General features: G+C 64.5%; 108 protein-coding genes (2 of these 108 running past the window's edge). 62 read left to right on the top strand and 46 right to left on the bottom strand.

Annotated features, from left to right (window positions below; translation table 11 throughout):
- From ACK8CP_RS10210 to ACK8CP_RS10135, 16 genes are all read left to right on the top strand, one after another.
- A protein-coding gene (locus ACK8CP_RS10210; RefSeq protein WP_414831677.1) for an ATP-binding protein crosses the window boundary here: on the top strand, positions 1-997 show its 3' portion. It extends 428 nt beyond the left edge of the window; the window shows 997 of its 1,425 coding nt (coding positions 429-1,425); its start codon lies beyond the left edge, outside the window; its stop codon occupies positions 995-997.
- Positions 998-1,145: 148 nt separating this feature from the next.
- Positions 1,146-1,574 (top strand): hypothetical protein, encoded by a 429-nt coding sequence (locus tag ACK8CP_RS10205; RefSeq protein ID WP_414831676.1) that lies wholly within the window; start codon positions 1,146-1,148, stop codon positions 1,572-1,574.
- Positions 1,575-1,604: 30 nt separating this feature from the next.
- Positions 1,605-2,018, top strand: a complete 414-nt coding sequence (locus tag ACK8CP_RS10200) for a hypothetical protein (protein ID WP_414831675.1) — start codon at positions 1,605-1,607, stop codon at positions 2,016-2,018.
- Positions 2,018-2,566 (top strand): hypothetical protein, encoded by a 549-nt coding sequence (locus tag ACK8CP_RS10195; RefSeq protein WP_414831674.1) that lies wholly within the window; start codon positions 2,018-2,020, stop codon positions 2,564-2,566. Before ACK8CP_RS10200 ends, ACK8CP_RS10195 begins: the two co-directional genes overlap by 1 nt.
- 249 nt (positions 2,567-2,815) lie before the next feature.
- On the top strand, positions 2,816-3,292 hold the full coding sequence (locus tag ACK8CP_RS10190) for a glycine zipper 2TM domain-containing protein (protein WP_234630574.1): 477 nt from the start codon (positions 2,816-2,818) through the stop codon (positions 3,290-3,292).
- A 168-nt stretch (positions 3,293-3,460) separates the two neighbouring features.
- Complete coding sequence (ccmI, locus tag ACK8CP_RS10185; RefSeq protein WP_414831673.1) at positions 3,461-4,714, top strand: c-type cytochrome biogenesis protein CcmI; 1,254 nt, start codon at positions 3,461-3,463, stop codon at positions 4,712-4,714.
- Positions 4,711-5,163 (top strand): cytochrome c maturation protein CcmE, encoded by a 453-nt coding sequence (ccmE, locus tag ACK8CP_RS10180; RefSeq protein WP_234630576.1) that lies wholly within the window; start codon positions 4,711-4,713, stop codon positions 5,161-5,163. Before ccmI ends, ccmE begins: the two co-directional genes overlap by 4 nt.
- Before the next feature lie 8 nt (positions 5,164-5,171).
- Positions 5,172-7,166: a heme lyase CcmF/NrfE family subunit gene (locus tag ACK8CP_RS10175; RefSeq protein WP_414834236.1), complete on the top strand. Its 1,995-nt coding sequence runs from the start codon at positions 5,172-5,174 to the stop codon at positions 7,164-7,166.
- A gap of 56 nt (positions 7,167-7,222) precedes the next feature.
- Positions 7,223-7,663, top strand: a complete 441-nt coding sequence (locus ACK8CP_RS10170; protein ID WP_414834235.1) for a cytochrome c-type biogenesis protein — start codon at positions 7,223-7,225, stop codon at positions 7,661-7,663.
- A gap of 210 nt (positions 7,664-7,873) precedes the next feature.
- Complete coding sequence (locus ACK8CP_RS10165) at positions 7,874-8,863, top strand: glycosyltransferase family 2 protein (protein ID WP_414831672.1); 990 nt, start codon at positions 7,874-7,876, stop codon at positions 8,861-8,863.
- Positions 8,860-10,971, top strand: coding sequence for a hypothetical protein (locus ACK8CP_RS10160; protein WP_414831671.1), 2,112 nt, complete (start codon positions 8,860-8,862; stop codon positions 10,969-10,971). The genes ACK8CP_RS10165 and ACK8CP_RS10160 overlap by 4 nt, the downstream gene beginning before the upstream one ends.
- Before the next feature lie 16 nt (positions 10,972-10,987).
- On the top strand, positions 10,988-11,425 hold the full coding sequence (locus ACK8CP_RS10155) for a GtrA family protein (protein ID WP_414831670.1): 438 nt from the start codon (positions 10,988-10,990) through the stop codon (positions 11,423-11,425).
- A gap of 240 nt (positions 11,426-11,665) precedes the next feature.
- Complete coding sequence (locus ACK8CP_RS10150) at positions 11,666-13,201, top strand: Do family serine endopeptidase (RefSeq protein ID WP_414831669.1); 1,536 nt, start codon at positions 11,666-11,668, stop codon at positions 13,199-13,201.
- A gap of 160 nt (positions 13,202-13,361) precedes the next feature.
- A complete protein-coding gene (locus tag ACK8CP_RS10145) occupies positions 13,362-14,039 on the top strand; it encodes a response regulator transcription factor (RefSeq protein WP_092809500.1) in 678 nt (225 codons plus the stop codon).
- Positions 14,032-15,522: an ATP-binding protein gene (locus tag ACK8CP_RS10140; protein WP_414831668.1), complete on the top strand. Its 1,491-nt coding sequence runs from the start codon at positions 14,032-14,034 to the stop codon at positions 15,520-15,522. Before ACK8CP_RS10145 ends, ACK8CP_RS10140 begins: the two co-directional genes overlap by 8 nt.
- Positions 15,452-18,457 carry a bifunctional [glutamine synthetase] adenylyltransferase/[glutamine synthetase]-adenylyl-L-tyrosine phosphorylase gene (locus ACK8CP_RS10135; protein ID WP_414831667.1) on the top strand — a complete coding sequence of 1,002 codons (3,006 nt, stop codon included), beginning with the start codon at positions 15,452-15,454 and terminating at the stop codon, positions 18,455-18,457. Before ACK8CP_RS10140 ends, ACK8CP_RS10135 begins: the two co-directional genes overlap by 71 nt.
- A gap of 63 nt (positions 18,458-18,520) precedes the next feature.
- Here the strand turns inward: ACK8CP_RS10135 and petA are convergent, their stop codons facing one another.
- The 4 genes from petA to pepN form a co-directional block, all read right to left on the bottom strand.
- Positions 18,521-19,090: a ubiquinol-cytochrome c reductase iron-sulfur subunit gene (petA, locus tag ACK8CP_RS10130; RefSeq protein WP_128292621.1), complete on the bottom strand. Its 570-nt coding sequence runs from the start codon at positions 19,088-19,090 to the stop codon at positions 18,521-18,523.
- Positions 19,091-19,252: 162 nt separating this feature from the next.
- Positions 19,253-20,167 carry a LysR family transcriptional regulator gene (locus ACK8CP_RS10125; protein ID WP_414831666.1) on the bottom strand — a complete coding sequence of 305 codons (915 nt, stop codon included), beginning with the start codon at positions 20,165-20,167 and terminating at the stop codon, positions 19,253-19,255.
- Between the two features lie 124 nt (positions 20,168-20,291).
- A complete protein-coding gene (locus ACK8CP_RS10120) occupies positions 20,292-22,625 on the bottom strand; it encodes an ATP-binding protein (protein ID WP_234630585.1) in 2,334 nt (777 codons plus the stop codon).
- 97 nt (positions 22,626-22,722) lie between these two features.
- A complete protein-coding gene (gene pepN, locus ACK8CP_RS10115) occupies positions 22,723-25,410 on the bottom strand; it encodes an aminopeptidase N (protein WP_414831665.1) in 2,688 nt (895 codons plus the stop codon).
- 188 nt (positions 25,411-25,598) lie between these two features.
- Between pepN and ACK8CP_RS10110 the strand changes: the two genes are divergently transcribed.
- The 4 genes from ACK8CP_RS10110 (at position 25,599) to ACK8CP_RS10095 (ending at position 28,371) form a co-directional block, all read left to right on the top strand.
- Positions 25,599-26,165, top strand: coding sequence for an NUDIX domain-containing protein (locus ACK8CP_RS10110; protein ID WP_414831664.1), 567 nt, complete (start codon positions 25,599-25,601; stop codon positions 26,163-26,165).
- 117 nt (positions 26,166-26,282) lie between these two features.
- Positions 26,283-26,453, top strand: coding sequence for a DUF1328 domain-containing protein (locus ACK8CP_RS10105; RefSeq protein ID WP_092809512.1), 171 nt, complete (start codon positions 26,283-26,285; stop codon positions 26,451-26,453).
- Positions 26,454-26,702: 249 nt separating this feature from the next.
- Entirely contained in the window at positions 26,703-27,638 is a 936-nt protein-coding gene (gene folD / locus ACK8CP_RS10100; protein ID WP_414831663.1) for a bifunctional methylenetetrahydrofolate dehydrogenase/methenyltetrahydrofolate cyclohydrolase FolD, read from the top strand.
- 22 nt (positions 27,639-27,660) lie between these two features.
- Positions 27,661-28,371 (top strand): DUF938 domain-containing protein, encoded by a 711-nt coding sequence (locus tag ACK8CP_RS10095; RefSeq protein WP_414831662.1) that lies wholly within the window; start codon positions 27,661-27,663, stop codon positions 28,369-28,371.
- 15 nt (positions 28,372-28,386) lie between these two features.
- On the opposite strand, the gene ACK8CP_RS10090 is transcribed toward ACK8CP_RS10095, so the two are convergent.
- From ACK8CP_RS10090 to ACK8CP_RS10080, 3 genes are all read right to left on the bottom strand, one after another.
- Positions 28,387-29,325: an alpha/beta hydrolase gene (locus ACK8CP_RS10090; RefSeq protein WP_414831661.1), complete on the bottom strand. Its 939-nt coding sequence runs from the start codon at positions 29,323-29,325 to the stop codon at positions 28,387-28,389.
- Between the two features lie 181 nt (positions 29,326-29,506).
- Positions 29,507-30,988 (bottom strand): alkaline phosphatase D family protein, encoded by a 1,482-nt coding sequence (locus ACK8CP_RS10085; RefSeq protein ID WP_414831660.1) that lies wholly within the window; start codon positions 30,986-30,988, stop codon positions 29,507-29,509.
- A gap of 158 nt (positions 30,989-31,146) precedes the next feature.
- Positions 31,147-32,292 (bottom strand): amidohydrolase, encoded by a 1,146-nt coding sequence (locus ACK8CP_RS10080; protein WP_414831659.1) that lies wholly within the window; start codon positions 32,290-32,292, stop codon positions 31,147-31,149.
- Between the two features lie 151 nt (positions 32,293-32,443).
- On the opposite strand from ACK8CP_RS10080, the gene ACK8CP_RS10075 reads away from it, so the two are divergent.
- From ACK8CP_RS10075 to ACK8CP_RS10045, 7 genes are all read left to right on the top strand, one after another.
- Positions 32,444-32,875: a hypothetical protein gene (locus ACK8CP_RS10075; RefSeq protein WP_234630592.1), complete on the top strand. Its 432-nt coding sequence runs from the start codon at positions 32,444-32,446 to the stop codon at positions 32,873-32,875.
- A 92-nt stretch (positions 32,876-32,967) separates the two neighbouring features.
- Positions 32,968-33,579, top strand: coding sequence for a hypothetical protein (locus ACK8CP_RS10070; RefSeq protein ID WP_234630593.1), 612 nt, complete (start codon positions 32,968-32,970; stop codon positions 33,577-33,579).
- A complete protein-coding gene (locus ACK8CP_RS10065) occupies positions 33,572-33,991 on the top strand; it encodes a transcriptional regulator (protein ID WP_414831658.1) in 420 nt (139 codons plus the stop codon). The genes ACK8CP_RS10070 and ACK8CP_RS10065 overlap by 8 nt, the downstream gene beginning before the upstream one ends.
- A gap of 29 nt (positions 33,992-34,020) precedes the next feature.
- Positions 34,021-34,743, top strand: coding sequence for a di-trans,poly-cis-decaprenylcistransferase (locus ACK8CP_RS10060; protein ID WP_414831657.1), 723 nt, complete (start codon positions 34,021-34,023; stop codon positions 34,741-34,743).
- A 145-nt stretch (positions 34,744-34,888) separates the two neighbouring features.
- Complete coding sequence (locus ACK8CP_RS10055; protein ID WP_414831656.1) at positions 34,889-37,405, top strand: GcvT family protein; 2,517 nt, start codon at positions 34,889-34,891, stop codon at positions 37,403-37,405.
- A 15-nt stretch (positions 37,406-37,420) separates the two neighbouring features.
- Positions 37,421-37,675, top strand: coding sequence for a type II toxin-antitoxin system HicB family antitoxin (locus ACK8CP_RS10050; protein WP_414831655.1), 255 nt, complete (start codon positions 37,421-37,423; stop codon positions 37,673-37,675).
- A 52-nt stretch (positions 37,676-37,727) separates the two neighbouring features.
- Entirely contained in the window at positions 37,728-38,066 is a 339-nt protein-coding gene (locus tag ACK8CP_RS10045; protein WP_414831654.1) for a chorismate mutase, read from the top strand.
- Positions 38,067-38,110: 44 nt separating this feature from the next.
- On the opposite strand, the gene ACK8CP_RS10040 is transcribed toward ACK8CP_RS10045, so the two are convergent.
- Positions 38,111-38,794, bottom strand: a complete 684-nt coding sequence (locus tag ACK8CP_RS10040; RefSeq protein WP_414831653.1) for an HAD family hydrolase — start codon at positions 38,792-38,794, stop codon at positions 38,111-38,113.
- 175 nt (positions 38,795-38,969) lie between these two features.
- On the opposite strand from ACK8CP_RS10040, the gene ACK8CP_RS10035 reads away from it, so the two are divergent.
- A complete protein-coding gene (locus ACK8CP_RS10035) occupies positions 38,970-39,788 on the top strand; it encodes a DUF1194 domain-containing protein (RefSeq protein WP_414831652.1) in 819 nt (272 codons plus the stop codon).
- Positions 39,789-39,803: 15 nt separating this feature from the next.
- Here the strand turns inward: ACK8CP_RS10035 and ACK8CP_RS10030 are convergent, their stop codons facing one another.
- Genes ACK8CP_RS10030 through ACK8CP_RS10020 form a run of 3 tightly spaced genes read right to left on the bottom strand, consistent with a single transcriptional unit; the run spans position 39,804 to position 41,980 of the window.
- The gene (locus ACK8CP_RS10030; RefSeq protein ID WP_414831651.1) at positions 39,804-40,475 is read right to left on the bottom strand and encodes a hypothetical protein; all 672 of its coding nucleotides are present in this window, start codon (positions 40,473-40,475) and stop codon (positions 39,804-39,806) included.
- 6 nt (positions 40,476-40,481) lie between these two features.
- Positions 40,482-40,985 carry a hypothetical protein gene (locus ACK8CP_RS10025; RefSeq protein ID WP_414831650.1) on the bottom strand — a complete coding sequence of 168 codons (504 nt, stop codon included), beginning with the start codon at positions 40,983-40,985 and terminating at the stop codon, positions 40,482-40,484.
- A 59-nt stretch (positions 40,986-41,044) separates the two neighbouring features.
- Positions 41,045-41,980 carry a GlxA family transcriptional regulator gene (locus tag ACK8CP_RS10020; protein ID WP_414834234.1) on the bottom strand — a complete coding sequence of 312 codons (936 nt, stop codon included), beginning with the start codon at positions 41,978-41,980 and terminating at the stop codon, positions 41,045-41,047.
- Between the two features lie 131 nt (positions 41,981-42,111).
- Here ACK8CP_RS10020 and ACK8CP_RS10015 point away from each other — a divergent pair, with 131 nt between their 5' ends.
- Together ACK8CP_RS10015 and ACK8CP_RS10010 are read left to right on the top strand one after the other, a co-directional pair.
- Positions 42,112-43,932 carry a formate--tetrahydrofolate ligase gene (locus tag ACK8CP_RS10015; RefSeq protein ID WP_414831649.1) on the top strand — a complete coding sequence of 607 codons (1,821 nt, stop codon included), beginning with the start codon at positions 42,112-42,114 and terminating at the stop codon, positions 43,930-43,932.
- Between the two features lie 84 nt (positions 43,933-44,016).
- Complete coding sequence (locus tag ACK8CP_RS10010) at positions 44,017-44,775, top strand: SDR family oxidoreductase (RefSeq protein ID WP_234630604.1); 759 nt, start codon at positions 44,017-44,019, stop codon at positions 44,773-44,775.
- Positions 44,776-44,911: 136 nt separating this feature from the next.
- Here the strand turns inward: ACK8CP_RS10010 and ACK8CP_RS10005 are convergent, their stop codons facing one another.
- From ACK8CP_RS10005 to ACK8CP_RS09990, 4 genes are all read right to left on the bottom strand, one after another.
- Positions 44,912-46,561, bottom strand: coding sequence for a tetratricopeptide repeat-containing sulfotransferase family protein (locus ACK8CP_RS10005; protein WP_414831648.1), 1,650 nt, complete (start codon positions 46,559-46,561; stop codon positions 44,912-44,914).
- A gap of 113 nt (positions 46,562-46,674) precedes the next feature.
- The gene (locus ACK8CP_RS10000) at positions 46,675-48,222 is read right to left on the bottom strand and encodes a DHA2 family efflux MFS transporter permease subunit (protein ID WP_234630606.1); all 1,548 of its coding nucleotides are present in this window, start codon (positions 48,220-48,222) and stop codon (positions 46,675-46,677) included.
- 2 nt (positions 48,223-48,224) lie between these two features.
- Positions 48,225-49,532, bottom strand: coding sequence for an HlyD family efflux transporter periplasmic adaptor subunit (locus ACK8CP_RS09995; RefSeq protein ID WP_414831647.1), 1,308 nt, complete (start codon positions 49,530-49,532; stop codon positions 48,225-48,227).
- A gap of 5 nt (positions 49,533-49,537) precedes the next feature.
- Entirely contained in the window at positions 49,538-50,005 is a 468-nt protein-coding gene (locus ACK8CP_RS09990) for a MarR family winged helix-turn-helix transcriptional regulator (RefSeq protein ID WP_414831646.1), read from the bottom strand.
- A gap of 160 nt (positions 50,006-50,165) precedes the next feature.
- On the opposite strand from ACK8CP_RS09990, the gene ACK8CP_RS09985 reads away from it, so the two are divergent.
- Genes ACK8CP_RS09985 through ACK8CP_RS09965 form a run of 5 tightly spaced genes read left to right on the top strand, consistent with a single transcriptional unit; the run spans position 50,166 to position 56,201 of the window.
- The gene (locus ACK8CP_RS09985; RefSeq protein WP_414831645.1) at positions 50,166-51,416 is read left to right on the top strand and encodes a sarcosine oxidase subunit beta family protein; all 1,251 of its coding nucleotides are present in this window, start codon (positions 50,166-50,168) and stop codon (positions 51,414-51,416) included.
- Between the two features lie 10 nt (positions 51,417-51,426).
- Positions 51,427-51,792, top strand: coding sequence for a sarcosine oxidase subunit delta (locus tag ACK8CP_RS09980; protein ID WP_414831644.1), 366 nt, complete (start codon positions 51,427-51,429; stop codon positions 51,790-51,792).
- Complete coding sequence (locus ACK8CP_RS09975; RefSeq protein WP_414831643.1) at positions 51,792-54,854, top strand: sarcosine oxidase subunit alpha family protein; 3,063 nt, start codon at positions 51,792-51,794, stop codon at positions 54,852-54,854. The genes ACK8CP_RS09980 and ACK8CP_RS09975 overlap by 1 nt, the downstream gene beginning before the upstream one ends.
- A complete protein-coding gene (locus ACK8CP_RS09970) occupies positions 54,847-55,542 on the top strand; it encodes a sarcosine oxidase subunit gamma (RefSeq protein ID WP_414831642.1) in 696 nt (231 codons plus the stop codon). Before ACK8CP_RS09975 ends, ACK8CP_RS09970 begins: the two co-directional genes overlap by 8 nt.
- Positions 55,543-55,583: 41 nt before the next feature.
- Complete coding sequence (locus ACK8CP_RS09965; RefSeq protein ID WP_414831641.1) at positions 55,584-56,201, top strand: class I SAM-dependent methyltransferase; 618 nt, start codon at positions 55,584-55,586, stop codon at positions 56,199-56,201.
- A gap of 60 nt (positions 56,202-56,261) precedes the next feature.
- Here the strand turns inward: ACK8CP_RS09965 and ACK8CP_RS09960 are convergent, their stop codons facing one another.
- Entirely contained in the window at positions 56,262-57,101 is an 840-nt protein-coding gene (locus ACK8CP_RS09960; RefSeq protein ID WP_414831640.1) for a hypothetical protein, read from the bottom strand.
- A gap of 505 nt (positions 57,102-57,606) precedes the next feature.
- Here ACK8CP_RS09960 and ACK8CP_RS09955 point away from each other — a divergent pair.
- Positions 57,607-57,795 (top strand): type II toxin-antitoxin system ParD family antitoxin, encoded by a 189-nt coding sequence (locus ACK8CP_RS09955; RefSeq protein WP_092809560.1) that lies wholly within the window; start codon positions 57,607-57,609, stop codon positions 57,793-57,795.
- A gap of 166 nt (positions 57,796-57,961) precedes the next feature.
- On the opposite strand, the gene ACK8CP_RS09950 is transcribed toward ACK8CP_RS09955, so the two are convergent.
- The 4 genes from ACK8CP_RS09950 to ACK8CP_RS09935 form a co-directional block, all read right to left on the bottom strand.
- Positions 57,962-59,980, bottom strand: coding sequence for an ASKHA domain-containing protein (locus ACK8CP_RS09950; RefSeq protein WP_414834233.1), 2,019 nt, complete (start codon positions 59,978-59,980; stop codon positions 57,962-57,964).
- A gap of 159 nt (positions 59,981-60,139) precedes the next feature.
- Entirely contained in the window at positions 60,140-61,102 is a 963-nt protein-coding gene (locus ACK8CP_RS09945) for a methyltetrahydrofolate cobalamin methyltransferase (RefSeq protein WP_414831639.1), read from the bottom strand.
- 126 nt (positions 61,103-61,228) lie between these two features.
- Positions 61,229-61,528, bottom strand: coding sequence for a virulence factor (locus tag ACK8CP_RS09940; protein WP_414831638.1), 300 nt, complete (start codon positions 61,526-61,528; stop codon positions 61,229-61,231).
- A gap of 125 nt (positions 61,529-61,653) precedes the next feature.
- Complete coding sequence (locus ACK8CP_RS09935) at positions 61,654-62,295, bottom strand: DUF1638 domain-containing protein (RefSeq protein WP_414831637.1); 642 nt, start codon at positions 62,293-62,295, stop codon at positions 61,654-61,656.
- Positions 62,296-62,376: 81 nt separating this feature from the next.
- On the opposite strand from ACK8CP_RS09935, the gene ACK8CP_RS09930 reads away from it, so the two are divergent.
- From ACK8CP_RS09930 to ACK8CP_RS09920, 3 genes are all read left to right on the top strand, one after another.
- Positions 62,377-62,664 carry a BrnT family toxin gene (locus ACK8CP_RS09930; RefSeq protein WP_414831636.1) on the top strand — a complete coding sequence of 96 codons (288 nt, stop codon included), beginning with the start codon at positions 62,377-62,379 and terminating at the stop codon, positions 62,662-62,664.
- Positions 62,621-62,938, top strand: a complete 318-nt coding sequence (locus tag ACK8CP_RS09925) for a BrnA antitoxin family protein (RefSeq protein ID WP_414831635.1) — start codon at positions 62,621-62,623, stop codon at positions 62,936-62,938. Before ACK8CP_RS09930 ends, ACK8CP_RS09925 begins: the two co-directional genes overlap by 44 nt.
- A 96-nt stretch (positions 62,939-63,034) precedes the next feature.
- On the top strand, positions 63,035-63,184 hold the full coding sequence (locus tag ACK8CP_RS09920; RefSeq protein WP_128292653.1) for an entericidin A/B family lipoprotein: 150 nt from the start codon (positions 63,035-63,037) through the stop codon (positions 63,182-63,184).
- A 163-nt stretch (positions 63,185-63,347) separates the two neighbouring features.
- Here ACK8CP_RS09920 and ACK8CP_RS09915 read toward each other — a convergent pair whose 3' ends face one another.
- Complete coding sequence (locus tag ACK8CP_RS09915; protein WP_234630617.1) at positions 63,348-64,052, bottom strand: corrinoid protein; 705 nt, start codon at positions 64,050-64,052, stop codon at positions 63,348-63,350.
- A gap of 223 nt (positions 64,053-64,275) precedes the next feature.
- On the opposite strand from ACK8CP_RS09915, the gene ACK8CP_RS09910 reads away from it, so the two are divergent.
- Both ACK8CP_RS09910 and ACK8CP_RS09905 read left to right on the top strand, forming a co-directional pair.
- The gene (locus ACK8CP_RS09910) at positions 64,276-65,847 is read left to right on the top strand and encodes a trimethylamine methyltransferase family protein (RefSeq protein ID WP_414831634.1); all 1,572 of its coding nucleotides are present in this window, start codon (positions 64,276-64,278) and stop codon (positions 65,845-65,847) included.
- Positions 65,848-65,899: 52 nt separating this feature from the next.
- Entirely contained in the window at positions 65,900-66,814 is a 915-nt protein-coding gene (locus ACK8CP_RS09905; RefSeq protein WP_414831633.1) for a helix-turn-helix transcriptional regulator, read from the top strand.
- Here ACK8CP_RS09905 and ACK8CP_RS09900 read toward each other — a convergent pair.
- A complete protein-coding gene (locus ACK8CP_RS09900) occupies positions 66,790-67,416 on the bottom strand; it encodes a glutathione S-transferase family protein (protein ID WP_128292657.1) in 627 nt (208 codons plus the stop codon). The two genes, ACK8CP_RS09905 and ACK8CP_RS09900, sit on opposite strands and share 25 nt — an antisense overlap.
- Before the next feature lie 58 nt (positions 67,417-67,474).
- On the opposite strand from ACK8CP_RS09900, the gene ACK8CP_RS09895 reads away from it, so the two are divergent.
- Complete coding sequence (locus ACK8CP_RS09895; protein WP_414831632.1) at positions 67,475-68,137, top strand: hypothetical protein; 663 nt, start codon at positions 67,475-67,477, stop codon at positions 68,135-68,137.
- 179 nt (positions 68,138-68,316) lie between these two features.
- Positions 68,317-68,748 carry a DUF4345 domain-containing protein gene (locus tag ACK8CP_RS09890; protein ID WP_414831631.1) on the top strand — a complete coding sequence of 144 codons (432 nt, stop codon included), beginning with the start codon at positions 68,317-68,319 and terminating at the stop codon, positions 68,746-68,748.
- Here ACK8CP_RS09890 and ACK8CP_RS09885 read toward each other — a convergent pair.
- From ACK8CP_RS09885 to coxB, 14 genes are all read right to left on the bottom strand, one after another.
- Positions 68,705-69,127 carry an MAPEG family protein gene (locus tag ACK8CP_RS09885; RefSeq protein WP_414831630.1) on the bottom strand — a complete coding sequence of 141 codons (423 nt, stop codon included), beginning with the start codon at positions 69,125-69,127 and terminating at the stop codon, positions 68,705-68,707. The two genes, ACK8CP_RS09890 and ACK8CP_RS09885, sit on opposite strands and share 44 nt — an antisense overlap.
- Before the next feature lie 102 nt (positions 69,128-69,229).
- A complete protein-coding gene (locus ACK8CP_RS09880) occupies positions 69,230-70,711 on the bottom strand; it encodes an MFS transporter (RefSeq protein WP_414831629.1) in 1,482 nt (493 codons plus the stop codon).
- Between the two features lie 200 nt (positions 70,712-70,911).
- Positions 70,912-71,928 (bottom strand): magnesium transporter CorA family protein, encoded by a 1,017-nt coding sequence (locus ACK8CP_RS09875; protein WP_414831628.1) that lies wholly within the window; start codon positions 71,926-71,928, stop codon positions 70,912-70,914.
- 55 nt (positions 71,929-71,983) lie between these two features.
- Entirely contained in the window at positions 71,984-72,472 is a 489-nt protein-coding gene (rnhA, locus tag ACK8CP_RS09870) for a ribonuclease HI (protein ID WP_205649910.1), read from the bottom strand.
- Positions 72,469-73,434, bottom strand: coding sequence for a homoserine kinase (thrB, locus tag ACK8CP_RS09865; RefSeq protein WP_414831627.1), 966 nt, complete (start codon positions 73,432-73,434; stop codon positions 72,469-72,471). Before thrB ends, rnhA begins: the two co-directional genes overlap by 4 nt.
- A 9-nt stretch (positions 73,435-73,443) precedes the next feature.
- Positions 73,444-74,403, bottom strand: a complete 960-nt coding sequence (gene ispH, locus ACK8CP_RS09860) for a 4-hydroxy-3-methylbut-2-enyl diphosphate reductase (RefSeq protein WP_092809594.1) — start codon at positions 74,401-74,403, stop codon at positions 73,444-73,446.
- Positions 74,404-74,461: 58 nt separating this feature from the next.
- On the bottom strand, positions 74,462-75,214 hold the full coding sequence (locus ACK8CP_RS09855) for an SURF1 family protein (protein ID WP_414831626.1): 753 nt from the start codon (positions 75,212-75,214) through the stop codon (positions 74,462-74,464).
- Positions 75,211-75,597, bottom strand: coding sequence for a DUF983 domain-containing protein (locus ACK8CP_RS09850; protein WP_414834232.1), 387 nt, complete (start codon positions 75,595-75,597; stop codon positions 75,211-75,213). The genes ACK8CP_RS09855 and ACK8CP_RS09850 overlap by 4 nt, the downstream gene beginning before the upstream one ends.
- 49 nt (positions 75,598-75,646) lie before the next feature.
- On the bottom strand, positions 75,647-76,480 hold the full coding sequence (locus ACK8CP_RS09845; protein WP_234630629.1) for a cytochrome c oxidase subunit 3: 834 nt from the start codon (positions 76,478-76,480) through the stop codon (positions 75,647-75,649).
- 43 nt (positions 76,481-76,523) lie between these two features.
- Entirely contained in the window at positions 76,524-77,108 is a 585-nt protein-coding gene (locus tag ACK8CP_RS09840; protein WP_414831625.1) for a cytochrome c oxidase assembly protein, read from the bottom strand.
- A complete protein-coding gene (locus tag ACK8CP_RS09835) occupies positions 77,108-77,260 on the bottom strand; it encodes a hypothetical protein (RefSeq protein WP_164879595.1) in 153 nt (50 codons plus the stop codon). The genes ACK8CP_RS09840 and ACK8CP_RS09835 overlap by 1 nt, the downstream gene beginning before the upstream one ends.
- A gap of 11 nt (positions 77,261-77,271) precedes the next feature.
- Positions 77,272-78,195 (bottom strand): heme o synthase, encoded by a 924-nt coding sequence (locus ACK8CP_RS09830; RefSeq protein ID WP_414834231.1) that lies wholly within the window; start codon positions 78,193-78,195, stop codon positions 77,272-77,274.
- A gap of 158 nt (positions 78,196-78,353) precedes the next feature.
- Positions 78,354-80,003, bottom strand: a complete 1,650-nt coding sequence (ctaD, locus tag ACK8CP_RS09825) for a cytochrome c oxidase subunit I (protein WP_092809604.1) — start codon at positions 80,001-80,003, stop codon at positions 78,354-78,356.
- Between the two features lie 36 nt (positions 80,004-80,039).
- Positions 80,040-80,963 carry a cytochrome c oxidase subunit II gene (gene coxB / locus ACK8CP_RS09820; protein WP_234630632.1) on the bottom strand — a complete coding sequence of 308 codons (924 nt, stop codon included), beginning with the start codon at positions 80,961-80,963 and terminating at the stop codon, positions 80,040-80,042.
- Between the two features lie 306 nt (positions 80,964-81,269).
- On the opposite strand from coxB, the gene ACK8CP_RS09815 reads away from it, so the two are divergent.
- Positions 81,270-81,773: an invasion associated locus B family protein gene (locus ACK8CP_RS09815; protein WP_370642451.1), complete on the top strand. Its 504-nt coding sequence runs from the start codon at positions 81,270-81,272 to the stop codon at positions 81,771-81,773.
- A 108-nt stretch (positions 81,774-81,881) separates the two neighbouring features.
- Here the strand turns inward: ACK8CP_RS09815 and bmt are convergent, their stop codons facing one another.
- A complete protein-coding gene (gene bmt / locus ACK8CP_RS09810; RefSeq protein ID WP_414831624.1) occupies positions 81,882-82,886 on the bottom strand; it encodes a betaine--homocysteine S-methyltransferase in 1,005 nt (334 codons plus the stop codon).
- A 183-nt stretch (positions 82,887-83,069) separates the two neighbouring features.
- On the opposite strand from bmt, the gene ACK8CP_RS09805 reads away from it, so the two are divergent.
- A complete protein-coding gene (locus ACK8CP_RS09805) occupies positions 83,070-83,549 on the top strand; it encodes a DUF992 domain-containing protein (protein ID WP_234630634.1) in 480 nt (159 codons plus the stop codon).
- 153 nt (positions 83,550-83,702) lie between these two features.
- The gene (locus tag ACK8CP_RS09800; protein ID WP_414831623.1) at positions 83,703-84,797 is read left to right on the top strand and encodes a ribonuclease T2 family protein; all 1,095 of its coding nucleotides are present in this window, start codon (positions 83,703-83,705) and stop codon (positions 84,795-84,797) included.
- On the opposite strand, the gene ACK8CP_RS09795 is transcribed toward ACK8CP_RS09800, so the two are convergent.
- Complete coding sequence (locus tag ACK8CP_RS09795) at positions 84,798-85,412, bottom strand: YitT family protein (protein ID WP_234630636.1); 615 nt, start codon at positions 85,410-85,412, stop codon at positions 84,798-84,800.
- A gap of 382 nt (positions 85,413-85,794) precedes the next feature.
- On the opposite strand from ACK8CP_RS09795, the gene ACK8CP_RS09790 reads away from it, so the two are divergent.
- On the top strand, positions 85,795-87,522 hold the full coding sequence (locus tag ACK8CP_RS09790; RefSeq protein WP_414831622.1) for an ABC transporter substrate-binding protein: 1,728 nt from the start codon (positions 85,795-85,797) through the stop codon (positions 87,520-87,522).
- Positions 87,523-87,817: 295 nt separating this feature from the next.
- Entirely contained in the window at positions 87,818-88,996 is a 1,179-nt protein-coding gene (locus ACK8CP_RS09785; RefSeq protein WP_414831621.1) for an iron-containing alcohol dehydrogenase, read from the top strand.
- Positions 88,997-89,026: 30 nt separating this feature from the next.
- Here ACK8CP_RS09785 and ACK8CP_RS09780 read toward each other — a convergent pair whose 3' ends face one another.
- The 5 genes from ACK8CP_RS09780 to ACK8CP_RS09760 all read right to left on the bottom strand — a co-directional run bounded on the left by ACK8CP_RS09780 (position 89,027) and on the right by ACK8CP_RS09760 (position 95,028).
- Positions 89,027-89,632, bottom strand: coding sequence for a hypothetical protein (locus tag ACK8CP_RS09780; RefSeq protein WP_414831620.1), 606 nt, complete (start codon positions 89,630-89,632; stop codon positions 89,027-89,029).
- The gene (locus tag ACK8CP_RS09775) at positions 89,625-92,624 is read right to left on the bottom strand and encodes a sarcosine oxidase subunit alpha family protein (RefSeq protein WP_414831619.1); all 3,000 of its coding nucleotides are present in this window, start codon (positions 92,622-92,624) and stop codon (positions 89,625-89,627) included. The genes ACK8CP_RS09780 and ACK8CP_RS09775 overlap by 8 nt, the downstream gene beginning before the upstream one ends.
- The gene (locus tag ACK8CP_RS09770) at positions 92,624-92,893 is read right to left on the bottom strand and encodes a sarcosine oxidase subunit delta (RefSeq protein WP_307152717.1); all 270 of its coding nucleotides are present in this window, start codon (positions 92,891-92,893) and stop codon (positions 92,624-92,626) included. The genes ACK8CP_RS09775 and ACK8CP_RS09770 overlap by 1 nt, the downstream gene beginning before the upstream one ends.
- A gap of 37 nt (positions 92,894-92,930) precedes the next feature.
- The gene (locus ACK8CP_RS09765; RefSeq protein ID WP_414831618.1) at positions 92,931-94,190 is read right to left on the bottom strand and encodes a sarcosine oxidase subunit beta family protein; all 1,260 of its coding nucleotides are present in this window, start codon (positions 94,188-94,190) and stop codon (positions 92,931-92,933) included.
- Positions 94,191-94,389: 199 nt separating this feature from the next.
- Positions 94,390-95,028: a tetratricopeptide repeat protein gene (locus ACK8CP_RS09760; protein WP_414831617.1), complete on the bottom strand. Its 639-nt coding sequence runs from the start codon at positions 95,026-95,028 to the stop codon at positions 94,390-94,392.
- 294 nt (positions 95,029-95,322) lie between these two features.
- Here ACK8CP_RS09760 and ACK8CP_RS09755 point away from each other — a divergent pair, with 294 nt between their 5' ends.
- From ACK8CP_RS09755 to ACK8CP_RS09730, 6 genes are all read left to right on the top strand, one after another.
- Positions 95,323-95,892 carry a TRAP transporter small permease gene (locus ACK8CP_RS09755; RefSeq protein WP_414831616.1) on the top strand — a complete coding sequence of 190 codons (570 nt, stop codon included), beginning with the start codon at positions 95,323-95,325 and terminating at the stop codon, positions 95,890-95,892.
- Entirely contained in the window at positions 95,889-97,211 is a 1,323-nt protein-coding gene (locus ACK8CP_RS09750) for a TRAP transporter large permease (protein WP_414831615.1), read from the top strand. Before ACK8CP_RS09755 ends, ACK8CP_RS09750 begins: the two co-directional genes overlap by 4 nt.
- Positions 97,212-97,328: 117 nt before the next feature.
- Entirely contained in the window at positions 97,329-99,617 is a 2,289-nt protein-coding gene (locus ACK8CP_RS09745) for an acyl-CoA dehydrogenase (RefSeq protein WP_414831614.1), read from the top strand.
- Positions 99,617-100,903 (top strand): acetyl-CoA C-acetyltransferase, encoded by a 1,287-nt coding sequence (locus ACK8CP_RS09740; protein ID WP_234630647.1) that lies wholly within the window; start codon positions 99,617-99,619, stop codon positions 100,901-100,903. Before ACK8CP_RS09745 ends, ACK8CP_RS09740 begins: the two co-directional genes overlap by 1 nt.
- Before the next feature lie 11 nt (positions 100,904-100,914).
- Positions 100,915-103,032: a 3-hydroxyacyl-CoA dehydrogenase NAD-binding domain-containing protein gene (locus ACK8CP_RS09735; RefSeq protein ID WP_414834164.1), complete on the top strand. Its 2,118-nt coding sequence runs from the start codon at positions 100,915-100,917 to the stop codon at positions 103,030-103,032.
- Positions 103,019-104,878: an acetyl-CoA hydrolase/transferase C-terminal domain-containing protein gene (locus ACK8CP_RS09730; RefSeq protein WP_414834163.1), complete on the top strand. Its 1,860-nt coding sequence runs from the start codon at positions 103,019-103,021 to the stop codon at positions 104,876-104,878. The genes ACK8CP_RS09735 and ACK8CP_RS09730 overlap by 14 nt, the downstream gene beginning before the upstream one ends.
- Before the next feature lies 1 nt (position 104,879).
- Here ACK8CP_RS09730 and ACK8CP_RS09725 read toward each other — a convergent pair whose 3' ends face one another.
- Both ACK8CP_RS09725 and ACK8CP_RS09720 read right to left on the bottom strand, forming a co-directional pair.
- Entirely contained in the window at positions 104,880-105,158 is a 279-nt protein-coding gene (locus ACK8CP_RS09725) for a helix-turn-helix domain-containing protein (RefSeq protein WP_128292706.1), read from the bottom strand.
- Complete coding sequence (locus ACK8CP_RS09720) at positions 105,127-105,399, bottom strand: BrnT family toxin (protein ID WP_414834162.1); 273 nt, start codon at positions 105,397-105,399, stop codon at positions 105,127-105,129. The genes ACK8CP_RS09725 and ACK8CP_RS09720 overlap by 32 nt, the downstream gene beginning before the upstream one ends.
- Before the next feature lie 107 nt (positions 105,400-105,506).
- Between ACK8CP_RS09720 and ACK8CP_RS09715 the strand changes: the two genes are divergently transcribed.
- Genes ACK8CP_RS09715 through ACK8CP_RS09705 form a run of 3 tightly spaced genes read left to right on the top strand, consistent with a single transcriptional unit; the run spans position 105,507 to position 107,017 of the window.
- The gene (locus tag ACK8CP_RS09715; protein WP_414834161.1) at positions 105,507-106,352 is read left to right on the top strand and encodes an urease accessory protein UreD; all 846 of its coding nucleotides are present in this window, start codon (positions 105,507-105,509) and stop codon (positions 106,350-106,352) included.
- A gap of 9 nt (positions 106,353-106,361) precedes the next feature.
- On the top strand, positions 106,362-106,664 hold the full coding sequence (locus ACK8CP_RS09710; RefSeq protein ID WP_128292714.1) for an urease subunit gamma: 303 nt from the start codon (positions 106,362-106,364) through the stop codon (positions 106,662-106,664).
- Positions 106,665-106,711: 47 nt separating this feature from the next.
- Entirely contained in the window at positions 106,712-107,017 is a 306-nt protein-coding gene (locus ACK8CP_RS09705; protein ID WP_234630652.1) for an urease subunit beta, read from the top strand.
- A gap of 111 nt (positions 107,018-107,128) precedes the next feature.
- Here the strand turns inward: ACK8CP_RS09705 and ACK8CP_RS09700 are convergent, their stop codons facing one another.
- Complete coding sequence (locus ACK8CP_RS09700; RefSeq protein ID WP_414834160.1) at positions 107,129-107,587, bottom strand: hypothetical protein; 459 nt, start codon at positions 107,585-107,587, stop codon at positions 107,129-107,131.
- Positions 107,588-107,780: 193 nt separating this feature from the next.
- On the opposite strand from ACK8CP_RS09700, the gene ACK8CP_RS09695 reads away from it, so the two are divergent.
- The 5 genes from ACK8CP_RS09695 to ACK8CP_RS09675 all read left to right on the top strand — a co-directional run.
- Positions 107,781-108,188 carry a lysozyme inhibitor LprI family protein gene (locus ACK8CP_RS09695; protein WP_414834159.1) on the top strand — a complete coding sequence of 136 codons (408 nt, stop codon included), beginning with the start codon at positions 107,781-107,783 and terminating at the stop codon, positions 108,186-108,188.
- Positions 108,189-108,282: 94 nt separating this feature from the next.
- Entirely contained in the window at positions 108,283-108,558 is a 276-nt protein-coding gene (locus tag ACK8CP_RS09690) for an AbrB/MazE/SpoVT family DNA-binding domain-containing protein (RefSeq protein ID WP_414834158.1), read from the top strand.
- Entirely contained in the window at positions 108,555-108,716 is a 162-nt protein-coding gene (locus tag ACK8CP_RS09685; protein WP_414834157.1) for a hypothetical protein, read from the top strand. The genes ACK8CP_RS09690 and ACK8CP_RS09685 overlap by 4 nt, the downstream gene beginning before the upstream one ends.
- 2 nt (positions 108,717-108,718) lie before the next feature.
- Positions 108,719-110,431, top strand: a complete 1,713-nt coding sequence (gene ureC, locus ACK8CP_RS09680) for an urease subunit alpha (RefSeq protein ID WP_414834156.1) — start codon at positions 108,719-108,721, stop codon at positions 110,429-110,431.
- Between the two features lie 33 nt (positions 110,432-110,464).
- Positions 110,465-110,555: the 5' end (the start) of a BrnT family toxin gene (locus tag ACK8CP_RS09675; RefSeq protein WP_261213027.1), read on the top strand. It continues 203 nt past the right edge of the window; 91 of the gene's 294 nt are visible here — the first part of the coding sequence; the start codon lies at positions 110,465-110,467; the stop codon falls past the right edge of the window.

Below are 110,555 nucleotides of genomic sequence, written 5' to 3'. Positions count from 1 at the left end.
TTTCGACGGGCCCGGGGGACGCGGCCTCAGAGCCGTGGAACGCCAGATCACCAAGCCGGACGGCAAGCGCCTTGCGGTGCTGGTGGCCGGCGATGCCCGCGGCGTGGCGCGCGATATTTCCAGATTCACCACCATCGTGGCGATCACGCTCGGCATCTTCGGGTTGCTTCTCGCGATCGGCGCGGCCGTCCTGATTCGCTTCGGGCTTCGACCCTTGCGCGATGTGCGCGCCGCCTTGCAGGAGGTGCGACGCGGCGAACGCGTCAGCCTCGGCGGCCAGTGGCCGGACGAAATCGCCCCGCTTGCCGAAGATCTCGATGCGCTCATCCTCTCCAATCGCGAGATCGTGGAACGGGCCCGCCGCCATGTCGGCAATCTTGCGCATGCTCTGAAGACCCCGCTCGCCATTCTGCAGAACGAGGCGGAGGCGGGCGAAGGCGAGCTTGCCGAGCGCGTCGGCCGTCAGGTGGAGGTGATGCGCGGCCAGATCGGCCATCATCTCGACCGGGCCCGCATCGCCGCGCAGACGAACGTCATCGGCGCGATGACGCCGGTGGCGCCCGTGGTGGAGGCCCTGGCGCGCGTCATGCAGAAGGTGCATGGCCGCGACCGTCCGCTCGAGATCAGCGTGCATTGTCCGGCAACCCTCGTCTTCCGGGGCGAGAAGCAGGATCTCGAAGAGATGGTCGGAAACCTCCTCGACAATGCCTGCAAATGGGCGGGCTCCGAGATGACGCTCTCGTGCCTGCCCGCCGGCGACGGCAATGCGCGGCGCGCGCGGCTCATCATCACCGATGACGGGCCGGGGCTCGCGCCGGACGAGCGCAAGAAGGTTCTGGCCCGCGGCATGCGGCTCGACGAGACGAAGCCGGGCTCCGGTCTCGGCCTGTCGATCGTGGACGAACTCGCCCGCATCTATGGCGGCGCTTTGACCTTGGAGGCGGCGCCCGAAGGGGGCCTGAAGGCCGTGCTCGACCTGCCGGTGGCGGAAAAGTAGTAGCCTACGACTGACGCAATGACGCGTTCCGATGCCAGAAGTTGCAGCTGCTGCGGGAGCTGGTTAGCTTGCAAATTGCCAAGCTTCGAGTCGCACCTTTCTGTTAGGGGCTTGTCAACGGTTTAGTCCTAGCTTAACTGGGGAGCTAATGGATAAGCGCAGCGAGCCCTCCGCGGACAAGTTGTGCACTCACGTAGTTAAACGAGGGGCGTACGGCGATGTCTGGCTATCCGAGGACGCCAAGCGAGACTACGATATCCTCATCCGCCGCAGGGACGAGCAAGGTGCTCGACAAGCTGCAACGATCAAGCGGTACTTTGAGCGCTTCGCGGATGGCGGTCCCGACTATCTAGATAACTCTCAGATGCTTAAGCGCCAAGGGAGAGTGAAAGATGGAGCGGGAAAACAAGTCACGGTATTTGCCTTTAAAGCGTACCAGTGGCGCCTCTATGGGGTGCTCCAGCACTATCGCGGCCGTCCCTCTTTCGTGGGCTTATGTGTCGACTCCCAGAAGAAGCAGAATAAAGCGGATGCAAAAATCCTGTCCAAATGCGGGATTCTCGCCGGAAAGCTTTAGGTAAAAAAATCAGTGATGTAGGGCACTACAATGAGTGAATGGGTTAAATCCGATTATAGGCGTGCCACTGCCGAGCAGGACGCTCTGCTGGATGTGCAGTTCGCTATCATGGATATTCTTCGGGACTCTGGGGTTTCGAAGGAGGAGCTGGCCCGTCGTCTTGCGGTCTCTAAGTCGCGGGTGAGTCAGCTTTTTTCGCCGGATGCCAACTTGACGATCCGCCAGATCGCGCGCGTGTACGATGCTTTGGACCGTGTTTTTGTTCCGACGTCGCGGAGCGTTGGAGCCGGCGAGAAGGATGCTGGATGTTGGATGCTTGGTGTTGATCGCTTGCGTGAGAGTTTGCAGAACGTCAAGCCGTTTACTGTTGTAGATCATCCGGCTAACGAAAATTATACCGAATTTGGAGGTCCTTGGGATCACGTGGCTATGGAAGCTGCGTGATGGCGAAGCGTGCGGCAGTAAAACGGCGTGCCGAGAAGCAAGGTGAAGATGTTTCTCGCCAAGATGAGCTTTCCCATGAAGAGAGGATGGCAAACTATAGCGAGGTGGTTGGCAAGGCGGAGTTGTCTGCTGTTCGGCTTATTGGGTCGACGTTCGAAGTCCGCCCAAGTTTCTTCGAGACTGAAGAGGAGAGGCTTGAGTTTCACTATGAAGTAAACCCCACAGACATCCAATTCGATTCGGAAGAGGGGTGGGGGGCTATATTTATGCAGTGTGTCGCAGGGGCAAGGCTAGAAAATATGGACCTTGTTCTGTGTTCTGCGAATTATCTGGTCGCCTATGGAGGGATGGTTGATTGCGAACGCGAGGCCACAGAGGCATTCCTCCGCAAAGTAGGGCGGTTTACTTGCTACCCTTACTTCCGATCGCTGTTTGCGATGCTGGACGCGAATGCTGGTACATCCTTGCCTACATTGCCGGTGCTGAAGGAACCCGTCGCAGGAAAGAAAAGGGCGGCCAAAGTGCCAAAGGGCGAGCCCAGCTCCTGAGGCGTGCCTTGAGACCCGACATGAGTTCGATGATATGCCCGTGGGATGCGTTGCGATTACACTTGGGTGCAAATGTGTCCTGCGCTGGCTGACGAATAACCCGCCCGCCCAACGAACAGCCCGCTTAGGACGTACGGCTTTTTGCTATCTCCTTGGAGCCTCCGACCGCAATTTTGCCATCCTGCTCTGGAACCGGTTCGCTCGATCTGCCATGGATTGGCCGAGGGGTTTTTTCGAGAGGATTGTTCAATGAGACTTGCAGTGACGAGTGCCGCGATCGGTGCTCTGTTTCTCACCGCTTGCCAGACCGAGCCCGGGGGGATGGGGCAGCGCGAAGGCATCGGAACCCTCGGCGGTGCCGTGGTCGGTGGCGTTCTCGGCAACCAGATCGGCCATGGTTCGGGCCGTGTCGCGGCAACCGCGATCGGCGCGCTCGCCGGCGGCCTGATCGGCAACCGCGTCGGCGCGAATATGGACCAGCAGGCCCGTCAGCAGGCGCTTGCCGCCGAATACCAGGCGCTCGAATACGGCGCGCCGGGCCGTCCGGTCCAGTGGCAGGCGAGCACGGGCAATTATCGCGGCGAGATCGTTCCGGGACAGACCTACCAGATCAATTCCGTCGATTGCCGCGACTATGCGCACACGATCTATATCGAAGGCTCGCCGCAGGTGGCCCGCGGCACGGCCTGCCGTCAGCCGGACGGCACCTGGCGCCCGGTGAGCTGAGCTCGGCAGATCTCAGTGTGATCACAGGCCGCGGTGTTGTGCCGCGGCCTGAAAAAGTGACCTGCCGCGAGGTTCTTGGGCATCCTATCTAGACGAAAGCGTGTTCGTCGCATTGTGACCCGGACTTTGGACGGGTACATCTAGCCCAAGTTAAGAGCTTGAGATCTCATGCTTCTCTGGTTGGCGATTGCAATCTTCACGGTCATCGCAGTTCTGGCCGTCGTTCTTCCTCTCCTGCGGGAGGGAAAACCCGTCGATTCGCGTGAAAACTATGATGCGGCAGTTTATCGCCGACAGCTCGACGAGCTCGAGCGCGATCGCGAGGCCGGACGGATCGGGCCGGAAGAGGCCGAAGCGGCGAGGGCCGAGATCGGCCGCCGGCTGATCGCTGCCGACCGCCGCGAGGCGGCGCGCACGGCCGCCGCGGGTGGCGGCTTCCGGCGTGCGGCGACGGCTGCCATCGCACTCGTCGGCATCCCGCTCATCGGCCTCGGGCTTTATCTCGCGCAGGGCTCTCCGGGCCTTCCCGACGAGCCCTTGCAGGCGCGTCTCGGCGATGCGCCGGACAGCAAGAATATTTCGCTTCTCGTCGGACGCGTGGAAGACCATTTGGCGCGCAATCCCGACGATACACGTGGCTGGGAGGTGCTGGCGCCCGTCTATTCGCGTCTCGGCCGCCCGGTCGACGCCGCCCGCGCCTATCGCAACGTGATCCGTCTCGGCGGCTCCACGCCAGCGCGGCAGACGGCGCTCGGCGAAGCGCTCGTCATGGCCTCCGGCGGCATCGTCACCGACGAAGCGCGCAAAGCTTTTGAAGCCTCTGCCGAATCGGGTGCCGAGCTCGACAGCGATACGGCCAAGGCGCGTTTTTATCTCGCTCTCGCCATGGAGCAGGAAGGCAACAACGAGGGCGCGACGACCGCCTTGCACGCGCTTCTCGACGACGCGCCCGCCGATGCCGCCTGGCGGCCGGCGATCGAAGAGACGGTGGCCCGCATCGAGCGGGCGGAGAAGGACACGGCGGCAGCGCTCTTTGCCAAGCCGAACAAGCCGGCGCTCGGACCTTTGCGCGAGAACGCGCCGAGCGCGCGGGCGGACGCGGGTGCGCCGCCTGCTGCGACGCCCACGCGTGGGCCGAGCCAGGAGGAAATGGATGCCGCCGGCGCCATGGCTCCTGAAGATCGCATGGCAATGATCGAGGGGATGGTCGACAATCTGGCCGATCGTCTCGAGAAGAAGCCCGACGATGCGGATGGCTGGATGCAGCTCGTCCGCTCCTACGCCGTGCTCGGACGGCGCGAAGATGCCGCCGAGGCCGCACGCACGGCCCTTGCGTCGGTCTCCGACACGGAGAAGCGGCGTGAAATCGCTCAGCTCGCCCAGGACCTGCGTCTCCCGGGCATGGAGGAGATGACGCAATGACCCGCAAGCAACGCCGTTTGTCGCTCATTGCCGGAGCCGGATTGGTGCTTGCGAGCGCCCTCGGCCTGGTGGCCTACGCGCTCAACGACCAGATCGTCTTCTTCTATGCGCCGAGCGAACTCGCCGAAAAGAACATCGCCCCGGGCTCGCGCATCCGGCTCGGCGGCCTTGTCGCCGAAGGGTCGGTGAAGCGTGAGAAGGACGGCGAAGTCTTCTTCTCCATCACCGATACGGCGCAGGTCGTGCCGGTCATGTATCGCGGCATCCTGCCGGATCTGTTCCGCGAAGGGCAGGGCGTCGTGGCCGAAGGCCGGATGGAGCCCGACGGCAGCTTCCATGCCGACAGCGTGCTGGCCAAGCACGATGAGAATTACATGCCGCGCGAGGTCGCCGATTCCCTGAAATCGCAGGGCCTGTGGCAGCACAACCAAGAGACAGCGACGCAGTGATGTCCTGGATGTCTGGCTTTTCGATCGCTGAACTCGGCCATTACGCGCTCGTCCTGGCGCTGGCGCTGTCGCTCATTCAGTCGACGGTGCCGCTGTGGGGAGCTGCGGCGCGCGACAACCGGCTGATGCGGGTGGGCACCGTCTCGACCCTCATCGGCTTTCTGTATGTGGCCTTTGCCTTCGGCGCGCTCACCGTCGCCTATATCAATTCCGATTTCTCCGTGGCGAATGTCTGGGAGAACTCGCATTCGGCGAAGCCGCTTCTGTTCAAGATTTCCGGCGTGTGGGGCAATCACGAAGGCTCCATGATGCTGTGGGTCCTGATCCTGTCGCTCTTCGGGGCGCTGGTGGCGGCCTTCGGCGGCAATCTGCCGGTGACCTTGAAGGCGCGCGTGCTCGCCGTGCAGGGTTGGGTCGCGACGGCGTTTCTGCTCTTCATCCTGACCACCTCGAACCCGTTCCTGCGTATGATGCCGGCGCCGGGCGAGGGCCGCGATCTCAACCCGATCCTGCAGGATGTCGGCCTCGCCATTCATCCGCCGCTTCTCTATCTCGGCTATGTCGGCTTCTCGATCGTCTTTTCGTTCGCCGCCGCTGCGCTCATCGAAGGCCGCGTCGACGCGGCCTGGGCGCGCTGGGTCAGGCCCTGGACGCTGATGGCCTGGATCTTCCTGACGCTCGGCATCGCCATGGGCTCTTACTGGGCCTATTACGAGCTCGGCTGGGGCGGCTGGTGGTTCTGGGATCCCGTCGAGAACGCCTCCTTCATGCCGTGGCTGGCGGGAACCGCTCTTCTGCACTCGGCGATCGTCATGGAGAAGCGGGGCGCCCTCAAGATCTGGACGATCCTGCTGGCGATCCTCACCTTCTCGCTGTCGCTGCTCGGCACGTTCCTGGTGCGCTCGGGCGTGCTGACCTCCGTGCACGCCTTCGCGACGGACCCGACGCGCGGCGTCTTCATCCTGGCGATCCTGGTGCTCTTCATCGGCGGGTCGCTGGCGCTTTTCGCCTGGCGGGCGCCAGAGCTGAAACAGGGCGGCCTGTTCGCACCGATCAGCCGTGAGGGCGCGCTTCTCTACAACAATCTCTTCCTGGTGGCGGCAACGGCGACGGTCTTCGCCGGCACGCTCTATCCGCTCGTGCTGGAAGCGCTCACCAAGGACAAGATTTCCGTCGGCGCGCCGTTCTACAACATCACCTTCGCGCCGCTGATGGTGCCGCTGCTTCTGGCCGTTCCCTTCGGGCCGATGCTCGCCTGGAAGCGCGGCGATCTATTCGCCGCAGCACAGCGCCTGCTTTTCGCCATGGTGCTGGCCGTCGTGGCACTGGTGGCGACCTTGATCATCGAGGGCGTGCAGCATCCGCTCGCTCCGATCGGTGTCGGTCTCGGCATCTGGCTGATCGCCGGCGCCGCCAACGAGATCATCGACCGCTCCGGCATCGGACGCATGCCGCTGAAGACCTCCTGGGCGCGCTTTACGGGCATGCCGCGGACGGCCTTCGCGACGGCGCTCGCCCATGCCGGCCTCGGCGTGACCGTGATCGGCATCGTCGCCACGACGACCTATCAGACCGAGACGATCGTCTCCGTGAAGCCCGGAGAATCTCTGGAAACCGGCGGCTACACGCTGACCTATCAGGATTACGTGCCGCATACGGAGAACAATTACCGCGAGGAGCTCTACCGCTTCGTCGTGTCCCGCGACGGCGACGTTCTCCTCGCCATGGCGCCGGCGAAACGCTTCTATTCCACGCGTCAGATGTCGACCACGGAAGCGGCGATCAAGACCTTCTGGTTCTCGCAGCTTTACGTGTCGATCGGCGATCAGCACGATGACGGCTCGCTCACCGTGCGCGCCTATTACAAGCCCCTCGTCACCTTCATCTGGCTGGGTGCGGTTTTGATGGCGATCGGCGGGACGGTGTCCCTTTCTGACCGACGCTTCCGCATCGGTGTCGCCAAACCCGCACGCGCCAAGCGTCTGCAGGAGGCAAAGGCGTGAAACGCTTCTTGATTGCGCTTGCTCTTACGGCGCTGCTTCTTCCCGCAGGAGGGGCGCTGCAAAGTGGCGGCAGCTTCGACCTCGTCTCGCAGGCCTGGGCGGTCGAGCCGGACGAGATGCTGAAGGATCCGAAGCTGGAGGCGCGCGCGCGCGACCTTTCCGAACATCTTCGTTGCCTCGTCTGCCAGAACGAATCGATCGACGATTCCAACGCCGACCTCGCCAAGGATCTGCGCCTTCTCGTGCGCGAGCGCATCAAGGCCGGCGACACGGACGAAGAGGTGAAGAAGTTTCTGGTCGATCGCTACGGCGAGTTCGTCCTGTTGCGACCCGTGCTCGACTGGAAGAACCTGATCCTGTGGGCGGCGCCGGTGATCGTGCTTCTGATCGGCGGCATCGCGCTCTTCATCCGCTTCCGCGGCACGCGCGTCCTGTCGGAATCGAAGCTCTCCTCCTCCGAGGAGCGAGCGCTCGCCGATATTTTGAAGAAGTACTAGCGCCGCACCTCCATCGTCTGGAAAGCGCCTGAGGCTCTTGTGGGCGGACTTTGCTCCGCGGCAAGTGTGGCCCGCGGGTCGCAGGGCGCCGTGAAAGCTTCCGGCCAGCCGCAGCAGCTGCAACAAGGACGTCCGCCGCCTTGCCGGAAGATCGCGGATCGATCAGAACTGCGATCGATTCCCGTATTTCGCCAGCCGCAATGGGCCTCCATGACCAAGCCCTGCCTCAGTCTCGTCATTCCGATGCACAACGAGGAAGAGTGCCTGGACGGCCTCTTTCGACGGCTCGAAACCGTGTTGGGCGAGCTTGGCATTTCCTACGAAATCGTCTGCGTCGACGACGGCAGCCGCGACCGGACGCTGGCGGCCCTGATCGAGCGCCAGAAACACGCGCCCTATCTGCGGGTGATCGACCTCTCGCGCAATTTCGGCAAGGAGGCGGCGCTGACCGCCGGCCTCGACGCCTCGCGGGGCGATTGCGTGGTTCCGATCGATGCCGATCTGCAGGACCCGCCGGAGCTCATCGGCCGCATGCTGGAGAAGTGGCGCGAGGGCTACGAGGTCGTCAACGCCGTGCGCTCCGAGCGCCAGACCGATACGCCGATGAAGAGGTGGACGGCGGGCCTGTTCTACTGGTCGGCGAACAAGCTCTCGGAAATCGAGATCCCGCCGAATGTCGGCGATTTCCGGCTCATGGACCGCAAAGTGGTCGATGCCATCTGCGCGCTGCCGGAACGCAGCCGCTTCAACAAGGGGCTGTTCGCCTGGGTCGGTTTCCGCCAGACCAGCATCGAATATTCCCGCGAGGCGCGCTTTGCCGGCGAGACCAAGTGGAAGTACTGGCGGCTGTGGAATTTTGCCCTCGACGGCATCACCTCCTTCAGCTCCGTGCCATTGCGCATCTGGAGCTATCTCGGCGGAGCGATCGCGGGACTGGCGATCGTCTATGCCATCATCGTCATCGTGCGCACGATGCTCTTCGGCCGTGACGTGCCGGGCTATCCGTCCCTGATCGTCGCCATCATGTTCTTCAACGGCCTCACCATGCTGAGCCTCGGCGCGATCGGCGAATATCTCTCCCGCATCTTCATCGAGGCGAAGCAGCGCCCGCTCTACATCGTCCGCAAGATCTACGAGCCGGATGCTGAGCCCGACGAGGCGCTCGACGAGGCGATGCGGCAGGGCGAGGCCGAAGCGTGACGGCCCGAATTCGCGTCCCGGCGGCGCTTTTCCTTCTGCTCTGCATCCTGTCGGTCGGCGTCGCCTTTGCCTGGGCCAAGTCGCTCTACTCGTTTCAGTTTGGCGACCAGGCGCTGTTTCACGATTTCGCACGCTGGATCAACCACGGCGAAATCTACATTCGCGACTTCATCCATTTTCGCACGCCGGGCACTTACTATTATCTGGCGCTGGGGCAGCGGCTTTTCGGCGAGACGTTTCGTGCGACCTCGTTTGCGATCCTGGTGGGACCCTATCTGTTTCAGATCGCGGCGAGTTTCGCTCTGGCGCTGGCCGCGACGCGCGCCCTTCTCGGGCGTGCTTCCTTCGCGATCGCGGTTTTCGTTGCTGCAACCTTCCTTTTCCTGACGCCGATCTTCCAGCTGCGTACGGCCATTCCGGCTCTGGCGCTTACCGCCTATCTCATGACGATGGGGGGAACGACGCCGCGCGCGGATCGGGCCTGGAGCCTCGCCGCCGGCGTATTCCTCGGCCTCAGCTATTGGGTCGGCCAGGAAGTCTTCCTTCTTCTCGCCTGGGTGATCTTCTGGGTCGAGCTCGCCGCGCGCAAGGAGCCGTTTGGAGAACGGGTACGGCGCCTTGTGTGGATCGCCGGCAGCAGTTTTTTCGTTGTGGCGGGAGGCATTGGAGCGCTGGCGCTGCAGGGCATGCCGGTCGGTGAATATCTCTATTACACGTCGATCTACGCGCTCTTCATCCAGCCCGCCGGGATGGACCTGCCGTTCCCGCCCTTCGCGATCGAGAATTTCGTCTATTACGTCTTCTTCCTCGAGATCGCGCTGATCGGAGCTCTGTTCGTTTTAAGCGGCGTCTTCGCCGAGCCCGCCGCGATCGCGTTCTTGAGCTACGCGATCCTGCGGTTGGTCTCCGCGCTTGGGCGTTCCGATTATCTCCATCTCGTCTTTTCGATCTCCGAACTCGTCGTTCTGACGCCGATCGCCATCGCCATGATCTGGGCGAGGCGGCGGGAGGTGGCTCGCGCGATCGATCGGCGCGCGCCGCGGCACCTGATCGAGGCTCTCCTCGTCGCGCTTGCGATCCTCATTCTCTTCGCGGCCGCGATCTCGACCTCCTCCCTGGTGCTGCTTCTGGCGCCGCCGCTTTTGTGTCTCGGCGCGTGGATGCAAGGCTCGCCCGCGAATGAACCGGGAGGCGCATCCTCGGGCCTGACGAACCTCGTCGCCGGGGTGCTCGGATTGGGCGCGATGGTTGCGGTCTTCTATCCGAATTCGACGGCGGCGTTTCGCTTCGGTACCGACGCGCTCTTTCACTCCGTGCCGTCGCGCCCCCTCATCGGCGGCGTTCAATTTGCTCCGGACCAGGACCAGGAGCTGAAGGGGGTCGAGGCCTTCTTCGAGGAGCATCGCCCGAAGCGCATTTTCAGCTACCCGATCCGGCCGATCTATTATGCCTTCGCGCCCGAGCACGCGACGCGGCTCACCTATCTCGAGCCGCAGACGACGGAAGCGGAAGTCGCCGGCCTGATCAGCGATCTCGAGATCGCGCCCGCCGATGTGATCGTGCAGGATGTCGGCCAGATGCTGCGGGCGAGGCCCGTGCTTTATCCGCTCGCCGACTATATCGCCTCCAATTACCGCACCGCGCATGTCAACCGAGAGGGCAGGCTTCTGGAGCTTCGGCTGCCGCGCGACGAGATGCGCCCCACGATGCGTCTGATGGACCGCTATCGTCAGCTCGCCGGAGAGAATCGCGGCCGGGTCGGCTTTCGGGCGATCGATGGCGCCGGGAACCGTGCCGGGGTCGGCGGTGGTGACAATGAAGCGAGATTGGTCCTGGAGGCCAAAGGCCGGATTTCTCATCGCCTCGCGGTCGCCGACGACTGGGTCTTCACGACTGCGCTTCTGGAATGTGCAGACTGCGCCCGCGAGGCGGACGTGGAACTCATGCGCGGCGAGAAGGTGACGCGGATGCGCCTGAGCGCGGGCGCGGCGGCCGACACGATCCCCATGCCCGCGGGAACGGGGCCGGTGACGGTGATCTTTCAGCCGAACGCCGACGGCAAAAGAGCCGCCTGGATCGATCCTCGCTTCGAAGGGCCGGTGAAGTGACGGCGGGGAGGGGCGCGTGAAGCGGCTGCAACCGCGCCTCGATGCGCTCGTCGCGCGTCTGCCGCTGACGGCCGTGCAGTATCTGAAGTTCGGCATCGTTGGCGGCCTGGCGACCGCCTTTCACAGCGTCCTCTTCGTCCTCTTCATCGAGGTGTTCGGTGCCGAGCCGATGCTCGCCAATACGCTCGCCTTCGCCTGTGCCGTAATCGTCTCATACCTCGGCAATTACCGCTGGACCTTCGGCGCGACCCGCCGGAGCTGGGCGAGTTTTGTCAAATTCGCCGTCGTCAGCCTGATCGGCTTTGCGCTCAACAGTCTGGCGATCTTCATCATCGTCGAGGCGATGGCGCTGTCCTATCTCTGGGTGCTGCCGTTCATGGTCGGCGTCGTGCCGATCGTGGTCTTTGCGCTCAACCGCGGCTGGACTTTTGGCGCGGCGCGGCGCGTCGGCTGAGGCGCACGGCCGCCCGGGGATGCGGGCGGTCGCAGGCTGCGACGGCAGACGCGATCCCGGGAGATCTTCTCCGGATTACGAAGTTTTAATTCCAAGGTCACTGCGCGGTAAGCCGGGCTCACCTATCTGTGAGCGTGCAGCAGGACCTCATTGCCCCTGTCCCCTGCTGCGGCCTCCAGTCCGCTCCGCGCGCCCCCCCGCGGAGCGGACATCGAGTTAACGCCCTGGAGAACGAGCAATATGACGAACAACAAGAACCGCGTTTCGACACTTGGAAAGTTCCGGAATGCGCTTCTCGCCAGCGCTGTGACGCTTGGCGTAGCGGGTGTGGCTGCCTCCGGCGCCATCCTGTCCGACACGCAGCCGGTCCGCGCCGAGCAGGTGCAGGTTCAAAACCAAGGTCCGGCCGATTTCACCGGTCTCGTGGAGAAGGTGAAGCCCGCCGTCGTGAGCGTGCGTGTGAAATCCGAAGTCAATCCCGTGACCTTCCAAGGTGATGGTCGCCGCTTTTCCATGCCGGATCTGCCCGACGACAATCCCTTGAACGAATTCTTCAAGCGCTTCGGCCCGCGCGGCTTCGACTTTGACGACAACGACCGCGGACGCAGCCCCCACCATCGCAATCATCCGCGCTTTGGCATGAGCCAGGGTTCCGGCTTCTTCATTTCGCAGGACGGCTACATCGTCACCAACGACCATGTCGTCGAGGACGGCTCCGAAGTGACCGTCGTCATGGAAGACGGCAAGGAGCTGCCGGCCAAGGTCGTCGGCGTCGATGAGCGCACCGACCTTGCGCTCCTCAAGGTCGACGGCAACGATTACACCTATGTGAACCTCTCCCAGGACGCGCCGAAGATCGGCCAGTGGGTCGTGGCGGTCGGCAACCCGTTCGGGCTTGGCGGCACCGTGACGGCGGGCATCGTGTCCGCCGACGGACGTGACATCGGCGCAGGCCCCTATGACGATTTCATCCAGATCGACGCGCCGGTGAACCGCGGCAATTCCGGTGGCCCGACCTTCAACATGAAGGGTGAGGTCGTCGGCGTGAACACGGCCATCTTCTCGCCCTCCGGCGGCAATGTCGGCATCGCTTTCGCCATTCCGGCGAATGTCGTGAGCGACGTCGTCTCCGAGCTGCGCAAGGACGGCGCGGTGACCCGCGGCTGGCTCGGCGTGCAGATTCAGCCGGTGACGGAAGACATCGCCGAAGGCCTCGGGATCTCCTCCACCGAGGGCGCGCTCGTCGCGGACCCGCAGGATGGCGGCCCGGCCAAGCAGGCGGGTATCCAGGCCGGCGACATCATCACGCAAGTCGACGGCAACAAGGTCGACGGCCCGCGTGAACTCGCCCGCATGATCGCCGCCTACGATCCGGACACCAAGGTCGAGCTGACGGTTCTGCGCGATGGTCGCGAACGCACGATCGACGTGGAACTCGGCAAGCTCGGCAAGCAGACGGCGTCTGCCGACAGCCAGGACAGCGGCGATCAGGCCGCGCCGACGAGCCTTGAAGGCCTCGGTCTTGCGGTCGAGCCCAACCAGGATGGCGACGGCGTCGTCGTCATCGGCGTCGACAGCGGTTCGGCGGCCGATCAGAAGGGCTTCGAGGAAGGCGACGTGATCGTGCGCGCCGGCGGCAAGTCCGTGCGCAGCGGCTCCGATCTCGAAGACCAGATCGCTGCCGTGAAAGAGCAGGGCCGCAAGGCGGTGCTCATGCAGGTCGAGCGCAACGGCAATTCGCGCTTCGTGGCTCTGCCGACCGACGACCAGGGCTGACGACAAGAAGCGGGGCCTCCTCTCCGGCCCCGACTTCAGAAACGGCCTTTCGGCGGTTAAAGTCGCCCCCACCGCCGGCCGTCCGGAGCGGCGGATCGCAGCGCGATCCGCCGTTTCGCGTCTCAGCCCCACCAAGGAGACGGAAAGGAAGCTCCCTCTCATGCGTATTCTCGTCATCGAAGACGATCAGGAAACGGCCGCCTATCTCGTCAAGGCGCTGAGCGAGGCCGGCCATGTCGCCGACCACGCAAGCGACGGCGACGAAGGCTATGCCATGGCCTCGCACGAGAATTACGACGTGCTCGTGGTCGACCGGATGCTGCCGAAACGCGACGGGCTCTCCGTGATTTCGGAACTGCGCGAGGAGGAAAACCGCACGCCCGTGCTGATCCTCTCGGCGCTCGGCCAGGTCGACGATCGGGTGAAGGGGCTGCGTTCCGGCGGCGACGATTATCTGGCCAAGCCCTACGCCTTTTCAGAGCTTCTGGCGCGCATCGAGGTGCTGGCGCGGCGCAACACGCCAAACGAGGCGGAAACCCGCTACCGGGTCGCCGATCTCGAGCTCGACCGTCTGGCGCGCACGGTAACACGCGGCGGCGAGACGATCCTGCTGCAGCCGCGCGAATTCCGGCTTCTGGAATATCTGATGAAGAACGCCGGCACGGTCGTCACCCGCACCATGCTCTTGGAGAATGTCTGGGATTATCACTTCGATCCTCAGACCAACGTGATCGACGTGCACATGTCGCGCCTGCGCGGCAAGATCGACAAGAACTTCGAAAAGCAGCTCCTGCACACGGTGCGTGGCGCCGGCTACGTCATCCGCGACGATGGCTAAACGGTCTCCCGCGGGCAAGGCCGGCGGCCGGCTGCGCCTCTTGCGAACGACGGCCTTCAAGCTCGCCGCCGTCTATCTCGCCGTCTTCACGATCTTCGCCGCCTTCCTCATCTTCTACATCGCCAAGAACACGACGCAGCTGTTGACGACGCAGCTCGCCGAGGCGGTGGATCAGGAAACGCGCGAACTCGCCCGCCAGTACGAGGTGGGGGGCTTGAGCCGCGTCGCCCGCATCATCGACCGGCACAGCCGCCAGCCGGGCGCGAGCCTCTATCTCGTCACCGATCCGGACGGAGACATCATCGTCGGCAACGTGGCCGCGGTACCCGCGGAAGTGCTGACGCGCCCGGATTCCGATCTTCATCCGATCCCCTATCGCCGGCTGGAAGAGGATACGAGCGCCGACCATGTGGCGCTGGTGCGCGTCTTTGCGCTGCCCGGCGGTTTCCGGCTTCTCGTCGGCCGCGACATCGGTGAACGGCAGCGCTTCGTGGCGATCATCCGCCAGGCGCTGATCCTGACCGTCGGGCTGATGGTGGTGCTCGGGCTGGCGAGCTGGCTGTTCGTGTCGCGACGGGTTCTGAAACGCATCGATTCCATCTCCGCGACGAGCCGGCAGATCATGACCGGCGATCTGTCGGGGCGTCTGGAAGTGACGGGGACGGGCGATGAGTTCGACCGCCTGGCGCTCAGCCTCAACACCATGCTGGCGCGCATCGAAGCCTTGATGATCGGGCTGAAACAGGTCTCCGACAACATCGCTCACGATCTCAAGACGCCGCTGACGCGCATGCGCAACCGGGTCGAGGCGGCGCTGGCGCATCCCGATGACGGCGGCCGCGAGGCGCTGGTGACGACGCTCGAAGACGCCGACCAGCTGATCAGAACCTTCGATGCTCTGCTGATGATCGCGCGCACCGAGGCGGGCTCGTCGGGGCTCGCCTTCGGCGAGATCGACGGCAGCGCCGTCGTCGCCGATGTGGTGGAGCTTTATGAGCCTCTCGCCGAAGATGCGGGCGTTTCGCTGAGTGCCGATCTGCCGGAGGAGCCGATGATGCTCTACGGCAACCGCGAGCTTCTGAGCCAGGCGCTCGCGAACCTCGTCGATAACGCCATCAAGCATGCCGGCGAGGTGGTCGAGGATGCGCATGTGAGGATCGGCCTGAAGCGCGGCAAGGCGGGCGTGGAGCTTTCCGTCGCCGACAACGGGCCGGGCATTCCCGAAGCCGACCGCCCGCGCGTCATCGAGCGCTTCGTGCGTCTCGACGAAAGCCGCACGCGCCCGGGCTTCGGCCTCGGTCTCGCCCTCGTTGCGGCCGTGACGAAACTGCATCATGGCGAGCTGAGGTTGGAAGATGCCGCGCCAGGCCTTAGAGCTGTCCTGGCCCTGCCCAACGAAAGAGCGCTCACCGATGACGCAAAAAGCTCTGAGGCAAAGGATCAAGCCGCTGCCGCCGTCTCCGGAGGCGGAAAAGGCGCTTGAGCGCCTTGCCCATGCCGCCGGACGCCAGGAGAAGGAGGCAGCACTTCAGGCGCTCCTCGCCGATGACGCGCTGAAAGCCTTCCTGGGGACGAGCCTCGGCGATTGTCCCTATCTCCTCGATCTGGCGGCAAAGGATATCGACCGGCTCGCCGAGATCATCGACGCGGCGCCCGAGGTTTTGCTTCAGGAGACGACGGCCGCTCTCGCGGATCTGGAGCCTGCGGATGAGAAGGCGCTCATGGCGGCGCTGCGGCAGGCGAAGCAGAAGGTCGCGCTGACGCTGGGCCTTGCCGATCTCGGCGGTGCGCTGGAGCTTGAAGGCGTCGTCGGCGCTTTGTCCGATTTTGCCGATCAGGCGATCGACACCGCGCTCGCCTTTCTCCTGCGCGAGGCGGAGAGGCAGGGCAAATGGCAGGGGGGCGGGCCGCGCGAATGTGGCCTCGTCGTGCTCGCCATGGGCAAGCAGGGCGCGCACGAGCTCAATTATTCCTCCGACATCGATCTGATCGTGCTCTTCGATCCGCAGACGCCGGGGCCGGCTGAGGGTGTCGAACGCTCCGTCTTCTGGGTCAGGATCGTGCGCCGGCTCGTCTCGCTCCTGCAGGAGCGGACCGCCGACGGCTATGTCTTCCGCGTCGATTTGAGACTTCGTCCCGATCCGGGGGCGACGCCCGTCGCGCTGTCGATCCCGGGGGCGCTCTCCTATTACGAAAGCATGGGCCAGAACTGGGAGCGCGCCGCGCTCATCAAGGCGCGGCCGGCCGCCGGTGACAGGAAGGTGGGCGAGGACTTTCTGCGCGAGCTCGGCCCCTATATCTGGCGCAAGCATCTCGACTTCGCCGCGATCGCCGACATCCATTCGATCAAGCGGCAGGTGCATATCCATCGCGGCCACGCCAAGGTGCGCGTCGCCGGCCACGATCTGAAGCGCGGGCGGGGCGGCATTCGCGATATCGAGCTTTTCGCCCAGACGCAGCAATTGATCGCCGGCGGCCGCGACGCCGATCTGCGCGGCCTGCGCACCCGCGACGTGCTCGCAAAGCTTGCCGAAAAGGGCTGGATCACCGGCGCGGAAGCCGCCGAGCTCGACCGCGCCTATGTGTTTTTGCGCGGCGTCGAGCATCGGCTGCAGATGGTGCGCGACGAGCAGACGCAGACCCTGCCGCAAGACGGGGAAGGGCTTCAGCGCATCGCCAGGCTCTGCGGCTTTGCCGAGCTTGAGGATTTCGAGACGGAGCTTCTGAAACATCTCAACGCCGTCGCCGCGCGCTATCAGGAGCTGTTCGAGGAGGCGGCGCCGCTGTCGACAGAACTCGGCAATCTCGTCTTCACGGGCGGCGACGACGATCCAGGCACGCTTGAAACCTTGTCTCACCTCGGCTTCCGGCAGCCGGCGAACGTGACGGAGACCGTGCGCGCCTGGCATTTCGGCCGCTATCAGGCGACGCGGTCGACAACCGCACGCGAGAGGCTGACGGAGTTCACGCCGGCCCTTCTCGCCGCCCTTGCCGAGACGCCGGATCCGGATGCGGCCTTCCGCGCCTTCGATGCCGTGGTGCGCAAATTGCCGGCGGGCGTGCCGCTGTTTTCGCTGCTGGCCGCCAATCCGGGCCTGCTCGAGCTTCTGGCGCTGGTGCTCGGCGCCTCGCCGATGCTGGCGGAAACGCTCGCCAAGCGGCCGCATGTCATCGACATCCTGACCGACCCGGAATTGCTGGCCGAGCCGATCGGACGCAAGGCGCTCGACGCGCAGCTTCGCACGAGCCTTGCCGATGCGCGCAGCTACGAGGATCGGCTCGACCGGGCGCGGATCTTTGCGCGCGAGATGCGCTTTCTGATCGGCGTGAAAGTGCTCGCGGGCGCGATGGATGCGCCGGAAGCCGGCAGCGCCTTTGCCGATCTCGCCGAGACGGTGATCAAGGCGCTGTTCGTGGCGACGCGGCGGGAATTCGCCCGCCGTCATGGCGAGGTGCCGGGGGGCGATGTGGCGCTTCTCGCCATGGGCCGGCTCGGCAGCCGCGAGATGACGGCGACCTCAGATCTCGACCTCATCGTCGTCTACGATTTCGCCGCCGACGCGAAGGAATCCGACGGCGAGAAGCCGCTTGCGCCGAGCCAATATTATACGCGGCTGACGCAGCGCTTCGTGACGGCGCTCTCCGCGCAGACGGCGGAAGGCGCCGCATACGAAGTGGATCTGCGGCTGCGCCCGTCGGGACGCGCCGGCCCGCTGGCGACGCCGTTTTCGGGCTTTGAACGCTATCAGAGGGAAGAGGCCTGGACCTGGGAGCATATGGCGCTGTGCCGGGCGCGCTGCATTTTTGCCGAAGGCGACCTCGGAACGCGTGTCGAGACGGTGATTTCCGAGGTGCTCGCGACGAGGCGTGAGGATGCAAAGCTCAAGGACGACATCGCCTCCATGTATGACCGCGTGCAGGCGGCCAAAGGCGGCACGTCGCGCTGGCAGCTGAAGACGGTGCCCGGCGGGCTGACGGCGCTCGAATTCCTGGCGCAATATTTGATTCTGGCCGGGCGCGCGGCCCCGCAGCCGGCGCCGCCTCACCGTATCTTCGAAAGCCTGCACGATGCAGGGGACGAAGAGCGGGGCAATGCGGGGGAAGACGGGACGTGGAAGGTGCTGGCCAAAGCCTCGCGCCTGCAGGCGGCTTTGCTGCAGGGGCTCCGGCTCATCGGCGAAGATGCGGCACGCGATCCGGATGCGACGGCGGAGGGCACGAAGCGTCTGCTCTTGCGGCTCGCCACGCAGGCGGAGATCGTCGCCGAAGCTGGCGACCTGCCGCCGAGCCAGGTGATGAGCGATTTCGACGGGCTGATTGCGCGCCTCGATCAGGCGCAGGCAGAGGTGCACAAGATCTTCGACGCGATTTTGCGCCGGGAGGGCTCTCAGGCGGCCGACGAGGGCGACGGCGCCTGAAAGCGAGGCCTGACCTGAAAAAGAAGGCGGCGCCGGGGGTGAGCGCCGCCCAAGCCGAAGCCGTCAGCCGATCTTGATCGTCGTGTCGTCGACGAAATTGTTGATCGGAATATCCATGTTGCGCGGCGCCGGCCCATGGCGGATGCGCCCGGCCGTGTCGTAGACGGAGCCGTGGCAGGCGCAGAACCAGCCGCCGAACTCACCCGCTTCACCGGTCGGCACGCAGCCGAGATGGGTGCAGATGCCGATCATGACGAGGAATTCTTCGCGGCCCGCCGGGCTGCGGTTTTCCATCGTCGCCGGGGCGCCGGCTTCGAGATTTTCGTTGCGCGCCACCGGATCTTTGAGGTCCGAAAGCGGCGTGTCGCGCGCTGCCGCCACCTCTTCCGGGGTGCGGTAGCGGATGAAGACCGGCTTGCCGCGCCACATCACGGTGATCGACTGCCCGGCTTCCATGCCGGACACGTCGACCTGGATGGAGCCCAGCGCCAACGCCGAACTGTCGGGGTTCATTTGGTCGATGAACGGCCAGGCGAGGCCGCCGACAGCCGCGACCGTCATGGCGCCGGTCGCGACGACGATGAAGTCGCGTCGCGTAGGCTCGCCGCCTCCGCTCGTTACAGCTGCGGTCATGGAAATTGCTCCCTTGCCGATAAAAAGGACGCCGGCCCTTCGGAGAGCATGTCAACGACGGTGTGGGGACGAGGTCGTGTCGGTACAGCCGCCGCCGCAGGCCACCCGATGGTCCGGCAAACTCAATGTAGGGGAGCGCTTACGACCGCAGAAATAGTAATATCAGAGGGGCATACTCAGCTTTTGCGAGGGTCTCGCCGAAGGCTGAGGCAAGGCGCTGCGCGCGACGTCCAGAAGGCCGGTGAGAAGCGCGTTCTGCGGTTTACGGTCCGCGTAGACGAGACGCTGCGCCGCCCGGCCTTCCATGTCGGAGAGCCAGGAGATGCCGGGCGTTTCGGCCGAGCAGGCGGAGATGTGCAGGAAGCCGCCGGCCATGCCGCCGGCGATGAGCTCGCGCGCCGTCTTTTCGGGAACCGTGCCGGCGATCGCCTGCGGGTGGATGCCGCGCCGCTCAAGGATCGCCTCGGCGAGCCTGCGGCATTGGGTGCCGGGCGGCGGCAGGAGCCAGGGCGTTTCGGAGAGTGTGTCGCTGTCGGCGCTGGCGAGACGTTCCTGCCAGGCGCTCGGGATCGCGGCGCGCACCACGATCGTGTCGATCTCCACCGCGGCAAGCCCGGCTTCGAGATCGGGCTCGGTGGAGACGCAACCGGCGAGAAGCTCGCCGGAGCGGATGCGCTCCAGGATCTCCGCCGAAGAGGCCTCGCAGATGTCGAGCCGGGTGAGGGGATGCGCCAGCGCCATGCCGGCGATGAGGCCTGCCAGACGATGCTCGCAGGCGCAGGGCGAGATGCCGAGGCTGATGACGCCCTTGAGAGTGCCGCCGAGCGAGCGGCCGTGATCGAGGAACTCGGCGCGGGCTTTGAGGACAGCACGCGCCCGAACCAGCATTTCGGCGCCTGCCGCCGTGAGCCGCATGCCCTGCGAGGAACGCTCGAAGAGGGCAAAGCCGAGCTCCTCCTCAAGCTGCTTGATATGCGCGCTGACGGCGGGCTGGCTGGTGGCGAGGTGCTCGGCCGCGCGCGAGATCGAACCGGTCTCGGCAACGCCGACGAGGCTGCGCAAATGGTGAAATTCCAACGGCCTGCCTTGCTGCTGCGGGGATCACATGATGCAACCTGCATATAAGGATCGCGGCCGCAGGATTAAGCCGTGATCGGCGGGCGGAACGTCGCGGGCTGAGGGGCACCGTCGTGCCGGATGCTCAGGCGGCGTTCGCCGCCTGCTGGTGCAAGGGCAGGGACAGCGTGACGCGTGTGCCGACGCCTTCGGAGGAATCGATGCGCATATCGCCGCCGTGCAGCTGCACGATCGACTGGGTGATGGCGAGGCCGAGGCCGGAGCCCTTGTGGTCGCGGGTCATCTGGCGGGCCACCTGCTCGAAGGGCCGGCCGAGCCGCTCGAGAGCCTTTTTCGGAATGCCGATGCCCGTGTCTTCTACCGCGATCAGCGCTTCGCCGCCGCGCCTGCGGGCGCTGATCTTCACCTTGCCGTCGGCGGGCGTGAATTTGACGCCGTTGGACACGACGGCGAGGAGCGCCTGACGCAGAGCCTTGCGGTCGGCATCGAGCCGGAAGTCCTTCTCCACCTCCAGACGGATGTCGATGTTGTTTTCGGCGGCTTCCTTGCCGAGGCTCGCGACCACCTCTTCGGCGAGTTCGGCAAGATCGACCTCGCTCGGATCGAGCGAGATGTGGCCCGATTCCAGCCGCGTCATGTCGAGGATGTCGGAGATGACGCTGAGGAGATAGCCGCCGGAATCGCGGATATCGGCGCAGTATTCCTCGTACTTTTCGTTGCCGAGCGGGCCGAAGGCGCCCGATTGCATCATCTCCGAAAAGCCGATGATGGCATTGAGCGGCGTTCTGAGCTCGTGGCTGACATTGGCCATGAATTCCGATTTGACGCGGGAGAGCTCCTCGGCGTGCTCCTTCTCGAGCGCGTATTTCTCCGCGAGTTCGACGAGCTGCTGCGCCTGCTTTTCGAGCTGCTGGCGCGAGCCGCGGAGGTCGGCGACGGTGGCCGTCAGCTTGCGCTCGTTCTCCAGAAGCTGGGCTTCATGCTGCTTCAAGGCGGTGATGTCGGTGCCGACGGAGACGAAGCCGCCATCCTTGGTGCGCCGTTCGTTGATCTGCAGCCAGCGCCCGTCCTCGATGCGCGCTTCGACGGAGCGGCCGCCGAGCTGCGGGCTTTCGGCGGCGGGCAGGAGGCTTGCGAATTGTGGCCGCCGTCCGCTCGCCACGACGTCGGCATAGGCGGTGCCCGGCCGCACCAGATTGTCCGGGAGCTGATAGAGCTCCTGATATTTTGAATTGCACAGGACGAGGCGGTTGGACGCGTCCCACAAGACGAAAGCTTCCGAAATCGCCTCCACCGCATCGTGCAGCCGAAGATCGGCGGTGCGGGAGGCTTCCGCGGCAAGCTTCGATTCCGTCACGTCGACGGCGATGCCGATCCAATGCGGCCCGTCGGCATCGCGCACGACCTCGCCGCGCACCCGAACCCAGATCCAGCGGCCGGATTCGTGGCGCATGCGGAATTCGCGGTCGATCTGCGCCCCCTCGGCCTGGATGAGGGCGTTCGCCATTTCGATGAGATCGCCGTCTTCCGGATGGATGCGCGACGACACATCCCCGGCGGAGAGGAGGTTGTTGATCGCGGGCAGGCCGACGATGTCGTACATCGAGGGCGACCAGAAGATCGCCCCGCGCGACAGATCCCAGTCCCACAGCCCCGAACGACCGCGCATCAGCGCCATATGCACGCGGTTCTGCGTTTCGCTGTAGATGTAATCGGCCTCTTCCGCGCGCGTCGTCTGCGCCTGATAGGCGAAGCCCAGGATCGACAGGATGATCGAGGTGCCGACGAAGACGGTGGCCTCACGTGACACGTTGCTGCGCCAGTTGGCGAAGACGGCGGACAGCGGCTGGTAGATGGCGACGGAGCCGGTCGCCTCGCCGATATGATGGACGGTGGCGAGCACGTCGTTGCCGTCCGGCAGGCGGATGGACAAAACGCCGGCGCGCTCGCCGAGCGTGGTGAGCGGCTGGCCGGGACCGAGAAGATCGTCGAGCGAGCGGCCGACGAGTTCGACCGCATAAGGATCGACCGCGACGATCTTGCCGAGCGGATCGGCGAGCACGGTGACGCGGCCGGAATCCTCCGCGCCGGGCGGCAGCGCGTTGGCGAGGATGCCGTGATAGGTCTCCGACATCGCGGTTGCCGGCATCTGCCCGCGCATCTCTTCGAGATTGGTGGCAATCGAGCTCGCGAGAAGGCCGAGCGTCAGCTTGGCCTTGTTCTCGATATCGCCGCGCGCATCGCTCAAGACGACGATCCGCATCATGCCGAGCGTGATGATGAAGAGGACGATGAGGAACGGGATGAGGCGGCGGATCAGCGGCTCCGCTCGCACCAGCCGCGCATAGGCAGGGTGGATGAAGAGGCGCGCATGGCCCGCCAGCGCTTGCCGGTCGAGGCGTCTTACGTTGGGTAGACGCCTGAACGCGGACGCGATGGCTTGATGAGCCCGCGCCATGCAGAACCTCCAGTGATTTGGGGGCAGCCGCACCCCCGAATCACCTCATTTGAATCTGACCGAATCAGATTGTCCAGACCCGCAGGAAGATCGGCTTCTAGCCCAGCGTACGAATGACGATATCGGCCACATCCGTGGAGAGGTCCGGACGGTCGGCGAGCGCCCGCAAGGCGGCCTCCGCATGCGTGCGGCGCCCTGGTTCGAGCAGCCGGTAGCTGCGGAAGCAGGTGGCGAGCCGCGAGGCGACGGACGGATTGCTCTTGTCGAGATCGGCGATCGCATTGGCGAGGAAATGATAGCCGGCGCCGTCGGGACGGTTGAAGGCCGTCGGATTGCCGGCCCCGAAGGTGCGCACCAGCGAATAGACCCGGTTCGGCGTCTTCCAGGAGAACGCCGGATTCTGGGTGAGGGCCTCGACCTTCTTCAGCGTCTCGTGGCCGGGCTGCATCGCCTGCACGGCAAACCATTTGTCGAGGACGAGCGGATTGTCGCGGTAGCGCTCGAAGAAGGCGTCGAGCGCGGCCGAGGCGCCGGTGAGGTTCTCGTGCACGAGAAGCCTGAGCGCCGCGAGACGCTCGGTGAGGTTGGTCGCCGTCTCGAAGGATTTGCGCACCTGCGTGCCTTCGTCCCGACCGCGCGCCTTGCCGGCGGCGATCTGATAGCGCCAGGCGGCGAAGGTGAGGGCGCGGCGTCCGGCATTGTCGGCATCGGGCGAATAGGCCGGCATCGCAGGCTCGCGCTTGGCCGCCTCGACGATGCGCTCGGCTGACTTCTCGCCGATGAAGCCGGCAAGCGCCTGCCGTGTCTCGTAGACGATGTCGGGATCGACATCCTTGGCGATCAGCTGAGCGATCTCGTTTTCCGACGGCAAGGCGAGGGCGAGCGCCCGGAAAGCCGGGTCGAAATCGGTGTTCTCGGCAAGTTCCGCGAAGGCCGCCGCAAGCCTTGGATCGAAGGAGGCGGCACCGCCGCTCGACAGCGCCTGATAGCCTGAGAGGATCGCCCGGCGGGCGAGGCTCTGCAGCGCCTCCCAGCGGTTGAAGGCGTCCGTGTCCTGGCGCGCCAGGAAGAAGAGGTCGTCGTCGGTGAGATCCGCCTCGAGATTCACGGGCGCCGAAAATCCGCGCAGCACCGACGGGACGGCTTCGGCACGCACGCCGCGGAAGGTGAGGTTCAATTCCTTCTCGGTGAGAAGAATGAGACCGCGCCCGAGCGCCTCCTTGCCGCCTTCGCCGAGGCCGGCCGGCGCATCGACGTCCTCCCAGGAGAGATCCTGACCGTCGGGGCCGACGAGGCCGAAGGACAGCGGGATGAGCTGCGGCTCTTTCGGCTTGTTGTCCGGCGTCTGCGGCAGCTCCTGGGCGAGGCTGAGAGAGAGCGTTTCGCTCTGCGCATCATAAGCGTGGCGGAGCGTCACTTTCGGCGTGCCGGCCTGGTGGTACCAGAGCGAGAACTGGGTGAGATCCCTGCCGGTCGCATCGGCAAAGCACGCGATGAAATCCTCGATGGTGACGGCGCCGCCATCATGGCGCTCGAAATAGAGGTCCATGCCGGCGCGGAAGCCTTCATCGCCGAGGACGAGCTTCAGCATGCGGCAGATTTCGGCGCCCTTTTCATAGACGGTCGCCGTGTAGAAGTTGTTGATCTCGCGGTAGGCGGTCGGGCGCACCGGATGGGCGAGCGGGCCGGCATCTTCCGGGAATTGCGCCTGGCGCAGGCCGATCACATCGGAGATCCGCTTGACCGGGCGCGAACGCATGTCGGAGGAGAATTCCTGATCGCGGAAGACGGTCAGGCCTTCCTTGAGGCAGAGCTGGAACCAGTCGCGGCAGGTGATGCGGTCGCCGGTCCAGTTGTGGAAATATTCGTGCGCGATCACGCCTTCGACATGGGCGTAATCCATGTCCGTTCCGGTCTCCGCATCGACGAGCACGTATTTGTCGTTGAAGACGTTGAGACCCTTGTTCTCCATCGCGCCCATGTTGAAATCGGACACGGCGACGATGTTGAAGACGTCGAGATCGTATTCGCGCCCGAAAACTTCCTCGTCCCAGCGCATGGAGCGCTTCAGCGCATCCATGGCATAGCGGCAGCGCTCTTCCTTGCCGTGCTCGCAAAAGATGCCGAGGCGCACGCGCCGGCCGGATGCGGTGACGAATTCGTCGTGGATGGAGCCGAGATCGCCGGCGACGAGGGCGAAGAGATAGGAGGGCTTCGGAAACGGGTCGTGCCAGACGGCATAATGGCGGTCGGTGCCTTCCACCGGGCCGCTTTGGATGAGATTGCCGTTGGAGAGCATGATGGGCGTCGCCGCCCGCGGCGCTTCCATGCGCACGGTGTAGACGGCGAGCACGTCGGGCCGGTCGTAGAAATAGGTGATGCGACGGAAGCCTTCCGCCTCGCATTGCGTCGTGTAGACGCCGCTCGAGCGGTAAAGCCCCATCAGGGCCGTGTTGTTCTCCGGATCGATCTCGGTGACGATCTTGAGCGTGAAGGGCTCGTGCGGCGGTGTGGAGAGCGTGAAGCGGTCGGGCGTCGCTTCGTATTCGTCGGCGCTGAGCGTGCGGCCATCGACGAAGACCTGCTTCAGTTTCAGCCCGTCGCCGTTGAGAACGAGGGGCGGGTTTTCAGCCGGGGAGGGCTCGCGGCGACGAAGTGCCAGAGACGCGGTGACCTGGGTCGCCGTCGGATCGAGGCGGAAATCGAGATCGACGGTGTCGATGGCGTAATCGGTCGGTCGGTAATCTTCGAGCCGCACCACTGCGGCGCCCTCACGTTGCATCATAGACTCCTTGCATCTCGTTGCCGCATGTAGAGACGAAATGAGCCGACGGAAAGGCAGGAACCCGCGGTTTGCCTGCGATTTCGCGGAATTTGCTGCGCCTTTTCCGGCTTTCGCCCTTGCCGGCCTCTCTGCAATCGTCCATGCCGCCGCAAAAATCTCCTTCCGTGATAGCCGAGCTTCCGACCGCCATGAAGAAAACGCTGCCAGAAATCGTCGAACGTCGCCGCGTCTATGCCGGCTGGAACCGGATGGACGAACTGACGGTGACGGGGCTCTCGTCAGAGGCGCACAAGCGCGAAGTCATCGACCATGGCGATGCGGCGAGCCTGCTTCCCTACGATGCCGAACGCCGCACGGTCCTCCTCGTCCGGCAATGGCGCGCGCCGCTTGCCGAGCGCCCCGAAGGCGGCTTCATCATGGAGGCCTGCGCCGGGATCATCGATCCGGGCGAGACGCCCGAGGAAGCGGCCCTGCGCGAGGCGGAAGAAGAACTCGGCGTGACGCTCGGCAAGGCCGAACATGTCGCAAGCGTCTACCCGGCTCCCGGCTGCCTCACGGAACTCGCGCATCTTTTTCTGTCGCCCTATCGCCCGGAGGACCGCAAGGGCGCGGGTGGCGGCAAGGACGAGGAAGGCGAGGCGATCGAGGTCGTGGAGATCTCGTTCGATCGGCTTTTCGCCCTCGTGCGGGAAGCGGGGATCAACGACGCCAAAACGCTGGTTCTGGCTCAGGCCCTGCTTTTACGCGGTCTGTGACACCTCGTCCTCTTGCGAGGCAGCAAACTTTTTCAAGCGTGCAATTGAACCGAACACGTTCCTGCGCGTTATCTGTCCCGAAAGCGCCAATTGGCGCAGTAGACAGGAGAGTTTGTCATGCTCGGTTGGGCATTAACCTTTCTCGTGATCGCGCTGATTGCTGCGGTTCTTGGATTTGGTGGTATTGCCGGCACGGCTGTGGGCATTGCCAAGATTATCTTCTTCGTCGCCGTGGTCCTCTTCCTTATCTCGGCCATCTTCGGCGGCATCCGCGGGCGTCGCATCTGACGCTCGCCTGAGCCAAATCTCCCGCTCGGGATCTTCGCCAAGATCCTCAGATCGGGGCGGAAAACCAGACAGGCCGCTGCCGGCAAAACGGCGGCGGCCTTTTTCTTTGTCGCTCACTTTTGTCCGTCGGCCTTGGTTCGAGGTTCGGCAAAGCTCTGCAGACATCGCCGAAAGGCCCCTTTGCGCTTGCGATCCGTGCACGCTATCAGGCCCGCACGCGCCTTGAGCGCGATCCTGACGGAGAAGCATATGTCCGAGCCCCAAGCGCGCCCCAAAGCTCACATCATCGACGGCAAGGTGATCGCACCGCAGACCATCGACAAGGTGAAGGCGGCGCGCGAGACGCTCGAAGCGGAAACCGGCGTGAAGCCGGGACTTGCGGTCGTCATCGTCGGCGAGGACCCGGCAAGCCAGGTCTATGTCCGCAACAAGGGCCTGAAGGCGGAGGAATGCGGCTTTCATTCCGAGACGCATCGCCTGCCGGAGGCAACGAGCGAGGCCGAGCTTCTCGCCTTGATCACGCGGCTCAATGCCGATCCGAAGATCCACGGCATCCTGGCGCAGCTTCCCCTGCCGAAGCATATTTCAGAGAAGGCGGTGATCGCGGCCATCGATCCGGACAAGGATGTCGACGGGCTTTCGCCGATCAATGTCGGCCGTCTCGTGTCGGGCTCGGCCGATGAAGCGCTCGTGTCCTGCACGCCGGCCGGCTGTCTCGTCATGGCGAAATCGGTGACGCCCGATCTGAGCGGGCTCAACGCCGTCGTCGTCGGCCGTTCCAACATCGTCGGCAAGCCGGTGGCGCACCTGCTTCTGGCGGAGAACTGCACGGTGACGATCGCCCATTCGCGGACGCGCGATCTGCCCTCCGTCTGCCGCTCCGCCGATATTCTGGTCGCGGCCGTCGGGCGGCCGAAGATGATCAAGGGCGATTGGGTGAAGCCGGGCGCGACCGTCATCGATGTCGGCATCAACCGGATTCCCGCACCCGAGAAGGGCGAGGGCAAGACGCGGCTCGTCGGCGATGTCGATTTCGACGAGGCCGCGGACGTCGCCGGGGCCATAACGCCGGTGCCGGGCGGCGTCGGGCTGATGACGATCGCCATGCTGATGGCGAACACGGTGATCGCGGCCTCGAGGAAGGCGGGACGCCCGGAGATCGGGGCGGGAATCTTTCAGGGCTGAGCCTGCCGCGACGGCGGGCCGTATGGCCGTGGCCGCCGGCCTTCTCTATTTTCCGGAGATGACCGATTTCATCCCTGGCCGTCAAAGCACGAGCCCCGTGGCCGCGGGCGACAAACGCCTCGACACGCGCTCGTTCCACAAGAACCATGTGCCGATCCGCACGGCGCTGACGCCGTTTCTGGAGGGGCGCTCAGGCGATGTTCTGGAAGTGGGCTCCGGCTCCGGCCAGCATGTCGTGGGCTTCGCCAAAGCCTTTCCGCATCTCACCTTCTGGCCGTCCGACAAAGAGCCCATGCACCGGGCGAGCATCGCCGCCTGGGCGGCGCTCGACCCGCAGCCCAATCTGCGCGACGTCGTCGATCTCAATCTCTGCGAGACCTGGCGGCTCGGCGAAGAGGGCGGCGCGACGGGGCGGCCGCCGGCGAAGCTTGCCGCCATCCTCGCCATCAACATCCTGCATGTGACACCTTTTGCCGTGTCGGGACATCTGATGGCGGGGGCCGGCCGTTATCTCGCCGATGACGGCCTGCTCTTCATCTACGGCCCGTTCGCCCATGACGGCGCCATGAGCGAGAGCAATGCCGAGTTCGACGCGCAATTGCGGGCGGCGAACCCGGAATGGGGCCTGCGCGACGTGCAGGCGCTCTGCGTCCTTGCCGGCGAGAACGGGTTGAAGCCGCTCGACAAGATCGAGATGCCGGCGAACAACCACATTCTGGTCTACGGGCGCTGAGCCAGGCGAGCTCTCCTAGAAGCGCTGCCTGGCGAGAAGCGCGATCGTCTCCATGACCTCGCCGACGGCATCGACGACGCCGCCGAGTTCCATGAATCCATGGACCTGCCCGGGGAAATGCCGGTGCAGGACTTCGACGCCGGCATCGCGGAGCTTTTGCGCATAGGCCGCGCCGTCATCGAGCAGGGGATCGTGACCGCCGGTGACGATGAGGGCTGGCGGCAGGCCGTGATGGTCTTCGGCAAGAAGCGGCGAGGCGCGCCAATCGAGGCCTGCCTCGGCATCGGGCAGGTAGTTGCGGACGAGCGCGATCATGTCTTCAAGCGTGATCGGCGGCGCCTTGGCATTGGTGATGCGCGAGGGGCGCGCATTGGAGGCTTCGCTGTTGTCGGTCGCGGGATAGAGAAGCACCTGGAAGGCGAGCTTCGGCGTGTCTTCGCGAAGCGCGAGCGCGGTGACAGCGGCAAGGCTGCCGCCGGCGCTGTCGCCTGCGATGGCAATCCGGTTCGCATCGATGCCGAGCTCGCCGGCATGGGCGCCGATCCAGCGCGTGGCGGCGATCGCATCCTCAGGGCCGGCCGGAAACGGGTTTTCCGGGGCGAGGCGGTAATCGACGGAAACGATCCGGCAGCGGGCGGTATCGGCGATGCGCCGACAGAGCGTGTCCGCCGTGTCGAGCGTGCCGAGCACCCAGCCGCCGCCATGCAGATAGATGATCGCGGGTCCGGTGTCGTCGACGCCGTGCGGCGTGTAGAGCCTGAGCCTGATCGGCCCGGCCGGCCCGTCGGCCGCCACGTCTTTCACCTCCGCCATATCGATGATCGGGCCGCCGAATGTGTGCTGCAGCACGCCCTGGGTGGCGCGCATCTCCGCGACACTCATTGTGTGCAGAGGCGGCCCGCCGGCCTTCGCCATGCGTTGGAGCACTTTCTCGACTTGCGGATCGATGTGCATGTTCGTCCTTTCCTGTCTGCCGACGCGACTGGCGCAGAGGCGCTGCCTCTGGCTGCCGAGCGTCGGCTGTCAGGTCGGATTTAGGTGGGTTCCGGAGCGCCGCGAGGAAAAACCCGGCCCGGCATAGGAGATGACCGGCGAGCGCATGGGCCGTGGCGGCGGATCGATCTGTCCGCCCGCCTCAGATGACGAGCTTTTCCGTCGGCCCGGATTCAAGCTCCCACCAGGCTTCCCAGGCGCCGTGTCGACGGGCGAGCCTCAGATAGTTGCGCTCCGCCGTGTAGATCGTGCTCTTGCCGGGGAGCGGCAAAAGTTTGATCGGATGCTGCTTCAAGGGGGCGGAGCCGAAGCTCGCAAGCGCGCCGAGGGTGGCCGCATAGGCTTTCGGCGGCGGCGGATGGGTGATGCCGGAGGCGACGAGTTGATGGAGGTCGCCGGTATCGGAGGCGAGCGTGCTGCGGGTGGCGAGATGGATCTCGCCGGAAAGAACCGTGAGGCGCGTATCGTCCCGCTCATGCGCGGCAAGAAGCGTGCGCAGGAACTTGCACCATTCCTCGCGATGCGTGCGGCTTTGCCACTGATCGCGCAGATCGTCCTCGTATTTCTCCGCGATCGGCGTGATCCGCATCACCGCCTCGATCAGCGACAGACGGGGGCCGAGAGCCGGCACGCTCGACAACAGAAGGATGCGGCCATCTTCGGCGTCGGCGAGCGCCGTTGCGAGCGTGCGCCAGCCCGCCGGTCCCATGACCCGGTCGCGCCGCCGCTCCGAGCGCAGATCGGGCGCGACCAGTGTCAGCCCCGGCATGTCGACGCGCCAGGTGAGCGAGGTGCCGGAGGGGTCGAGACAGGTTTCGGGCAAGGCCCCTTCGACGGCGCCCATCTGGAAGAGCAGAAATTGCTCGCGCGCGACGGCAAAGACGGCGTTGCCGACGGGTGAATCGAGTTTCTTGTCCGGAAGCGAGCCCCAGCCGTCGCAGATGTCGTGGTCGTCCCACATGGCGAGCGAGGGGACGCGGCAGAGAATGTCGGCAATGGCCGGCTGGCCGTAGAGTTCGAGATAACGCTGCAACAAAACCCGGCGCAGCGCGGCGACGACCTCCGGCACTTCCGCGCCGGAATTGGAGCCCGGATCGCCGCGATCGCGGCCCCATTCGCGCGTCAGCGGATGCGCTTCGAGGATCTCGTCGGCATAGATCTGGTCGCCGCCATGCAGAAGAAGATGCAGCGGCTCTCGCGCATGCGCCGCACCAAGCCGCGCCCAAAGCGTGTTGCGGCTTTCTTCCGGCCGTTCCCGGTCGCCTTCTTCCTGGCCGTTGCAGGAGACGAAGGCGAGCGCGAGATCGCCGTCATAGGCCGTGTTGACGACGTAGCGGGTGCCTTCGAGCTCGTACCAGGCGGCTTTCTGGACCTCGGCGCCGGTCGGCAAGGCGAAGGTGTAGCGCAGCGCGAGGAGGCCATAGCGCGACAGGAGGAGCTCCGGCTCGACCGCACCGTTGCGCGTGACGAGGTTCGGAAGCTCCGGCGTGAACGGGCGGATGAGGAGCACGGCGAGGCGCACGCGGTCCCCCTCCATGCCGCGCAGGAAGAGAAGCGGCTTCAGCCGTCCGGCGAGGCGCTGCAATTCGGCATTGTCGGCCATGTCTGTGACGCGGCCGGTCATGGGGTGTCGTCTTTCGGCGCGCCTGTTTTCGGCGTGCCCGTCGCGCGGGCAGATGTCACGGACGAATCGAGCATGGAACCTCGGCGGCTACGCGGTGACCGTGGTAAAACGCTGCGTGCGCCTGTCAACGGCTCCATCGTCGCGTGGAAGCCCGATCCTCAGCCCAGAATGTCATAGGCCGTGCGCAGAAAGATGCGCGCGCCGATGGCGATGAGATCGTCCGGGAAATCGTATTCGGGATCGTGCAGGGGCGGATGGGTCTCGCCGGCGCCGAGGAAGAGGAGGGCGGATTTCGCGCTCGTGCCGAAACGCCCGAAATCTTCCGAGGCGCGCATCGGCTCGCCGGGAGCATGGAAGATCCGCTCATGGTCGAGCGCCCGGCGGAGATGCGCAACCGCGTCGGGATCGTTGTCTGAGGCCAAGAAGACATCCTCATAGGTGATGTCGAAGGAGAGGCCGAAAGCGCCTGCCGTCTCCGCTACCAGCGCCTCGGCGCGGGCGACGAGCGCCTCCATGCGCGCGTCCTGAAGCGTGCGCAGGGTCGCAAAAATCTCCGCCTCGCCGGGGGCGATGCCGAAAGCCGGCTCGCCCATCGTTGCATGGGTGATGGTGACGAGCGAGAAATCCTCCACGAGCGCGCCACCCGCCGCGAGCGCCGTCAGCTCCGGCATCAGCCGTGCGACGGCCGGCATCGGCGAGAGGCCGGTCTCGGGCTGCGAGGCATGTGCGGTGCGGCCGGTGAGGGTGATCTTCATGCCTCGCGAGGCGCAGGCGGCGGCGCCGTCCTTCAGGGCGACATGGCCGAGGCGGAGACCCGGAAAATTATGAAGCGCGAAGGCGAAGTCGGGCGCGATCTCGGCAAAGCGCGGATCGGCGAGAACGGACGCCGCGCCCGCGCCGGTCTCTTCCGCCGGCTGGAAGAGGAGAATGACGCGGCCGCTTTCGGGCCGGCGGCACGCAAGGCTGCGCGCGACGCCGGCGAGGATCGCCATATGCCCGTCATGGCCGCAAAGATGGCCCTTTCCGGAAATCTCCGAGCGGTGCGGCGCTTCCGTCCCTTCGGTGATCGGCAGCGCGTCGAGCTCGCAGCGGAACATGAGCGTGGGACCGGGCCGGCCGGATTCGTAAAGGGCAGCAAGCCCATGCCCGCCGAGCCCGGTGAGGAGCCGGTCGGGTGTCGTCGGTGCGAGGAAGGCGGCGACTTCCGCGGCGGTCTCCTCCTCCTCGCCGGAGATTTCGGGGCGCTTATGGAGCTTTCGCCGCCATTCCGTCAGTTCCACGATGTCGCGATTTGAAAGGAGCATGGACGTGTCCGGGGGCTGAAAAAGACGAGGCGAGAGCGCGGAGCGAGGGAACGTTGGAGACCCTCGCCCGTTCGGCGTGCCAGGGCGCAAGGTGGCACGACCCTTTGAGGCGTGCCACCTTGCGCGCATGAGAACAAGTTCGGAGATCAGAATGAAGCCTGCCGCAGCCGCGACCTTTTTGAGCCTTTCCATGGCGATGTTTCCGGCATGGGCGGCGGCCCAGTCGACGCTCAGCGGGGCGCATGAAGTCGGCGAACTGACGAGCGTTCAGGCGACGCTGGAGGACACGCCCGATTCGTCCCCGGCGACGCTTCGCGTGCGCGGCCTGATCACGGCGCCCGAGCCCTGCCAGGTCGCGACGGCGGAAGCGGTCGGCGAGGGGGAGAGCGAGACGGCGGGGATCGCCCGCGTCCTGAAGATTCGCGTGACGACGGCGCGTGCCTCCGAGGACCAGGCGTGCACGCAAAAACTCACCGATCTGCAGTTCCAGTTCACGCAGGAGGTGGGCCTGCGCGAATTCGAGGAGGTCGAGGTCATCTCCGACAGCGACATCGAGCGCGCCTTGGTCGAGCTCGCCGAATAAGTCCGGCGCGCCGAATGGCCGGTGGACGGGTCGAACTTGCGCCACTTTGCAAATCCGTATACTTTGCATTGCAGAGTTGATTGGAGCCGCTGGTGCGCGACCTTCAGAAGGCCCTCGCCGATATCGATGAGATCCGCAACCAGATGGCGGCGGCGACGGCGTTTCGTGGTTTTGGGCCGGGCGCGCTCGCGACGACCGGGGTGCTCGCCTTTTTTATGGCGGCGGCGCAGCAGGCTCTGATCGGCGCACCGCTTGCGAATCCCATCGCCTTTTTCGGCGGCTGGATCGCCACAGCCGTGATTTCGGCAATCATCATCGGCGTGGAGATGGCGGTGCGAACCCGGCGCCATCATGCCGGGCTCGCCGACGCGATGCTCTACAATGCCGTGCAGCAATTTCTGCCGGCGGGCGCGGCGGGAGCGCTTCTGACGCTCGCCATCGCGCGCGTCGCGCCGCAGGCCCTGTGGATGCTGCCGGGCCTGTGGCTCGTCTTCGTCAGTCTCGGGGTCTTCGCCTCGGCGCGGTCGCTGCCGCGCGGCATCCACCTCGCCGGTGTCTGGTATTTCGTTTCGGGCTTCGTCGTCTTCGCGCTTGCGAGCGAAGGCCCGCATTTGTCGCCCTGGATGATGGGCATTCCCTTTTCGGTCGGACAGGTGGCGATCGCCGCGATCCTCTATTTCGCGCCGGGAGAGGCCGATGGTTGAGACAAAAGACGCGTCGGCCCCGGCTGCTGCGCCCTATTCCTATGAAGGGCTCGACCGGGTGATCCACGAAAAGGCGCGGCTCGGCGTCCTGACCTCGCTCGCCACGCATCCGAAGGGCCTTGCCTTTGCCGATCTCCGAAAACTCTGCGGGCTGACGGACGGCAATCTGAGCCGGCATCTGCAGGTGCTCGAAGAGGCGGGGCTCGTGCGTCTCGACAAGGGCTTCGAGGGCAAGCGCCCGCTCACCACCTGCCGCATGACGGGAGAGGGACGCCGCCGTTTCGTGGAGTATCTCGCGGTTCTGGAGCGGGTCGTGCGCGATGCCGCGGGTGCGACGGGCGCGGCGGATGAGGAGAGAGAGCCCGCCGATGCCGAGGACGCGAAGGGACGGCTTCGGCCGAAGCTCGCCTGATTTCTCTTTTTTTGCCAGGAGGCTTTGTAATGCAAAGTGGTCGCGACGACAGACTTCATGTCGCCATCATCATGGACGGCAACGGGCGATGGGCGACGGCACGCGGCCTTCCCCGGAAAGCCGGCCACGAGGCGGGCGTCGAGACGGTGCGCCGCGTGGTGCGCGCCGCCCCTTCGGAAGGCATCGGCACGCTGACGCTCTACGCATTTTCGAGCGACAATTGGCGCCGGCCGAAGGCGGAAGTGGCGGCGCTGATGCAGCTTCTGCGGCACTATCTCGCCGGCGAGGTGGACGAACTCGTCGACAACGGTGTCCGGCTCTCCGTGATCGGGCGGCGCGACCGACTTCCCTTCGGGCTTGGCGCCGCGATCTCGAGGGCGGAGCGGGCGACGGCGGCGGGCCGCAAACTCCATCTGCGCATCGCCTTCGACTATTCCGCCCGCTGGGCGATCGCTGAGGCCGCAAGAAACTGCGCCGCAGCGGGCGACATCTCCGAGGAGGCGATCGCGCGCCGGATTTCGGGAGCCGCGGCATCGCCCGACGTCGATCTCCTCCTGCGCACCGGCGGCGAAAAACGCTTAAGCGATTTCCTCCTCTGGGAATGCGCCTATGCCGAACTCGCCTTCACCGGGGTGATGTGGCCCGATTTTGCGGCCGGCGATCTCGCTGAGACCGTCGCCGCCTTCCATCGCCGCGAGCGCCGCTTCGGCGGCCTGCCGGGCGAGGCCGTCGAAGACCGCTCCGCCGCCTGATATCCGTACATTTCGGGAGCCGACATTCTCGCCGCGCGTGCCCGCGTGCCTCACAGAGATTACGGCGTGTCGCGGAAGAGCCATGATCGCGCGATGACGCGCCCTAAGCTCATCTTTGAGGATCGGGACTTCAAGGGAGCGGGGAATGCGGGACAAAGCGCGCGTGGTGGTGATCGGGGGCGGCGTCGTGGGCGTTGCGACCCTCTATCATCTGGCGAAAAAGGGCTGGTCGGATGTCGTTCTGGTGGAGCGGCGCGAGCTCACCTCCGGCTCCACCTGGCACGCCGCCGGCCTCCTGCCGCTCTTCAACATGAGCTACTCGGTCGGCCAGATCCACAAATACTCCGTGCGCTTCTACCAGGAGCTGGCGGAAGAGACCGGCATGGATACCGGCTTCCGCAAAGTCTCCAATGTGCGTCTTGCCCGCACCAGGGACCGCTGGGACGAGTATCAATATTATGCGGGCGTGGCGCGCACGATCGGCGTCAATGTCGTCGAGATGACGCCCGAGGAGATCAAGGAGCGCTGGCCCTACGTCGACACCGACGGGATCCTGGGCGCCATCGCCCATCCCGACGACGGCTATATCCAGCCGGCCGATCTCACCCAGGCGCTCGCCCGCGGGGCCCGCAATCTGGGTGCCGAGATCAACCGCTACACGACCGTTCTGGGGCTCGAGCAGCAGCCCGACCATTCCTGGATCGTGAAGACCGACAAGGGCGACATCCACGCCGAGCACGTCGTCTCCGCCACCGGCAATTTCGTGCGCAAGACCGGCGAGATGGTGGGTCTCGAAATCCCCGTCATCCCGGTGGAGCACCAGTATATCGTGACGGAGCCCATCCCCGCGATCCAGGAATTCCGCAAGAGCGGCGGCGCCGAACTCTGCGTTTTGAGAGAATCCGATTCCTCCTGGTATATGCGCGAGGAGGCGGGCGGCCTTCTGCTTGGACCTTACGAAAAGGGCGCGCCGGTCTGCTATGTCGAAGGGCCCGATCCCGATTCCGAATACGAGCTCTTCCAGGAAGATCTCGACCGGCTGATGCCGCATGTGGAAACGGCGATCACGCGCGTGCCCTATTTCGGCGAGGTCGGCGTGAAGAAGGTCTATAACGGCGCCATCGCCTATACGCCGGACGGTTCGCCGATGGTGGGCCCGGCCTGGGATCTGAAGAATTTCTGGCTGAACGAGGGGCATTCCTTTGGCGTGACGGCGGCGGGCGGCGCCGGCTGGCAGCTCGCCGAATGGATCGTCGAAGGCGAGCCCTCGCTCGATCTGACAGGTGTCGATCCGCGCCGCTTCGGCCCCTATGCCTCGCGCGGCTATCTCAAGGCGAAGAACGAAGAGGCTTACGCCAACGTCTTCACCATGCACTATCCCGACGAGGAGCGGGCGGCGGGCCGGCCCCTGAAGACCGCGCCGTGCTATTCGCGCATGGCCGATCTCGGGGCGGTCTTCGGCTCCGTCTATGGCTGGGAGCGGCCGAACTGGTTCGCGCCTGCGGGCTACGAGGTGCCGGCCGAAGAGCTCGACGTCGACGACACGCTGACGAACGACAACCATCCGCCCGCCGACCATACGGGAAAGATCCGCGAGCGCTGGTCCTTCCGCCGCTCCAATTATTTCCCCTTCGTCGGCGAAGAGGTGAAGAATGTGACGAACGGCGTCGGCGTGCTCGACATGTCGGCCTTCGCCAAGATCGAGGTGTGGGGACCGGGCGCGCGTGCCTGGCTCGAAGCGATCTTCGCCAACCGCATCCCGAAGAAACGTGGGCGCATCGCGCTCTGCCATCTGTTGACGCCGTCTGGTGGCGTGCGCTCCGAATTCACCGTCTACGAATGGGCGAAGGACCGCTTCTATCTCGTCTCCGCGGGCGCCTATGAGCGCCACGACCACGACGTGCTGATGAAGCTCGCGCCGATGGACGGGACGGTCCGTCTGCGTCCCATCACGACGCAGATGGGCGTTCTGGTCGTCGCCGGCCCGCGCTCGCGCGAGCTTTTGCAGAAACTCACCGATGCGGATCTCTCCAACGCCGCCTTCCCGTGGCTGTCGGGTCGCTTCGTCAATATCGGCATTGCCCAGGCGCATGCGCTGCGCGTCAATTTCGTCGGCGAGCTCGGCTGGGAGCTGCATCATCCGATCGAGATGCAGAACACGATCTTCGACCTTCTTATGCAGGCGGGCGAAGAATTCGGCATCAAGCCCTTCGGCATCCGCGCGATGGACACGATGCGGCTCGAAAAGAGCTACCGGCTCATTCCGCGCGAGCTGTCGATCGAATACACCGCCTATGAGAGCGGCCTCGACCGCTTCGTGCATCCCAACAAGGGCCAGTTCATCGGCCGCGACCAGCTCGTGGAAGCGCGCGAGAAGGGCGACCGCTGGACCTTCGTGACGATGGAGGTCGCAGGCGTCACCGATGCCGATGCGCGGGGTTCTGAACCGATCTTCAAGCCGGGAACCGACGAACTCGTCGGCCGGGCCACCTCCGGCGGCTATGGCTGGCGGCTCGGCGCCTCGCTGGCGCTTGCGATGGTGCGGCCCGAAGAGGCCGATCTCGGCGGCGAACTGGAGATCCAGATTCTCGGCGAGCGCAAACGCGTGATGATCATTGAGGAGAGCCCGTTCGACCCGAACAATGAGAGATTGCGGGGGTAAACAAAGGAGGAGCAAATGACTGACTACGCGATCGTGATTGCTCCCTTGTCGAACGAGGATGGAGGCGGCTTTGTCGGGCGTGTCCCTGATCTTCCAGGCTGCATGTCGGATGGCGCGAGCGCCGAAGAGGCGCTGAGGAACACCCAGCAGGCGATCGCGGAATGGATCGAAGAATGCCGACGCCTCGGTCGCAGCTTGCCCGAGCCCGGGGCTGGTCGAAGCAATCTCGCCGTGTCGTTCGATCCGAACAATGAGAGGCTCAGGGGATAGGGCGGCGAAAGCGTCTTGCCGGGCTTTCTCGGGTAGCTGTAGAGAGGGCACCATGACCTTCCCGACCGCTCAGAAGCCCCCCGAAGACTGCACCACGATGGACGAGGTGCGCGCCGAAATCGACCGGCTGGACCGGATCCTCGTGACGCTCCTGGCCGAGCGCCAGCGCTACATCGAAGCCGCCGGGCGGATCAAACCGCGCGCCGATGAGGTTCGGCTGCCCTGGCGGATCGAGGATGTCGTCGCCAAGGTGCTTGCGGAAGCCCGCACGCAAGGGCTCTCGGAGAAGATCGCCGAGCCGGTCTGGCGCGAACTGATCGATCGCTCGATCGACCATGAGCACGAGGTCTGGGACCGGCACCGATCAGCGGCCGCGGAAAAGAGCTCCTAGAGCGCTGCTGTCGGCCGCCGCATGCCGGCGAAGCCGAGACATCCTCAAGTCGAGCGCGAGGCGACCTCGTCGAGGTGATGGAGGAGGTCGGCCGGGTCTTCATAGACGCGGAGCGCGCCGGCGCGTTCGAGTTCGTTCTGCCCGTAGCCGCCGGAAAGAAGCCCGACGCCGAGCGCCCGGCAGCGCGCCGCCGCCAGCATGTCCCAGATGGAATCGCCGACGACGATCGAGCGTTCGATCGGGACGTCGAGACGGCGGGCGGCTTCCACGAAGAGATCGGGATCCGGCTTGGCGTGGCGCACCTGGTCGCGCGTGACGACGGTCGCTTTGTCGGGATCGACGCCGAGCGCCTTCAAATTCGCACCGGCCGTCTCCATCCGCCCGCTGGTGGCGATCGCCCAGGGGATGTTCTGCTCGCTCAAGGTCTTGAGAAGCTCCGAGGCGCCGGGCAGAGGCACGACCGAATGCACGAGGCGCTGATAGGCCTCCGCATGCAGGACGCGCAGCCGCTCCGCCATATCCGGGCCGACATCCTTGTCGATCTCGCGCAGGAGCTGGTGGGTGAAGAGCCCGCCGCTCATGCCGATCTTGCGGTGAATGCGCCAGACGGAAAGCGCAATGCCTTCATGGTCGAGCGCTTCGCGCCAGGCGAGAACGTGCTGATAGACGCTGTCGACGAGCGTGCCGTCGAGATCGAAGAGGAAGGCGTTGGACAAGGAAATCTCCATGCTGCGCTCGCTTGGGGGGAGGGGCGCTGCAGGGGAAAGAGGGCGGCCTGCCCCATCTGTCAATCCGAGCGGCCGGGCCGGCATGTCTTCCCTGCGTTCGGTGGGCAGCTTCCGTCGGGCCCCAATCCGGCAAATGTGATTTGGACGGACGCGACCGATGCCGGATGCTTCTTGCATGCGGCCTCGTCCGATCCTGTCTCTGTGCCTGACACTCGCGCTGGCCGGCGCGGGCATGCGGGCCTCTGCGGCCGAGGACACGCCCGTCGATCTCGAACTCGTGCTCGCCGTCGATGTCTCCTGGTCGATGGATTACGACGAGCAGGTGTTTCAGCGCGCGGGCTATGTCGCCGCCTTCCGCGATCCGGAGGTGATCAAAGCCATCCGTTCCGGCGGCTGGGGGCGCATCTCCGTCACCTATGTCGAATGGGCGGGCTCGAGCCTGCAAGAAATCATCGTGCCCTGGACCTTGATCGAAGATGCGGCGAGCGCCCATGCCTTTGCCGGGGCTCTCGATACCACGACGAGCGGCCGCCTGCGCCGCACCTCCATTTCCGGTGCGCTCGGCTTTTCCTTCTCCGCCTTCGACGACAACGGCTATGCGGGGCTGCGCCGGGTGATCGACGTGTCCGGCGACGGACCCAACAATCAGGGCCTGCCGGTGACGGTGGAGCGCGACCGTCTCGTCGCCGCAGGGGTGATCATCAACGGCCTGCCGATCCTCCTGAAAGGGTCGAGCGGCCGCGGCTTCATGTCGATTCCGAACCTCGACGCCTATTACGAGGATTGCGTCATCGGCGGCACCGGCGCCTTCGCTCTGCCGATCCGCGACGTCAGCGAGTTTTCGACGGCCATCCGCCAGAAACTCCTTCTGGAGATCGCCGATTACCGGCCGGCAAAGCCCTCCGTGCAGACGGTCGAGGACGCCCCGCGCGTCGATTGCATGATCGGCGAAAAGATGTGGATGCGCTGGCGGCGCATGAACGACGATTACTGAGGCGAGCCATTGGCCTCATGGCATCACGATGTCGTCCGCAGCCTGCGGTGTGCTGGTGCCGCGTTCGATTTCGTCCTCAAGGCGTCGTGCCCGTTCCCAGCGCGCCTTGAGCCCCCATCCTTCGATGCCGGAATAGGCATTGGAATAAACCAGGTTTTCGGCCCGTGAGCTGGCGATGAAATGCATGCGTCCGTCTTGCGGCGGAGGCCAGCTCTCCGCCCGGCCATATTTTCCGTAGAAGATCCTCTGGATGCGCGCCGCCATTCGGCTGGTTCCGCTGTCGCCGGCAAAACTGATGAATCCCGTTGTGAGGAAGGCTGTGAGGGCACTCGCGACGGTCCCCATCGCTTCCTTCTCGAAAGGCGCCGTGCCTTCCGGGACGGCAAGCGCCAAAGCCACGAGGATAACGAGGCCGGAGGCGAGCGCTGCGAGGCTCGCTGGAGCGACGATCCAGAGCTCCAGGAAAGCGAGACCGGCGCGCGGATACCACGGCAGGAGAAAGCGTCCGCAGGCATCCATGATCGTCGCGATGAGAATTGCGCTGACGACGAGGAGAACGACGCCGGTCCAGTGCCCGTGCACCAGAAGATCGGCGACGGCGACGCCGAAAAGGGCGAGGGAGAGCCCTTTCGCCGGTTGCCAGAGATCACCGAAGAGATCGCCGAGAAAGGCCGAGAGCCGCTCCATCCGGCTTCAGCTTTCGTGGGGCGGGTCGTGCAGGCAGCGCCAGACCATCGTCCCGTCTGCCTTTCGCACTCTCGCCATGGGCTGATAAGGCACGGCCTTCTGGCATTCGTCGATGAGGGCGAGCGCTGCCACCGCCCGGGTGAGCGCGGAAATGGCAGCCACGGCGTCCCTGGCCACGAGGGCGCCCTCGGATCCCACAAGATGCTGCAACTGATCGATGCTCGTGCGGGCTTCCAGGAGCCTTTCCGCGTTGGAGCGGAAAGCCAGCACCTCTCCGGCGCTCTCCTCGTGCGCGCCCACGGCCGAGGTTTGCTCTGCGCGCAGATCCACGAGCAACCGGATCGCGACCGTCAGCGTCTGCAAGATCAGCGGAAGAGAAGAGGAGGTTTCTTTCCGATAATCTTCTCGTACGATTTCATGAGCTTGCAGACGAGAAAGCTCTTCCAGTGCACCGCGAAGGATGTTTCCCAGAGATGCCTGCGAATCCTTATCCTGAAAGATTTCCGCCATCGCATTCCCCCGTGACGACAGAAGAAATATAGACGGATCTCAGTCGTCGACAAAGAGGATTACGAGAGCGGCTTCTCGCGCCCCTGGCGTTCCTGTTGCGGCGAGCGGCCGTAGAGCTCGCGGTAGCATTTGGAAAAATGCGAGGCGGAGACGAAGCCGCAGGCGACGGCCACTTCTACGATCGGCACGTCCGACTGGATGAGGAGATGGCGCGCGCGGTCGAGCCGGATTTCCAGATAATAGCGCGCCGGAGAGCGCCCGAGATTGCGCCGGAAGAGCCGCTCGATCTGGCGGCGCGACAGCCCGGCGTAACGGGCGATGTCGAGCAGAGACAGGGGCTCGGCGACGTTCGCCTCCATCAATTCGATGATGAAGAGAAGTTTCGAGTTCTGCAGGCCGAGGCGGGCGCGCAAAGGCAGGCGCTGGCGGTCCTGCGAGCCGCGCATGCGGTCCGTCAGAGCCTGTTCACAGACCTTGGTAACGGTCGTGTCGCCGAGATCGATGCCGATACGATGCAGCATCATGTCGAGCGCAGCCGTGCCGCCGGCGCAGGTGGAGATGTTGTCGTCGACTTCGAAGAGATCGGCGTAGGCTTCGGCTTCCGGAAACCGCTCCTGGAAGGCCGGCAGCGATTCCCAGTGGATGGCGCAGCGCTTGCCGTCGAGGAGGCCGGCATCGGCGAGCACCCAGGCGCCGGTGTCGAGGGCACCGATGCCGATTTTCTGGCGGTGGAGCGTGCCGAGCCAGCTGTTGAGCTCGCGGTTGTGGAAACGCTCCACGCCGAGCGAGCCGCAGACGAAGACGAAGTCCGGACGGTCGTCGGTGCGGGCCCGCTCCTTCGCTTCCTTGAGCGACATGTCGGCGTTCACCGCAATGCCGTTGGAGGCCGCAACGGGGGTGCCGTCGAGCGTGATGACGCTCCATCGGTAAGGGGCGTGGCCGCTCATCCGGTTGGCGATGCGCAGGGGCTCGACCGCCATCGCGAAGGCGAGCATCGTGAAGTTCGGCAACAGGAAAAAGGCGTAGTGATGCGTCCGGGGCGCCGGTGAGACAGGCTTGTGCGGCTTTTCTTTCACCGACGGACCGTGCAATGGCACCTCCCACCGACCGACAAGGTCGGGCGCCTATGTCGCAAACGGGCCATTGGCCCAGATTGGAAACGCTAGTAGGTCTTTGCTCGCGTGACAATGGCATGACGCGCCCGCCGGCGGCTTTCCTTCCTTTTGAGGCAAAGCCGTTTCGATCGAACGAGGCAGACAGGCAAAGGGGAAGACTTTTGAAGAGCGACATCGAGATTGCGCGGGCGGCTGCGCGCCGGCCAATCTGGGAAATCGGCGAAGGGCTCGGTATTCCGGCAGAATTTCTGGAGCCCTACGGCAACGACAAGGCCAAGGTCGCCACCCCTTTCATCGAATCTTTGCACGAGCGGCCAGACGGCAAGCTCATTCTCGTGACCGCCATCAGCCCGACGCCGGCCGGCGAAGGCAAGACGACGACAACCGTCGGCCTCGGCGACGGCATCAATCGCATCGGCAAGAAGGCCGTGATCTGCCTGCGCGAGCCCTCGCTCGGACCCTGCTTCGGCGTGAAGGGCGGCGCGGCCGGCGGCGGCCATGCGCAGATCGTGCCGATGGAAGACATCAACCTGCATTTTACAGGTGATTTCCACGCGATCTCGACCGCTCACAATCTCCTGGCGGCGATGATCGACAACCACATCCATTGGGGCAACGAGCAGGGCCTCGATCCGCGCCGCGTCACCTGGCGGCGCGTCATGGACATGAACGACCGGGCGCTGCGCGACATCGTCTGCTCGCTCGGCGGTGTGGCGAACGGCTATCCGCGCGAGACGGGCTTCGACATCACCGTCGCCTCGGAAGTCATGGCCATTCTCTGCCTGGCGGAGGACCTGGAAGATCTGGAGCGCCGGCTCGGCAACATCATCGTCGGCTATCGCCGCGACAAGAGCGCAGTGACGGCGCGCGACCTCAAAGCCGATGGCGCCATGGCGACGCTCCTGAAGCAGGCGGTGAAGCCCAATCTGGTGCAGACGCTGGAGAACAACCCGGCCTTCGTGCATGGCGGGCCGTTCGCCAACATCGCCCATGGCTGCAATTCCGTCATCGCCACCAAGACGGCTTTGAAGCTCGCCGATTACGTGGTGACGGAAGCGGGCTTCGGGGCCGATCTCGGCGCCGAAAAATTCTTCGACATCAAGTGCCGCATGGCGGGATTGAAGCCCGATGCGGTGGTGCTGGTGGCGACGATCAAGGCCTTGAAGATGAACGGCGGCGTGGCGAAGGAAGATCTGGGCCGCGAAGATGTGGCGGCGGTGGAACGCGGCTGCGCCAATCTCGGCCGGCATCTTGAGAATATCGGCCAGTTCGGCGTGCCGGCGGTCGTTGCGATCAATCATTTCACCAGCGACACGGAGGCCGAGATCGATTTCGTCAAAGCCTATGTCGCCGAACTCGGCGCCGAGGCGATCGTCGCCCGGCACTGGGAAGAAGGATCGGCCGGCATCGAGGATCTCGCCCGCGAGGCGGTGATGCTCGCCGACAGCGGCACGGCGAGTTTTTCGCCGCTCTATCAGGACGACCTCTCGCTCTTCAAGAAGATGGAGGCGGTGGTGCGGCGCATCTATCGCGGCGCGAATGTCGCCGCGAGCGAGACGGTTCTGGCGCAGCTGGCCGAGTGGGAAGAGAAGGGTTTCGGCCATCTTCCCGTCTGCATGGCGAAGACGCAGTATTCCTTCTCCACCGATCCGCATCGGCGCGGCGCGCCGGCGGGCCATACCGTCCCCGTGCGCGAGGTGCGGCTGTCGGCCGGCGCAGGCTTCGTCGTCGCCATCTGCGGGGAGATCATGACCATGCCCGGGCTGCCGAAGGAGCCGGCGGCAGAAAAGATCCGCCTGAATGCAGAAGGGTTGATCGAAGGTCTGTTTTGAAGCTTTTAAAGCGGCTGGTGCGGACGCCGCACCAGCCAAAAGCAAGAACGACAAGAAACGATCATCTCAGGGAAAGGAAACAGCATGGCGGAAGCCGCAAAGATCGCACTCGTCACCGGCGCCGGGTCCGGCATCGGCAGGGAAACCGCTTCGGCCTTTTTGATGGCGGGCTGGAAGGTCGTGCTGACCGGCCGGCGCGAGGCGCCCTTGAAGGAAACGGTTGCGCTTGCGGAAGCCGACGAGGGGGATGCGCTGGTCGTGCCGGCCGATGTCGCGGATCCGGAATCCGTCGATGCCTTGTTCGGGAAGATCGAGGAAGCTTACGGCCGGCTCGACCTACTCTTCAACAATGCCGGTGCGAATACGCCAGGGGCACCGATCGACGAAATCCCGGTGGCGGAATGGAAGAAGGTCGTCGACATCAATCTGACCGGCTCTTTCCTGTGCGCACGTGGTGCCTTCGCCCTGATGCGGCGGCAGAAGCCGCAGGGCGGCCGCATCATCAACAACGGCTCGATCTCGGCCTATGCGCCGCGGCCGGGCAGTGTGCCCTATACCGCGTCGAAGCACGCGATCACGGGTCTGACCAAAACGCTCGCTCTCGACGGCCGGCCCTTCGACATCGCCTGCGGCCAGATCGATATCGGCAATGCGGGAACCGATATGGCGGCAGCCCAGGCAAAGGGGGTGCCCCAGGCGAACGGCAGTGTCGCCGTCGAGCCGCTCATGGATGCGCGCGAGGTGGCGGATGCCGTCCTGCACATGGCCTCGCTGCCTCTGTCCAGCAACATCCTCTTCATGACGGTGATGGCGACCAAGATGCCGTTCGTCGGCCGCGGCTGACGGCGGCCATCGGGCGTCTTCGGAGCGAACGCGCTCTGTTCGGCAGTCCTCACTGAACTTTCCCTGGTCCCGGCTCTGTCGGGGCCAGAGAGGACGCGCGTGGCCCCTCCCGGATGACGGCGTCAGGCGCTGAGGCTCAGGCCGCGCGCGAACCGGCCTTCGTGTCGGAAAGCGCGGCTTTCAGCGGCTCGAGATAGGCTTCGTAGGCGCGCCAGGCTTCGACGCGCCTGGTATGCACGGGCTCTCGCACCTGCGCATGCGAGGCGGTCTGCGTGAGGCGCTTGCTTGCGTGGAAGTCGAGGCAGCGCGGATCCCAGGAGAGACCGGCCGCATCGACGAGCTTCGGCGCGGCGTTTTCCGGATCTCCGACGAGCTCTTCATAGCGGCATTCGAACACCGTCTGCGGCAGCACCGCCGTGACGTGCGCGGTGAGCTCTTCATAGAGCCCATAATAGCGCCCGAGGGTGGTGAGATCGCGCCGATAGGCGTGCCAGTCCCCAAGATCGGTGGTGAAGCAGGAAAAGCACGTCGCCATCGGATCGCGCCGGGCGTGAATGAAGCGCGCCTTGGGGAAGAGAAGGGCGATCAGCCAGAGATGCAGGAAATTGTGCGGCGTCTTGTCGGTGATGCGCGCCGCAGGTCCCGCGATCTGTTTGAGCCGCTCCAGGTAGAGGGGCGCGATGCGCGACAGCTGTGCCCCATCGAGGCTTTGCAGATGTGCGGCGAGCTTTTCTGGCGGCACGGCGTTGCGCTCTCGCGTGAAGCGGATGCCGAGCTCGGAGACGGCGCGCTGAAAGAAGGGGAGCTCGCCTGCAGCCGCCGCCTGCGGATGCGCGGTGACGATCTGCTCCATGAGGCTGGTGCCCGAGCGCGGCATGCCGAAAATGAGAACCGGCACCTCGCTGTCGTGGCCGATGCTGCGGCGCTCTGAGAAGAAGTCGGGCGTCACCGCCTCTTTGAAGGCCGCCACCATCTCGGCGAAATAGCCGAGATCGAATTCCGGCAGCAGGGCGTTGCCGGCAGTCGCATGGGCGAAGGATTTCTCTTCCCGCTTCAGCCGTCGGTCGAGGCCGGAGAGGCCGAAATGCAGCATGCGCCGCTCGACCTTTGGGTGCTTCGCGTCCTCGGCCATCGCTTCGATGTCGGCATATTCCGGCGGTTCGTCCTCGAAGCGGCCGGCTTCCAGCAGGCCGGCATAGACGACGGGGCGTCTGTCGCCAGAGGCGAGCATGTCCCGGTAGAGTTTTTCGGCGTCGGCATTGCGTCCGCGATAGAGCACAAGACCCGCGAGCCTGAGCTTCGCCGTCGGGTCGCGCGGATTGAGCTCGGCCGCCCGACGCAGCATCTCTTCCGCCTTGTCGGCGTCGCCGGCGCGCAGATAGGCGCTGCCGAGGGTGGAGAGAAGCGCCGGCGCCTTGGGCGCGAGCGACACCGCCTCCTTGAGCTGGCGGAGGGCGGAGCTGATATCGCCGCTTTCCAGATAGGCGAGGCCGAGAAGATGGCGCGGTTCCGGCTCCTTGCGTTTGGCGGCGACGGCCGCCTTCAGCGGTTCGATCGCATCGGCCGGGCGGCCGACACCGACGAAGATGCGTCCGATCGCAAAATTGATCTGTGCGTCGCGGGGCAGAAGCGTCTGGGCCTGACGATAATGCGCAAGCGCCGCATCGAGCCGTCCGGCGCGCTCAAAGCCCGCCCCTTTGGCGACGATGGAGGCGGCCATGGCACGTTTTTCATCCGGCGAGCGCCGCCGCTTGCCGTCGGCCGAATGCGAATTGTCGTGGGTCATGGATGTATGAAGATGAATCCCGGCATGCTTGTCAATCGACGGGCGGGAGGCCGCACGGGCTTTTTGGAAACCGTGCGTTTCCGCTCAGAAATAGTGATGGCGTCGGGGCCGGCTCAGTCCGCGGCGACCATCCCACCGCCGCCCATATGCTGCGGCCTGCGCATGAAGAGGATGAGCGGCAGCACGGCGAGCGTGATCAACATCATCAGTTTGAAGTCGTCGATATAGGCGATCATCATGGCCTGCTGGTTGATGCTCTGGCTGAGGACGGCGATCGCCGTCTCCTGGCTCGCCCCGAGTGAACTCGCCGCCTGATCGAGGATCGGGTTGAAAGGCGTGATATGCGCACCGAGTTCGGCGTGATTGATCTGGATGTTGTGCGCGAGGACCGTCGTGACGACGGAAATGCCGACGCTCGAGCCGATATTGCGCAACAGGCTGAAGAGGCTGGCGCCGTCCGTGCGGAAGCGCGGCTCCAGGGTCGCGAAGGCGACCGTGGAGAGAGGCACCATGACGAGCCCGAGCCCCAATCCCTGGATGATGCCGCTCGAGATGAGCAGATGGTTGTCCATGAGCGGCGTGAAGCTGCTCATCTGGTACAAGGAATAGGCGGTGAGACACAGGCCGCAGAAGATCAGGATGCGCGGATCGACCCGCTGCACGAGCCGTCCGACGACGATCATGGAGATCATCGTGCCGACACCGCGGGGGGCGAGGACGAGACCTGTCGTCACCACCGGATAACCCATGATGTTCTGCAGCATCGGCGGCAGAAGGGCGAGGGCGGCGAGCAGGATCATGCCGACCATGAAGATCAGCACGAGGCCGGTGACGAGATTGCGGTCCTTGAAGATCTTGAGATCGAGGAACGGGTGCTCCGTGCTCAGCGCGTGGATGACGAAGATCCACAGGCCGGAGATGGTGAGGCCGAGCTCGATCCAGATTTCGGGCGAGGAGAACCACTCCACCTGCTCGCCGCGGTCGAGCAGCATCTGAAGAGCGCCGATGGCGATGGCGAGCATCGCAAAGCCGAAGAAATCGAAGCCGCGATGTCGGCGCTCCGTCTCCGGCAGGAAGACGAGCATGCCGATGAAGGCGACGATGCCGACGGGCAGGTTGACGAAAAACACCCAGCGCCAGTCGAAAGTGTCCGTGAGCCAGCCGCCGAGTGTCGGGCCGACGATCGGGCCGATCATGATGCCGGCGCCCCAGATCGCCATCGCCTGGCCGTGCTTCTCCTTCGGATTGATGTCGAGAAGCACCGCCTGCGAGAGCGGCACGAGGGCGGCGCCGCACAATCCCTGCAGAATGCGGAAGACGACCATCATTTCGAGGCTGGTCGAGAGACCGCACAGCATGGAGGTGGCGGTGAAGCCGACGACGCTGCCGAGAAAGAGCTCGCGCGTGCCGTAGCGATCCGACAGCCAGCCCGTGACCGGCGTCATGATCGCGGCGGCGACGATGTAGGAGGTCAGGACCCAGGTGACCTGATCCTGCGTCGCCCCGAGGCTGCCGCGCATGGACGGCAGCGCCACGTTGGCGATGGTCGTGTCGAGGATCTGCATGATCGTCGCCAGCATGATGAACACCGTCACCATGGGGCGATTGATCTCGCGCGGCGCCGCAGGGGCCGCCGCGTCCTGGGTCGTGGAAGTGGCCATGGTCAGTGCTGCGTCATACCCTGCGCGGCAACGGTCTCATGCGCCTGTGCCGTGGCAGTGGGAAAATTGAAGCCGAGAAAGGCGAGACCTTTTTCGACGAACTCCGGCATCTCCGGCGAGCGGCCGGTATCGACGGTCGCGCTGACGCTCATGCCGGTGCGCAGGGGAACGTCTTTCGGCAGATCGGCGATGGCGATGCGCACCGGGATGCGCTGCACGACCTTCACCCAATTGCCGGTGGCGTTCTGCGCCGGCAGCAGCGAAAACTCCGAACCGGTGCCTGCGCCGACGCTCGCCACCCGGCCTTTCAGCGGATGATCGGGATAGGTGTCGACGTCGATTTCGACGGGCTGGCCCTCACGCATATAGGTGAGCTCGGTTTCCTTGTAATTCGCTTCGACCCAGACTTCGTCGGTCTCCACGAGGCTCAGGACCGAGGTGCCGGAGGTGACGTACTGGCCGACGCGCAGCCGGTCCGTCTGGCTGACGATGCCGTTTGCCGGCGCCGTCACCACGGTGTGATCGAGGTCGAGCTCGGCCGCTTCAAGCTTCGCGAGCGCCTGCATGACTTCCGGATGCTCGTCGGTCGCGATGTCGGGATTGCCGGCAAGCGCCGCCTTGGCGCTCATCACGCTCTGCTCGGCTGACCGGGCCTTCGCCTGTGCCTGCTGCAGATCGAGGCGCGCCTTGTCGAGGGCCGATTGCGAGACGAACCCGCGATCGTGCAGGCGGTCCTGGCGGTTGAACGTGTCCTCGGCGAAGGTGAGGGACTGATCCGCCGATTCCTTGTCCGCGACCGCCGAGGCGTAGGCGGCTTTCATGCGCTCCACCTCGAGGCGGGCAGAGGCGACCGCCGCTTTGGCCTGATCGACGGCGACGCGATACTGCGCATCGTCGATGGCAAAGAGGAGATCGCCGGTCGTCACGGGTTGGTTCTCGCCGGCCCCGACCTTGACGATGCGCCCGGCGACTTCCGGCACGACATTGACCTTGTCCTGCTGGACATAGGCGTCTTCGGTCGAGATGTAGCGGCCGGAGGTCAGCCAGAAATAGCCGCCGCCGATGGCAAGAACGAGCGGCAGCGCAATCATCAGCGCCACACGCTTCTTGCGCGGCCGCTTCTTTTCGGGCTCGGGCGGGGCAGGGTTCTGCTCGCGACTGTCCAAGGCTTCCAGAACTTCGCTGGAGCCTTCGTCCTCGTCGCTGGTCTCGTCCACCCGGTTCTGTGCCGGAGCTTTGGATGGGCGCGCATCCGCGACGTCGTCGTCGGGGAAGAGCGGCTCCTCACGTGGCTTTAAATCTTCACTCATAGGCTTCAGGCTTCCACATGCTGACGCTGCGGCTCGACCTCTTCCCCGGGCCGTTCCGACAGGTTACTGACAATTCGTTCAAGCGCGGTAAGCAGGGTCGCGCGTGTCCCCTCCGAGAGTCCGCTTTGCGCTTCCTCGAAAATCTCGTTTGCGAGATTGCGCATGTCCGGCAAAAGCTCACGTCCCTTGTCGGTGATGTGCAGCGTGCGGACGCGCCGATCGTTCGGATCCTGCCGGCGTTCGATGAGGCCAGCGGTCTCCATGCGATCGACATGACGGCAGACGGTGATCGGCTCCATGTCGAGAAGCGCCGCAAGACCGGCCTGGTTGATGCCTTCGATCTTGGAAAGGCGCCCCATGATGTGGAGTTGCGCCGCGGTCATGCCGAACTGCCGTGAATTCTGCTCGAAGCGCCGCCTGAGCAGGCGTGCCGCATCCGTAATCAGAAATCCGAGAGATGTTTTGTGCTCCATAGGCGGGCATATAATAAGCATGCTTATAATGTGCAAATGAAATGTCCGTAAGGGACCTCATCCAAATGGCTTAGTCGGAAGAAGTGAAAAGGGCGTAGAGCGACAATCGGACGTCGCTCGTGCATTTGCTCTTAAGGCCTGCGGCGGCTAAACGGCTCTCATGCAGCGCTACAACGTCGTCCGCCTCATTCGAGAAGGCCTGAGCGGCCACAAGGGCTGGCAGCCCGCGTGGCGCAAAGCGGAGCCTAAACCCTCCTACGATGCGGTGATCATCGGCGGCGGCGGCCATGGGCTGGCGACCGCCTATTATCTCGCCAAGCTCCACGGCATGACCAACATCGCCGTCGTGGAAAAGGGCTGGATCGGCGGCGGCAATTCCGGCCGCAACACCACCATCATCCGCTCCAACTATCTCTACGATGCTTCGGCCGCGCTTTATAACCACGCGCTGACCTTGTGGAAGGATTTGTCGCGCGAGCTCAACTACAACATCATGATGAGTCACCGCGGCGTGCTCAATCTCGCCCATGACGAGGGCGAGGCGCGCCAGCTGAAGCGCCGCGTGGAAGCGAACCGTCTGAACGGTGTCGAGGCCGAGTGGCTGGAAGCCAAGGAAGTGAAGGCCTTTTGCCCGCCGATTTCGGTGGCGGCCGATGCCCGTTATCCGGTGATCGGCGCGACGCTGCAGCGCGACGGCGGGGTCAATCGGCATGACGCCGTCGTCTGGGGTTTTGCGCGCGCCGCCTCCGACATGGGTGTCGACATCATCGAGCAATGCGAGGTGACGGGCATCGACACGGATAAGGACGCGATCACGGGTGTCCGCACGACGCGCGGCACGATCGCGACCGGAAAGGTCGCCTGCGTCACCGCCGGCCACACCTCGGTGATCGCCGGCATGCTCGGCCTGCGCCTGCCGATCGAAAGTCATCCGCTGCAGGCACTCGTCTCAGAACCTTTGAAGCCGGTTCTGCCATGTGTGGTCATGTCGAATGCCGTCCACGTCTATATGAGCCAGTCCTCGAAAGGCGAGCTCGTCATCGGCGCCGGCATCGATCCTTATCTGTCCTATACGCAGCGCGGCTCCTTCGACATCATCGAGCATCAGATGGCGGCGCTGATCGAGCTCTTCCCGTTCGTTTCGCGGGTCAGGATGATGCGCCAGTGGGGCGGCATCGTCGATGTCTGCCCGGATGCCTCGCCGATCATTTCCAAGACGCCGGTGAAGGGCTTCTATATCGACGGCGGCTGGGGCACCGGTGGCTGGAAGGCGACGCCGGGGTCCGGTCACGCCATGGCCGATCTCGTCGCCAATGACGAGCCGAATGCGATCGCCGCACCGTTCACGCTGGAGCGCTTCGTCACCGGCAACCTCGTGGCCGAGCACGGCGCGGCAGCCGTCGCGCATTAGGAGAAACCCCATGTTTGTGATCTCCTGCCCCTATTGCGGCGCGCGCGACCAGTCGGAATTCTCCTATGGCGGCGAGGCCCATATCGCCCGGCCGGAATGGCGCGAGGATATGAGCGATGCCGAATGGGCCGACTTCGTCTTCATGCGGTCAAACCCGAAAGGCGTCCTCGCCGAGCGCTGGGTGCATTCCGCCGGCTGCCGCCGCTTCTTCAACATGCTGAGGAACACCGCGACCGACGAAATTCTCGCCGTCTACAAGATCGGCGAGAGGGCTCCGGAGGTGCAGGCGATGCTGCCCGCGACGCCGTGCGGCGAAGCGCCGATCGGCTCGGGCAATGATGCCGTCAAGGTGATGCAGCCGGGCGAGGCCGAGTGATGTCGAAACAGCCGTTCCGCACGCCGCAGGGTGGTCTCGTCCAGCGTTCGCGCACCATCCGTTTCACCTATGACGGCATTTCCTATCACGGCCATCCGGGCGACACGCTCGCCTCGGCCTTGATCGCCAATGGCCGCCACATGGTGGCGCGGTCTTTCAAATATCACCGTCCGCGCGGCATCTACGCGGCAGGCTCCGCCGATCCGGCAGGCCTTGTCGCGATCGGCGTCGATTCCAAGCGCTTCGATCCCAACACACGCGCCGCCGAGCAGGAAATCTACGACGGGCTGGTGGCGAGTTCGCAGAATTGCTGGCCGTCTCTCGGCACGGATATCGGCGGCATCCTCGATCCGTTCTGGCGCTTCATGCCGGCGGGCTTCTACTACAAGACATTCAAGGGCCCTCCGGGCACCTGGACGGCGCTGTTCGAGCCATTGATCCGCGCGTTTGCCGGCCTCGGGCGTGCGCCGGAGGCGGGCGATCCCGACCGCTACGAGACCGTGAACCGTCACTGCGACGTCGTCGTCGTGGGCGCCGGCCCTGCCGGCCTGATGGCGGCGCTCGCCGCCGGACGCTCCGGTGCGCGCGTCATCCTGGTCGAAGAGACGGACCGCCTCGGCGGTTCTATTCTGTCGCGCGATCCCGAGATGTTGTCTCTGGGCGGTGTGCAGCCGGCGCAATGGGTGGCCGACATCCAGAACGAGCTCGCCGCGCTGCCCGAGGTGACGATCCTCACCCGCACCAACGCCTTCGGCTATTACGGCAACAATTTCTTGGGTCTTTGGGAGAAGGTCTCCGACCATCTGCCGAAGGAGAAGCGCCTCGGCCATCTGCCGCGCCAGCGCCTGTGGCGGGTGCGTGCGAAGGAGGTGGTGCTGGCGACCGGCGCGCTGGAGCGCCCGCTCGTCTTCCACGAAAACGACCGTCCGGGCATCATGCTCGCAAGTGCGGCGCGCACCTTCCTGCACCGCTACGGCGTGCTTGCCGGCAAAAGGCCCGCGATCTTCACCAACAACGATACCGGCTGGGTGACGGCCTTCGATCTGGCCCGCAACGGTGCGGAGATCGCCGGCATCATCGATGTGCGCTCCGATCTCTCCGGCGAGCATATGGCGGAGGCGGCACGGCTCGGCATTCCGATCCATGCAAGCTCGACGGTGGTCGCCACCTCCGGCCGCCACCGCGTCAATCAGGTCGAGGTGCGCCCGCTGCATCGCGACGGCAGCGTCGGCACGAGTTTTTCGCACATCGGGTGCGATCTTCTGGCGGTTGCCGGCAGCTATGCGCCGAACGCCGCGCTGTTTTCGCAATCGCGCGGCAAGCTGCGCTACGACCCCGAACTCGCTGCCTTCCGCCCCGGCCGCTCCTGGCAGAAAGAGCGCTCGGCCGGCGCCTGCAACGGCACCTATGCGCTCACCGACGTGTTGGCCGAAGGTGCCCGCGCCGGTGTGGAAGCGGCGGCGCAGGCAGGCTTTGATTCCGGCGATGTGACGGTTCCCGACGTCGATGGCGTGGAGCTCGGCCAGGGCCATTTGAAGGTGATGCCGGAGATGCCCTCGCATCTGCCGCCGCACCGCCGCCGCGCCTGGATCGATCTCCAGGACGACGTGACCACGAAAGACCTGCGGCTTGCTCTGCAAGAGGGCTATCAGGCGGTGGAGCATGCCAAGCGCTACACCACCACCGGCATGGGCAACGACCAGGGCAAGATCGCCAATCTCAACGCCTTCGCCTTCATCGCCAACGAGCGCGGCGAGGAACTGCCGGCCGTCGGCACGACGACGTTCCGCCAGCCCTATAAGCCGGTGACGTTTGCGGCGATCGCCGGTCAGCATGTCGGGCCGCATTTCGCCCCTCGGCGGACGACGCCGATGCATGGCTGGCATCGCCGTCGCGACGCCGTCTTCGAGCCCGTCGGCGACTGGCTGCGCCCGCGGGCCTATCCGCGCGAGGGCGAGGATTTCTTCCAGGCGGTGCAGCGCGAGGCCCACGCGGCACGCACCGATTGCGGTGTTCTCGACGCCTCGACGCTCGGCAAGATCGACGTGAAGGGGCCGGATGCACGCGAATTTTTGAACCGCGTCTACACCAATTCCTGGTCGAAGCTCGCGCCCGGCCGCTGTCGCTACGGGCTGATGCTCGGCGAAGATGGCATGGTCGCCGACGATGGCGTGACCGCCTGCATCGCCGACGATCATTTCCACATGACGACGACGACGGGCGGCGCGGCTTCGGTTCTCGCCAAGCTCGAGGATTATCTGCAGACGGAATGGCCGGATCTGAAGGTCTTCCTCACCTCCGTCACCGAACAATGGGCCGTCGCCTCGATCTGCGGACCGAAATCCCCGGCGCTGATCGCCGAGCTTCTCGACGATTTCGATGCCGATCCCGAGCGCTTCAAGTTCATGGACTGGCGCGACGCGACCATGGGCGGCATCCCGGTGCGCGTCTTCCGCATCTCGTTCACCGGCGAGACCTCTTACGAGATTAACATTCCGGCGACTTATGGGCGCTGGATGTGGCGCCAGATCATCGAGAAGGGCGCCAGACACGGCATCACGCCCTATGGCACGGAGGCGATGCATCTCCTGCGCGCCGAAAAGGGTTTTGTCATCGTCGGCCAGGACACCGACGGCACGGTCACGCCCGGCGATCTCAGAATGGACTGGATCGTCAAGAAGAGCGGCGATTTCATCGGCCGCCGCTCGCTGTTCCGCACCGATACGGTGCGGACGGATCGCCGCCAGCTCGTCGGCATTTTGACGGAAAACCCCGATCTCGTTCTGGAAGAAGGCGCCCATCTGATCGAGCGTCGCAACGAGCCCGAACCGCCCGTGCCGGTTCTGGGGCATGTCACGTCGAGCTATTACAGCCCCAATATCGGCCGTTCGATCGCGCTTGCGCTCGTCTCCGGGGGCGGCGGGCGGATCGGTGACCGGATTTTTGCCACGCGCGGCGGCGAGCCGACCGTGCCAGTGCGCGTGACGGAGATCGACTTCCTGGATCTGAAGGAAAAGGGCGCGCTGCCGCAGGCCGTGCGCCGGGAGGGCGGCCATGGCTGAGAATGCGACGAAGTCGTCTGAAGCTGTGGCGCCGCCTGAAGGCCTGACGCCGCCGGAGCGACGCACGCCGCTGGCGCTGCGCCAGCCCGTGGAAGGGGCACCCGGAACGCTGCGCCTGGCCGAAATGCCGTTTGCCGGGAAGTTCATTCTGCGGCTCGATCCGGTGCGCGGGGGAGAGGCGTTTCGCGAGGCGGCGGGTCTCGATCTGCCGGCGGCACCGCTCATGTCCGTCGTCAACGGCGAGCGGGTCGTCTTCTGGCTCGGACCCGACGAATTCCTGCTGCTGGTGCCGGAGACGGAGGCTGCGGCCTTTGCCGAGGCGGTGGAGAAAGGCCTCGCGGGTCAGCACCACCAGCTCGTTGATGTGAGCGATTATTACACCGCGATCGAGATCTCCGGCCGCAAGGCGCGCGAAGCCTTGATGAAGCTGACGACGCTCGATCTGCATCCGCGCGGCTTTCCGGTCGGACATGTCGCGGGCTCCAATTTCGCGCGCGCCCAGGGCTGGCTGTGGCTCGAGCACGGGGAGGAGGAGACCGCACGCTTCCGCCTTTATGTGCGCTGGTCGATGGCGGATTATCTGTGGTGCGTGCTCGCCGATGCCGGACGCGAATGGGGCGTGCCGGAACAAATCCCGGCAGCCGACGAAACCTTCCTCACCGAGAGCGTGCATTCAAAGAAAGCGTGAGCGCCTCGGCGCCATATCGTGATCGCGGCGGGGGGCAGGCGATGACACAGACGGCACATGCGAGCTTCTGGGACAAGATCGCCGAGCGCTACGCGGCGCGACCGATCAAGGATCCGGAAGCTTATGAAGCGATGCTGGCCGACGCATCCGGCCGCTTTGCGCCGACGGACCGCGTCCTGGAGATCGGCTGCGGCACGGGCGGAACGGCGATCCGCCTTGCGCCCTTCGTGGCGGAATGGATCGCGACCGATTTCTCGCCCGAGATGCTGCGCATCGCCAAGGCGAAGCCGGCGCCGGGCAATCTGCGCTTCGTCCTCGCCGATGCGCAAAGCGCGTTCGACGGTGGACCGTTCGATGCGATCTGCGCCTTCCAGGTGCTGCATCTGGTCGATGACCTCGAAGGCACGCTGGCCGCAATCCACGCGCATCTGAAACCCGGCGGGATGATGATCGCCAAGACCTGGTGTTTTGCCGATATGAGCCTGAAGCTGCGCGCCCTGTTCCTCGGGCTGCGAACCTTCGGGCTTTTCCCAAAGGCGAATGCGCTGACCAAAACGGCTCTGCGCGAGGCGATCCGCCAGGCGGGTTTCGAGATCGTCGACGAACGTGTCTTCGGCACGAACCCGCATGGTCCCTATATCGTCGCACGGAAAGGCTGAGACGACCTCGCCAAAGTCGTCGATGCGCAGGCAGGGCGGCTGGCGCGGCCAGCCGCCTCCTCAACAATCCTCGTTCGAGATCGACATTTCGGCGACGAGATTCTCGTCTGCATCCAGATACCGGAAGCGCGTCACCCAGCCGAATTCGGCCACGACCGGATCCTGACACGTTGATGGCGTGACGCGCGGTTTCATCGTATTCGCGAGCCAGGCTTGGATGGACGCGGCATCGATGTCGGACGATGCGAACGAATATCGGTAGACGATCTCCTTTTCGCTGGCATCGAAATTCACCTCTTCCAGCGTCGTCATCTCATTCAATTGCTTGGGCAGGCGCTCGTTCTGGATGGCGACTCGCTCTTCGACGCGATCGGCGACCTGTGCCTGGAAAAGCATGCGCGAGGCCTCGTCCTGCAACGTGCGCAATCCGACGCTGATGACGACCGCGGCGAGAGCGATGGCGATGCGCACGATGCGCCATGCCGGGACATAGGCCGGCCGCTCGGGAGCTTTCTTCGGGGAGGCAAAGATGAGCCAGAGATTGGCGACCGGCACGATCCCGAGAAGCGCGAAGCCGCGTGTTCGCCCCGCATCTTTTGCACGAAGCAGCGCGGCGTAGGCATAGGCGACGCCTGCCAGCGCAAACATGGCCGGCACGCTCCAGAAGGCGGTTTCCGGCGGATTGCCATCGAATATCCCGTAGATTTCGATCGTCAGAAGCGTCGCGCCGAACGTCAGCACGAGAGAAATCCCGGCCTGCCAGATCATGTAGATCATGATCGAGCCCTTATTCGACGTGATCGGCTCCTCATCGAGAGGGCCCGTCTTCTTGAAGGTGTCGTAGGCGATAAAAACAAGAAAGCCGAGGACCAGCGACGTGAGCAGCGTACCCACGCTCATAGCTTGCTCAGAACTCAAGATTGTCTCCAGATCGTGTCGGGATGTGTCGGCAGCCAGGTGCACCAGGCGAGCGAAGCGATCGAGCGCTGCCAGAGCGACAGCAGCGCGCGAAATAAGTTGATTCTAAAGTGCGGGAAAGAGCAGCCGTTCATGCCGCATGTCCGGACAGGCAAGACGGCTAAGAACGGTCCTGACGCAATCCTCCGAGATGCACCGAGCGACCGCGCAACGGGGCGATGCTGCTCGCTACTCTGCTGGTTGTTCTCACACAGAAATTCTTAAGTGCCGCAGGGCGGCTTCCGACTTGCAGGCGGCACTGTGAATGAACTCGTGAATACTTGAGGAATCTTGTCGCAGGGGCAAATAGCTGATGGCGGAAATGGACGTCGATCCGCCCTAATACGACCATGATCGCCCGTAAATCTCCGCTCGTCGCTTAAGCGGTAGGTCGGACCCCCCTCAACAGGGGCTAGTCGGGGTGGTCCTGGAGGAAGGCCAGTCAGCCATGAGTGCCATCGAGAAGATAAGTATCGCTCTTCCGCCGCAGCTCGCTGTGATCTTGCAGCAAGCCGTTCGGGACGGTCTCTATGAATCGATGAACGACGTGGTACGCGAGGCTCTTCTGGAATGGCGTGAGCGCCGTGAAACGGCCGGCCCGACGCGACATGCGATCCCGCGCCGCGCAGAGGGTTGACGCGGGGGCTGACGCGGACGAGCGCTGACGCGCTCCAACGCTTCCAAGACAGTCGATTTCGTCGCTGGCGATGCGGCTCTGCCGCATCGTCACGAGACGCGTATGTCTGGCTTTCGCGGCATGCGGGCTCTGCCGGCACGCGCGGGACAGACGCAGGGGCGGCGGCTCAGCGCCGGCGCCCGCCGCGTCGGCGCGGACGTCCGTCTTCGCCTCCGCCGAGCACCTTGCGCGGCGGCAGCGTGACGGCTCCGGCAAGGTGGGGGAACGCCTCGACCTTGTTCGGGAACGCCATGGCCGCCACGAAATGCTCCTGGAAGCGCGCCTCCATCGCCGTCTCGATCTTTTCGATCTGTCTGACGACCTCCTCGATCTCGCGCCGGTAGGAGCGGTTGAGGAGGGCCATGCGCGCGCCCGTGCCGGCGGCATTGCCGACGCCCTTCACCTTGTCGATCGGGCAATCCGGGATGAGGCCGATCACCATCGCGTAGGTCGGGTCGATATAGGAGCCGAAGGCGCCGGCGAGCTTGATCGCCTCCACTTGTTCAAGCCCGAGCCTGTCCATCAACAGGCGCACGCCCGCATAGAGCGCCGCCTTGGCGAGCTGGATGGCGCGGATGTCGGTCTGCAGGATCTTGATCTCCTGGCTTTTGGCCGCCTCGTCGCCCGGCCAGAGGAGATAGGAGAAGGTGCGGCCCGTCGGCTGAATTCGCTCCGACTTCGCCGCAAGACTGCCGTCGATGACGCCGTCTTCGTCGATGATGCCGGCGAGATACATCTCGCCCACGACCTCGATGATGCCGGAGCCGCAGATGCCGGTCACGCCGACATCGCGCGCGACCTTCTCAAAACCTTCCTCGTTCGACCATTCGTCGCCGCCGATCACCTTGATCTTCGGTTCCAGCGTCTCGCGGTCGATCCTGACACGCTCGATCGCGCCGGGGGCGGCGCGCTGACCGCCCGAGATCTCCGCGCCTTCGAAGGCCGGCCCCGTCGGCGAGGAGGCGGCGACGAGTTTTTCCTTGTTGCCGAGAACGATCTCCGCATTGGTGCCGACATCGACGACGAGCGTCATCTCGTCGGCGCGGTGCGGGCCTTCCGCGAGCGTCACCGCGGCGGCATCGGCACCGACATGGCCGGCGATGCAGGGCAGCACATAGACATGCGCGCCGTCGTTGATCGGCAGGCCGATCTCGCGTGCCTCCAAGGTGACCGCGTCGGAGACGGCAAGCGCGAAGGGCGCGCCGCCGAGCTCGGTCGGATCGATGCCGAGGAAGAGGTGGTGCATGATCGGATTGCCGACGAAGACCGCTTCGAGAACGTCGTCGGCGGTAATGCCGGCGCCCTGGACGAGCTCGGCGATGAGAACGCCGATCGCGTCGCGCACCGCCTTGGTCATCTGCGCCCGGCCTTCCGGGTTCATCATCACATAGGAGACGCGGCTCATCAGATCCTCGCCGAAGCGGATCTGCGGGTTGGGCGCGCCGGCGGACGCCATCGTGCGGCCGGAGAGAAGAGAGGTGAGGTGGGCCGCGATCGTGGTCGAGCCGATGTCGACGGCAAGCCCGCAGCCGACATTGTGAAAGCCCGGGAAGATCGCCGTCACGATCGGTCCGCCGCCCTCGGCCCGCCCGTCGGTATAGACCGCGCAGGTGACCTTCCACTCGCCCGCGCGCAAGAGCTTCTGTATCTGCGGCAACAGACGCGAGGCGATGCGTGGCTTCTGAAAGCCCCATTCCTTCTCAAGCGCATGGAGGAGCCGGTCGGCATCGCCGAGCGGCTTTTCCATGTCGGGCTCCTCGACCTCGACATAGCAAAGCTGGGTCGCCGGATCGCGCTCGATCACCCGCGTTTCGGCACGCTTTCGCACGATCTGGCGGTTGATCTGCACGTCCTGCGGCACGTCGACGACGAGGTCGCCTTCGACGAGCGCCTGACAGGAGAGGCGGCGGCCTTCGGTGAGCACGCGCTTTTCGGCGTAGCGGTTTTCCGCCTCAGTGACGCCGGAGAGATGGTCGGCGGCGGAGGAGATGCCGTGCTTGGCGAAATGCCCTTCCTGCGCCTCGATCTGGCAGCGGCCGCAGATGCCGCGCCCACCGCAGACGCTCTCGATATAGACGCCGAGCTGGCGCGCCGCATCGAGGACGGGCGTGCCTTTCGGAAAACGTCCGCGTTTTCCTGACGGCATGAACAGGACGAGGGGGTCTTTTTGAGGTTCGGTCACGTTTCAGGATCGATTGGGCTGGATTGAGAATACACGGTCGTGCGGCTTGCGCTGTGCTGCCCGCGGTTGGCAGGGCGGGATTCCCCTCCCCGCAAGGGGGAGGGGAGTTGCGCCGTGCCATCTTCAGCTCCCCGACCTGGCCCTTCTCGCTTCACGGCCGCCACGGCGGCGGCCGCCGCCGCCATCCGCCGGGGCGGGCGATGCGGCTGGCGTGCCGCCCGCGGCCGGCTGGTAGTCCTTGTAGGAGCGGATCCAGGTCATGCAGTCCTTGTCGGTGCCCATGAGGACGTTCGCCGCGCGCACCGCCTCCATCTCCTGCGGCCGGACCGGGTTCATGATCGCCGACGTCATGCCGGAAGCGATGGCCATCGGCAGGAAGGCGGCGTTGATGCCGTGGCGGTGCGGCAGGCCGAAGGAGACATTGGAGGCGCCGCAGGTCGTGTTGACCTTGAGTTCCTCACGCAGCCGCCTGACGAGCGCGAAGACCTGCAGCCCGGCCGTCCCCATGGCGCCGATCGGCATGACCAGGGGATCGACGACGATGTCTTCGGGCTTGATGCCGTAATCGGCAGCACGTTCCACGATCTTCTTGGCGACGGCGAAACGCACGTCCGGGTCTTCTGAAATGCCGGTCTCGTCGTTGGAGATCGCCACCACCGGCACGTTGTATTTCTTGATGAGCGGCAGGATTGCTTCGAGCCGATCCTCTTCGCCCGTCACCGAATTGACGAGGGGGCGGCCTTCGGCCACCTCGAGTCCCGCCTTCAGCGCAGCCGGCACAGAGCTGTCGATCGAAATCGGCACGGAGACGAGCGACTGCACGATCTTCAGCGTTTCGACGAGAAGCGGCGGCTCGGTCTCGTTCGGGTCGACGGCGGTGACGCCGGCATTGACGTCGAGCATCGTGGCGCCGGCGGCGACCTGGGCGAGCGCGTCGGCCTTCACCGTCTCGAAATTGCCTTCCACCATCTCGGCCGCGAGCTTCTTGCGGCCCGTCGGGTTGATGCGCTCGCCGATGACGCAGAAGGGCTGGTCGAAGCCGATCGCGATCTCCTTTTTGGCCGAAGCGACGATGGTGCGTGTCATGCCTGCTCTTCCTTCACTGGTCCCGTTGCGGGGCCCGTTTTCGGGCGGTGTCGCCCCTCGTTCCGGGCTGGTCTGTAGCGGCAGGCGCCCGGCGCGTCAAAAGCGCGCCGCCTGCGCCGTGCGATCTCAGCGCTCGAAGCCTTCCTGATCGACGAGCGCTTTGAGGCGCTCGGGCGGATAATCGGCCTCGATCGTCGCTGCTGCGGCATCCGCCTCCGCCTCGAGGTCGTCGCCGCAGGGGGTCGGCTCGCCGCGGCGCCATTCGGCGAGATAGGCGTCGGAATCACGCGCGCTCACCTTCATGGCGCAGCGGTCGATCGCTTCCGTGAAGCGGATCGGCAATTCGCGCTTGGCGCTTTTCCGCCCCGCCTTGATGATCACCTGAGCCGGAATATCGCGCCATGACAGGATGATGCGTTGCGCCATTCGTTGTTCTCCTGGGTGATTGTTGCAGCGCCCCGGCCGCAAGCGAGCTTGGCCGCGACAGGTCGGCTCCGAATTGCGACTTTCTGCCGGCTTCCGCAACCTGGAAGGGGAAGAGAGGCGATCTCTCAGCTCGGCGCCGCGCCGAGGAAGCCCGCAAGATCGCCATAGCCGGTCACGCGCATCTCGAAGGCGAGATCGAGGCGCTCTGCCGCCTGGCGCGCTTTCGCTTCGAGGGCGGGGTCCGGCCGCTGCGCCAGATAGACGAGGCGGCGGTAATGCCCGAAATAGGCATCCCTGAGCTCCGGATGCCGGTCGAGGCCGAGCGGTTCGATGACGAAAGCCTCGAACTGACGGGCGAGGAAGTCGGTCAGGAAGAAGGCGTCCATATCGGCGTCGCCCTGGGCGGCGAAGCGGGCGTTGCCGGAATAGAACGCATAGCAATGCGGTCCGTCGATGCGTGAGACGCCTTCGGCCGCGCAGACCTCGTCTAGGCGCCCGCCCGTCCCGCAATCGCCATAGCCCACGAGAATGCGATCAAAGCCTTGTGCGCGGGCCTTGCGGATCGCCTCTCGGACGGCCTCCGGGATTTTTTCCGGCCGGTTGTGCAGGATGGCGGGCAGGCAGGTGAGGCGGACATGGGCGAGGCCGTTCGCTTCGACGACATCGCCGATCTCGCGCGCCAGCGCACCGCAGGCGATGACGAGGAGATCGTCGGCTTTCGCCGCGCCCGGCTGCGGCGCTCGGCCATCTGCGCGAATGTCGCTCATCGGGCTTTTTATAGAGCTCCGGAGCTCTCTCGGCAAAGTCTGCTGCTCTGTAGGCCTTGTTGTGCTACAAAGTGTATATACATGAAGCGTGGCGATATCGTCTTTGAGTGGGATGAGGCGAAGCGAGAGAGAACGCGGCTCGACAGAGGCTTCGATTTTACCGATGCGCCCCTCTTCTTCGATGGCCGGAAAATCGTCGTCATTCCGTCTCCGCGAGATGGAGAAGAGCGCTGGCGGACGATCGCGAAGATCGAAGGAGCCTATTACGCGTTGATTTGGATGTGGCGCGGCGACGTGCTCCGCGTGATTTCGATGAGGAGAGCCCATGGCGGAGAAGAAAGAGCGCATCGTACGATTCACGGCGAATGACCTGGAGGAGATGCGCAGCCGAGGCGAGGTCGGTTCGGATTGGAAACGGGCCGCCCGGCAGGGTGTGCCGGATGGAAGCGATCCGGACGACGCGCTTAATGCGGTGTCGCCGGACTGGGTTATGACAGAGATGCCGTTGCCGCGTCCAAAAACCCACGCCTCGATCCGGATCGATGCGGATGTTCTCGAATGGTTCAAGTCGCAAGGGCGTGGCTACCAGACGCGCATCAATGCGGTTCTGCGGCAATACTACGAGCACCATCGCGAGCCTTGAGGGCATGTGCGAGCCCGCATCGGAGCCGGAACCAATCCCGCTCAGGCGCCGTTGCACAGGAAAGCCGCCGGGGTGGCGGCCTCAGGGAGTTCTGTGATGAATCTTGTGCGTCGTGGTGTGTTCTTTGTGGTCCTCGCTTCGTTCGGCCTGAGCCTGGCCGCCTGCGAGCATACGGTGCGCGGTGTCGGGCGCGATGTTCAGGAAACCGGCAACGCCGTCGAAGACACGGTCCAGGGCAACCCGTAAGAAGTTTTCCGGCTGGTGCGACCGCCCACGGAATGGGGCGGCCGTGCGGGCCGAGCAACCCCTTGAACACAATGAGCGGCGCCCGGGCGCCGCTCTTTTTATCTAAGGATCGTCCCGCAGCTCAGGCTTTTGAACTGGAGCTCTCCGCCAGCACCTGCGAGGCTCAGCCGGCCGCGCTGGCCCGCTGATTGTGCCGGCGTTTGATGAGATCTGTGGCGGTCTCCACCGTCACGGCGGCATCGCGGCAATAGGCATCGGCGCCGATCGCGCGCCCGAATTCCTCGTTCAAAGGCGCACCGCCCACGAGAACGATGTAATCGTCGCGGATGCCTTTCTCCTTCAGCGTATCGATGACGACCTTCATATACGGCATGGTGGTCGTCAGAAGCGCGGACATGCCGATGATGTCCGGCTGATGTTCCTCGATCGCGGCGAGATAGTTCTCGACGGGATTGTTGATGCCGATGTTGATCACCTCGAAGCCGGCGCCCTCCATCATCATCGCGACGAGGTTTTTGCCGATGTCGTGGATGTCGCCCTTGACGGTGCCGATCACCATCTTGCCGATCTTGGGCGCGCCGGTTTCGGCGAGCAGCGGGCGCAGGATCCCCATGCCGGCCTTCATGGCATTGGCGGAGAGAAGCACCTCCGGGACGAACAGGATCCCATCCCGGAAATCCTCGCCGACGATGCGCATGCCTTCCACGAGCGACTTGGTGAGGACGTCATAAGGTGCCCATCCCCGCTCCAGGAGAATGTTCACACCCTCTTCGATCTCTTCCTTCAGCCCGTCGTAAAGATCGTCGTGCATCTGCGCGACGAGATCCTCATCGCTGAGTTCGGACAGGACAATTTCCTCTTCGGCCACAGACAGGCTCCTTGCCAAGCGTTTGCACGTGGAAGCGTCTTCGCATCATGCGGACATTTAGAGCAAGCCAATGCTTTGATCACGACCTGAGATGATTTTGTCTGCGACCTGGAATTTTTCGAGTTTTCCCGCCGCGTCACACTCTGCCGCAGGCGGAAGACCATGCGGGCAAGCGGCGCTCTAGCCTTCTCTGACGATTTCCGCTGAGGCAGGAGCGCTGAGGATGGGCACGACCGACGAAACGGCCAGTGTGGACGAGCGTGGCGGACGGCGCCGCCGGGCAAGCGGCGGAGCGGAGGCGAGGCGGGCGAAACGTTCCGGCTCGCGCTCTCTCCAGATGCCCTTCATTCGCCGCATCCTCCCCGAGCAGACGGTTCTCGACGAAGAGGGCCTGGCGCTCATCGAGCAGAACGCCGACACGGTGCTTGAAGAAATCGGCATCGAGTTTCGCGAAGATCCCGAAGCGCTCGAGATGTGGCGCGAGGCGGGGGCAGACGTCTCCGGCGAGCGAGTACGCTTTCCCAAGGGTCTGTGCCGCGAGCTTCTGAAGACGGCGCCCCAGACGTTTACGCAGCATGCTCGAAATCCCGAGCGTTCGGTCGAAATCGGTGGCAAGGCGACGGTGTTTGCGCCGGTCTATGGCCCGCCTTTCGTCCGCGATCTCGACAATGGCCGCCGCTACGGCACGATCGAGGATTTCCAGAACCTCGTGAAGCTCGCCTACCAGGCGCCGGCGCTGCACCATTCCGGCGGCACGGTGTGCGAGCCGGTCGATATCCCGGTCAACAAGCGCCATCTCGATATGGTCTATGCCCATATCCGCTATTCCGACAAACCCTTCATGGGCTCTGTCACGGCGCCGGAACGGGCCGCTGATTCGGTTGCCATGGCGCGCATGGTCTTCGGCGAGGAGTTCGTCGACCAGAACTGCGTTTTGATCAACCTGATCAACGTCAACTCGCCGATGGTCTTCGATGCGACGATGCTGGGCGCGCTCAAGACCTATGCGCGGGCGAACCAGGGCACGATCGTGACGCCCTTCATCCTGGCGGGCGCGATGTCGCCGGTGACGGTCGCGGGAACGCTCACCCAGATCCTGGCGGAAGTTCTCGCCGGCACCGCCTTCACACAGCTTTGCCGGCCCGGTGCGCCGGTGATCATGGGCACCTTCGCCTCGTCGATCTCGATGCAGTCGGGCGCGCCGACCTTCGGCACGCCGGAGCCGACTTTGGTGCTTTACGGCGCGGCGCAGCTCGCCCGCCGCCTCAATCTGCCGTTCCGCTCCGGCGGCTCGCTCTGCGCCTCCAAGGTCTGCGACGCGCAGGCGGCCTATGAAAGCGCGCAGACCCTCACGCCGACGGTGATGGCCGGCACGAACTTCGTGCTGCATGCGGCGGGCTGGCTCGAAGGCGGGCTCGTCTCGTCCTATGAGAAATTCGTCATGGATTGCGACCAGCTCGCCATGATGCAGCAGCTCTCGCGCGGCGTGGACCTTTCAGAAAACGGCCAGGCGATGGACGCGATCCGCGAGGTGGGACCGGGCAGCCATTATCTCGGCTGTGCCCACACCCAGGCAAATTTCGAGACCGCGTTCTACCGCTCGCCTGTCGCCGACAACAATTCCTTCGAGCAATGGCTGGCGGAAGGCTCAAAGACGGCCGAGGAACGCGCCAATGGGCTGTGGAAGAAATGGCTCGCCGAGTATGAGGCGCCACCGCTCGACGAGGGCATCGACGCAGCGTTGAAGGAGTTCATCGAGACGACCAAGGCCTCGATGCCGGACGCCTTTAGCTGATAACACACAATATGTGTTGACACGCGTATGATGTGTTATTTAGGTTTGTCGCATGACAGACCTCGATCCCACACGCCTCAAAAACCTCCGCAAGGAGCTGGGGCTGACACAGGCGCAACTCGCGGAGCGCCTTTCCACCACCCAGCAGACGATCGCCCGCTGGGAAGGCGGGCGCGCGCATCCGAGTATCGCCGCATTGCGCGATCTCGCCGTGATTTTCGGCGTCTCCGTCGATGATATTCTGGGCACCAATCCGCTCGGCACGAAGCCCGCCTCAAGCCATTATCATCTCCTTCAAAACGACAGCGACGGCTATTGGGGCAATCTCGGCATTCGGCTCTCGGGATCAGACAAGAGCCGCTGGTACCCGCTGAGCGCTGCGAACACGGAGCGCGTGTATGAGGGCATCGGGGTGAAAGAGTGGCTGAGCCTAGCTACGCTCAACAACCGCGTGCTTCTCATCAATCAGCCGAACATCAAGGCGTTGAGCCTTTTGCCGGAAGAGGCAGATGCCCCGGAAGGTGACTGGGACGTCGCCTATCCCGAGGTCGAAGGCGTGCCGCTGGAGATTTACCGGGCGCTCGCCGATGTCGCCGGATCTTCGGACGATGACCTGGGAGAGAGTTATTCGCCGGCGCTCATCGCGACCTGCCGCGACTTCATGAAGGAGATGAACATCGACGAAGAGAACGCCTACGGCTTCGTCTTCTTCACGCACGTCCATTTCACCGACGGCACGAGCCAGTCCGGCTATATCGAGGCGAACGAGGCCGCGCAGCTCTTCTTCGAAGCAGAAGAGGACATGCCCGCGACCCCGATCCTTTTACGCTTTGCCGAAAAAGGGCTCGATATGCTGCTGCCGGAAGAAGCCGTCGCCTTCATCGACATGCCGCTCATCGACGTCATCGACGCCATGAAGAAGATCAATGCCGCGAAGGCTGCTCAGACCGGCGCGTCGAAGGGCTGATAGATCGTCTTGAAGGCGGGCAGTGCCTCGAGCCGTTCCGCATGTGCTTTGAGCGCCGGATAGGTGGCCATGTCGACGAGACCCGGATGCGCCTCGCTCAAAAAGCGCAGGGCCGTCGCGACGAAAATGTCGGCATGGCCGATCGAAGAGCCGAGCCAGTAGGGCGCGTCGAGCCGCTTGCGGTCGGTCTCGAGCGCCGCGAGAACGCCCGAGATCTGGTTGCGACAGCGCTCCATCCAGATGTCGGATTTTTCCCCGTGCAGGCGCAATTCGTAGATGAGGCTGACGGCCTTGTCGGCGAGCCCTGAGGCGAGCGAGGCGATCTTGATCGCGCGGTGGCGTGCCGGCTCTTCGATCGGAAACATCGCCCGCTCCGCCCCGACGAGATTGTCGAGATAATCGAGGATGGCGTGGCTTTCGATGAGGACGTCGCCATTGTCGAGGACGAGGGTCGGCACCCGCATCAAGGGGTTGTAGGCGCGGATCTTGTCGCCATCGCCGAAAACCGACCAGGGCCGGTGCTCGAACGGCATGTCGTAGAGCGTGAGCGCCACGCCGACGCGCCGCACGAAAGGGGAATCGTATTGGCCGATGAGGATCATGCTTGCCCCCTGAAAAGGTCAGGAATACGTACCTGCGCAGCGAGAGGGAGACAAGCTGGTGCTGAGCGAGATCGCAGCGAGGCTGGGACGCCACGGCCTCATCCTGCGCGGCGGATTTCACCCTGACAAGGACGAGGCGGAGCTCGATGGCTGCGGTACGCTCCTCCTCGTCGGCAATGCCGGGCCGGCGATGTGGCGGGCCTTCGCGCCACATGCGGGGGAGGGCCCTGACCCGCTCGACCGCTGGACTGAGCACGTGGTGGAGCCCGTTGCGGAAGCTTTCGGCGGCAAGGCGGTCTATCCGTTCGATCGGCCGCATCGCCCGTTCCAGCGCTGGGCGGGGAGAGCGGAAGGGCTCGGGCCGTCGCCGCTCGGCATTCTGATCCATCCCGAGTACGGGCTCTGGCACGCCTACCGCGCCGCTTTGCTCTTCGCCGAACGTTTCGATCTGCCGCCGCGTCCAGCTCCAGACATGCCGTGCGAGAGCTGCACCGAAAAGCCCTGTCTCAAAACCTGCCCCGCTGGCGCCGTCAGCGAAGCGGCCTATGACGTGGCGGCCTGCGCCGCCCATATCACGAGGCGCGAGGCCGATTGTCTCGCCGTCGGCTGCCACGCCCGCAACGCCTGTCCGGTCGGCGCCGCTTACCGCTATCAGCCGGCGGAGACGGCGTTTCACATGCGGGCTTTTGCACGCTTCCTGCCCCGCGCCGCAACGGCCTGAGGAGAGACGAGCACGCGACTCCGGTTTGTCGGCGCTCCGAAGGCTGGTCGCGGACCGATGTGCGCGGTTGCGCGGGTGCGGTTTTGGCTCGCCGAGGGAACACCAGGAGAGGGGAGCGGTTTTTGTCCGGTCAGGCCGCGGCGCATGACGAAGCCCGCGCGCGAAAGATCGGATCCCCCTTGCCTGCTTCCCGAGAACGCCTTCTTCTCCAGATTGTCGTTGCGATCCTGTCGCTGATTCCGCTTTCCGCCGGCGCAGCGGGCGTCGTCCTCGGACCCGGCTTCCTGCAGGCGTCCGCCCCATGGCCGGTCGACCTCGACAGCCATCTGCGCTTTCTCTCCGGCGTCTTCTTCGGCGTCGGCCTCGCTTTTCTCTCCTGCGCCCCGGCGATCGAGAGGAAGGGAGAGCGCTTCCGACTTCTTTCCATGCTGATCGTTCTCGGCGGCCTCGCCCGGCTTCTCTCGCTGGTGCTTGCGGGCTCGCCTTCGCCCGGTCATGTCGGCGGGCTGGTCATGGAGCTTGCCGTGGTGCCGTGTCTCGTCGTCTGGCAGAGGCGGGTGGCCCGCCTCAGATCCCGAACAGGATCTGCAGTGCAAACATCACCCACATGAGGAGAAGGACGAAGAGGCCGAAGGCGAAGATGCGGAAGCGGGACCGCAGTTTGTTGGAGCCGGTGTGGATATAGGCGTGCAGGATGCGGCTCGCGACGAAGACGAAGCTCAGGATGACGAAGACGAAGCCCGCCTTGTTGGTCAGGACCGCCAGCGCCGTGAGGGCATAAAAGAGGACCGGCAGCTCGAACTGGTTGCGATAGCAATTCGCCGCCTGCAGGGCTTTCGTCGGCCAGTTCGGCTCGTTGAGGGCGATCTCGTCGGGATTGACCTCGCCGCGGCGGATCGCGGCAAACCGCACCCGGCCCATATGGAAGGCGAGAAAGAAGGTGAGGCCGACCTGGATGAAGGTGGGCAAAAGAACGAGGAAGAGCGGCATTGAGGCTCCGGTTCAAAGGATGAGACAGCGTAAGGCGGGTGACGCGCAAGACCAAGGGGCGGGACCGCCCCTTGGCTTTTGAGATCGCGCACGAAGGGCGCGTCAGGCCTGCGCCGACAACGGCTCCGCCACGTCTTCGAGACCACGCTGCTCGGCCTTGACGCCGAAGACGATGGCGATTCCGGCCGCCACGAAGAGGAGGGCGGCGGCGAAGCAATAGCCGTAGAAGACGTCCATCGGGTTGCCGGTCCCGATCAAGGAGCCGAAAATCCAAGGCGCCAACACGCCGCCTGTGGCCGTTCCGATGGCGTAAAAGAGCGAAATCGCCATGGCGCGCATCTCCAGCGGAAAAACCTCGCTGACGGTGAGATAGGCCGAGCTTGCTGCCGGTGAGGCGAAGAAGAAGATCACCGTCCACATCGCTGTCTGGGTCGCTGCCGTCAGCGCGTCCTGGACGAAGAGGATGCCGGTGACGACGAGAAGCGTCGCGGCGATACCGTATGTGGCGGAGATCATCTGCCGCCGTCCGATCGTGTCGAAGAACGAGCCGAGCACGAGAACGCCGAGGAAATTGCCGATGGCGAAGGGCAGAAGGTACATGCCGGTATCGCTCGACGGGACCTCGTAGAAGCGCGTCAGGACCATCGCATAGGTGAAGAAGATGGCGTTGTAGAGAAACGCCTGCGACACCATCAGCGACAGGCCGAGGACGGAGCGTTTCGGGTAGGTCTTGAACATCGTCTTGAAGATGATGGCAAAGCCGAAGACCCGGCGCGGATGGATGGTGATCGCCTGATCCTTCGACGGCCGCTCCAGCTTTTTGCCGGTCTCTTTCTCGATTTCGTCCTCGATGCCTTTGACGACCTTTTCCGCCTGCTCTTCGTAGCCATGGGTGGCGAGCCAGCGGGGGCTTTCCGGCACATAGCGGCGCACCAGGAGAATGCAGAGGCCGAGAATTGCGCCGATGCCGAAGCCGACGCGCCAGCCGATATCGGTCGGCAGAATGTCCGGATCGAGAAGCACGAGGGTGGACAGCGAGCCGACGGCGGCGCCGAGCCAGTAGGAGCCGTTGATGAAAAGGTCGATCCGCCCGCGCACCCGCGCAGGAATGAGCTCGTCGATGGCGGAGTTGATCGCCGCATATTCCCCGCCGATGCCCGCGCCCGTCAGGAAGCGGAAGAGCGCGAAACTCCACCAGTTCCAGGAAAAGGCGGTAAGGAGCACGCCGACGAGATAGAGCGTCAGCGTGACGAAGAAGAGAACTTTTCGGCCGAAACGGTCGGTGAGATACCCGAAGACGATGGCCCCGACGACGCAGCCTGCCAGATAGAACGACGCGATTGCGCCGATCTGCGCACTGGTGAAGTTGAGAGTTTCAGGTTCTTGCAGGACGCCGCTGATGGCGCCTTTGAGGGTGACTTCCAGGCCGTCGAGGATCCAGGTGATGCCGAGCGCGAAGACGATCAGCCAATGGAAGCGGCTCCATGGCAGGCGGTCGAGCCGCGCCGGGATCAAGGTTTCGATGGGGTCCGGTTTTTGGGTTTCCGCGTCGTCTCTCTGGGTACCCGCGTATCTGTCCGTCACGGCCTGTCACCTCCGTTCGATCGGAGATGCAAACCCCTGGTAGAGACCGGGGTTCCTCGTTTTGCGGCGCAAAAATGACAAAAGACCGGAAAAAACGCGGTGCAGGGGGCTTTCAGATGGGGGCGAAGAGGCGCCTTGCGCGACCGAGGTGCGGAAAAATACCCGTCAGAGGGGAGTGAGGCGCGCGTGGCGGAAGGACATCAAAGCCATCCACGGCGCTTGAAGTAGAGAAGCGGCAGACCGGCGGAGACGAGCATCAAAATGAGCGCGAACGGATAACCGAAGCTCCAGCCGAGCTCCGGCATGCCTTCGAAATTCATCCCGTAGATAGAGGCGACCAGCGTCGGCGGCACGAAGATGACGGCGACGACGGAAAAAATCTTGATGATCTGGTTCTGCTCCAGATTGATGAGGCCGAGCGTCGCGTCGAGCATGAAGCTGAGTTTGGTGGAGAGGAAACTCGCATGCTCGCTCAGGGATTGGGCGTCGCGCACCAGGATGCGGGTGCGGTTCCTGGCTTCCTTGTCGGCCTTTTCCGCCTTGTCGCCCTTGGCACGCGGCGACAGCGTGTGGTGGTAGGTCAGAAGGCGCGACAGCGAGACGAGGCTTTCGCGCACCAGCGACAGGAGATCGCCCTGCCGGCCGATCTCGCCCATGGTCGAGCGCAGGTCGGCGGTCTTGCGGCTGACCTTCTTCACCTTGCTCTGAAAGACCCCGTGCGACATGGAATCGATGTCGTGGCCGATCAGCTCCAGAAGGTCGGCGAGCCAGTTCACCTGCGCTTCGAGGAGGCCGAGCATGATGGCCTCGGCCGTATCATAACGTTCGCCCGTGCCCTTCTGAGCCTGCGCGAGGAAGGTGCGGAACTGACGCGGTTCGGCATAGCGCACGGTGACCAGATGGCCGTTGCGCAAAATGAAGGCGACAGGCGTCTTGGCGGGCTCGCCGCTCTGCACGCCGACGACCGTCGTGACGGTCATGAAGACGGCGCCTTCCTCCGCATAGAGGCGAGAGGACGGTTCGATCTCTTCGAGGTCGGCGACAGCCGGGATGTCGATGCCGATATAGTTTTCGACCGTTGCGGCCTCGGCCGCGGTCGGTTCCAGAAGATCGATCCAGAGAGGCGCGCGGGCGGTGTCTGCGAAATGCGGAGAGGTGAGGTCTGCGCCATCCACGGGCACGAGCCGGTCACCCTGGGTCTTGTAGATCTGCAGCATCCTGGCTCCTTCTGCGGACGGGGAAGGGAACGCCTAGCGCCCCGTTTCGATCCGCTCAAGAGCGTGGTGTGCCGGCCTTCCTTCCGCCGTTCTTGAACGGCGCCATGCCTTTTCTGGCGAGCGCGTCGGCGCGCTCGTTCATCTCGTCGCCGGCATGGCCGCGCACCCAATGCCATTCGACATCGTGCTGCTTGATCGCAGCCGTCAGCGCCTGCCACAGATCGACGTTCTTGACCGGCTTCTTGGCGGCTGTCTTCCAGCCGTTCTTCTGCCAGTTTTTCACCCAGCTGGTGATGCCCTGGCGCAGATATTCGCTGTCGGTGTGAAGCGCGATGCGCGACGGCCGCTTGAGAGCGCCGAGCGCCTCCACCGCGGCGGTCAGCTCCATGCGATTGTTGGTGGTTTCGCCTTCGCCGCCGCAGAGCTCCTTTTCCACCCCGCGATATTGCAGAATGGCACCCCAGCCGCCCGGTCCCGGATTGCCGGAACAGGCGCCGTCGGTGTGGATGACGATGGCGTCTTTATCGGTGTCTTTATCGCTCAAAGGTCGTAGCCGTATTCGCTGCTCGAGCGGACGCTGCGGTGGAAGCGCAGCTTGCGCACGAATTCTCCCGGGTCCTTGCGCGTAACAAAGGCGCCGGGCGGTGTGGTGTTCCAGTCGTAGAGACGGGTGAGGAGAAAGCGCAACGCCCCGCCGCGCGCCAGAATGGGCAGCGCCTCGCGCTCCTCCTGGGTCAGTGGCCGGCTCTTTTCGTAAGCCGACAAGAGCGCATGCGCCTTGGTGACGTTGAAGGTCGTCTCCGGCTCAAAGCACCAGGCATTGAGGCAGATGGCGAGGTCGTAGGCGAAGAAGTCGTTGCAGGCGAAATAGAAGTCGATGAGGCCGGACAGCGCGTCGCCGAGGAAGAAGACGTTGTCTGGGAAAAGATCGGCATGGATGACGCCGGACGGGAGATCTTTCGGCCAGTTGTTTTCCAGAAAATCGAGCTCGTCGGAGAGGAAGGCGTGCAGGCTCTCGTCGGGTTCGCTTGCCGCCTCGTAAGCGCGTTCATGCAGCGGCCGCCAGTCGGCGACGGTCAGCGCATTGGCGCGATGCATCGGAAAATCGCGGCCCGCCTCGTGCATCTGGGCGAGCGCCCGCCCGAGCTCGGCGCAATGAACGGTCTGCGGCCGGCGGACCCACATCCCGTCGAGGAATGAAAAGATCGCCGCGGGCCGTCCGCCGAGTTCGCGCAGCGCCACCCCGTCGCGGCCCTTGAGCGGCGTCGGACAGACGATGCCGCGGTCCGCCAGATGTTCGAGGAGCGACAAGAAAAAGGGCAGATCCTCGGCTTTCACCCGCCGCTCATAGAGCGTCAGGATGTAGAAGCCGGCATCGGTGTGCAGAAGGTAATTCGAGTTCTCGACGCCCTCGGCGATGCCCTTGAAGGCGAGCAGCGTGCCGAGCTCGTAGTCTTTGAGGAACGCCTGAAGCTCGCCGTCCCCAATCTCCGTATAGACTGCCATCCGTGGCGTTTACGCTGCAGCCTGGTCGCGCAGGGCCCGCGGCAGCAGGAAGGTGATGTCTTCCTCCGCCGTCGTCACGAGCTCGATCTTGAGATCGAAGCGCTCGCGGAAGGCGGCGACGACTTCCTCCACCAGAACTTCCGGAGCCGAGGCGCCGGCCGTCAGTCCGACGCGGCTGATGCCGTCGAAATCGGCCCAGTCGATCTCCGCGGCGCGGTTGATCAGCATGGCCTTGGGGCAGCCCGAACGTTCGGCGACTTCGCGAAGGCGCCGGGAATTGGAGGAATTCGGTGCGCCCACGACGAGCATGCGTTCCACCGTCGGGGCGACGGCCTTCACCGCCTCCTGCCGGTTGGTGGTGGCGTAGCAGATGTCGCCCTTCTGCGGGCCGGCGATCGAGGGGAAGCGCTCCTTCAGGATCTCCACCATCTCGGCCGTATCGTCGATCGAGAGCGTCGTCTGGCTGATCCAGGAGAGGTTCTCTGGATCCTTCGGCGTGAAGGCGCGCGCGTCCTCCGGCGTCTCGATCAGGGTGACCGTGCCAGGTTCGAGCTGGCCCATCGTGCCCTCCACCTCCGGGTGGCCGGCATGACCGATGAGCACGATCTCGCGGCCGCGGCGCTCATGCAGGATCGCTTCCTTGTGCACCTTGGAAACGAGCGGGCAGGTGGCGTCGAGATAGAAGAGGTTTCGGGCGGTCGCCGCTTCCGGCACGCGTTTGGCGACGCCATGCGCGGAAAAAATCACCGGCTGCTCGGTCTCCGGAATCTCGTCGAGCTCTTCGACGAAGACGGCGCCCTTTTCCTTGAGCGTCTCCACGACGAAGCGGTTGTGCACGATCTCGTGGCGGACATAGACCGGAGCGCCGTAGCGCCTCAGCGCTTCTTCCACCACCTGGATGGCACGATCGACGCCGGCGCAGAAACCGCGCGGGGCGCAAAGATGAAGTGTGATCTGAGGTTTGGTCATGGGTCGTCCCGTTCAGGGCGAGGTAGGTCCGAGGGTGGGGTGAAGTCAAGCGTCGCCATCACCGCAGGCCCGATTGCATATCGTTTTCAGCCCTTTCGCCGCGCAGACGCGGGGCGGCAAACATGAGGAAAACCGCAACGAGCGCGATCGCGAGCCCATACCAGGTGAGCGCATATTGCAAATGGTCGTTGGGGAAAGACATGCGCGTTTCGCCTGCCTGAGGCAGGGCCGGCCCGTCGGGCGAGGCGAGAAGGTCGAGCGTCATCGGCGCGACCGGCCCGGCGAGGTCTTTGGCCGCCGAGATCGCGGCGATGGAGCGGGAGAAGAAGAGATCCTCGCCAGGCTTGTTGTCGGGAGTGAGCCAGGTCGGCGGATCGTCGGGGCGGATGAGGCCGGAAATCTCGACGGTGCCCTCCGGCGGTGGCGCCCATTCCGCCCGATCCGGCACGAAGCCGCGATTGACGAGAACCGTGCCCCCGGCATCGCGGGCAAACGGTGTCATGATCCAGGCGCCGGGGCCGGAGGCGGGGCCGCGCGCATCGCCGAGCGGCAGGCTCGTGAAGACGCGCACTTCCTTTTCCGGCAGGTAATGGCCCGAAAGCGCGATGCGGCGGTAATGCAGATCGGCGATGTCGCCGGTGAAGATCGCCTCCTCCGGCACGGGCGGCAGCGAGGGCCGCTCCGCCACCTGCGCGATCAGGTCTTCTTTCCAGGCGAGACGCCGGAGCTGCCAGTTGCCGAGCGAGACGAGGATGGCGACGGCGACGATCACGAGAACGCCGGGGACGAGGAGGCGGCGGAGGCTCCTCATTGGCCGCTGCGGTCGATTTCGCCTTCTTTCGCTTTGTTGGCGTATTGCAGCGCCACGGCCAGACCTTTGAGCGGCCTCAGCAGGACGAGGCAGAGAACGAGAACGATCGGCAGCCACAAAACGATGTGCACCCAGAAGGGCGGGGTATAGGCGAGCTCCACGATGACGGCGGCGCCCGACACCAGAAAGCCGACGAACGTCATGGCGAAAAAGGCTGGCCCGTCGGCGGAATCGGCAAAGCCATAGCCGAGCCCGCAAGCGGGACAGGCCTCTTTGAGCTTCAAGAAGCCGTCGAAGATGCTCGCCTGACCGCAGCGCGGGCAGCGCCCCCGAAGTCCGGCCGAAACCGGATCGGGAGATTTGGTCGGGATCGCCTCGGGCATCATGACATCAAAGGATGGTCCGGCGGACCATCCCTCCTTGTGTGTGAATTCAGTGCGTGACCGCGCCGGCCGTTCCCCACACATAAATGCAGGCGAAGAGGAAGAGCCAGACGACGTCGACGAAATGCCAGTACCACGCGGCCGCCTCGAAACCGAAATGCTTCTCCGGCGTGAAGTCGCCGCGCATCGCCCGCCACAGGCAGACGGCGAGGAAGATGGTGCCGACGATGACATGGAAGCCGTGGAAGCCGGTCGCCATGAAGAAGGTCGCGCCGTAGATGTTGCCGCCGAAGGAGAAGGCGGCCTCGGAATATTCGTAGGCCTGCACGCAGGTGAAGAGGACGCCGAGGACGAGGGTGGCCGCGAGGCCCCATTTGAGCCCGCGCCGATCGTTCACAAGCAGCGAGTGATGCGCCCAGGTGACGGTCGTGCCCGAGGTCAAAAGGATCAGCGTATTGAGAAGCGGCAGATGCCAAGGATCGAAGACTTCGATGCCCTCAGGCGGCCAGGTGCCGCCGGTCAGTTCCGCGCGCATCGGCTGAACGGCTTCTCCGGCATAAAGGCTCGCATCGAAGAAGGCCCAGAACCAGGCGACGAAGAACATCACCTCCGAGGCGATGAACAGGATCATGCCGTAGCGCAGATGCAGGGAGACGACGCCGGTGTGATGGCCCTGATGGCTTTCCTTGATGACGTCGCCCCACCAGCCGATCATCGTGATCAGGACGCCGAGCAGCCCTGGAGCGATCCAGTAGACGCCCGCTCCTTTCATCGCGGCGATGGCGCCGAGTGCGAGTGCGAAAGCCGACACGGAGCCGACGAACGGCCACGGGCTGGGGTCCACCAGATGGTAGTCGTGGTTCTTGGCGTGGGCCTCTGCCATCGTTTCCTCTCTTGCAGGATCGCCGCTTCGGGCGCCCGATTGGTTACAGCTGTGCCGACGGGTTGTCGGCAGGCGCCTGCGCCACCGGCTCCGTCGGATTTTTCTCAGGGTAGAAGGTGTAGGACAGCGTGACGGTCGTGATCGGATCCATGTCCGTGTCTTTCACGAGCGCCGGGTCCAGGAAGAACTGCACCGGCATTTCCGCTTCTTCGCCGGGCTCCAGCCGCTGCTCGGTGAAGCAGAAGCAGGCGATCTTGTTGAAATAGGCGCCGGTCTGATCGGGGGCGACGTTGAACGCCGCCGTGCCGACCGTGGTGCTGTCTGAGAGATTCTTGGCGCGGTATTTGATGAAATAGGTCTCGCCGACCTTGGCGCGGATGGAAGCCTGCTCCGGCTTGAAGCTCCACGGCAGCCCGACGACATTGGAATCGAAGCGCACGGTGATGACGCGGTCGACGATCTCTTGTGATCCGGCGCTGGCGCGCTGCGTGGTGCCGCCATAGCCGGTGACGGAGCAGAAGATGTAATAGAGCGGCACGGCCGCATAGGCGGCGCCGACCATCCCCACCGCGACGCCGGCGAGAATGACGCCGACGAAGAGGTTGCCGCGTTTCTTCTTGTCAGCCATCAGCCGCCTCCTGCGAGGTTGGGTCCGATCCGAATGATGGTGATGGCGTAGAAGACGACCACGAGAGCCGCCAGAATGAGGCCGATGGCGACCGAACGGCGGCGCCGGCTGCGCTTCTGTTCTTCGGTGAGCTGGATGCGGTCTTCAGACATGGACATGTTGCTCATGCGCTTACGAGCCTCTCGAGTGCCGGGGCGAGCGCCGCGTCGAGCATCAACATGGCGAAGAGAACGAAGAGATAGACGATCGAATAGCCGAAGGCCTTCTTCGCCGCTCCATGCTCGGCTTCCTTTTCGCGCAGCACCTTGAAGGCGTGGAAGATGAAGAGGGTGCCGAGCACGATCGCCGCCCCGCCGTAGAAGGGGCTCGCAAAGCCGAGCGCGAAGGGGGCGACGCCGAGCGGCGCGAGAATGAGGGTATAGGCGAAAATCTGCCGCCGCGTGGCGCGCTCGCCATGCGTGTTGGGCAGCATCGGGACGCCGGCCCGTCCGTAATCCTCCTGCACGAAGAGGGCGAGCGCCCAGAAATGCGGCGGCGTCCACAGCAGGATGATGAGGAAGAGAAGGACGGGGTAAAGCGTGACGTCGCCCGTCACGGCCGCCCAACCGATCATCGGGGGGAGAGCGCCCGCCGCCCCGCCGATGACGATGTTCTGTGCGGTAAACCGCTTCAGGAACATCGTGTAGATGACGCCATAGAAGAAGATGGTGAAGGCGAGGAGCGCCGCCGCGAGCCAGTTGACGGCGAGCCCCAGCGTCATCACGGAGAAGATCGAGAGCGTGAGGCCGAACGTATAGGCTTCCGCCGTGCTGACGCGGCCCATCGGGATCGGCCGTGAGCGCGTGCGCTTCATCAGCCCGTCGATATCGACCTCATAGGCCATGTTGAGGACACCGGAGGCGCCGGCGCCGACCGCGATGGCGACGACACCGATCGCGGCGAGGACCGGATGCAGATGCCCCGGCGCGACCACCATGCCGGTGAGCGCGGTGAAGATCACGAGCGACATCACCCGAGGCTTCATCAGGGCGAAGTAATCGCCGGGCTTTGCCGTCATCACAAGGGCGGGATCGACCGCCGGGCTCATCTCGTTCGCTGCTCTGGCCACGCATTCCTCGTCGTTTCTTGCTGGTGCCGGCCCCGCGGTGTTGCCGGGCCGGTCCATTCGCAAGGCAGAGGCGGTTCGCCCGCTTGCCGGAGGTCTAGCCCTCAGCCCCGCGAGGGGCGGGCCGGACGCTCATGCCGTCATTTGATCCGCGGCAGCTCTTCCCACTGGTGGAAGGGCGGCGGGGACGGCAGCTGCCATTCCAGGGTCGTCGCGCCCGGTCCCCACGGATTGGGTCCCGCGACCCGCTTCTTGGAGAAGGCTTCGAAGATCCCATAGAGGAAGATTAGGACGGCGATGCCGGAAAGGTAGGAACCGATCGACGACACGTAGTTCCAGCCGGCGAATGCGTCCGGGTAATCGATGTAGCGGCGCGGCATGCCGGCGAGGCCAAGGAAATGGTGCGGCATGAACACCATGTTGACGCCGATGAACGTCACCCAGAAATGGGTTTTCGCGATCACCGAATTGTACATGTAGCCGAACATTTTCGGGAACCAGTAATACCAGCCCCCGAAGATGGCGAAGACCGCGCCGAGCGACAGCACGTAGTGGAAGTGCGCGACGACGAAATAGGTGTCGTGCAGCGAGCGGTCGAGACCGGCATTGGCGAGCTGCACGCCCGTCACGCCGCCGATGGTGAAGAGGAAGATGAATCCGACCGCCCACAGCATCGGCGTGCGGAACGAAATCGAGCCGCCCCACATCGTCGCGATCCAGGAGAAGATCTTCACGCCCGTCGGCACCGCGATCACCATCGTGGCGAAGGTGAAATAGGCCTGCGTGTCGACGTCGAGACCGACCGTGTACATGTGGTGCGCCCACACGATGAAGCCGACCGCGCCGATCGCCACCATGGCATAGGCCATGCCGAGATAGCCGAAGATCGGCTTGCGCGAGAAGGTGGAGACGATGTGCGAGACGATGCCGAAGCCCGGCAGGATGAGGATGTAGACCTCCGGGTGACCGAAGAACCAGAAGAGATGCTGGTAGAGGATCGGATCACCGCCGCCCGACGGGTCGAAGAAGGTGGTACCGAAGTTGCGGTCCGTCAAAAGCATGGTGATGGCGCCTGCGAGCACCGGCAGTGACAGAAGCAGAAGGAAGGCGGTCACCAGCACCGACCAGGCAAACAGCGGCATCTTGTGCAGCGTCATGCCCGGGGCGCGCATGTTGAAGATGGTGGTGATGAAGTTGATGGCGCCGAGGATCGACGAAATGCCGGCGATGTGCAGCGCCAGAATGGCGAAGTCCATGGCCGGTCCCGGCGAGCCGTAGGTGGAGAAGGGCGGGTAGATGGTCCAGCCCTGACCGGCGCCGTAGCCGCCCGGATTTCCCGGCACGAACATGGAGATGAGCAAGAGGATGAAGGCCGGCGGCAGGAGCCAGAAGGAGATGTTGTTCATCCGCGGGAAGGCCATGTCCGGCGCGCCGATCATGATCGGTACGAACCAGTTGCCGTAGCCGCCGATCATCGCCGGCATGACCATGAAGAAGATCATGATCAGGCCGTGCGCGGTGGTGAAGACGTTGTACATCTGCTTGCCGCCGTCGAGGGCGGCACCCGCATCGTAGCCGTAGACCATCTGGGCGAGCCCGTGGAAGATCTGGATGCCCGGCTCCTGCAGCTCCATGCGCATGACGACGGAAAGGCCGCCGCCGATGATCCCCGCCATGATGGCGAAGATCAGATACATCGTGCCGATGTCTTTGTGATTGGTGGAATAGACGTAGCGTTTCCATCCGGTTGGATGGTCGTGCGCCTCATGTACCGCAGCAGCGTTCGCCATAGGGGTCGTATCCTCTGATAGGTTCGCGGGCGCGCCTCAGCGCAGCGCCACCTTGTCGTCGTTGTCTTGGTTTTCCTGTTCGATCGCCTGGGCGAGAGACTGGTTGGCCCCCTCGATGTCATCCACAGCTTGGCTCGCCCATTGCTGGAATTGATCCTTCGAGACGACGCGCATGGCGATCGGCATGAAGGCGTGATCCTTGCCGCAGAGTTCCGAGCACTGGCCGTAGAAGAGGCCTTCGCGGTTGGCCTTGAAGTAGGTCTCGTTGAGGCGCCCCGGCACCGCATCGATCTTGATGCCGAAGGGCGGCATGGCGAAGGAGTGAATGACGTCGGCCGAGGTCACCTGCACGCGCACGAAGGTGTCGACAGGCACCACCACGGGATTGTCGACGGAGAGGTTGCGCACACCGTTCTCCGGCAGATCCTCGTCGGGGATCATGAAGGCCTGAAAGCTGATCTCGTCGGTGATGCCGTTCGACTTGCTGTCGTCGTCGATGCCGTATTCGTAGCCCCAATACCATTGGTGGCCGGTGACTTTGACGGTGAGGAACTTGTCCGTCTCGGGGTTGTATTCCGAGTAGATTTTGGAGGGATCGAACTGGCCGTAGAGCAGCCGGAAAGACGGAACGGCGATCAGAACGAGGATCAGAACCGGCAGCACCGTCCACAGAACTTCGATCGTGGTGTTGTGGGCGAAGCGGGCGGGTTCGGGATTGCGCTTGGCGTTGAAGCGGACGGCGCACCAGGCCATCAGCCCGAAGACGAAAACGCAGACCGCCAGCATAATGGCGAGCGTGTACCAGGCAAACCAGTCGACATATTGTGCGACTTCACTCGCGGCTTCCTGCAGATTGACCTGCCAATTGAATGGTCCGCTGTCGACCGGCTGCGCCAGCGCTTGGGAACCGAGGGCGAAAAGCCCCGACAACGCGCCGAAAGTTCGAGCCAGAGCTCTCATGAACACCTCTTCATCTTTCTCCGCCACAGAAAGACCATCTAGGCGGGGTCCGTTCACCAGCCAGTGCAAGAAACGGCCTCGGCTGCAAGGTTTGTTTGGAACAGACCTAAACTCCGTCAATGCCAGGGAGGCCAACTTCCGCACATCTGCGGCATTTTCGCCATCATGTGCGGCATTTTGGCCTGCGGCTCAAGAGGCGATGCTGCGTGCAGCCATTTCTTGAATGGCCATCGGCGGTCTGGTACCGCTCAATCCCGATTCGGAACCGGCGGTCGGGGCCCGCCACCTTGAGAAGGTTGATCTCAGTTGCGCTTTCCCGCTTTCCTGCTGTCCGCCCTTATTCTTGGGGCCGCCGTCTTGCTTCCGGCCGCGGCCGAAGCCCAGGGCACCGTCAAATCCAAGCATGGCGACTGGGAGGTGCGTTGTGACACCCCTCCCGGCGCGCAGAACGAGCAATGCGTCGTGATGCAGTTCGTCACCGCCGAAGACCGGCCGAATGTCGGCCTCACGGTGATCGTGCTGAAGACCGCCGACAAGCAGGCGCGCATCCTGCGCGTTCTGGCGCCGCTCGGCGTTCTCCTGCCGCGAGGTCTCGGCCTCAGGATCGATGACGATGATCTGGGCTCTGCCGGTTTCGTGCGCTGCCTGCCCAATGGCTGCGTGGCCGAGGTCATCATGGACGATGATCTGTTGAAAAAGATGCAGAGCGGCACGAACGCGACGTTCATCATCTTTCAGACGCCGGAGGAGGGGATCGGCATTCCGATCGCGCTGGCCGGCTTCAAGGACGGCTACGCCGAGCTTCCCTGAAGATCTTGGGATTTCCGGAGGCCGCCGACAGGTGCGGGGGCTCAAACGGTGATTGAGGCGTCGCTCCAAACGACGCCTCTTTTTGTATGATCCGAGAGCGGAGCGACGTCAGGCGCGTTCGCGGCGGCCCGTGCGTTTCCGGCCTTCCCCGCCTTCCTCACGCGGCGGAGCAACCAGCGGACCGATCAGCTCTTCGATATGGGCGCGGTCTGGCCGCTCGCCGCGATTGTGGCTGTCGATGGCCGTGCGGATCGCGACGAGATGCTCCGGCGTGGTGCCGCAGCAGCCGCCGACGATGCGCGCGCCGGCATCCATGGCGAGATGGGTGTAGCTCGCCATCAATTCCGGCGTGCCGGAATAATGCACATGGTCGCCCTTCACCTGCGGGATGCCGCAATTCGCCTTGGCGATCACCGTGAAGCCGTTCTTCTGGGCCTCCATGGCGAGAACGGAGACGAGAAGATCCGAGGCTCCGACGCCGCAATTGGCTCCGAAAGCCTCCGGCGCCTGTGACAGGCCGTCGAAGACTTTTGCGAGATCTTCCGGCTTCAGCCCCATCATGGTGCGTCCGGCCGTGTCGAAGCTTGCCGTCGCCGTGTAGGGCATGCCGGCGTTGATGGCGCCTTCGGCCGCGGCGCGGATTTCTTCCACGGACGACATCGTCTCGATCCAGCAGATATCGGCGCCGCCGGCCTTCAGCCCCTTGGCCTGCTCTGTGAAGGCTTCGATCGCCGCGTCCATCGTCAGCTCGCCGAGCGGGATGAAGAGCTCGCCGGTCGGGCCCATCGAACCCGCGACGACGACCTCGCGGCCCGTCGCGTCGGCGGCTTCGCGCGCGATCTCGGCCGCCAGCTTGTTGAGCTCGAAGACGCGGTCCTGGGCGTTGTGCAGCTTCATCCGGAAGCGATTGGCACCAAAGGTATTGGTGAGGATGATGTCGGAGCCCGCGCCGAGGAAGCCGTCATGCAGCTTGCGGATTCGGTCGGGATGGTCCGCGTTCCACAATTCCGGCGGATCGCCGGCCGTCAGCCCCATCTGAAAGAGGTTTGTGCCGGTCGCGCCGTCCGCCATGAGGACGTCTTTGCGGGCAAGAAGCTCTTGCAGTTTCGCCATCTTCGATCTCACGCTTGCTTTGCGGACCGCATGAAACACCTCCGCCCGCCGCCGGCAAGGGGCGCCCCGCCATATTTGATCCCGCGTTGGGTCTCAAATCGCTCTGGAACGGTGCGCGCCGGGCTGCGTTGGCGCAGCGACGGGCGCCCTCCGGCGGTGCCGTATCTCAAGGAGATTTCATCAATGAAGAAGATTCTGACAACGCTGGCGATCGCTGCGGGTCTGGCCATGCCGACGGCCGCCCTCGCGCAGGATGGCGTCGAAATCGGCTCGCTCGATTGCCTCGTCGAAGGCGGTGGCGGTTTCATCATCGGCTCGACCAAGAATCTCACCTGCACCTACACGCCGACGGATGGCAGCCAGAAGGAGAGCTATGCCGGCACGGTGAAGAAGTTCGGTCTCGACGTTGGCGTCACTGAGGAGAGCTTCATCAAATGGCTCGTCTTTGCTCCGACCGGCTACGACTACGCGCAAGGCGCGCTCGCCGGTGATTATGCGGGTGTCGGCGCCGAGGCGACCGTCGGCGGCGGCGTCGGCGCCAATGTTCTGGTCGGCGGTTCCGAGAAGAGCATCACCCTGCAGCCGGTCAGCGTGCAGGCACAGAAGGGCCTGAACCTCGCAGTCGGGTTCCAGTCGTTCACGCTGCGTCCGCTCATTCAGTAATCTTTCGCGCATCGTTTCGGCGCACTGCTTTTCGAGGCCGCCGGGGTCGTTCCCGGCGGCCTTGCCATGTCTGCTGCGACGCTTGACGGGGCTGACATCTCCCGCGCCCTATGCTGAGGCGGTGGCAGAGATGAGACGCGCCGAGGACGGACCATGCGGAAAATCGTCGTGCTTTTTGCGCTTCTGGGCCTGGGGATAGGTCGGCCGGCACTCGCCCAGCAGGTCGATCTCGAGGGGTATTTCATCGCCCTGAACGCCTGCGAGGCGACGCAGAAAAAGACGAGCGACAATCCGGGCGGGATCCGGCTCGAGATCATGCGCGCCTACAAAATGCTCGCGCGCAACGATACGCCGGGCACGCATTACCGCGTCGAGGTGCCGGGAGCGCCGGAGAGCGAGGCGCGCTGGGTGCCGATGGATTGCGGAGTTTTCGCGCCCGAGACGGCTCTTGTCGGTGAGCCTCAGCCTTCTCAAGACGGGACCGAGACCGCAAAGGACACGACCGCGGGAAACGAGACGGCCGAGCAGGCGCAAAGCGGCTTTGCTCCCGACAGTCTTGGATACGTGCTCGCGGCCTCCTGGCAGCCGGGCTTTTGCAAGACCGAGGCAGGGCAGGACAAGCCGGAATGCCGGCTTCTGCGGCCCGGCCGTTTCGATGCCCTGCATTTTTCTCTGCACGGCCTGTGGCCCGACGATCTCTCCGACAAGGCGATCTATCCCTGCTATTGCGACCCGGGTCCTGCCGTCGCCTGCACGCAGAACCGGCCTCCAGCCGAGACGATCGAGCTCGATCCGGATCTCCTGGCGGCCCTTGCCGTGGTCATGCCAGGGGTTCAATCGGGCTTGCATCGCCATGAATGGAGCAAGCACGGCACCTGTTACGAGGACGATGTGACGGGCGACGACCAGGATTCGAACCCCAACGAGTATTACCGCGAATCCCTGTCGCTGATGGCGCAGCTCAACAATTCGCGGGTCTGGGAGCTGTTTGCCCGAAATGCCGGCAAAGAGCTCTCGCGCGATCAGATCGAAGAGGCCTTCGACAGCTCGTTCGGCGAGGGCGCCGGCCAGCGCGTCATCGTGCGCTGCGACGAGGCGACCGGCGACATCACCGAATTGTGGATCTCGCTCAAGGGCCACATCGACGAGAGGCCGGATCTCGCAAAGCTGATCGACGCGGCGCCGCCGGCGGCGAACTCGAACCGGGAAGAAAGCTGTGCGAGCGGCCTGGTCGTCAAGGTGGAATGATCAGCTCACGCCGACATACCGCCCGGGGCGGTGGTTGATGGCGAGGATGAAGTTGAGCACGGCGGCGCCGAGGAGCGAGAGAAGCACGCGATCGGCATCGACGACGAAAAGCGCGATGACCATGATCGTCGCGTCGATGGCAAGCTGCACATAGCCCGCCCGCAGACCGTAATTGTCCTGCAGATAGACCGACAGGATGTTGACGCCGCCGAGCCCGGCGCGGTGGCGAAAGAGTGCCAGAAGCCCCATGCCGATGAGAATGCCGCCCATGATCGCGGCATAAAGCGAGTTGATCTCGCCAAGCCCGATCCATTGCGGTGTCAGGCGCGCAAACAAGGAGACGAGGCCGACGGCGATGAAGGTGGCGATGGTGAAGCGCCATCCCATGCGCCCGACGGCAAGTGCGTAAAACGGCAGGTTGACGACGAAGAAGGCGATCGGGAACGGAATCCCCGTCGCATACTGGATGAGGAGCGAGATGCCTGCCGTGGATCCCGTCAGAAGCGTCGCCGTCGAATAGATCGAAAGGCCGAGCGCCACGAGCAGCGTACCGATGAGAAGTGCCAGAGCATCTTCGTAGAGCCGGTGCTTATGGGCGGGAGGCTGATCGGTCATGTGAGGTTCTGAGCCGTGTTTCGAGACAGAGGAGGGTGGTCGCGTTCTCTCGGTCAAGCAAGCGACGTGCCGGTCCGCTCCTGCCGTTTCCGGTCCGAGTTCCCCGTCCGCTGCGGGGCAAGGATGCACGTTTTTGCGCTAGACGTGATGCGGGAAGCGGGCAAGAACCTTTCGCGCCGAAACGCCCCATTGCGGCCGTGCCTTGCTCGTAACTTGCCGGCTGTCATGGCGAGCTAGGTGATTCCCGTCACAGCCATGCTAAATTTGCTGTCCAGGAAGACTTCTGCGCGTTGGGCCGGCCGGTTGCCGCCCGCGCGCTTTTGCCGGGCGCCGTCGCCCGAAGGATATGTGCCGCTACGGCGGAGAGAGAGTGAGCATTGTCATGACGCGTGAGACCGAGATGCGGCCCCACCCCAAGGCTTTGGAAGCGCAGGAGCTGATGGCGCGCGGACGCCTGAGCCGTCGCGCCTTCATCCGCATCGCCGCCTTGACGGGAATGTCGGCGGCCGCTGCTTACGCCGTGGCGGGCCTGCCGACCCCGGTCTATGCGCAGACGATCGGCAACGTGCCCTTTCAGAATCCGGACGACGACCCGCAGGAAGGCGGCATCATCAAGGTCGGCATGCAGGTCCAGAAAATGGACGATCCGGCCATCTATGCGTGGACGGAGGCATCCAACCAGACCCGGCATATTCTCGAATATCTGACCTATACGACGCCGGACAACGTCACCCATCCGATGCTGGCGGAAAGCTGGGAAGCCTCCGACGATCTGACCGAATGGACGTTTTATCTCCGCCGCGGTGTGCGCTGGCACAACGGCGAGGAGCTCGTCGCCGACCACATCCGCTTCAACGTCGAGCGCTGGTGCGATCCGGCGCTCGGCTCCTCCAATCTCGGTCTCGCCTCGATCGCGGCGATGCTGGAAGAGGTGGAATCCGACGAGAAGGCTGAGGGTGAGGATGCCGCTCCGAAGCGTGTGAAGAGGCTGCGCGAGGATGCCGTCGAGGTGGTTGACGACCACACCATCCGTTTCAAGCTGTCGCGGCCCGTGCTCTCCTTCCCCGAGGATATGTACAATTATCCGACGGCCATCGTGCATCCGAGCTTTAAGGCGCCTTTTTCGGACAATCCGATCGGCACCGGTCCGTTTGCTCTGGCAGAGCTTGTCGTCGGCCAGCGCTGCATCCTGAAGCGCGTGCGCGAGATCGGCGAGGAGCCGTTCCAGTATTGGGGCGGCGCGGTGTTTCTCGACGAAATCCACTATTACGACGTGCCGGAAGAGACCCAGCTCACGAGCTTTGCCTCCGGCGACATCGACGCGATCTTCGAATTCGGCGTCGAGCAGATGGAGCTCGCCCAGGCGCTCGACGGGAACATTCTTTCGACCCGCACAGCGCAAACGCTCTGCCTGCGCTTCCAGGTCGATCAGGAGCCCTGGACCGACAAAAGAGTGCGCCAGGCGTTCGTCAAAGCCTGTGACAATGCCGCGATGCTTCCGCAGGTTTTTCCCGAGAGCGGCGATGTCGGCTGGAACCACCATGTCTCGCCGCTCCATCCGGAATATTTCCCGCTGCCGAACCTCGATCGCGATGTCGAGGCTGCGAAAGCTCTCCTCGCCGAGGCGGGGCAGGAGAACCTCGAAGTCACCGTGGCTTGCGGCAAGACCGACGGCCCCTGGCAGCAGACGGTCTGCGAGATCGTCCGCGATCAGGTGAAGGAAGCCGGCATCACCTTGAACATCAACATCATGGCGACGGCGAAATACTGGGAGATCTGGAAGGACACGCCCTTCGGCGCGACACAATGGACGCACCGCCCGCTCGGCACCATGGCTCTGTCTCTCGGCTACCGAACCGGCGTGCCCTGGAACGAGACGCATTATTCCAATCCGGAATTCGATGCCGCGCTCGACGAGGCGGAAACGATTTTGGATGCGCAGAAGCGCAAGGCCGCCATGGAGAAGGTGGAAAAGATCCTTCAGGACGATGCAGTGATGGTCCAGCCGATCTTTCGCCCGGTCTACACGATCTCCTCCAAGAAAGTGCACGGCTACCCCGCGCATCCGAGCCAGTACCATCAGTTCAACAAGGTCTGGATCGAGCGTTGAGGCCCTGAGGCGGCGGCCTGCGGGTCCCGCTCGCCTCGGATCGCGTCTCCCTCTCTCGGGCTTGGTGAGATCTGCCATGCGCTGACGGCGTATCTCGGCATCGAATGCCGCGGTGCCTGCGGTGGCAATCTGCGCTATGCGGCCGCCTTCGAAGGGTTTGAACGGGCAGCCGGACGCCGTTCCCGCCGTGAACCTGCAGCAGCGCGGCGTGAGGGCCGCATCGACGCTCCCGAAATGAGGATTGCAATGCTATCCTGCCAGAATGTCGCATCAGACGACGATGGGAGGGGCACCAATGCTGGGAACCACGATGAATCAGGTCGCCGATTTTGCTGACATTCCGGTCGTTTTCGGCCAGGGACGTGCGATGCGGATCGCGCAGGACGTGTCGGCGCTCGTCGGTGAGGCTGCGAACGTCCTGCTTGTCGCCGATTCCGGCCTGCGTCCGCACGGCCATATTCTCTGCCTCGAAGAGGCGCTCCTGGGCGCCGGCCATCAGCTGGCGATCTACGACGACGTCTCCGGCGAGCCGACGGAAGCTCAGGTGGCCGAAGCCGTTGCTGCCGGGTCCGGCGATTGGACGAAGCTCGTCATCGCGCTTGGCGGCGGTTCGGCGATCGATCTCGGCAAGATCACCGCGGCGATGCTCGCCAATCCGGGCGAGGTGACGCGCTACCGCATGGCGGAGATGCCGTTTGCCGCCAAGGCCATTCCTTTGATTGCCATGCCGACCACCTCCGGCAGTGGTGCCGAGTTCACCGCGACGGCCGATCTTCTGGCCAGTGACGGCACCAATTACTGGTATCGCGCGCCGGAGCTGATGCCCGCGCTCGTGCTTCTCGATCCCGAACTGGTCTGCACGCTTCCGGGAGTCCCAACGGCGACCACCGGCATTGATGCCCTGGTGCACGCGGTGGAAGCGGCGACCGGACGGAGGGCGAGCCGCGAAAGCCAGGCGGCTGCGCTCTCCGCCATCTGGCTTATTTGCGAGAACCTGCCCGTTGTGATGAGCGAGCCCGACAATCTCTCGGCCCGCGCCGGCATGATGCAGGGAGCGGCCTTGGCCGGGATCGCGATTGAGAAAACGGGAACCGGGCTTGCCCACAATATCGGCTATGCACTGGGCGCACTCGCTCCCATCCCGCATGGTCTTGCGGTCGGCATCGGCATGGCGGCGACGGCCGAATGGTCGGCGGAGGGAAACCCGGACGGCTTTGCGGCCGTTGCGGAGGCGATGGGCGTCGAACGAAAGCCCGAGGCCTTTGCGCCGGCCTTTCGTGCCCTTTGCGCCGAGATCGGCTTGTCGCTCGACCCGCCGGCATTGTCCGGCATTTCCGTCGAAGCGCTTGCTGCGCGCATGGGTGCGGAGGAAAACGCCCCGATGTTGGAGGCGAACACTCGCTTCATCGGCGATCGCGACCTGCCGCAGCTCGCGGCGCGGGTGCTTCACAAGGCGGCCCGAAACGCGGCGTGATGCGTCAGAGGCGCGGCAGCTGCCTGCGCCTCACTTCACGCTGAGTGTGAGCTCCCAGGCCCTGCCGGCATCGACGAGCCATTCGACCATCGCCTCGCCGTAGCTGCGCGCGACCGCGATGTCGAAGCAATCTTCAGCCTGGCGCAGCACGAGGACGTCGAACGCGGCCATCTTGGTCTGGGCGGCACCGCCCGGCGGCAGCGTGTCGAAATCGAGAGCAATGCCGTGGGCGAGGAGGTTTGCCGCAGGCGCGCCAGCCAGGCGTACGATGCTGAAGCCGTGGCTGAGATCGGTCAGCGTGCCCGATCGGCCGATCGCTTTCTTGAGCTGATCGGCAATGCCATCGGTATCGCTCAACAGCATCAGCCGGCCGACGCCCAGCGACACCAGCATGCCATGGGCATTGTCGACAAACGTGCCATTGTCGGGCATCGGCAGCTCCGTCACCTCTGACAACGCATTGGCGAAGTCGAGGGCGGTGGAAAGCCACGCCTGCATCTGCACGATGACCGCCGGGCGAAATTCGGTGAGCGTGAGGGGCGCGGAGGTCGCCGGTTTCGTACGTGCCAATGCGTGAAGCGCCGATTGTCTTTCGATCGACGCGGGCTTTTTGGCGGTGTTCGTTTCCTCAGCCATTGGGGCGGCTCCCGTCGGGATCGTAGAATTGCGGGTCCACGACCCGCACCCGGTTATGTGTCCCGCGCAGGGGATCGGCCGCGTAGAGAACCTCTTCGTGCCGTTCCCGCCCACCGCGCAGGAGCGCCAGCGCGATATGGCTCTTCATGGCCGGGCTGTAGGTCGCCGAGGTGATGTGCCCTTCGGACTCGCCCGGCTTCTCCGCACTTTCGCCTTTGACGAGATGCGCGCCGGCCTGGACGATTGCGCCGTCGAGCGCCACAAGGCCGACGAGTTGCTGGCGGTCTTGCGAGGTCAGCGCCTCGCGCAAGGCGAGCGGCCGGCCGACGCAGTTCTTCTTTTTCGACAGGATTTTTTCCATGCCGAAATCTTCAAGGCTCCGACGCCCGTCGAACTCCGCTGCGCCGGGATAGCCCTTCTCGATGCGCAGAATGTCCATCGCCTCCATGCCATAGGGCGAGACGTCGAGATCCTTTCCCTTCTCCAGAAGATGCTTCCAAAGGAAGACGCCGTGATCGGCGCCGATATAGATCTCGTAGCCGTCTTCCCCGGATGAGGAGAGCCGCGCCACGATGACGGGGAGATCGCTGATCGTGGCACGATGCACGTCCCGGTACGGGAAGGCACGATTGTCCGTCTCCCGGCCTTCCACGACGCGGCTGGCGAGCGTGCGCGATTTCGGACCGGAGACGGCGATGCCGGCATAGTGCTCGGTGACGGACGTCACGGTGACGCGCAGATCAGGCCATGCGATGGCAAGCAGGAACTCCAGATGCGTCACCACCGTCTCCGCTTTTGCGGCCGGAGTGGTGAGCAGGAAATGGTCTTTGGAGAGACGGAAGGCCGTGCCCTCGGCGAAGATAAGACCATCCTCGCGCAGCATGACGCCATAACGCGTCTGCCCGGTCGTCAGGTTGGAGAAGAGGTTGGTGTAGACGCGGTCGAGGAAGGCCGCCGCGTCGGGGCCCGCGACATCGATTTTGCCGGTGGACGAGATATCGGCGATGCCGACCGCTTCGTGCACATGGGTGGCCTCGCGCAATGCAGCCTTCTCCGCGGCTTCGCCGGGCCTCGGATAGGCGCGGGGCTCCATCCACAGGCCTGAGGCTGCCATCGGCGCCCCGGCCGCGACATGCGTGGCGTAAAGTGGTGAGCGCCGCACCGGGCGCATCTGTGCTCCGCGGGCGCGTCCGGCGAGCGTGCCGAGCGGCACGGGTACGAAAGGCGGGCGGAAGCGCGTCGTGCCGGCCTCGGACATCGGCACCTCGCGGGCCTCCGCCAGAATGGCGAGGCCTGTGACGTTCGAGGTCTTGCCCTGATCGTTCGCCATGCCGAGCGTCGTGTAGCGCTTCACATGCTCCGGGCTCTCAAAGCCCTCCCGTGCGGCAAGCCGGATATCTTCCGCGGTGACATCGTGCTGAAGGTCGACGAAGGCCTTGTCGAATTTGCCGAACCGACGGCCCGCAGGGGCTTTCACCTCAAACAGGGGTTTGAGCCCACCATCCTCGACGGATGCCCGCAGATTGCCGCCGCGGCTGTCCACCTTGAAGGAGGGGAGCGGGCAACGCAGGCCGAGGAGTTCGCAGGAGGCCTGCCCCGCGACCGCGCCTTGTTTCAAGACTTCGCCGAGGCGCGCCGCGCCGATCATCGCGCCGGCGGGCACCCAGGCCTCGCGCTGTGTGCCCGGCACGAAGGCGGCGATGTCTGCGTTCCAGGTGGGGGCGCCGCCGGCCTGGCTCGCAAGATTGATGACGGGGTTGCTGCCGCCGGAGACAAGCAGCGTGTCGCATTCGAGCGTGGTCGTCTCGCCGCTGCCGTCGGCGGCCATGATGACCGCCTTCTCGAGCTGCTTCTTGCCCTGAGCCGCGATGACGACATGGCCAGTGAGAAGGCGCGCGCCTGTTTGTTCGAGCGGCTCCGTCAGCTCATCCGGCAAGTCCTCGCGCGGATCGACGATGGCGGCGATCTGCAGCCCCTCTTCGACAAGGGCGGCTGCATTGAGCCATGCTTGGTCGTTGTTGCAGAAGAGAACGGCCTGCCGGCCGACCATGACGCCGAAGCGGCGCGCATAGGCGAGCGCGGCGGAGACGAGCATCACGCCCGGCCGGTCGTTGCCGGCAAAGACGATCGGACGCTCGTAAGAGCCGGTGGCGAGCACCACCTGCCGGGCCTGCAGCCGCCAGTGGCGCGCCCGCGTGAGACCGCCGGCGCTGCAATCCTCGAAGGCGGCGAGCACATTGGCGTCATAATAGCCCCAGACATTGGTCTGCCGCAGAACCCGCACATTGGGCATGGTGTCGAGCTCGTCGGCCGCTTCCTTCGCCCAGTCGAGCGCCGCCGTGCCGTTGATGCGCGCATCGTCGAGATCGATTGCACCGCCTAAGACGTGCCCTTCATCGGCGATGAGGACGCGGGCGCCGACGCGCCCTGCTGTCAGCGCCGCGGCAAGCCCGGCCGGACCACCGCCGACGACGAGGAGATCGGCAAAGGCATTGGCGCGTTCGTAGCGTGCCGGATCGGGCGACAGGCTCGCCCGGCCCATGCCGGCGGCGGCGCGGATCGACGGCTCGTACCACATCCACGAGCGCTTCATCGGCCCCATGAAGGTCTTGTAGTAGAAGCCGGCGCCGAAGAAGGGAGCGAAAACCTGGTTGATGGCGCCGAGATCTCGGTCGACGGAAGGGTAGGCGTTCTGCCCGCTGACGACGAGCCCGTCGGAGACGAGCCGGGTCGTCGCCTGCACATTGGGCTCCGTTTCGCCGCCCACACCTGTCGTCACCAGCGCGTTCGGCTCTTCGCTGCCGGCGGCAAAAACGCCGCGCGGCCGGTGATATTTGAACGAGCGTGCCACGATCGCGCGTCCCGAGGCGAGAAGTGCGGACGCGATCGTGTCGCCGGAGAACGCCTCCACCGGCTTGCCGTCGAAGGTGAAGCGAAGCGGCTTGTCACGATCGATGCGTGTGCCGGGCGCGTCGGTGCGGAAGCCAACCATCACTCGTCTCCCCCGAACGGACCGGCAAGCGCGGCGTTCAGCACTTCATGCGTCTCGGTGTTGCGGGTGGCGATCAGGAACTGCCGGCAGCCATGTTCGTGCTGCCAGATTTCCTTGTGTTCGCCGCGCGGGTTCTTGCGCTCGTAGACATAAGGGATCCACGGTCCGGCTTCTTTTTCCCGGTGCGACGGACGCTTCACGCCCGCATCGCCCCAATAGGTGAATTCGCCGACATCGCGCAGCCCGCAGACGGGACATGGGATCAGCATGGCACGCTCCCGCGCCGCGTTGAGAGAGGGCGGCGCATCAATGCAATCTCGGGGTTGGGCCGACGCCGGCCTCGTCGAGCACCCGGCCGTCCTTGAAGCGGTCGAGTGAATAGGCGGCGTTGAGCGGGTGCGGCTCGTCATTGGCGATCGTATGGGCAAAACACCAGCCGGCTGCGGGTGTCGCCTTGAAACCGCCATAGCACCAGCCGCAATCGAGGTAGAGGCCGGGCAGGGGCCCCTTGTCGATGATCGGACTGCCGTCCATCGACATGTCCATGATGCCGCCCCAGGAGCGCAGGAGCTTGAGGCGCGAGACATTCGGAAAGAGCGCCAGAAGCTGCTCCGTCATCTCGTGGACGACCGGCAGATTGCCGCGCTGGGCGTAGGAATTGTAGAGATCGAGGCCCCCGCCGAAGACGAGGCCGCCCTTGTCGGATTGCGTGACATACATGTGCCCGCAGCCATAGGCGACGACCGTGTGGATCAGCGGCTTCACCGGCTCGGTGACGAAGGCCTGAAGAAGATGGCTTTCAATCGGCAGATTGTCGACGCCGGCAAGCCGCATCACGTCGGATGTCATGCCGGCGACGGAGACGCCGACCTTGGCGGCCTTGATCTGTCCGCGCGGTGTCTCCACGCCGACGACCTTGCCCGCCTCCTTGATGAAGCCGGTGACGGGTGTGTTCTCGATGATATCGACGCCGAGGCGATCGGCAGCGCGCGCATAGCCCCAGGCGACGGCGTCGTGGCGCGCGGTGCCGCCGCGTTTTTGCAGAAGCCCGCCGACCACCGGAAAGCGTGCGCCGGGCGAAATGTCGAGACCCGGACAGAGCCGCGACACGCCCTCGCGGGAAAGAAGCTCCGCATCGATGCCGGCGAGCCGGAGCGCATTGCCGCGTTCTGCAAAACGATCGAGCTGTTCGGGCGAATGCGCGAGATTGAGAACGCCGCGCTGCGAGAACATGACATTGTAGTTGAGCTCCTGCGACAGGCCCTCCCACAATTTCAGGCTCCAGTCGTAGAAGCGGTGGTTTTCCGGCAGGAGGTAATTTGAGCGCACGATGGTCTGGTTGCGCCCGACATTGCCCTGGCCGATCCAGCCGCGCTCGACGACGGCGATATTGGTCAGCTTGTGGTTCTTGGCGAGATAGAAGGCCGTGGCGAGACCATGGCCACCGCCACCGACGATGATGGCGTCGTAGCGCGGCTTCGGCTCCGCCTTGCGCCAGGCCGGACGCCAGCCGCGATTTCCCGTAATGCCCTGGGTCAGGACCCGCAGGGCCGAATATTCCGCCATCGCCATTGATCCGGGCTGTTGCCGCACGCTTTCGGAGAGTGCCCCCTCCAACAAGGTTAAAGCTTTGACTCAATCGGAGGCGTTTCGAAAGCGGCGCGAGCGGTTTTCTCCACCGACAGATTGCCGCCCGGCCGGCACCAGTCGACGTTTTTGTCGGGCGCTGAGGAACTTGCGGAAGTTGTGGGCGATCGGGGAAAACTCAGATGTCGCGGCCGCCCGCGTCCCCCTCGCCGTCTTCGTCTGCGGGTCTGTCGCCGTCGGGCGTCTGCGGAAGCAATGCCCGCTCTCTCAGCCATGGATTGATGGCGACGGCTTCGCGCAGAGCTTTGTGGGCAAGCCGCGTGCGCCCCTGATGCAGGAGGATGAGGCCGCGGCCGGAAAGTGCCGCGAAGTGCTTGGGCTCGAGCTCCATCACGCGGTCGATGTCTTCGAGCGAGCCGTCGAGATCGCCTTCGAGAAAGCGCAAGGTGGCGCGTTGATTCCAGGCCTCGGGATAATCGGGTGCACGGGCGATCACGTCATCGAGGATCGCCACCGCCTTGTCGTAATCGGCGACGCGGCGGGCCGTGAGGGCCTCCTGCATCATCTGCGAAATCTCCGCGGTCGGGCCGGCCATCCAGGCCTGCCAGATCAGGTTCTCGATGCGCCGGCCTTCCATTTCGCTCGGGGCGTTTTTGAGCTCCTCGTAGAGGCGGGAGAGTTCCGCGTCCCGCTCGGAGGCGGAGAGATGCCGGCGGGTGTCATCGTCCGTGCCGGCGGCGCGGCTCGGGCCCGAAAGGAAGAGAAGCGCGAGAAGGGTAACCACCAAAGAGAAGAGGAGGTTGTCGGCGCGCGGCATGCCCCGGCGCCTGTCGCAAGCGGGCGGAGCCGGAGCTGCGGAGACGGTTATCACTGGCAAGGCAATCGACATCATGTCCTTCTGCGCGCCAAAGCGCACGGATTGGCCTCGTTGAAAGAATAGTTAGGCCTGATGCCGGGGCTGACCAGCGCCTCGCCGCAATCCGCGCAAACCATACGCTCAACAAGGCTTGAAAACCGTCCTCTGCCTCTTCCGGCGTGCGAGCCAGGATGGCATGGTCGCGCGCAAGCGACCACAAAGCGCCGCCGGGGAGAGGAAAGGCATGACGACATCGTGAGCGGAGGGATTTTTCCCGAAGCCGAAGCGCGCGTCGGCCGCCTCGTCGGTGGGCTCTGTGCTGCTCTTGCCATTCTCGGCGGTCTCGTCCTCGTCGTTTTGACGGTGATGACCGTTCTCTCCATCGCCGGCCGCGCGCTGGTGCCTTTGGGGCTCGGTCCGGTCCAGGGCGATTTCGAGCTCGTGGAAGCGGGGGTGGCCTTCGCCGTCTTTTCCTTCCTTCCCTGGTGCCAGTTTCGCCGTGGCCACGTCACCGTCGACCTTCTGGCGGAGCGATTCGGGCCGCGCGGCATGGCGGCTTGTGCGCTTGCGTCCAATCTCGTCATGACGGCGATCGCCGGTCTTCTCGCCTGGCGCCTTGGTCTCGGCATGCAGGACAAGAGGCTCTACCCGGAGACGACCTTCATCCTGCAATTTCCCGTCTGGTGGCCCTATGCGGCCTCTCTCGCCGGCGCCTGGATGTTCGCCGTCGCCTCGGCCTACACCGTCTGGCGCGCCTTGAACGAGACGCTGACGACAGGCGAACAGGCGGGTCTGCGCCCGCGCGGTACGGAGTCCGGCGAGTGAGCGATGTGGCGCTTGGCGGCTGGTCTTTCGTCGTCCTCCTGATTCTCATTTTCCTGCGCATGCCGATCGGCCTTGCGATGCTCGTCGTCGGTCTCGTCGGCAACGTTCTCGTCAACGGCTCCTGGACTCCGCTTCTGGCGCAGCTCAAATCGCTCACCTACGAGAGCTTTTCGAGCTACTCGCTGTCGATCGTGCCGCTCTTTCTCCTGATGGGGCAGTTCGCGACGCGCGGAGGCATGTCGCGGCAGCTCTTCGATGCGGCGGCGGCACTTCTTGGCCACCGCAAGGGCGGCGTCGCCATGGCCGCCGTCGGTGCCTGTGCCGGTTTCGGGGCGATCTGCGGCTCGTCCCTTGCGACGGCCGCCACCATGGCCAAGGTGGCGATCCCGGAGATGCGCCGCTTCGGCTATTCGGGGGCGCTTTCGACAGGCTGCCTCGCTGCGGGCGGCACGCTCGGCATCCTCATTCCGCCCTCTGTCATCCTGGTGATCTATGCCATCCTGACGGAGCAGAACATTGCCAAGCTCTTTCTCGCCGCCGTCCTGCCGGGGCTCCTGGCGGCACTCGGCTATATGCTGGCGATCGCAATCTATGTGCGCCTGCGGCCGGACGCGGCGGGGCGTCGCGACAAGGCCGATCGGGAGGAGAGGATCGCGGCTCTCATCGCTGTCTGGCCGGTCCTCGTCGTTTTCATTGCCGTCATCGGGGGCATCTATCTCGGCATTTTCACGCCGACCGAAGGGGCGGCTGTCGGCGCTCTGGGCACCGGCCTCATTGCGCTCGCGAACGGTGCCCTCGGGCCTCGCGCCCTGATCGACGCGCTGCTGGAGACGGCGGTCGCCACCGCCATGATCTTCTTCATCGTTTTCGGCGCGGCCGTCTTCAACACCTTCCTCGCCTTCTCGCAGCTGCCGCAGGAACTCGCGCAAAGCGTGATGGAGGCGGGCCTCGATCCGTGGACGGTGCTTGCCGCGATCCTGCTTTGCTACCTCGCTTTCGGATGCGTGATGGATTCGCTGTCGATGATCCTCCTCACCATCCCGATCTTCTTTCCGCTCGTGAGTGGTCTCGATTTCGGTCTCGGCCCAGAGGAATTCGCTATCTGGTTCGGTATCTTAGTCTTGATCGTCGTAGAGGTCGGGCTGATCACGCCGCCGGTTGGCATGAACCTCTTCGTGATCAACTCGTTGTCAGAAGATGTTCCGATGAGCGCCACTTTCCGTGGCGTCATTCCCTTTGTCGCCAGCGACATTTTGCGCATAACAATTTTGGTTGCCTTCCCTTCGATCACCCTCGTTATGCTTCGAATTCTCTATTGAGACGAAAAACGACAACCATATGTGGGAGGGGGCGCCGCAGCGCGATCCCCGAATTCGCGGGGCTTGCAACCCGGTCGGTCCGGCCGCGTTTGCACCGCATGCATTGAGGAGCAAGACATGTCTTTTCGCGCCCGTTTCATCACTCGCCCGCTCTTCGGCTGGGCGCGCAACATCCTGCCGCCCATGTCGGACACGGAGCGTGAAGCCATCGAGGCCGGAAATGTCTGGTGGGACGCCGAACTCTTCACCGGAACGCCGGACTGGGAAAGATTGCTCGCCACGCCACCGGCGACGCTGACGGAGGAGGAGCGGGCTTTCCTCGATGGGCCTGTGGCCGAGCTCTGCGAGAAGCTCGACGACTGGCACATCAACTGGAAGCTCCATGACCTGCCGCAGGAGGTCTGGGACTTCATCCGCGAGAAGCGCTTCTTCGGCATGATCATCCCGAAGGAATATGGCGGTCTCGGCTTCTCCGCCTTCGCCCATTCGGAGGTGATCCGCAAAGTTTCGACCGCGAGCGTCACGGGGGCCGTTTCCATCATGGTCCCGAATTCGCTCGGACCGGGTGAGCTTTTGATGCAGTTCGGCACCAAGGAGCAGCGCGATTACTGGCTCCCGCGCCTGGCCCGTGGCGAAGAAATTCCCTGCTTCGGCCTGACGAGCCCGGACGCCGGGTCCGATGCTGCCGCCATGACCGATACCGGTGTCGTCACGCGGGGTACGCACAATGGCGAGGAAGTGCTCGGCATCCGCCTCAACTTTTCCAAGCGCTACATCACGCTGTCGCCGATCGCGACGGTGATCGGCCTCGCCTTCAAGATGAAGGACCCCGACCATCTTCTGGGCAAGAAGGAGGATCTTGGCATCACCGTCGCCCTGATCCCGGCCGACACCCCGGGCGTGACGCGCGGCGAGCGGCATATCCCGGCGATGACTTTTTTCCAGAACGGCCCGGTGCACGGCAAGGACGTGTTTGTGCCGCTCTCGGCGATCATCGGCGGCGAGGAACAGATCGGCAAAGGCTGGAAGATGCTGATGTCGGCGCTGGCCGCCGGCCGCGGCATCTCGCTTCCCTCGCTCTCGTCGGCCGCAGCCTCCTTCGCGGCGCGCACAACGGGCGCCTATTCCAGGATCCGGCACCAGTTCAATCTGCCGGTCGGCAAGTTCGAAGGCGTGCAGGAGCATCTCGCCCAGCTCGCCGGCACCGCCTATCAGCTCGACGCGGCGCGCCGCATGACCTGCGCCTCGCTCGACCAGGGCTACAAATCGGGCGTCATCGCCGCGATCATGAAGGCCCATGCGACCTATCGCATGCGCGAATCCGTCAACGACGCTTATGACATCCATTCCGGCAAGGCGGTGATCGACGGGCCGAAGAACTATCTCGGCAATCTCTATCGCGCCGTGCCGGTCGGCATCACGGTGGAGGGTGCGAACATCCTCACCCGCAATCTGATGATCTACGGTCAGGGAGCGATCCGCGCCCATCCCTTCATCTTGAAGGAGATGATGGCGCTGTCGGAAACCGACCGCGACAAGGGCATCAAGGAGTTCGACGAGGCCTTCTGGGGCCATGTCGGCCATGCCATCAAGAACGCCTTCCGTGCGATGGGCCGCGGCTGGACGTTTGGCCGCTTTGCGCCGGCGCCGGAGGAGGCGGGCGATCTCGCCGTGCATTATCGCCAGCTGTCGCGTTACTCGGCCGCCTTTGCGGTCGTGAGCGATCTGGCGCTCCTCACGCTTGGTGGTTCGCTGAAGCGCAAGGAGCGCCTGTCGGCCCGCCTCGGCGATATCCTGTCGGAGCTCTATCTCCTGTCGGCGACGTTGAAGCGCTTCGAGGTCGACGGAAAACCCGCAGCCGACCGGCCGCTCGTCGATTACACCTTTGCGCGTGGCACCAAGGCGATCGGCACGGCCTTTGCCGAGCTTCTCGACAATCTGCCGTCGCGACCGGCGGCGTGGCTTGCGAAATTCATGCTCTTCCCGTTCGGTGCCCGTCGCTCCGGCCCGTCCGACAAACTCGCCCAGACCTGTGCGGAAATTCTGCTCGAGCCTTCGGAGACGCGCGAGCGCCTGACCTCCGGGCTTTATCTCGGCGAGGGACAGCCGGACGCGGCGATCTCGCATCTGGAGCGGGCCTTCAAGCTCGTCGTCGAGGTGGAGCCGCTGCGTCGCAAGCTGCGCGAAGCCAAGGTGAGGAACCCCGACGAAGCCGCGAAGAAGGGCCTCATCTCCGAGGAAGAAGCGAACCGCCTCAAGGAAGCCGAGGCCGCGGCCGATCTCGTGATCGCCGTCGATGCCTTCCCCGGCGAAGCCTTCACCCACGGCAGCGCACTGCCGGACGAGCGTGACAACACGCCGTCCGCGGCTGCCAGCAACGTTCACGACCTGAAACGGACCGCTTAATGACCCAGCCAGTTTATCTGGTGGACGGCGCCCGAACCCCGTTCATCAAAGCCCGGGGAAAGCCCGGGCCGTTCACGCCCGTCGACCTCGCCGTGCAGGCGGGGCGGCCATTGCTCATGCGCCAGCCTTTCTCGCCGAAGGAATTCGACGAGGTCATCCTGGGCTGCGTCAACGTCATTGCCGACGAGATGAACCCGGCGCGCGTCGCAGCCCTTCGTCTCGATATGGGCGACGAGATGCCGGCCTTCACCGTGCAGATCAATTGCGGCTCCGGCATGCAGTCGATCGACACGGCCTTCCGCTATATCCAGGACGGCACCCGCGACATGATCCTGGCCGGCGGCACGGAGGCGCTCAGCCATTCGCCGATGATCCTGAAACGCGATGCGGTGGAATGGCTCGGCGAGTTCAATTCCTCGAAGTCGATCTGGGACCGGCTCGGCAAGACGACCTCGTTCCGCCCGGGCGATTTCAAGCCGCAGATCGGCTTGGAGCGCGGCCTGACCGATCCGATCACGGAACTCAATATGGGTCAGACCGCGGAGATCCTGGCGCAGATCTTCGACATCAGCCGCGAACAGGCGGATGAATATGCGACGGAGAGCCATCACCGGCTCGCCCGGGCACAGAATGAAGGCTGGCTCGCCGACGAGGTGACGCCGGCCTTCGATCGCGACGGCGTCGCCTATGATCACGATGACGGTGTGCGGCCCGACAGCTCGGTGGAAAAACTCGCCAAATTGAAGCCCGCTTTCGAGCGGCCTTTCGGCAAGGTGACGCCCGGCAATGCCTCGCAGATCACCGATGGTGCCTGCTGGGTCATTCTCGCCTCCGAACGGGCGGTCGAAAAATGGGGCCTGAAGCCGATCGCGAAGATCGTCGATTCCGAATGGGGGGCGCTCGATCCCGCCATCATGGGGCTCGGGCCCGTCGTGTCGTCGACGAGGCTCATGCAGCGCCATGACATGGGTCTCGACAATGTCGATCTGTGGGAGCTGAACGAAGCTTTCTCCGCGCAGGTTCTCGCCTGTCTCGCCGCCTGGGAAGACGAAACCGTCTGCCGCGACGTTCTCGGCCTCGACCATCCGCTCGGGCGTATCGAACGCGACAAGCTCAACATCGACGGCGGTGCCATCAGTCTCGGCCATCCGGTCGGCACCAGCGGCAACCGCATCGTGCTGCATCTCGCCAACGCCTTGAAGCGCACCGGCAAGAGCCGCGGAATTGCAACCGAATGCATCGGCGGCGGCCAGGGCGGCGCCATGCTCATCGAACGCGTAATGTGAGGACGGAAGACATGGGACGCATGCTGAGCGCGCTGTCGCCGCGCCTTATGGAAACCGGGCCCGTCGATCTGAAGATGGCGCCCGCCGACAAAATGTGGAAGCGCGGCCGTGACGCCGACAATGTCGAATGGCTTCTCCTCGACATGCCCGGCCGCTCCGTCAATGTCGTCGACGAGGCGATGCTGACGGAACTCGACGCCATCCTGACGGAGCTCGAGGCGAACCCGCCGAAGGCGCTCGCCATCCGCTCGGCGAAGAAATCCGGCTTCATCGTCGGCGCCGACATCAACATGTTCCGCAATCTGACGAAGGCGGAAGAGGTGGAGGCGGCGCTGAGGCGCGCCCACAAGGTCGTCGATCGGCTCGCCGCCGTGCCTTATCCGACAGTCGCCGTCATTCACGGCAATTGCCTTGGTGGCGGTCTCGAAATCGCGCTTGCCTGCAAGCGCCGTGTCGCAGTCGGCGAGGCGAAGCTCGGCTTTCCGGAGGTGATGCTCGGCCTGCATCCGGGCCTTGGCGGCACCTTCCGCTCCACCGAGCTCATCGACCCGACCGAGGCGATGACCATGATGCTGACTGGCCGCAACAAATCGGCCCGTTCGGCAAAGCGTCTGGGGCTCGTCGATCTTGCGACGGAAGAGCGCCATGTGGCGGCGGCCGTTGCGGCGGTCGCCAAGGGCGAGCTTCATTCCGCCGCCCATGAGGGGCTGAAAGACAAGGCGCTGAGCAGCGGCCCGGGCCGCCGCTTTGCGTCCAACCGCATGCGGGCGAAGGTCGAGGAGCGGCTGCGCAAGGAGCATTATCCGGCGCCTTATGCGCTCATCGATCTGTGGGAAACGTCCGGCGGCGACGTCGACAATATGCGCGAAGGCGAGATCAAATCGTTCGCGGACCTTCTCGTCACGGATACGGCGCAAAGCCTCATCCGCGTCTTCTTCCTGCGTGAGACGATGAAGGGTCTTGCGCCGAAGAAGAGCGATATCGGCCATGTGCATGTGGTCGGCGCCGGCACGATGGGCGGCGAGATCGCCGCCTGGTCGGCCCGCAGCGGCATGCGCGCGACGCTCGCTGACCTCGCCATCAAGCCGATCGCCAAGGCGATGAAGCCCGCCTGGAAGATGATGGAAAAGACGCTCAAAGACAGCGTCAAGGCGCGCGACGCATGGGACCGGCTCATTCCGGACCCGAACGGCTACGGGCTCAAGGGCGCGGACCTCGTCATCGAAGCGGTGCCGGAAAAGCTCGATCTGAAGAAGAAGATCTACGCCGGCCTCGAAGAGGGCATGAAGCCCGGGGCGATCATCGCCACCAACACCTCGTCGATCCCGCTCGAGGATTTGCGGGCGGACCTGAAAGATCCCTCCCGCTTCGTCGGCATCCACTTCTTCAACCCGGTGTCGAAGATGCAGCTCGTCGAGGTGGTGAAACACGACCGCCTGTCGGACGAGACGCTTTCGGCCGCGATGTCCTACGTCACCTCGATCGACCGCCTGCCGGCGCCGGTGAAATCCTCGCCGGGCTTCCTCGTCAATCGCGCTCTGACGCCGTATCTCCTCGAAGCCATGCTCCTGCTCGACGAAGGCGTCGACAAGGAGGTGATCGACGAGGCCGCGAAGGATTTCGGCATGCCGATGGGCCCGGTGGAGCTCATGGACAATATCGGCCTCGATGTCGGCCTCGCCGTCGCCGACGAGTTGCGCAACCGCCTGCCGGTGCCGATTCCCGAGGCGCCCCAATGGCTGAAGGACAAGGTCGAAAAGGGCGAGCTCGGCCGCAAGACCGGCAAGGGGCTCTATTCCTACGACAAGGACGGAAAGCCGCAGCGCGGCAAGAAGCACGAGGCCATCCCGCCGGCGGATCTTCAGGATCGCCTTGTCCTGCCGATCCTCAACACATGTGCGGCATGTCTGCGTGAGAACGTCGTGGAGGACGAGGATGTCCTTGACGGCGCCATGATTTTCGGTACGGGCTTTGCTCCTTTCAGGGGCGGACCGCTCCATTACGCCCGCGCTCGTGGCGTGGACGAAGTTGTGGCGGCGCTCGACAAGCTGGCCGAAAAATATGGCGATCGCTTCAAGCCGGACGACGGCTGGACAAAACTCCGACAGGAACAGCGTGCGGCCGCCTGAGGTTTCCTCGGACGCAGACGCTCTCGCCGACAGGGTTATTGAGCATGTAGGCCGGGACATCGTTCTCGGCCTGCCGCTCGGCCTCGGCAAGGCGAACCTTTTTGCCAACGCGCTTTACAGGCGGGCCGAAGCCGATCGCTCGATCCGCCTGACGATTTTCACCGCGCTGACGCTGCAGCCGCCCTCCGGCTCGTCGGAGATCGAGAAGCGGTTCATGGGACCGCTCGCCGAGCGGCTCTATACAGGCGTGCCGCGCCTTGCCTATGCGCGGCCGATGCGGGCGGGCACGCTGCCGCCGAATATCGAGGTCAACGAATTCTTCTTCCTTGCGGGCAAGTACCTGTCGAGCCCGCACGCCCAGCAGACTTACATCTCCGCCAATTACACCCATGCCGTCGGCTATCTTCTGGAGCGCGGCGTCAATGTCGTCGGCCAGATGGTGGCGCGCGAAGGTGAGGGGGAGAGCGCGCGTTACAGCGTTTCCGGCAATACCGATGTGACGCTCGACATCCTGTCGACGATCCGGGCGCGCCGCGCCGCCGGTGAAAAGCTCGCCCTTGTTGGCGAGGTGAACAACGAGCTCCCCTTCATGCCGGGCGCGGCCGAACTGGCGCCGGAAGAGTTCGATTTTATTCTCGAAGGCGGAGACTACCCGCTCTTCGTCACACCGAAACCGCCCGTTTCGCTCGCGGATTACGCCATCGGACTGCATGCCGCGAGCCTGGTGCCCGATGGCGGGACGCTGCAGATCGGCATCGGCTCGATCGGCGACGCGCTCACCCATGCGCTCATCCTGCGCCATCGCTACCCGGAGGTTTTCCGCGCTGCGCTCGACGCGCTCGGACCGACGCCTGCGGGGCGCGAACGCCATTGCGAACCGTTTCGCGAAGGCCTTTATGCCGCTTCGGAAATGTTCGTCGACGGCTTCCTCGATCTCTTCGAGGCCGGCATCCTGAAGCGGCCGGCCGAGGATGGCGCCGTCCTGCATGCCGGCTTCTTTCTCGGGCCGCAGAGTTTTTACGACCGCTTGAAGGCGCTGCCGGAGGGGGAGCGGGCGAAGCTCTCCATGCGCGAGATCTCCTTCGTCAACGATCTCTACGGTGACGAAGAGCAGAAGCGCCGCGACCGCCGCGATGCCCGCTTCGTCAACAACGCCATGATGGCGACGCTCCTCGGAGCCGTCGTCTCCGACCAGCTGGAGGACGGGCGCGTGGTCTCGGGTGTCGGCGGCCAGTACAATTTCGTTGCCCAGGCTTTTGCGCTCAAAGGCGCGCGCTCCATCATGGCGCTCCGGGCTGCGCGGATGGCCAAGGGCGCGCCGCGTTCCAACATCGTCTGGACTTACGGCCATACGACCGTGCCGCGGCATTTGAAGGATGTCGTCATCACCGAATACGGGATCGCGGAGCTGAAAGGGCGCAGCGACCGCGACACCGTCGCTGCCATGCTGGCGATCACCGACAGCCGTTTTCAGGATGGGCTCGTAAAGCGTGCTCGCAAGGCCGGCAAGATCGAGCGCGGTTTCAGGCTTTTGTCGACGGAGAACACGCCGCAGCGCATCGTCTCGGCTCTATCGCCGTTCCGCCATGCGGGACATTTGCCGCGCTTCCCGCTCGGCACGGATTTCTCCGAAGCCGAACAGACGCTGCTTCCGGCGCTCTCGCTTCTGAAACGGCAGCAGGGGGCCTGGCTCGAGCTCGCCCGCACGTTCCGGGAGGGCTGGGGAGCCGGCGAGACGAGCCCTTCGGAAAAAGCGGCTCTCGATCGCATGGGGCTCGCCAAACCGAAGAGCCTCAAAGAGACGGCGCTCGCCGCCCTCGTTCTGGGCGCACTCAGGCGCAGCTGATTTACGCCACGGCGGTGGCAACCAGCTCCGGATTGCGCATGATCACGCGAACATAGGCGATCGCAAAGTCCGGCGGTGTGACTCGCGCCTGCTCCCAGTCCCGAAGAGTCCCGAGCGGAACATGAAACCGCTTGGCGAACTCGGCCTGGGTGAGGCCGAGCTGGGTGCGTGCCTTGCGCACGATACGCGCTTTCTGCCCGCGCTCCAGGGCTTCGGCCGAGACATCGAAGTCCTCGGGATCGTTCGAGTCAGAGGGCAGAACGATACGATCTTTCTTCACCTTTGTTGCTCCTTCTGACGGAGATGAAACGCGGCTGCCCGTCCCGCCAGACGAATATGGCCGTGTAAATCTTTTCGCCGACGCAGCCGATGGCCTTGAAGCGTTCCTCGCCATCCTTTGGGCGTATCGATGGAAGGATAAGAAGGTCCTCATCCTCCATGATCGTGTCGCCGAAGATCAGCGGCAGACCGTGGCGCTCCCGGTTGCAAACATCCTTGGCGGGATCGAACCTGTCGGTCATGAAAAGAGCATATACCGAAATTCAGTAGAAATACAGATTTGAAGCGTGGCGGGCGCTCTCGACTCGCTCACCATTCTCGTCGATGGTCGGATGCGGAAGAGGGCGGGATGCTTCGAACGAGCGTCGATACGAGTGATAGAGCCAGCGCGCCTGCGCGTCTCCAGCGCGTCGAGGCGGAGGCGCGGATCGCCTTCAAGCGCGAGGGCGGGGTGACCCGTCTCGGCCGGCTGTTCCACCAGGGATCTGTGAAGTGGCGCCTGCCGCACGTGCCGGCGGGCATGCCGCCAGAAGCTGTCGTCATCAATACCGCGGGCGGTCTCACCGGTGGTGACCGGTTTTCCGTCACCGTCGAGATGGGCGAGGGGACGACGGCGGTTGTAATGACACCCGCCTGCGAGCGGCTTTACCGCGCGGCGGGCGGGGTTGCCGAAATCGACGTGCATCTCGATCTCGCGGCAGGCGCGACCCTCTGCTGGCTGCCGCAGGAGACGATCGCGTTTCAGGGCGCGGCCTGTCATCGCCGCATCACGGCCGAGCTTGGCGAAGGCGCCCGGCTTCTGGCGCTGGAATCCACGCTTCTCGGGCGCCGCGCCATGGGCGAATGCGTGACGCGGGCCGATCTGCGAGAAAGCTGGCGGGTGCGCCGCGCGGGACGTCTCGTGCATGCCGACGAACTGGCGTTGCGCGGCGACGTCGCGGCGCTCGGCGGCGCACGTGCCACCTTGGCGGGCGGCAGCGCTTTTGCGAGCCTTCTCCTCGTGGCGGAGGATTGCGAGCCTCTCGTCGATCGTTTGCGCGCAGCACTCGGACCCGGAGGCGGGGCCAGCGCCTTCAATGGCAAAATACTTGCTAGGCTGGTGGCGGAAGACGGCCTTGCGCTGCGGCGCCACCTTGTGCCCGCGCTCAGAATTCTATTAGCGGATTGTCCGCTGCCCAAAATCTGGACGCTTTGAGATAGGATCATGCAGCTCACCCCGCGCGAAAAGGACAAACTGCTTGTTGCCATGGCGGCTGAAGTCGCCCGAAAGCGGCTTCAGCGGGGCGTCAAGCTCAACCATCCCGAGGCGATCGCCCTGATCACGGATTTCGTGGTCGAAGGTGCGCGCGACGGACGCGCCGTTGCAGATCTCATGGAGGCAGGCGCCCATGTCGTCACCCGCGATCAGGTGATGGACGGGGTGGCGGAGATGATCCACGACGTTCAGGTGGAGGCGACGTTTCCGGATGGGACCAAGCTCGTCACGGTCCACCAGCCGGTGCGTTGAACACGGGGCGGGAGAAGGATTTCCGCGAGAAGAGAGGTATTGGTGCCATGATCCCTGGAGAGGTCATTCCGGCGGCGGGCGACATCGTTCTCAATGAAGGTTGCGAGACCGTCAGCCTTGAGGTCGCCAATACGGGCGACCGTCCCGTTCAGGTGGGCTCGCACTACCACTTCTATGAAACGAACGAAGCCCTGGCGTTCGACCGCGAGAAAGCCCGGGGCATGCGCCTCGACATTGCGGCCGGCACGGCCGTGCGTTTCGAGCCGGGCCAGAGGCGCGAAGTGACGCTCGTGCCGCTTCGTGGCGCCCGCAAAGTGTACGGCTTCAATCAGAAGGTCATGGGTGCGCTGTAAGAGCGACCGGACATTCGGCTGCTGACGTACCGCAGCCGATAATCGCCGCCGGATCGAATTGCATGGAAGAGGGCGCGGTCGCTCAGGCGGCCGCGCCCTTTTATGCTCCCGTCAGCTGCGCACGAACAGCAGAAGGTCGCCCGAGGGCATCATCTGCGCGGCGACTACTTTCGTCACATCGAGCCCGCCCTCGCGAAGCCGCGGTCCGAGCTGCTGATGATGCGAGAGGGTGTCGCGCAACTCCGTCACCTTGTCCCGGTTGTCGGCCACGGCCTGATCGACGCGTGCGGCCGCATCCGCGCCGGCACGTTCATCGATGGTCACGACGCCGACCTGCTTGATGTCGGTGTCGGAGATGGCATCGGCGGCGTTGCCGGAATCGGCGACCGAAGCGACGACGCTGTCGACGGTAATCGGCGTGCGGCCCTGTTCTCCCGGCGCCGCCGGCTGGGCGGCCTGCGTCTGGTCCGGTTTGGCCGCGGGCGTGCCGGCATCTTGCGCGAAGGCGACGGGCGCCAGAAGCGGGAGGGCGAAAGCGGCCGCAGCTGCTGTTGAAACGATCTTTCGCATCGGTCTTTCCTCTTCATCAGAGTTGGGACAGGCCCGCCATGCGGCGGGCGCGTCGGAAGCTCCGCCAGTCTGCGTTTCGAGGGGCCGAAAATGTGATCATTCAGGGACCATTTCGCGGTGCCTGCGGCTGTGCCATCTTCTCTTTCATGATGTTTCGAAGCCGTCGCAGCGCGGCAAGTGGAGAAATTGTTTGATGGCGCGATCCAATATGTTCATGGCCGCCCTTGTCGTCCTTCTGACCCTGTCGGCCGCGGGTGCGGCGCGGGCGGCCGAATGCGCCGATCCACAGACGCAGACCGACATGAATGCCTGCGCAGCGCAGAAATTCGAAGCGGCGGACGCCGCTCTCAATGAGGCGTGGCCGAAGGTTCTGGAGTATTACCGTGCGCTGGACGCCGAGCTTTCGGATGATCTGAAGGGCGCGGAAGACGCGCTCCTCGAGGCGCAACGCACCTGGATCGTCTTCCGCGATGCGCATTGTGCCTCTGTCGGCTTCGCTGCCCGTGGCGGCACCATGGAGCCGCTTCTTGTGACATCGTGCAAGGCCGACCTGACGCGCGAGCGGACCGATCAGCTTCTGGCACTGTTGGGAGACAAATAGACGGAAAGTCGGCGAAAGTGGGCGCGGTCGGCAGATGTGCGAAATGTAAGCTGGTCGGCTATATGTAAGCCAGTGCGCTGTTTCGGAGCTTTTCATGGGTGCCGCAGCAAAGGTTTCCGGCAAGGGCCAGATCACCATCCCGAACTCGATCCGGGAGGAGATGGGCATCGAGAAGGGTGACGAGCTCGTTTTCTACGAAGGTCTCGATGGCCGTATGCGCGTAAGGGTGCGCAAGCTGCGTCGTGGCGCGGGCCGCGCCATGCTGCATTGGCCAAACGCTCCGAAGACTTCCGAGGAGGTTCGAAAAGCGGTGAAAACGGCCGTCGGCGCAGCTCGGAGTCATGGGTCTTCTGGGGCAGATGCGACGTGACCGGCCTTTCAGCAGCACTCGACGCCTATGAGGACGGTCCCGCGGATTTCGCCGAATATCTGATCGCAGCTCAGAGCCGGAATTTGGGTGCAGCCCCGACTTTCACCTTCGATACGGCCGCTCTCAAATCGCCTGGCTTTGCCAAAGTGGAAAGCTGACCATGCCCGCCACAATTTCCCGTGCCGCCTATGCCGACATGTTCGGCCCCACCATCGGCGACAAGGTTCGCCTTGCCGATACCGATCTCGTCATCGAGGTGGAGAAGGATTTCACCATCTATGGCGAGGAGGTGAAGTTCGGAGGCGGTAAGGTCATTCGCGACGGCATGGGCCAGAGCCAGCATGCGCGGGCGGATGGCGCCGTCGACACGGTCATCACCAATGCACTGATCGTCGACCACACCGGTATCTACAAGGCCGATATCGGCCTGAAAGACGGGCGCATCGCGGCGATCGGCAAGGCCGGCAATCCCGATACGCAGCCAGGCGTCGACATCATCATCGGCCCGGGAACCGAGGCGATCGCGGGCGAAGGCAAGATCGTGACCGCCGGCGGCTTCGACAGCCATATCCATTTCATCTGCCCGCAGCAGATCGAAGAGGCGCTGATGTCGGGGGTCACGACGATGCTCGGCGGCGGCACCGGCCCGGCGCATGGAACGCTCGCGACGACCTGCACGCCGGGCCCCTGGCACATGGCGCGGATGATCGAGGCGGCAGACGCCTTTCCCATGAACATCGGTTTTGCCGGCAAGGGCAATGCCTCGCTGCCGGCTGCGCTCGAGGAGATGGTGAAGGGCGGCGCCTGCGCGCTCAAGCTGCACGAGGATTGGGGCACGACGCCGGGCGCCATCGATTGCTGCCTGTCCGTCGCTGACGATTACGATGTGCAGGTGATGATCCACACCGACACCCTCAACGAGTCGGGTTTCGTGGAGAACACGATCGCTGCCTTCAAGGACCGCACCATCCATGCCTTCCACACCGAAGGGGCGGGTGGTGGCCATGCGCCGGACATCATCAAGGTCTGCGGCCTGGCGAACGTTCTGCCGTCCTCGACCAATCCCACCCGGCCCTATACGCGGAACACGATCGACGAGCATCTCGACATGCTCATGGTCTGCCACCACCTCGATTCCAACATTCCCGAAGATGTGGCCTTCGCCGAAAGCCGCATCCGCAAGGAAACGATCGCGGCGGAAGACATCCTGCATGACATGGGCGCCTTCTCCATCATCGCCTCCGACAGCCAGGCGATGGGACGCGTCGGCGAGGTTTTGATCCGCACCTGGCAGACGGCGCACAAGATGAAGGTGCAGCGCGGCCGCCTTCCCGAGGAGACGGGCGACAACGACAATTTCCGTGTGCGCCGCTACATCGCGAAAGTGACGATCAATCCTGCGATCGCGCACGGCATGGCCGACGAAATCGGTTCGGTGGAAGCGGGCAAGCGCGCCGATCTCGTTTTGTGGGATCCGGCTTTTTTCGGTGTGAAGCCCTTCATGGTGCTGATCGGCGGCTCGATCGCGGCCGCGCCGATGGGCGATCCGAACGCCTCCATCCCGACGCCGCAGCCGGTGCATTACCGCCCGATGTTCGGCGCCTATGGCAAGGCGCGGACGAATTCGTCGGTGACCTTCGTCTCCAGGGCGGCGATCGACGATGGTCTTGGGGCGCGGCTCGGCGTGGCGAAGGAACTCGTTCCGGTCAAAAACACCCGCGGCGGCATCTCCAAGGCCTCGATGCTCTTGAACGACGCGACGCCGGAGATCGTGGTCGATCCGGAAACCTACGAGGTGCGCGCCAACGGCGACCTCCTCACCTGCGAGCCGGCCGATGTTCTGCCGATGGCGCAGCGGTATTTTCTGTTTTGATCGCTTTGTTTGTAACTACATGCGTGGTTACATATGATGCTGTTCGAATGGGATCCTGCGAAGGCTCGGACGAACATCGCAAAGCACGGTGTTAGCTTTGAGCGGGCCGTGCAGGTTTTTGAAG

It is taken from the genome of Afifella sp. YEN Y35 (assembly GCF_047553465.1).
Taxonomy (GTDB): Bacteria; Pseudomonadota; Alphaproteobacteria; order Rhizobiales; family Afifellaceae; genus Afifella; species Afifella aestuarii.
This window is presented reverse-complemented; position numbering and strand designations above follow the sequence as displayed.

Bases quoted from the DNA above. Each gene is read 5' to 3' on its own strand.
- ACK8CP_RS10205 (WP_414831676.1), top strand. From the start codon at position 1,146: ATGGATAAGCGCAGCGAGCCCTCCGCGGACAAGTTGTGCACTCACGTA.
- ACK8CP_RS10200 (WP_414831675.1), top strand. From the start codon at position 1,605: ATGAGTGAATGGGTTAAATCCGATTATAGGCGTGCCACTGCCGAGCAG.
- ACK8CP_RS10195 (WP_414831674.1), top strand. From the start codon at position 2,018: ATGGCGAAGCGTGCGGCAGTAAAACGGCGTGCCGAGAAGCAAGGTGAA.
- ACK8CP_RS10190 (WP_234630574.1), top strand. From the start codon at position 2,816: ATGAGACTTGCAGTGACGAGTGCCGCGATCGGTGCTCTGTTTCTCACC.
- ccmI (WP_414831673.1), top strand. From the start codon at position 3,461: ATGCTTCTCTGGTTGGCGATTGCAATCTTCACGGTCATCGCAGTTCTG.
- ccmE (WP_234630576.1), top strand. From the start codon at position 4,711: ATGACCCGCAAGCAACGCCGTTTGTCGCTCATTGCCGGAGCCGGATTG.
- ACK8CP_RS10175 (WP_414834236.1), top strand. From the start codon at position 5,172: ATGTCTGGCTTTTCGATCGCTGAACTCGGCCATTACGCGCTCGTCCTG.
- ACK8CP_RS10165 (WP_414831672.1), top strand. From the start codon at position 7,874: ATGACCAAGCCCTGCCTCAGTCTCGTCATTCCGATGCACAACGAGGAA.
- ACK8CP_RS10150 (WP_414831669.1), top strand. From the start codon at position 11,666: ATGACGAACAACAAGAACCGCGTTTCGACACTTGGAAAGTTCCGGAAT.
- ACK8CP_RS10145 (WP_092809500.1), top strand. From the start codon at position 13,362: ATGCGTATTCTCGTCATCGAAGACGATCAGGAAACGGCCGCCTATCTC.
- ACK8CP_RS10140 (WP_414831668.1), top strand. From the start codon at position 14,032: ATGGCTAAACGGTCTCCCGCGGGCAAGGCCGGCGGCCGGCTGCGCCTC.
- ACK8CP_RS10135 (WP_414831667.1), top strand. From the start codon at position 15,452: ATGACGCAAAAAGCTCTGAGGCAAAGGATCAAGCCGCTGCCGCCGTCT.
- petA (WP_128292621.1), bottom strand. From the start codon at position 19,090: ATGACCGCAGCTGTAACGAGCGGAGGCGGCGAGCCTACGCGACGCGAC.
- ACK8CP_RS10120 (WP_234630585.1), bottom strand. From the start codon at position 22,625: ATGGCGCGGGCTCATCAAGCCATCGCGTCCGCGTTCAGGCGTCTACCC.
- pepN (WP_414831665.1), bottom strand. From the start codon at position 25,410: ATGATGCAACGTGAGGGCGCCGCAGTGGTGCGGCTCGAAGATTACCGA.
- ACK8CP_RS10110 (WP_414831664.1), top strand. From the start codon at position 25,599: ATGAAGAAAACGCTGCCAGAAATCGTCGAACGTCGCCGCGTCTATGCC.
- ACK8CP_RS10105 (WP_092809512.1), top strand. From the start codon at position 26,283: ATGCTCGGTTGGGCATTAACCTTTCTCGTGATCGCGCTGATTGCTGCG.
- folD (WP_414831663.1), top strand. From the start codon at position 26,703: ATGTCCGAGCCCCAAGCGCGCCCCAAAGCTCACATCATCGACGGCAAG.
- ACK8CP_RS10095 (WP_414831662.1), top strand. From the start codon at position 27,661: ATGGCCGTGGCCGCCGGCCTTCTCTATTTTCCGGAGATGACCGATTTC.
- ACK8CP_RS10090 (WP_414831661.1), bottom strand. From the start codon at position 29,325: ATGCACATCGATCCGCAAGTCGAGAAAGTGCTCCAACGCATGGCGAAG.
- ACK8CP_RS10085 (WP_414831660.1), bottom strand. From the start codon at position 30,988: ATGACCGGCCGCGTCACAGACATGGCCGACAATGCCGAATTGCAGCGC.
- ACK8CP_RS10080 (WP_414831659.1), bottom strand. From the start codon at position 32,292: ATGCTCCTTTCAAATCGCGACATCGTGGAACTGACGGAATGGCGGCGA.
- ACK8CP_RS10075 (WP_234630592.1), top strand. From the start codon at position 32,444: ATGAAGCCTGCCGCAGCCGCGACCTTTTTGAGCCTTTCCATGGCGATG.
- ACK8CP_RS10065 (WP_414831658.1), top strand. From the start codon at position 33,572: ATGGTTGAGACAAAAGACGCGTCGGCCCCGGCTGCTGCGCCCTATTCC.
- ACK8CP_RS10060 (WP_414831657.1), top strand. From the start codon at position 34,021: ATGCAAAGTGGTCGCGACGACAGACTTCATGTCGCCATCATCATGGAC.
- ACK8CP_RS10055 (WP_414831656.1), top strand. From the start codon at position 34,889: ATGCGGGACAAAGCGCGCGTGGTGGTGATCGGGGGCGGCGTCGTGGGC.
- ACK8CP_RS10050 (WP_414831655.1), top strand. From the start codon at position 37,421: ATGACTGACTACGCGATCGTGATTGCTCCCTTGTCGAACGAGGATGGA.
- ACK8CP_RS10045 (WP_414831654.1), top strand. From the start codon at position 37,728: ATGACCTTCCCGACCGCTCAGAAGCCCCCCGAAGACTGCACCACGATG.
- ACK8CP_RS10040 (WP_414831653.1), bottom strand. From the start codon at position 38,794: ATGGAGATTTCCTTGTCCAACGCCTTCCTCTTCGATCTCGACGGCACG.
- ACK8CP_RS10035 (WP_414831652.1), top strand. From the start codon at position 38,970: ATGCGGCCTCGTCCGATCCTGTCTCTGTGCCTGACACTCGCGCTGGCC.
- ACK8CP_RS10030 (WP_414831651.1), bottom strand. From the start codon at position 40,475: ATGGAGCGGCTCTCGGCCTTTCTCGGCGATCTCTTCGGTGATCTCTGG.
- ACK8CP_RS10025 (WP_414831650.1), bottom strand. From the start codon at position 40,985: ATGGCGGAAATCTTTCAGGATAAGGATTCGCAGGCATCTCTGGGAAAC.
- ACK8CP_RS10020 (WP_414834234.1), bottom strand. From the start codon at position 41,980: ATGCTCGCCTTCGCGATGGCGGTCGAGCCCCTGCGCATCGCCAACCGG.
- ACK8CP_RS10015 (WP_414831649.1), top strand. From the start codon at position 42,112: ATGTCGCAAACGGGCCATTGGCCCAGATTGGAAACGCTAGTAGGTCTT.
- ACK8CP_RS10010 (WP_234630604.1), top strand. From the start codon at position 44,017: ATGGCGGAAGCCGCAAAGATCGCACTCGTCACCGGCGCCGGGTCCGGC.
- ACK8CP_RS10005 (WP_414831648.1), bottom strand. From the start codon at position 46,561: ATGACCCACGACAATTCGCATTCGGCCGACGGCAAGCGGCGGCGCTCG.
- ACK8CP_RS10000 (WP_234630606.1), bottom strand. From the start codon at position 48,222: ATGGCCACTTCCACGACCCAGGACGCGGCGGCCCCTGCGGCGCCGCGC.
- ACK8CP_RS09995 (WP_414831647.1), bottom strand. From the start codon at position 49,532: ATGAGTGAAGATTTAAAGCCACGTGAGGAGCCGCTCTTCCCCGACGAC.
- ACK8CP_RS09990 (WP_414831646.1), bottom strand. From the start codon at position 50,005: ATGGAGCACAAAACATCTCTCGGATTTCTGATTACGGATGCGGCACGC.
- ACK8CP_RS09985 (WP_414831645.1), top strand. From the start codon at position 50,166: ATGCAGCGCTACAACGTCGTCCGCCTCATTCGAGAAGGCCTGAGCGGC.
- ACK8CP_RS09980 (WP_414831644.1), top strand. From the start codon at position 51,427: ATGTTTGTGATCTCCTGCCCCTATTGCGGCGCGCGCGACCAGTCGGAA.
- ACK8CP_RS09975 (WP_414831643.1), top strand. From the start codon at position 51,792: ATGTCGAAACAGCCGTTCCGCACGCCGCAGGGTGGTCTCGTCCAGCGT.
- ACK8CP_RS09970 (WP_414831642.1), top strand. From the start codon at position 54,847: ATGGCTGAGAATGCGACGAAGTCGTCTGAAGCTGTGGCGCCGCCTGAA.
- ACK8CP_RS09965 (WP_414831641.1), top strand. From the start codon at position 55,584: ATGACACAGACGGCACATGCGAGCTTCTGGGACAAGATCGCCGAGCGC.
- ACK8CP_RS09960 (WP_414831640.1), bottom strand. From the start codon at position 57,101: ATGAGCGTGGGTACGCTGCTCACGTCGCTGGTCCTCGGCTTTCTTGTT.
- ACK8CP_RS09955 (WP_092809560.1), top strand. From the start codon at position 57,607: ATGAGTGCCATCGAGAAGATAAGTATCGCTCTTCCGCCGCAGCTCGCT.
- ACK8CP_RS09950 (WP_414834233.1), bottom strand. From the start codon at position 59,980: ATGCCGTCAGGAAAACGCGGACGTTTTCCGAAAGGCACGCCCGTCCTC.
- ACK8CP_RS09945 (WP_414831639.1), bottom strand. From the start codon at position 61,102: ATGACACGCACCATCGTCGCTTCGGCCAAAAAGGAGATCGCGATCGGC.
- ACK8CP_RS09940 (WP_414831638.1), bottom strand. From the start codon at position 61,528: ATGGCGCAACGCATCATCCTGTCATGGCGCGATATTCCGGCTCAGGTG.
- ACK8CP_RS09935 (WP_414831637.1), bottom strand. From the start codon at position 62,295: ATGAGCGACATTCGCGCAGATGGCCGAGCGCCGCAGCCGGGCGCGGCG.
- ACK8CP_RS09930 (WP_414831636.1), top strand. From the start codon at position 62,377: ATGAAGCGTGGCGATATCGTCTTTGAGTGGGATGAGGCGAAGCGAGAG.
- ACK8CP_RS09925 (WP_414831635.1), top strand. From the start codon at position 62,621: ATGGCGGAGAAGAAAGAGCGCATCGTACGATTCACGGCGAATGACCTG.
- ACK8CP_RS09920 (WP_128292653.1), top strand. From the start codon at position 63,035: ATGAATCTTGTGCGTCGTGGTGTGTTCTTTGTGGTCCTCGCTTCGTTC.
- ACK8CP_RS09910 (WP_414831634.1), top strand. From the start codon at position 64,276: ATGGGCACGACCGACGAAACGGCCAGTGTGGACGAGCGTGGCGGACGG.
- ACK8CP_RS09905 (WP_414831633.1), top strand. From the start codon at position 65,900: ATGACAGACCTCGATCCCACACGCCTCAAAAACCTCCGCAAGGAGCTG.
- ACK8CP_RS09900 (WP_128292657.1), bottom strand. From the start codon at position 67,416: ATGATCCTCATCGGCCAATACGATTCCCCTTTCGTGCGGCGCGTCGGC.
- ACK8CP_RS09885 (WP_414831630.1), bottom strand. From the start codon at position 69,127: ATGCCGCTCTTCCTCGTTCTTTTGCCCACCTTCATCCAGGTCGGCCTC.
- ACK8CP_RS09875 (WP_414831628.1), bottom strand. From the start codon at position 71,928: ATGCTGCAGATCTACAAGACCCAGGGTGACCGGCTCGTGCCCGTGGAT.
- thrB (WP_414831627.1), bottom strand. From the start codon at position 73,434: ATGGCAGTCTATACGGAGATTGGGGACGGCGAGCTTCAGGCGTTCCTC.
- ispH (WP_092809594.1), bottom strand. From the start codon at position 74,403: ATGACCAAACCTCAGATCACACTTCATCTTTGCGCCCCGCGCGGTTTC.
- ACK8CP_RS09855 (WP_414831626.1), bottom strand. From the start codon at position 75,214: ATGAGGAGCCTCCGCCGCCTCCTCGTCCCCGGCGTTCTCGTGATCGTC.
- ACK8CP_RS09850 (WP_414834232.1), bottom strand. From the start codon at position 75,597: ATGCCCGAGGCGATCCCGACCAAATCTCCCGATCCGGTTTCGGCCGGA.
- ACK8CP_RS09845 (WP_234630629.1), bottom strand. From the start codon at position 76,480: ATGGCAGAGGCCCACGCCAAGAACCACGACTACCATCTGGTGGACCCC.
- ACK8CP_RS09840 (WP_414831625.1), bottom strand. From the start codon at position 77,108: ATGGCTGACAAGAAGAAACGCGGCAACCTCTTCGTCGGCGTCATTCTC.
- ACK8CP_RS09835 (WP_164879595.1), bottom strand. From the start codon at position 77,260: ATGTCTGAAGACCGCATCCAGCTCACCGAAGAACAGAAGCGCAGCCGG.
- ACK8CP_RS09830 (WP_414834231.1), bottom strand. From the start codon at position 78,195: ATGAGCCCGGCGGTCGATCCCGCCCTTGTGATGACGGCAAAGCCCGGC.
- ctaD (WP_092809604.1), bottom strand. From the start codon at position 80,003: ATGGCGAACGCTGCTGCGGTACATGAGGCGCACGACCATCCAACCGGA.
- coxB (WP_234630632.1), bottom strand. From the start codon at position 80,963: ATGAGAGCTCTGGCTCGAACTTTCGGCGCGTTGTCGGGGCTTTTCGCC.
- bmt (WP_414831624.1), bottom strand. From the start codon at position 82,886: ATGGCGAAACTGCAAGAGCTTCTTGCCCGCAAAGACGTCCTCATGGCG.
- ACK8CP_RS09805 (WP_234630634.1), top strand. From the start codon at position 83,070: ATGAAGAAGATTCTGACAACGCTGGCGATCGCTGCGGGTCTGGCCATG.
- ACK8CP_RS09800 (WP_414831623.1), top strand. From the start codon at position 83,703: ATGCGGAAAATCGTCGTGCTTTTTGCGCTTCTGGGCCTGGGGATAGGT.
- ACK8CP_RS09795 (WP_234630636.1), bottom strand. From the start codon at position 85,412: ATGACCGATCAGCCTCCCGCCCATAAGCACCGGCTCTACGAAGATGCT.
- ACK8CP_RS09790 (WP_414831622.1), top strand. From the start codon at position 85,795: ATGACGCGTGAGACCGAGATGCGGCCCCACCCCAAGGCTTTGGAAGCG.
- ACK8CP_RS09785 (WP_414831621.1), top strand. From the start codon at position 87,818: ATGCTGGGAACCACGATGAATCAGGTCGCCGATTTTGCTGACATTCCG.
- ACK8CP_RS09780 (WP_414831620.1), bottom strand. From the start codon at position 89,632: ATGGCTGAGGAAACGAACACCGCCAAAAAGCCCGCGTCGATCGAAAGA.
- ACK8CP_RS09775 (WP_414831619.1), bottom strand. From the start codon at position 92,624: ATGGTTGGCTTCCGCACCGACGCGCCCGGCACACGCATCGATCGTGAC.
- ACK8CP_RS09770 (WP_307152717.1), bottom strand. From the start codon at position 92,893: ATGCTGATCCCATGTCCCGTCTGCGGGCTGCGCGATGTCGGCGAATTC.
- ACK8CP_RS09765 (WP_414831618.1), bottom strand. From the start codon at position 94,190: ATGGCGGAATATTCGGCCCTGCGGGTCCTGACCCAGGGCATTACGGGA.
- ACK8CP_RS09760 (WP_414831617.1), bottom strand. From the start codon at position 95,028: ATGCCGCGCGCCGACAACCTCCTCTTCTCTTTGGTGGTTACCCTTCTC.
- ACK8CP_RS09745 (WP_414831614.1), top strand. From the start codon at position 97,329: ATGTCTTTTCGCGCCCGTTTCATCACTCGCCCGCTCTTCGGCTGGGCG.
- ACK8CP_RS09740 (WP_234630647.1), top strand. From the start codon at position 99,617: ATGACCCAGCCAGTTTATCTGGTGGACGGCGCCCGAACCCCGTTCATC.
- ACK8CP_RS09735 (WP_414834164.1), top strand. From the start codon at position 100,915: ATGGGACGCATGCTGAGCGCGCTGTCGCCGCGCCTTATGGAAACCGGG.
- ACK8CP_RS09720 (WP_414834162.1), bottom strand. From the start codon at position 105,399: ATGACCGACAGGTTCGATCCCGCCAAGGATGTTTGCAACCGGGAGCGC.
- ACK8CP_RS09715 (WP_414834161.1), top strand. From the start codon at position 105,507: ATGCTTCGAACGAGCGTCGATACGAGTGATAGAGCCAGCGCGCCTGCG.
- ACK8CP_RS09710 (WP_128292714.1), top strand. From the start codon at position 106,362: ATGCAGCTCACCCCGCGCGAAAAGGACAAACTGCTTGTTGCCATGGCG.
- ACK8CP_RS09705 (WP_234630652.1), top strand. From the start codon at position 106,712: ATGATCCCTGGAGAGGTCATTCCGGCGGCGGGCGACATCGTTCTCAAT.
- ACK8CP_RS09700 (WP_414834160.1), bottom strand. From the start codon at position 107,587: ATGCGAAAGATCGTTTCAACAGCAGCTGCGGCCGCTTTCGCCCTCCCG.
- ACK8CP_RS09695 (WP_414834159.1), top strand. From the start codon at position 107,781: ATGGCGCGATCCAATATGTTCATGGCCGCCCTTGTCGTCCTTCTGACC.
- ACK8CP_RS09690 (WP_414834158.1), top strand. From the start codon at position 108,283: ATGGGTGCCGCAGCAAAGGTTTCCGGCAAGGGCCAGATCACCATCCCG.
- ureC (WP_414834156.1), top strand. From the start codon at position 108,719: ATGCCCGCCACAATTTCCCGTGCCGCCTATGCCGACATGTTCGGCCCC.